The organism is Pseudoxanthomonas wuyuanensis (genome assembly GCF_900215535.1).
Taxonomy (GTDB): domain Bacteria; phylum Pseudomonadota; class Gammaproteobacteria; order Xanthomonadales; family Xanthomonadaceae; genus Pseudoxanthomonas_A; species Pseudoxanthomonas_A wuyuanensis.
On the sequence record NZ_OCND01000011.1, the window covers coordinates 1 to 112708 of the forward strand.

The following is a 112708-nucleotide window of genomic DNA, read 5'->3' on the forward strand; positions in this document are numbered from 1 at the left end:
GCGGTGCGGTCGGGTCGATGGGGGGAAGCGGTTGGCGAAAAAACTGTTGGCGCTGCTCCTGGTATTCGGCGCGCCGTTGCGCAAGCTCGGCCTGCGGGCCGCGGCCTGCTCGGCACGCGCTGCCGGTTCGCCTGCGGGCAGTGGACCGCGCGCGTAATCAATCGCATCTTTCACCCGGCCGACAAGGTCACGGGCCATTACCGTGGTGCCGGAGCGCAGCATTTCCACATCGCCACGGTACTTCTCGATCATCGGCGCAAACGTTTGTGCCAGATGCTGGGCTTGGGGATTGAGCACCGACATGTCGGGTTGCCGCTTCCCGTCCACGTTCATAAAGTTATGCATGCTGTGCGCGCCAAACGACATGCCGGCCACGACCAGCGGGCTGCGATGATCGAACTGGCTGGTGTTATTGGCATAGCCGCCCGGCCCTGCGAGGCGTTGGATTTCCTCCGGGGTGGCGTAGATCCGTACCTGGCCGAAATGAGGGCTGGCCGCGCTGACTACGTCGGTAGCCATGACGTGATTCACCATGGTGTTGCCGCCTTCGGGGATTCGCCTGCCTAAACTCACTGCCCCGTAGGCATTGAAGGTTTCGCCGCGCAAACCGAAATGATGGCCGCTGATTTGCGCATTAGTGCCGCCCAGCGAGTGGCCAGTGACGGTGACTTCGGGGACGCGACCATAGTTTTTCTTGCTATCTTTTGCATACTCTTGCGCGCGCCGAGTCAATTCAATCGCATCCTCTGCCTGCTGATTGGCCCGCAGGAGCACCATTGAACCATCGACCATCACGCCATCACGCATGATTTGCTCGGTACCGCGGTGGGCCACCACAATCTCGCCGGTATCGATATGCTGGTAGATCGTGCCTTGGTAGCCATTGAGCTTGTTGTCAACATGCTCCAATACTCTGAAGGTCGCCCCTTCATATACAAATTTGGGCGCTTGATTGGCTGGATACATGCCAGCCTTGTATTCTTCGCTGTATGAATCATCCGACAAAGCGGCGTACTGCTGACTAGTCAGGTTCATCGCTGCGCTTCCTTGGAGCCAAGAGTGATCGTGAAGAGATCATCGTCTGTAAATTCAGGATCCATTCTGGAGCGCTGGCTTTGTCCAAGGTCCACAGGATTGTCCAAAGACGTGCCAGGATCCCGGGGGTATCCTCCTTTCCAAAAATGCTTGGTCTCCATTCCTTGTGCCAGGACATCCTTCGCGTCGATATCTGGCAAAAACCTCGTCTCCGCTTTGGCTCCGGTGGCTTTAAGCGCGACACTTACCGTAGTGAATTCCCACCGGCATACGCCATTGCCAAAGTAGTCTTCATCAAGAATCAGATCGGCGTACACCGTGCCCTGATACTCCGTGTCCGATATCTTGGTCAGCGGAAAGACCTCCAACGTGGTCATCCGGGGGTACACGCCGGGTAGTTCAAGGTAGTCGCCGCATTCGGTTTCATTGGTCACGTCGAACTGCGCCGCCGCCTCTACAAATGCAAATGGCCCCGGTGCATTGGCCAAAGTCACGGTGATGGTGTAAGCCCGCTTCGGCTGTGGATTGAGCTTGCGTAACGGCTTATCCATATCGGCATCCTGTGTCTCAGTAGTGCGATTGCCCTGGCCTGACTGGGGCGATTCGCCCACCGGCGCGCATGCTGCCAACGCCATGCTGGCCGCAACGGCCATCGATTTGAAATCCATCGTCTCGTTCTCCTGATGGCCGGCCTTCATCGGCAGCGGCATGGTGGAAGCGGAGGCCGGAAGATTGGGCTTGCGTCGTGGCGCAACCGGCAGGCCGCCGGGCGGCAGCGGCCCCAGTTCGTTCGCGGTTCGACCGTTGACGATGTCCAGGTCGCGCCGCAGCTGCAGGTCATGCAGCTTGTCGCCGGCGTTGGCCCGCAGCTTCATGCGCGGGTCAATGCCATCATCGTTTTCGTCATGGCGATTCATTCAAGCATCCTTGTCACCGCTGGCGTGACAGCATGCTGGAGTATGCGGCTGCCCAGGCTGGCGGCGCCATAAGCGTTGAAGGTCTCACCGCGCAGGCCGAACTGGTGCGCGGTGATCTGCGCGTGGGTGCCGCCCAGGGAATGGCCGGTGACGGTGACTTCGGGGGCCTGGCCGCCGGGCTTTCTACCTTGTTGTTCCGCGTAGTCGAGTGCCCGCCTGGTCAACGCGATGGCATCTGCTGTCTGCGGATTGAAGCGAGCTGCCACCATGGCGCCGTCGGTCAATGTGCCGTCCCGCAGAATCTGGCCAAGTCCCTGGTCAGGCTCAGTGCCGCGATGGGCGAAGATGATCTCGCCGGTGTCCTGGCGCTGGTAGATGGTGCCCTGGTAGCCATTGAAGGGATTGATGGTGTGCTCGAGGACTTTGTACTCGATTCCTTCGTATTCAAATATCGGTTCTTTTCCTGACGGATAAGTGCCCGGCTTGTACTCATTGCTGTAGCCTGCATCTGCCAATCCGGCGTACTGCTGGGGGGTCATGCTCATGGCTGCACCTCCCTGGAACTGAGGGTGATGGCAAAGAATTCATGATGCTTGTCTTCTGGAACTGTATCCAGCGTTCTGTCGCCAAACTCTGCGAAATTTTCAGAGTTTGCTCGCGGGTAATAGCCGCTCCAAAAATGTTTCGTCTCGGACTTCTGTGCATAGACTTCATCGTCATTCATTCCTGGACGAAACCTTGTGTCACGCTCATCGGCCGTGGCGCGTAGGAACCCATCCATGCCTATGAATTTCCATCGACACACACCTCTTCCGAAATAATCCTCATCCAGAATCAGGTCGGCGTACACCATGCCCCGGTACTCGTTCTCCGATATCCGAGTCATCTCGAACGTCTCCGAACTGGTCATGCGCGGGAATGTGCCGGCGAATTTCAAGTAGCGGCCACATTCTCGGTTCTCTACTTCGTAGTGCGCCACACCCTCAACCACCGCAAACGGCCCCGGCGCGCCCTCAATCTTCATCGTGACGGTGTAGGCGCGTTGCGGATTCGGATTGAGCTTGCGCAAGGGCTTCTCATCCGCCTTTTCGTCAGAACCGGGGGAGTCCTGCACCGGCGCGCAGGCAGCCAACGCCACGCTGGCCGCAACGGCCATCGCTCTGAGATCCATCGTCTCGTTCTCCTGATGGCCGGCCTTCATCGGCAGCGGCATGTTGGAAGCGAAGCCGGAAGATTGGGTTTGCGTCGCGGCGCAACCGGCAGGCTGCCGGAAGGCAGCGACCCCAGTTCGCTGGCAGTTCGACCGTTGATGATCTCCAGATCGCGCCGCAGATACAGATCATGCAGCTTGTCGCCTGCATTGGCCCGAAGCTTCATGCGTGGATCAATGTCGTCATCACTTTCGTCATGGGGATTCATTCCAATGTCGCAGTCGTAGCTGGTGAGGGAACATTCGGGGCCATGTGACTTCCCAGGTTGGCAGCGGCACTGGCGAAGTGATACTGGTGGGAAATCGGAGGCAGGCGGTTCATTGTTAGATCTCCAACGTCGTCACCGTCACCGGCTCCATCAACCGGGAAGTGAAGAAGCGGTCCTTGTAGTAGCGAATCTTGCTGCACTTGATAGGATGCGGCGTACCTTCGATGAACACGATTTCCTCCTCAGGGCTGAGCGCCTTGAGTTCCTGCGGTTTCATCAGCTCGACCTTCTCCTCGATTTCGGTATAGGACACATTACCGCCCTGGCCGTGCGAGCGCGTGCGCTGCCGTCGGCGCACCGTGGTAAAGCCCAGCATCTCGCTGTACTCGTTGGCATCCCGCTGTTCTCTTGGCGTATAGACCACCTGGCATGCCAGATTGGTCACCATGCTGCGGGCCTTGTCGGCGCCGTAGACGGCGTCCAGCTGCGACAGCGATTGGATGACGCAGAACACCCGTACGTTGTAGCCGGCGAAATACGAAACGCCATCGACCATGACATCCACCCGACCAAGGCTGGTGAACTCGTCCAACAGATACAGGCATTGGTGCTTCAGCGAGGGATCCTTGTCCGGCGTCTGATCGGTGTTGAGCTTGATCGCCTGATTGAAAAAGAGGTTAAGGATGCCGCTGGCCTCCGATAGCTTGTTGGGCGAGATGCCCACGTAGATACTCATTGCCTTGCGGCGAAGATCGGGCAACCAGAAATCGTTGCTGGAAGTGGCCTTGTCCAGAATCGGATTGAGGAAGATCAGCAATGGTGCTTGCGCGCTGGCGATCACAGAGGTAAAAGTCTGCTCGGCCAGCGATGTGATGTTGGCAAAGGCTGTCTTGGTATCGCGGCTTACTCCCGATTGAGTCATCAGGCGCTGCAGATACTCCTGCAGGTCGCCGCCGTCGCCGGAAAGCAGACGGTAGATGCCGCCGAGCGTAGGGTTGGTGCGCTTGAGCGGCCAGCCGTTCTCGACTTCCCACGCCAGCCGATCGAACAGAAAACGGCCCGCGGCGACAAAACAGGCGCGCGCCTGGTTGTTCCAGAACGGGTCCTGTCCGGGCGATTCCTTGTAAAGGCAGTCGGCGATCGCCTGAAGGTCGGGAGTGAGATAGGGGCCGTCGTGACGCACATAGGCCAGCGGGTTCCAGCAATGCGTGCGCAGGTCCTCAGCGAACGGATTGAACAGGAATACGTCCCCCAGTGTTGCACGGTAGCCGGATGTGATATCGAAAGCCTCCTGCTTGATGTCCAGCACCACCATCGAGCCCTTGAAGTTGAGCAGATTGGGAATGACCGCACCGACGCCTTTGCCGCTTCTGGTCGGCGCAGCCAACAAGGCGTGACGAGTGCCGGGCAAGCGCAGGAAATGGCCACCCGTCTTGCCGACAATGATGCCCGTTGGGTCATCCTTAAGCAGGCCGAGCTTGCTCAGATCGCCGTGGTTTGCAAAGCGGGCATCGCCATGAATGGACTTTCGTTTTGGCTTGAGGAACAGGAACAGTGAAACGGCCCAGGTCAGCAACGGTATGCCGAATCCGACCATGCCACCAACCTTTATCTTTGTGGCGTACGGTTGTACCTGGGGCAGATCGATCGCGCGCCAATACTCAATAAATGTGGTCAGTTTGGTCGGCACAGACATTCCCAGAAGCAAGAGCGTCATTGCACCGGAAAGCCATAGTCCCGCGAACAGCGCCAGCAGTAGCCCGCCGACGATGAAGGCGAATTTCAGTCTGGAATTCATCTTAAAAACAGTTCCTTGTTCTTGAGGTATGGCCATGCCGTTGCTGGCCAGGCCGCAGGTGCCGCTGCGGGTCAGGCACCGATGGGCCAGATTGCCGCCAGCAGCCGGCAACATCTTAGGAGAGCGAACTCAATCATGACTACCCTGTCGTTGTCCATATTGCCTCGCATGTTGGAATCGGAGTCCATGTCCTTGAACAGAGCAAAAGACGCCGCCAGCAACTTTCGAACCGGTCTGAACCGGTTAAGGGCGATGCCGTCAGCAGGCAAGAACCCACCATGTGGCACTGGATTCTGCTGCCGACTTCTTATGGCATCACTACCCCGGGGTCTTGCCTATTGCCGGCATTCCTCCCCTTGCCGCTCGCGTGCGATCCAGATGCTGCTACCAGAAGCGTCATCTGGGTCGGTCGCTCATCGAATAGCAATATTGCAGGCATCAGAGAACGCAAAGGGATTCACCGGTGCAGCCAAAGCTGAAGATGCGCTGCAATGGCAAACGGCGGCTCATGTTTGTCGATAGTAAATTCATTTACGTACACGAAATTGTTAAGAAGCGGCTTTTTTCTGCCGTCCACTGATGGAAATGTGTGAGGCGTATTGCAAAAAAAAACTCGACACGTAATCCTGCTTGACCCAACGAAAGTCATCGCGATAGCTTCTGCTTGGGGTTCATTCAAGTTGTCTGGTCGTCGTTGGCGCCCTTCAGGATTCGATGTCCTGTCACAAGGCCCCTCGATAATTTGAATGAAATTGAGTTCGACAGGAGTCAGGACGAAGGTATGCAAGGAAAAGCACTTACAACTACGTGCCAAGCTCAGCCGGGCGCGCGCTCCGCCAACCGGCGAGCATCGAACAACAAGACATGCCGTCCGCCATTGCGACCCTCTCGGCTGCAGGCCGGTTGCGTTCCGGCGTCGTCATACCGTACGGCCATCACGAAATCTTCATCAAGAAAGGGGAAATGCGTGAAGTGCATTTCGAAGTCCGCCGTTGCCGTCTGGACGCTGGTTCCGTCGCTCCTGCTTACTGCCTGTGCCACACCGCCGGCACCCGATTTCGGCGGGCGATGGCGGCCTGTCAACCGTTTCGCGTCGGCCACGGAAGCGATTCCGCTCTATCAGTCCTACGTCTATCAGGCATCGCCGATGGACGGCACATTGAAAAACATGCTGGACCGATGGGCCAAGGATTCCGGGATGACGCTGTCGTACCTGCATCCCTCTGATTTCAGGTTGCACTCGCCGGTGGCCGCCATCCACACCGGCGATCTGAACTACGCCGCCTCGCAGTTGAGCGAGGTCTATGCGCAGCAGCAGGTCTCGGTGTCGGTGAGCGGCAACCAGCTCATCGTTCGGATGGCAGAGCCAGTGCAGGCGCAGTAGCGGTCTGGCAAATTGGGGCACGCAGCGCAGGCGTAGGTCGATGGAATGACGAAGTTGTCGATGCGATCAAGTCGTTATGGATGCCGATAGATGTTTGGAAAGAACAAAGATTCGCCGAAAGTGGAAAGTGCCGTTGCCAAAGCGGTCAACTTCGAACTAACGATCGCCGACATCGCCCGGCGCAGTGAGCGCCGTGCCTGGCTGGTTGCATGGTGTTCGCTGGTCATGTCGCTGATCCTGGCGGGGGGGTATTTCTACGTGATTCCGCTGAAGGAGAAGATCCCTTACCTGGTGATGGCTGATGCCTACTCGGGCAATGCCACAGTCGCCAGGTTGCAGGGGGATTTCGTCAACAACAGCATCACTGCCAGCGAAGCGATTAATCGCAGCAATGTGGCGCACTTCGTCCTGGCGCGCGAATCCTACGATATCGCATTGCTGACATTGCGCGATTGGACCACCGTCTACACGATGTCGACACCGGAAGTGGCGTCCGGCTATACCGCGCTGCACTCGCGAAACAATCCCAACAGCCCGTACGCGCAGTACGGAAGTTCGCGCGCCATCCGCGTCAAGATTCTCAGCATCGTCTTCGAGGGCGGTGGCAAGGGCGTGGCACCCAAGGGGGCGACGGTACGCATACAGCGCAGCGTCTACGACAAGGCCACCGGCGTATCGCGGCCGCTCGATAGCAAGATCGTTACGATGGCGTTCACCTACAAGACAAACCTGAAGATGAGCGAGAACGATCGCATCGAAAACCCGCTTGGCTTTCAGGTGACTGCCTATCGCGTGGACAGCGACTACGCAGCGATGCCGCCGCTGGAAACGGAAGCGTCCATGCAAGCAGCTACTCAAACACAGATCGGTCCCGGACAGGCGCCGCCGCCTGCGGAGGGTATGGCGCCGCAACCAGACCCTGCCATGTTCAACAACCCAGATGCCGCGTTGCCTGCTGCTCCGGCTCCTCCTGGAGTCGTGCCGGAAGCAACAAGCCCGGCGGCACCTGTCGTCCCGCAACGCTAACGGAGCTAGCTGTAGATGAAATGCCTTACAAGATTCCATCTGGCCGGAGCGATACTAGGATTCGTCCTGGCCGGGCTGTGCAGACAGGCATCCGCTCAGGTGGTTGATGAGTACGAGTATCAGGCAAACCGCGTCTACCAGGTGCGGACCGGGCTTGGCATCACCACTCAGATCGAGCTGAGTCCATCGGAGCAAGTGCTGGATTACAGCACGGGGTTCAGCAGCGGCTGGGAGCTGACCAGGCGCGAGAACGTCTTCTATCTGAAGCCGAAGAACGTCGACGTGGATACGAACATGATGATTCGCACGGCGACAAACTCGTACATCTTCGAATTGAAGGTGGTGGCGACGGACTGGAGAACCCTGGAACAGGCCAAGGCCGCCGGCGTTCAGTACAAGATTGCGTTCCGTTATCCGAGCGACATCGAGTTCGCGAGCAAGTCGGCGCCGGAGGAGGAAGTCCGGGAGCTCAGTACAACGCTGGAGAAGAACCGGGTGTACAACTTCGACTACGACTACTCGTCTCGCAACAAACGGTCATGGTTGATACCTGCCAACGTCTATGACGATGGCCAGTTCACCTATATCAAGCTCAATGATATGCACAAGTTCCCCACTGGAAACTTTCCGGCGGTGTTTGGACGAGAGCGTGAGAACGATGAGGATTTCGTGGTCAACACCACGGTCGAGAACAGCACCCTTATCGTTCACGGGACCTACCCATACCTGATTGTCCGTCATGGAAAGAACGTCGTTGGGTTGCGGAGGAACAAGCAGAGATGAACCAGAATATTCCCCCCGGCCAGTCCCCTGAGTCCGATGCCAATCAACGCGATGAGGGCTACGCCAACCGTGACGGTGAACCGGGCGACGTCGCTTCCAATCCCTACTATGCGCGGCAGCAGGCGGCGCCGGCGCCAGACCTTGATGCCGCTGCACCCGCGCTGAAATCCAGCGATATGCAGCGGCTTAACCGCAAAGCGCTGGTGTTTCTGGCAGGGATCGTGGCCCTGCTCGTAATGGCGGTGATCTTGATGCTGAGGAACGCCACGTCCAGCAGCGATGAGCAGGCTCGGCAACCGCGGGAAGAAACGGTGGTAATCCCAGAGCTGCCAAGAACCTCGCCGGTCAGCCAACCGCCTGCGCAGCCTATCGCCGTGGTGGCGGCCGAACCTTCGTTGCCTCCATTGCCAGCGGGGCCGGAGCGGCTGCAGCCAGCCTATCCCCCGACTGCAGGCGATTATCCGGAGCAGCCACGCGGCCCCAGCCTGATTGAACGGCGAATTGTCCAGGAGAACGGCAGCTCTTCGGAAGCCAATGACCCGTACACCGAAGCGGTCCTTGCCAGCCTGAAGGCCCAGCAGGGCGTCGGCGCAGAGCAATCGGCCACGGCGGCGGCTGCAGAAGTGGTCACCAGTGCGCGTTTCATCCAGAGGCCTAACACCCTGCTTGTCAGGGGGACCTACATCCGCTGCATACTCGAAACGCGGATCGTGACTGACATCTCCGGTTTTACGTCGTGCATCGTTACCGAGCCGGTCTACTCAATCAACGGCCGCAACCTGCTGCTGCCAAAAGGTTCGAAGATTCTGGGTTCGTACGCTTCCGGGCTGGGCGGCGTGCCGCGAGTCGCGGTAATCTGGGACCGCATCACAACGCCAAATGGAATCGATGTGGCCATGTCAAGTCCGGGTGTAGACAACCTGGGAGGAGCGGGCTACTCCGGTCACTATGACGCTCACTGGGGTAGCAAGATTTCTTCGGCCTTGCTGATCAGCATGATAAGCGACGCCTTCAAGTATGCAGCCGCCGAGCATGGGCCAGAGACCACGACCATTACCGGAAGCGGCCTTGCGGTCCAGTCGCCCTACGAGAGCGCAACGGCCAGGACCATGGAGCGGTTGGCCAATCAAGCATTGGATCGCAACATGAGCCGGCCTCCAACCGTGACCATAAACCAGGGCACCATGGTGAATGTCTATGTCGCCAAGGATGTGGATTTCTCCGCCGTCGTGGCCCAGTACTGAGTAGCGGCGCACCAGCCATGGACATGGAATCCTCCCCGGTCGCAAGAGTCTCCAATGAGTTTCTGGAGTATCAGTACGATGTGCTCGGAATTCTCGAGTACATGGCTGACCCGGAAGTTACGGAGATCTGCATCAACAAGCCGGGCGAGCTTTACCTGGAAACGACGAGCGGTTGGCGGCGGGTCGAGGTGTCCACGCTTAACTTCGAACGCGCCCGGCAGTTCTGCACCGCCGTCGTCAACGAAAGCAATACCGGTCAACGCATCACCGATACCGATCCCGTGGTTTCGCTGACATTTCCGACAGGCCAGCGCGCCCAGTTCGTAATCCCTCCTGCCTGCGACTCGGGAAAGGTGTCCATCACCATCCGCCTGCCGTCCAAGCATACCAAGACGCTGAGCCAGTACTACGAAGATGGATTCTTCGAACAGATACTCGAGCAGACCCATGCGCTCAGCGATCATGACCGCGAGCTGTTGGAGCTGCGCTATTCTCGCAACTACGCTGAGTTCTTCAGGAAAGCAGTCGCCTACAAAAAGAACATTGTGGTTTCCGGGGCAACCGGTAGCGGCAAGACAACCTTCATGAAATCGTTGGTCAATCACATCCCTGACAGCGAACGATTGGTGACCATAGAAGATGCTCGCGAGCTGTTCATCAGCCAGCCAAACGTAGTGCATCTGCTGTACTCCAAGGGAGGGCAGAGCATGAGCAACGTGACGGCTAAAAGTTGCATGGAGGCCTGCCTGCGCATGAAGCCGGATCGCATCATCCTGGCGGAGTTGCGCGGCGACGAGTCCTTCTACTTCATACGCAATTGCGCATCGGGACATCCTGGGTCGATTACCAGCTGCCACGCTGGCAACACCGCACAGACCTGGGATCAGCTTGCCTTGATGGTCAAGGCATCGGCGGAAGGTGCCGGCCTTGAATTTGCCACCATCAAACGCTTGCTAATGATGACAATCGACATTCTTGTTCATATCAAGGCGCACGCAGGAAAGCGCTACATCACAGGAATTGATTTCAATCCTGAGCGCACATTTTCCGAGTGATGGTTATGTCTCGTTTTTTCGCAAGAAAACTTGGACGTCGCAAACGCGATGCTTTCGCAGTCGTCACGTGCAGATGATGCGGTTTGGAGGCAATGACATGCTACCTGGAATGGAACTGATGGGGTGCAACGGACTATCCGTGCCGGGAGAAGTCATGCATCACGTCGTGAAAGTCGAATCTTCTTACAATCGCTTTGCTATCGGAGTGGTTGGGGGTCGTCTGGTCCGGCAGCCAAAGACGCTGCCGGAAGCGTTGGCGACCGTACGCATGCTGGAGAGCAAAGGCTACAACTTCTCATTGGGGTTGGCGCAGGTCAATCGCTACAACTTGAGCAAGTACGGGTTGGATTCCTACGAGAAGGCGTTCGATGTATGCCCAAACCTGCAGGCGGGATCCCGCATTCTGGCCGAATGCTACGGGCGCTCGGGGGGGGACTGGGGGAAGTCGTTCAGCTGCTACTACTCTGGGAATTTCGTTACCGGATATCGGCACGGCTATGTGCAGAAGGTATATGCGTCCATCAACGGCAACCAAGATACCAGAGAAGGGACTGGGGTCGGCGCGATCGCAGTAGTTGGAAAACCGTCGAGACGGCAGATGGAGATAACCCGTTATCCGTCAAGGTCGTCCCTGCCGCCAGTTGAGCAGCGCATCGCAGACACCGCTGCCGTGCCGGCGCCACCAGAACGCCTGCCACCGATGGCGCAGACCGCCCGGCCGTCGACGTCATTGGCGACCTCTGCTATTGGAGGGGGACATGTGCCGGCGGCAAGCGTCGGCGCGTTCGCCGCCACTTCAGCACCAGGTCAACCGACCACGGAAAGCGACGGTTCGATGGCAAGGCAGACAGAACATCCACGCCGCGCCATCGACGAGGCATTTGTTTTCTAGCGTTGGCCGACAGCGCCAACGCATTCCCGGGGGAGCATCCTCTCAAACCTTCGTTTCAAATCATCACAAGGAGAGATTCATGAACAAGATGACGCATAAGGCTACGGCGATTCAGGCAAAGAACGTGGTTTCGGCGCTATGGAAGGCAACGGTGCTGGCCGCTGTCATCGCATCACCAGCGTTCGCGCAAGGAGGCGATTTTGCAGGTACCGATATCAAGGTTTGCGGATTCTTTGACAACGTCAACGGCCTGCTCAATATGGCGTCGATTGCCGTGGTTACCATCGCGATCATCTTCGCGGGCTACCAGATCGCCTTTGCTCATAAGCGCATTGCCGATGTGGCGCCGATTCTGATTGGCGGACTGCTGATCGGCGCCGCGGGCCAGGTAGCCAAGATGCTACTGCCCGAGGCAACCGACTGCACGGCAATGCTGATCGATGGCCTGTACATGCACTATGCATAAGAACGTGCTCTTCCGGGGCTGCACACGCCCGGCCATGTTCATGGGCGTTCCCTATATCCCGTTCTTTATCGGGGCAGGGGGCTGCCTGCTGCTGGCGATGTATACCAACTTCATGTTCCTTGGTCTCATTCCTGTCGTGATCTTCGTGATGCGGCAGATGGCTCGTCGGGACGAGATGATATTTCGCCTGCTAGGCTTGCGCTGGCAGTTCAGGTTTCGAATCAGGAATCTCAAGGAGCATGACGGTATATGGGTATTTTCGCCCAATGCCTATCGAGAGAAGCCTGCGAGGCATGAGTAAGCTGGAACCGCAGCCGAAAGCCCCGAAGCGCCATATCTGGCGCTCGGGGAGTTTTCTTGATTGTCCGAGACGGTTCTGCCCGGACTTTTGTTGCCCAGCGAAACAGTGCGACTAAGAGCGACTAGCAACTATGTTTAACCCGGACGTCCCCATCAGCGAGTTCATCCCTCTGTCCAGCCATGTTTCGCCCTCTGTGGTGAAGACCCGCGGCGGGGATTTCCTTCTGGTCTGGCATCTGGGCGGGCTGCCGTTCGTTGGACGTGAAGAATGGGAAATTGAGCATCGCCACAACACGTTCAACCGCATGTTGCAGACGCTGCGTGCGCCCGATTTCGTCAACGTCGCATTCTGGGTTCACGATGTCCGCCGCCGCCGCGGCATCAGGACGAAAAGCGAGTTTGAGCATACCTTCAATCAACAGTTGTCGGACGCATACTTCAGCTCGCTGTCCTCACAGAAGATCATGCAGAACGATTTGTATCTGACGATGCTCTATCGCCCGGTCGTCGATGGGAAGCGTTTTGTCGAAAGGTCGGCGGATGCCGCGCGGCTACAGGCGGAGCAGGACCAGGCCGTCGCGAAGCTCCAGGAGTTGGCCGGCAACGTTGAAGCGGTACTGAAGGACTATTCTCCATACCGGCTCGGAATGTATGAGGCAAGCAACGGCATCGTCTTCTCCGAGACGCTCGAGTTCTTTGGTTATCTGCTCAATCGTATCGACGAGCCGGTGCCCGTGCTGTCCGCGCCGGTCTACGACTACCTGCCGGTCAGCCGTCACATGTTCTCGGCCAAGACAGGCGACTTCATCATCAACACTCCAAATGGGGTAAACCACTTCGGCGCGATTCTCAACATCAAGGAGTACACTGACGGGACATATCCGGGGATTCTCAATGGGTTGAAGTACCTCGACTTTGAGTACGTCATCACCCATTCCTTCAGTCCGATGGGACGGCAGGATGCGTTGAAGGTCCTGGACAGAACGAAAGGCATGATGATCTCATCTGGCGACAAGGCAGTCAGCCAGATCGTCGAACTCGACTACGCGATGGACCAACTGGCATCGGGGAACTTTGTGCTGGGCGAGTACCACTTTGCATTGAGTCTGTACGCCGACAGCCAGGAAAAGCTTTCCCAGAATATCGCAGCCGCTCGAGCGGAACTGTCCAATGCCGGGTTCGTGTCCGCGAAAGAAGATCTTGCGGTGTCGGCATCGTTCTATTCGCAGTTGCCCGGGAACTGGAAGTACAGGACGCGGCTGGCCAATGTCAGTTCGCTGAACTTCCTGGGCTTGTCGCCACTGCACAATTTTGCATCGGGAAAGAAGGAAAACAATCCTTGGGGCGAATGCGTGACCACGCTGCAAACGACCAATGGCCAGCCGTACTACTTCAACTTCCACGCCACGCATCCTGCCGAGAACTCACTCGGCGAAAAGGCCATTGCCAACACCATGGTTATAGGGAAGTCCGGCACCGGCAAGACGGCGCTGATCAACTTTCTGCTAAGCCAAGTGCAGAAGCTCAAGCCATCTCCGACCATATTCTTCTTCGACAAGGATCGCGGCGCCGAAATATTCGTCCGCGCCTGCGGCGGCAACTATATGGCGCTTGAGAGTGGGCAGCCAACCGGCTTCAACCCATTCCATTGCGAACGTAACGAGGCCAATGTCCAGTTCCTGGCCGATCTGATCAAGGTGCTTGCTGGTAAGCCAAGCTATACGTCGCGCGAGGAAGAGGACATCTTCCGAGCCGTAGAGAACATGCTGGACACGCCGATGCGCTTGCGAAACATGACCAACTTCCAGAAGAGTCTGCCCAACATGGGGGACGACGGCTTGTTCGCCCGTATGCGCAGGTGGACAGCAGGCAATTCGTTCGGTTGGGTTTTCGACAATCCGGTCGACACCATCGATCTAAGCAAGGCCAACATCGTTGGGTTCGACTACACCGACATCATCGACAACCCCGAGGTCCGGGTGCCGGTTATCAATTACTTGCTGCACAGGCTGGAGGCGTTGATCGACGGGCGCCCGTTGATTTACGTCATGGACGAGTTTTGGAAGATTCTCGACGGAAAGGGGGGGCTAAAGGAGTTCGCCAAGAACAAGCAGAAGACCATTCGTAAGCAGAACGGCTTGGGCATCTTCGCCACCCAGAGCCCGGAAGATGCCCTGGCAAGCGATATCTCGGCGGCGCTTATCGAACAGACCGCCACCCTGATTCTGCTGCCGAATCCCAACGCCAGCCGAGACGACTATATCAATGGCCTGAAACTGACCGAGGCGGAATACCAAGTGGTGGTGGGATTGGACGAGCGTTCACGCTGTTTCATGGTCAAGCAGGGTCACGCATCAACCGTATGCCAGCTCAACCTTCGCGGCCTGGACGACGCGCTCGCGGTCATCTCGGCTTCCACCGACAATATCGAAATCATGCATGAGGTGCTGGCGGAGCGTGCCTTGCATGAGGGCGTAGCAGTCGATCAGCTTAGCCCGGAACAATGGCTCAAGGATTTCTATGCCCGGCGCAAGGGATCCGGCAGGAGTTCCAGTGCACAGGATGGGCTTCGAAGAGAGGTGGCGGCGTAATGAACGTTCGGACTGACGCGGTAACAACCAGGAGACTTCCCATGAAATACGCGCGCAAATCGATCGGATCAAGGAAAATGGCTGCGCTGAAAAAGGCGATACTGGTGCTGATGCTGAGTTGCTTTGTCATCGGCAACGCCCAGGCGGTCGTCTTTCACGATGCCATCCACAACATCCAGACCATGATTGGTCATTTGATGAGCCGGATAGAAGCGGTGAAGGCGGTAGGCCAGGATGCCACGCAGTATATGAGGCAGCTGCAGCACTATCGGCAGCAACTTGCCGATCTGAGCATGATGTTTCGCATGCATTCCATTGGAATGAACATGGAGTTCAAGGAACGCGCGCTCGATCACGGCATGGCCCAAGAATGCCCTGGCACCTCCGGCCTGCCGAGCATCTCGGATCTGTGGAACCTTGTAGCCGTGAATGACGAAGATGATATTTCCGCACAGCAACTCATGCGCTGCCAGCAGATCGTCATGCTTAAAAACCAGAAGTACAACGAAATGGTAAGGCTGCTGAAGAATGTTGAAGCGCGCGCCAATAATCTTGAAGACATCAACAATGATCGCTTCGGCATCGGAACCAGCGAGGGAAAGATGAACTCAAGCAGCAACCAGATTCAGCTTTTCGTAGCGCATAACCAGGTGGACATGCAGTACTCCAAGACGGTCCTTGAAAGCTATGACGCCTACATCCAGGCCCTGGAGGAGGATCAGCAGCGTCTGGCCATGATGGCAATGCAGGGCAAGAAGAGCATATGGGGAACGGTGGCGCAAGGCGTGACGCTGAAAGCGGCGCTGCGTGCCGCCAAGTCCCGAGAGCGCTGAGCAATACCGGATGAAATCTTCACTCGCGATTCGCAGCGCAGGCTGCGCCATCAGGCGACGGGCAGGATAACAGGCAGATGGACGTTATACAAAATCTCATGGATACGAGCAACGTGCTGGCCTGGATCAGGCCATCGGCACTGCTGAGCGACACCAGCAATCTTTTCTTCTTCCGCGAGATCAACGAGTTCCTCAAGGATGAGATAGACGAGTTCGGCATCAATCTACTGGGAAGGACCATGAGTTGGGTAGGCAGCATCGTGCTTACTCTTATGACGCTATGGATCATGATCCAGGGCTATCGCATTGCCACCGGCCAGTCGCGCGAACCGATGATGGCCTTGGTGACCAACTCCCTGCGTTCGGTGTTCATCATCGGCCTGGCCACCGGCATGGCGTTCGGCGGTTCTTCCATTTTCAAGTTTCTGACCGATGATGTAAGCAGGGAAATCACCCACGTCGTCACCGGCAAGGACAAGGACGCCTACGACAGTATCGACAAGAGCTTGGGATATATGCAGTTGGCCATGAGCAGCATCGACCAGTTGCACGTGGGGGGCAGCGAGATTGTCAACAGCGCCAAGACACGTAACCTGTGGTTCACCGGGATCGGTATCGCCGGTCCTGCGGTCGTGGCCGGTTCCATGTTGTTGCTGAACAAGGTGGCGATGGCCCTGTTCGTGGGGCTGGGGCCCATCTTTATCCTCAGCCTGATGTTCGAGCAGACCAAGCAGTTGTTCAGCAAATGGCTGTTCTACGGCATAGGCACGATGTTCTCTCTTGCGGTGCTGAGCGTGATGGTGGCCATTGCATTGGACATGGTGCTGGCGGTGGCCGGTTCGTTCTGGGTGGGCAAGTTCCTGGGTTCCAGTACCGAGGGCATCAACAGCATGGCGCTGCAACAGGGCGGCCTGGGCCTGGTGCTGACCACCCTCATCATCATGGCCCCGCCGATGGCCGCGTCGTTCTTCCAGGGCATGCTGGGCCAGTTCACCGCCTACTCGGCGTTTGGTGGGATTGGGCGAGGCACCGGAGCAGACAGTGCGGGTAGGACGCCGGGAACGCCGGGGTATAGTCCCACATACTCTCCCGAACAAGTGCAGAAATCTACGAGAGACCAGTCAAGTGGATTTGCAAAGCCTGCTTCAAGTAGTGCTTATAGCGCTTCGCACGTACAACAGGATGCAATCAGAACAACTTCAAAGCCATCACGAGATACCTAGATGAAGAACAAGACTTTTCTATTTTTTTCGCTTCTAGTTCTCATGACAGAAGTAACTGCTCAGAACTGTGGTGGGATGCCTGCGGTAAATGGCGTTTGTATACCTCCGGACAGTCCCACTTCGCCGTTACATTCTACGCATGGTGGCGCCCGCTCCGGACATGCGGCTCCGGCCCCGGTATTCGCAAATGGGTGGGGTTCCGTCGCAGCTGATGGCTCGTTGGGAATTCTAGGTGATGCGACAGGTATGGCTAGCAAGAGAAAGGCAGAAAAAGCAGCGTTGCTGAAATGTCGAGAAAGGGGGGGTAAGGCATGCAAGGTTGATATGTCTTACCACAATCAGTGTGTAGTGCTCGTTTCTGGAGATTCTAGATATATAGTTCAAACCGCCGCTTCCATTGGCTTGGCGTCAGATGTTGGAATAGAGAAATGCAGTGCCAAGGATTCGAATTGCCGAGTGCACTACTCCGCTTGCAGTCTGGCAAGGCGAGTTCGATGAATATTTTTTACCTGTAGGTTAGTTGCTTAAGGATGATAATCTTTAAATTGCTTGGGTTTGTTATGCTGCTGATATTTCTTGTTGCCTGTCGGCAGGGGGAGCCAATGGAAGTTGGCCCGGATGGTCCGAGAGACTCTGGAGCGTCTCTTTCGCTCGGACAGGCCATTCAAGAGGATGCAAAGATGGATGCTGAGGCAAGTTCAGATGACTGGGTGTCATATGTGAGCTATGCATCGACCAAGCTGAAAGATGGGCAGCTTTGCAGCACAGGAATCCTGATCGATGAAGATGGCATGCAGCAGCGCCCTGCGGTCGAAATGCTTGACAGAAATGGTGCGGTACTCTGGCGCAATGCTATCGCCCTGCCGATGGATTTCTACCAGGCGCGGGCAACTCATTGCGTGGCTTCCGGGCCGGACTTGTTCGTGCTGGTTCAGGCCGATACGCAGTCAGTGCAGTCGCTTTCGCAGACGATGCTTGAAGTAGTCAGATTGAAAAGCGCAAGCGGGAAGGTTGTCTCTAGCCAATCCGTTGCTGTATCCGATGTCCATGCTGCGTACTCGGCTTGGGTGGAAAAGGAAGTCTCCAATTTTATCCTGATCGCAAATGGTAGTCTTCAGGTCAGTGGCCACTATAAGTTGATGGCGGCGCCCGAGCAGATCTTTTCATTCGTTGCGCGCATTGATTTTGACGTTAATATTTAAAGGAAATAGAAATGAACGACAAGGAAAAGTTTATTGCGGAGCTCTATCCGGCGGCTCGCAAAGTAGCTCAGGAAACTGGCATGTCCTGGGAGCTGATACTGGCTCAGGCTGCGCAGGAAACCGGTTGGGGTCAACGTCAGCTGGCGGGTACGAACAACATCTTTAGTATAAAGGCACACGGAGGCTGGGACGGGCCGACCAAGACTTTCAATGTTTGGGAGATTGAAGGTGGAAAGAAGGTCTGGCATGACGAACCTTTTCGAGTGTATGACTCGTATGAAGAGGCTTTGAGGGATCGCGTCAAATTCCTGCGGGACAATCCGCGCTATGCCCGTGCAGGCTTGTTCGATGAGGGTACCAAAGGTGATCTCGCTAAAGAGGCAGCTGCATTGCAAAAGGCTGGCTATGCCACGGACCCAGGATACGCTGGCAGTTTGGTCCGTGTTTTCAATGGTCTCACGATGCAGCGTGCGATCGCACAGGCTCAAGCGCTGGAAGGTCCAAGCGATGCTGTTCGCGTATCGACAGCGCTGCCCCATGTAACGCACTCAGCAACCGAAGGACTGCTTAGACAAGGCGTCAGCGGTGAGGAGGTCGCCCGTTTGCAGGAGGCACTTATCCGTGGCGGCTACCGCGACGCCTTGGGCAATACGCTCGCTATGGATGGTAACTTCGGCCAGCGTACCCGGGAGGCGGTGCTGGCGTTCCAGCAGGCCAATGGATTGAAGGCGGACGGAGTGGTTGGACCGCAGACACTTGATGCTTTGAAGGCGGTCGGGCAGACGTCATCGTTGTCCAGCCCAGCTCACCCGAACAACGCCATGTATCAGCAAGCGGTCAAAGGGCTGGAGCAGTTGGGTCCTGAGGTCTTCCGGAATCGCCAGGAGTTGGAGAATGCGGCAGGCACACTGGTATTTAATGCGCGGGTTAGTGGGCTGACACGTATTGACCATGTGGTGGCCAGTACGCAGGGTACGGGCCTGTTTGCGGTGCAAGGGCGAATGGACGGCCCAGCGCAGAACCGCGCCTATGTGGACAAAGCGCAGGCGATATCGCAATCACTGGAACAAAGCACCCACCAACTGCAGCAGGAGAACTTGAATCAGACGCCGCAACAGGAGCAGGAGCGCGAGCAGCGGCGAGTGATGATGGTTTAGCGGTCCGTCGATTTCGGATGCAGGGAGGCAAGTTCTCGTGCAGTCCACCGAGCACGCCACGCCCGCAAGCGGGTTCGTCGCATCCGGTATCGCCGGCCCGGCCGTCTTAGCCGGCTCCATGTTGCTGCTGAACAAGGTGGCGATGGCCCTGTTCGTGGGGCTTGGGCCCATCTTCATCCTCAGTCTCATGTTCGAGCAGACCAAGCAGTTGTTCAGCAAGTGGTTGTTCTACGGCATAGGCACGATGTTTCCGCTGGCGGTGCTGAGCGTGATGGTCGCTATTGCATTGGACATGGTGCTGGCGGTGGCCGGTTCGTTCCGGGTGGGCAAGTTCCTGGGTTCCAGTACCGAGGGGGTCAACAGCATGGCATTGCAACAGGGTGGACTGGGGCTGGTGTTGACGACATTGATCGTGATGGCTCCGCCGATGGCAGCTTCGTTCTTCCAGGGCATGTTGGGACAGTTCACTGCCTACTCGGCATTTGGTGGGATTGGGCGAGGGACTGGTGCAGACTCTGCGGGTAGGACGCCAGGGATGCCTGGGTATAGTCCTGCCAGTGCGCCGGCCCACACTGGTCAGCCGCCTACAGGGCAGCCCAGCGGCTTTAACAATTCATCCCCCACCGGCGCTTACGCGAGTTCAGCATCGTCTAGCCAGGATGTGGTTAGAAGGAACTCTCAGGCGAAAAGGGGCACGTAAGATGAGATCAATAGGTTTGTTTGCTTCTGGCTTGTTGTTCGTGAGCGGATCCATCTACGCTCAGAACTGTGGTGGGATGCCCGCCGTCAACGGTGTTTGTATTCCTCCTGACAGTTCCACATCACCATTGCATTCGACGTATGGGCAGCAACAATCTTCGCCTCAGGAGGTTTGGATAGATCGATGGGGTGCCATCGCGGCCGACGGACCTAGCGGAATTCTTGGTGCTACAACGGGCATGGGGAGCAAACGAAAAGCGGAGAAGGCTGCGTTGGCAGAGTGCAGAAGTAAGGGAGGGGGGGCGTGCAAGATAGACATGGCGTATCGCAACCAGTGTGTTGCGCTTGTTACGGGTGACAGTGTGTACTTTGTTCGAGCGGCAGTTACGATAGCTGAGGCGTCACATCTAGGTGTTAGTAGCTGTGTTGAGGAAGACACCAATTGTCGCGTTTACTATTCTGCATGCAGTCTTGCGGAGCGTATTAGGTAGCTACGAAGTTCCCGGAGGTAGATTAGGTCAGGTGGTTAAGGGAGTTATTTGTGAGTGATCTATCAAGCTAATCAAGCATGAGAGCTTTGTTCTTCCAGTGCGTGTTGGGTCAGTTCACTGCGCACTCGGTGTTTGGTGGGATAGGACGAGGTACTGGTGCAGACAGTGCGGGTAGGACGCTGGCGATGCCTGGACTGCAATGTCCATCGGTGGCGCGTAGACGATGGCGGCCGCTCAGATGCTCACTGAACGGCAATGTTTCCAACGTTGCGTTTATCGCGAGACCATTCGTTAAATTTACCTGCAGCGTTAGCAGGCTGCTGAAATACTGTTCGGGCACCTTGAAATTGCCGCCTCCTGGAAATTTTTAGACGGCGCTCGAACCAGCAGTCAATGAGTTGGATGATGTTTGTGGAGAGTGACGCGACATTTTTGGGATCGTCAAACAGTATTTAAGCAGCCTATTAGGCAGCAATGATTGCTGGCTGGATTGTATGATCTTGCTGTAGCTGCTTGTTTCCATTGGTGATTGGCTGGCTGTCGCCAATGAGGTGAGGCTTTTTGGTTCAGGACCGACATCGTTCTTCCAAGATGTGCGGGATCAAATCACGGCTTGTTCCATGCCTGACAGCGTCGGCGTCGGGCATAGTTCTGAAAAGAGGTGAATGCCTGGTTATGTCAAAAATTAGGTTTAGCACGAGATTGCGCGCACATTTTGAATCTCATGGAGGAAGTATATGAAATTGGAAGCAGTCCTTTTTCTGTTGGCAGCTTTACTGCTATCCGCATGCCGCGGTCAGCCGCCGGCGGGCAGCGAGGATGCGGTCGCGAACGCGCCCGTTTCGGGTCAACCCACTGTATCGGAGAGTGTTGCAATGGACGAAAGCAAGCCCCAGGCCGCTGGTACAGCGCTAGAAGCGGTATTGCAGGCCGGCATGGCCTATGCGGATTTTCGCAAGCAGGTGCTGGCGCAGGGCTGGACTCCCGTTCCCGATGCGCAATGCAAAGCCAATGTCGTCGGCGAAAACCACGATGCCGTGTGCTCACAGGATCCCGACCTGGCCACCTGCAAAGTCTGCGACCAGATGACCGAGTTGAGCGCATGCAGTGGCGATGGTCGCTGCATGGTGCGGTTCCGGCACGATGCCAGTGGCGAAAGCCTGGAGGCAACTGGTTACGGGATGATTGAGGATTGGAATGTGTCTGGGGAGGACTCGCGGTTGCAGCTTTCCAGATGGAGTTTCTCCAAAGATTCGTCTCCTTGATTCTGTGGCGTCCCGGAGCGGCCGGCGACGCCTGAGCAGCGAGGAGGCAGCGGTATGGAGCTTGCGGGCGGCAGCCAGCAAGCGCCTCGGCGCAAGAAGCGCCGGCAACGGATCAGGTTGTGCAAGGGCCTGATACGGAGTGCGGACTGGCGGAAGTCGGTTCGCCATGGCTGAAGAAGATTCTGGATGAAGTTTCTTCAGGACAACCATCCAACTAACTTGACAGAAAATGGAGTTTTACATGAGCGAAAATCCTCTGCTCGAACTGATGAGGCGCGGCGAATCCGGCGCCGCCGGCTACAACGCCTACAACCGCGGCACCTATGTCGGCGCCGATGGAAGGGAACGCATCCGGGGAAGCGATGGCCCGATCGACTTCTCGCAATTGACGCTGGGACAGGTCCAGGAACTGCAGCACCTGCCGCGCCGCGATCCCGACAGGCTGTTCGCTGTGGGCAAGTACCAAATCATCCCCTCGACGATGGACAGTGGCGTTCGCGCACTGGGCCTGGATCCGAACGAACGCTTCACTCCGGAACTACAGGACCGGATCTTCTCCGAGTACTTGATCGTCCAGAAGCGGCCCGCCGTGCATGACTACATCACCGGCAAGCCTGGCGCCACGCTGCACGCTGCGCAGCGGGCGATGGCGATGGAATGGGCCAGCTTCGGCGACCCCGACAAGGACGGCAGAAGCTATTACGGCGGCGCCAACCGGGCAAGCATCACTCCGGAGCAATCGGCCGAAGCGCTGAACCAGATGCGCACCGATTACCGGACGAACATCGACCGCGGCATGTCGCCCGGCGATGCCTGGCGGGCGGTTACCACGTCGGGCGAGCGTACGCAATCGAACGATTCACCTGGCCTGTTGCCTGCCGATTCTGCTGCGCGTGCAACCGGAGCTGTTCTACGGGAGGGTTCGCGTAGCGACGATGTTCGCCATGTGCAGGACACCCTAAACCGCCTGGGCTACCGCGATGCGCAGGGCAACGCACTGGCCGCCGATGGCGATTTCGGTCCGCGCACCCGTGAAGCGGTGCTGGCCTTCCAGCAGGCCAACGGGCTGAGGGTGGATGGCATTGTCGGCCCGCAGACACTTGGGGCGCTGGGCAGGGCCGGGCAGATGCCGTTGTTGTCCGACCCGCTGCACCCCAACCATGCCATGTACCAGCAGGCGGTCAAAGGGCTGGAGCAGTTGGGCCCGCAGGCATTCAACAATCGCCAGGAGTTGGAGAACGCCGCTGGCACGCTGGTGTTCGATGCCCGTGTCAGCGGGCTGACGCGCATCGACCACGTGGTGGCGAGTACGCAGGGCACGGGTTTGTTTGCGGTGCAAGGGCGGATGGATGACCCTGTGCAGAACCGGGCCTATGTGGACAAGGCGCAGGCGGTGTCGCAACCGCTGGAGCAAAGCACCCGGCAACTGCAACAGGAGAACTTGAACCAGGCACCGCAGGAGCAACAGGAGCGCGAGCAGCGTCGGGTAATGGTGGTTTGACGAACAGCAGACCATATGGGCGCGGAGGTGCAATGGTCGCGCCTCCGCGTTCGTGTTCGATTGACAGCAAGGAGGCAGAAATGTTCGGTGAAGGGATTATAAGAATAGTAATCGCTTGTTGCTTTCCGGCCATTCTTGCGGGCTGCTTGACGCTGCCGGAAATAACGGAAAGGATGAGAATCAAAGGGCTCAAGGGAAAGCCCGTCGGGGCGGCTGTTTCTACGCTGGGATATCCAACCAGGTCCTATCAAACCGAGGCCGGCATGGTTCACGAATGGTATTCATACCGTGAGAATGTGAGAAACGAGCTGGTGGGAAGTACGACCAGCCGCGCGCCGAATGGCCTTTTGATTCAGCAAGAGATCGCTCCGGTGACCTATCGGTACAAATGCCTGGTTCGCGTACTCGTTGATCCGGAATCGGAGCTGGTTACCGATTATTCTGTTGAGGGAAACGACTGCCGTTCCTGGTAGCGTTTTCGTTGGAAGTGCTGGCGCAGGCTGGGTGCAGACCCTACGGTGTGTAATGCCATTCAAAGGAGTTGGCGCGAGTTGTCTTGGAGTATTTCGCAGGACCCCGCTCCGAATCCAGAAGTTTGGACACGCCAGCAAAGTCTGTGGCTGACTGCCGCGACTTTGGCTGATAACCGGCATTATGGCCGGGTCGGTGTGGATGGCCATCGGCACTGGGAACAGTTTGCCAGAGGGAGCTTCTACCCACTTGGCATAGTCCTGCGCCTTCCCCTCCCCGATGGGCCCGTCGTTGCTGATGCTCCGTAATTCAGCTGGGTGATGACACTGAGCGTGAACCGCACGTTTGGGAATTTCACGCAGCGTAAAGATTTACTACGTGAAATTCACGCGGCAGCGCTTCCTGAGTACGACTTCAAATCCCTGTGCGCCCTTGCCGGGTTATCCGCAGCAGCCACACCGACGCGCTGATCACAGTGGAAGGATTCACCGACCCGGCAGGCTCTATCGCGTTCAACAAGCGGTTGGGGCAGAAGCGCGCCGACGCGATCCGCGACTATCTGGTCAGCAGCGGCGGCTTGTCCGCACAGCAGGTCAGGGCGGTGAGCTACGGGGAAGACAGCAACCGGCAGGTACACCCGGGCGCAGTGGGCGAGGCGGGGCGCGGCAACCGCCGCGTCGTTTTGGTCGCCTACGCGGGGCCTGCCAGCACCGCCACCGCTGCCAGGTAATCCTGTTCATCGGCAGCCGGGGCTCCGCCGCATTGCCCGCTGCGCCACTGCGCAGCAGGCAATGCGCTCTTCCGGCACGCCGCCGCCGTTCCAGATCTGATTGCCGCAAGGCCGGCGGCGATACCGCCGGAGCGGGACGTTCTGGCACTGCGGCACCACCAGCTGCCCGCGGAGCTCGGGCGGCGCCAAGCCGGTGTTGGTGGGTTCGCTGGGCCGTCGCTGGCGGATCCGTTCTCCTGTCGAAGCCGCTGGCGCGCCGTTCGTGGCGTTGCGGACGCAGGCGCAAAGATCTCCGTGGCGCGGAGACGGGCGGATTCATCGGGGATTCGATCCGCAACTGGCGGGAGCCTCTAGACTTGGGGCACCGTCTGCTTCGCGATACCGTCGTTCCCATGCTGCGCAATTCCGCCCCGTTCTGTCTGGCGCTCCTCTGCCTGGTCCTGGCCGCCTGCAAACCGGCGGTTCCGGTCGCTCCGTCGGAGGCGCCGCAGGTCGAGATCACGGCGGGAACCGACGACAACGGTGCCATCAGCAGCGGCCCGGTCGAGCCCGCGCCGCCGCGCAAGCCGGACCTGTCCAAAACCACCGATTGGCCGGCGGCGCCGTTGACCCCCGGCGTGACCTGGATCAGTTGCGACCTGGATTACGCCCAGCATGGCGATGGCGAGCCTCTGGAGGGGCTGGATTTCCTGCAGATTGTCGACCGCGTGCAGCCATGCCAGGAGCAGGGCGTACTGCGGCTGCGCTATACCGGCAAGATCAACGCCGAGTTCACCGCGCTGATGGAGCGGGTCTCCAATATCGCCTCGCGGATGGGGATCGGCAAGCGGGTACTGGATATCGGCTCCAGCGGCGGCCGCGTCGAAGACGCCATACGCGCGGGCGACATCATTGGCGCATCGCAATGGACCTTGTGGGTGCGCGATGGGGCCATCTGCCACAGTTCATGCGTGCTGATCCTGGCGGCGGGCGATAACCGCATGATCGCCGGCAAGGTCGGAATTCACCGGATGATGCGAATCAATTCGGCCGCCTCCACCCGTGCCGAGCTGACCCAGGAACTGCGCGATGTCTATGGGCAGCTGAAGGACTACCTGGAGCGCAACGGCGCGGCGGTGACGGTGGCGGATCTGATGATGACCGTGCCCAACCGCAAGCTGCGGTTGCTGACCAGCGCGGAACTGGACGAGTACGGCCTGCAGGGGCCCAACGCGGTGCAGGACGATCTTGACCGCATCCAGCTGACCCGCAAATGCGGGGAAGGCTTCGTGCGGCGCAAGGATGATTTCCAGCTGGCGTTCGAGCGCCTGTGCCGCAAGCCGGAAAGGGAAGGCGCCGCGCTGGAAGAGATCCAGGCGTGCGGCCTGACGTTGCGCGACCGGTTCGGCTTTCCCGACGAAAAATGTCCGGATGACAGCCCGCTGGCCGAATTCGACTCCGGCCTGGCGATGCTGGAGCCTGCTGGCGACAGGGAAGGGCAACCGTCCCGCTCCGGTGGCAGCGACAGCGGCGGTCATCCGGCGCCCTGAGACGACCAGAATCGCGCAGTCTTGCCTGCGGCGTGCGGCAGGACAGCTGCGTCTTAGCGGCCGCCGCCGCCGCCACCCCCGCCGCCGCCGCCGGAAGAACCTCCCCCACCGGAGCCGGATGAGCTCCCCGGCGCATGCGAGGACGAAGAAATCTGCGAACTGAGGCCGCTGCCGACCGCCTTGCTCAGGCTGCCAAGGTCGCCGATGCCGCTGCCGCGGTACCAACCGATGCCGGCCGTTGCCGCCGCAACCGCCGCCGCGCCAGCGGCAGCGGTGAATTTCCGCGTCCACGCGTCTTCCACTTCCAGCGCCACCGCGTAAGGCAGCAGCTGTTCGTAGCGCTTGGCATCCAGGGGCGGCGCTTCCGGGCCGGACAGTTGCTTCAGCTCGTCGCGTTCGGCCACGCCGAGGTACAGCTTCAGGCCTTCTATCTCATCCAGCAGCTTGCGTCCCTCCGCGGTGGGGGCCCTGATCAGGACGGAGAAGACGATCAGCGTTGCCAGCATCAATGCCGCGATGCCGATGATGATCGGAATGCCGCCGCCACCGCCCAGCAGGAACGCCAGCATCGCGCTGATCGCGGCAATGGCGAACGCCGTCAGCACGCTGCTGCCATTGCGATTGAAATAGGCCGGTTTGAAACGCTTTTCCAGCGCATGCGAATGCGCCGATTGGGCTGCCGATATGATCGCCGCGTTGCTGTTCTTCAGCAGCAGTTCCGAAGCCCCGCCTGCGAACAGTTTTCCCATCAATATTTTCTGCTCGCCCGCGGCCGGCAGCGCGCCGGGGGTGTAGGTTTTTTCCAGCGTCCATTCATCCTTCAGCAATCCTTTGTCGCGCTGGATGCGCAGATTGCCGCCCACCGCCAGCGCCAGCACGTCGGCGGAAAAGCAGCGGGTGTCGTACGACATCCGCCGCATGAAGCGCAGACCCGAAGGCGAGTGCCCCTCCGGTGGCTGGTAGCGGGCAATGATGACCCCCGCCGGCGGATCGCGCCCGACTTGCCGCCAGCGGTGGATGCAGTAGCCCAGCAGCGACAGCGCACCGACCAACGCGATCAACACGCCGCGGTTGTCCTTCAGCAGCCAACCCAGCCGTTGCGTGGCGCCGGGTTCGGACACCACGCCTTTCGGAAAGCCCAGCACCACCGTCATGCCCTGGTTGGGCGGCAGCGGCCGCGCCAGGCGCCAGCGCGCCACGCCCGGCGCCGGCAGGCTCATCGAATAGTCGCTGCCGCGCTCTCCCTGCGCGCCGGTAAAGGCTTCGGCCTTCATCTGCTGGTCCGGTACCGGTTGCGGCAGGCGCACTTCGACGGTGGCGCTTTCTATCGGAAATACCCATCCCTGGCCGATGGCGTTCCAGTAAAGTTCGTCGTGCTGGTCGAAGAATCCCAACTGGCGGGTCGTGCGGTAGCGCAGCGTATACGCGTACTCGCGCGGTACCGGCAGGAAATCGTCGTTGCCGGTATTGACCACCACGCCGTTGCTGCGGCGCTCGGTGAACCAGGGCTCCGGCCGGCCGTCGCGCAGCACGTCGACCACCTCGAAATCCACCACCACCCGGTTGCCGTAGCGATCCTTGTAGCGGGTCGGGAATTCGCGGTAGATGCCGCGGCGGATGCGGTCGCCCTCGGCGCGCACGGTGATGTTCTCGGTCACCAGCAGGCTGCCGTCGGCATGGATATCGACGCCGATGTCGTAGGAACGGATGCGCTCCTGGGCCAGGCCCAGGCATGGCAACAGGAGCAGCAGCCAGCCCGGCAGGCAGCGCTTCATTGCAGGTTCTCCAGCTTGACGGCGGCGCGCTGTTCATCGGCGGCCTGGAAGAACTCGGCCTCGCCGAACCCGGCCGGGCGGGCGATCAGCAGGTCGGGAACGCGCTGCACCGCGGTGTTGTAGTCGCGCACGGCGCCGTTGTAGAAGCGGCGCGCGTACTGCAGTTGCTCCTCCACATCCACCAGGTCGCGTTGCAGCTGGGCGAAGTTCTGGTTGGCCTTCAGTTCCGGATACGCTTCCTTCAGTGCCAGCAGGCGTCCCAGCGCCTGTTCCAGCGCGGTTTCGATCCTGCCCAGCGAGTCCGGTTGCGGCGTGGCAATGGCCTGCGCGCGCAGTTCGGTGACCGCCTGCAGTACGGCTTTTTCGTGTCCCGCATAGGCCTGCACCGCCGCCACCAGCGATGGCACCAGGTCGTGCCGGCGCATCAGCTGCACATCCACGTCGGCCCAGGCGGTGCGTACCTGGTTGCGCAGCCGCACCAGGCGATTGAATACAAGCACGCCCCATCCGCCCGCCATCAATACCAGCACCAATGCCGTGCCTGCGACCATTCCCATTACCTTGATGCCTGCCCGCCGGCATTATGGATCGCAATCGCAGCGGCAGGGCCGGCGACGGGAACGCACGGCGGCAAGATCGGCCGCGGCAAGCGGGGATCAGCTGGCGGCGACCACGATCCGCAGGTCGTCCAGCGTCACCACCTGGCCGGCGCGTATCTTGCAGGTCTTGCGCAGTTCCACCGCCCCATCGACCGATACCGCGCCGCTGGCGACCAGCGCCTTGCCGGCGCCGCCGCTGTCGCAGACGCCGGCCAGCTTCAACAATTGGTTCAGCTCCACATGGTCGCGGTCGAGCTGGAATTCGATGGTCTGCATGGCGGCCTGCGGTTTGGGCGAACGGAACAGCGGCTCATTCTTGCTCGAACTCGGCGATTTCGTCGAGCAGCTTCTGGCTGCGCCTGATGCCATGGCTGCCGTCGGCCATGGCGCAGCCATCGGCGTCGGCAGGCTGCCCTGTCTGCCGTTTGCCGATGCGAGCGTACGCCCAGGTCGCCAGCAGGCCGGCCACGCCGACGCCAAGACTGATCCATATCCATGCACCGGTCCCGGCCTGCGGATCCACCTCGCCCAGCCCGGCAAACGCTACGACCACCAGCACCCACATGATCCACCACGGCAAGCCGCAGACGTTGGCATTGACGGTGTAGAAGCGCAGCAGCGTCGCAGTCTGCTTCTGGATTTTCAGTACCGGTGCCGAATAGTCGATGGACGCCTGCAGGGCCAGCGTCAGGCAGGCGGCGACGGCGGTGATTACGCCGAAGGCATGGACGAGAATGCCGGCGATCAGCAGGCCGGGAATGCCGGTGTTGCGGGTCCAGCAGGCGACTCCCAGCACGATCAGGCCGATGCCGAGCAGGGCTTGCAGGACCTGGCCCCAGAACAGCGGACGCAGGCCGGCGCGGGCCCTTTCCAGCTTCCTCTCGCGGATCAATTCCTGGTTGAGGCGGTCGTGCCGGGCCAGGCGGCGGTCGAGCGCCTGCCAGGCGGCTTTGAGTTCTTCGGGTTCCATGAGGTTGTCCCTTGCGGTGGTCGGTTTCAGATTTCGTTGCGGATGCGCTGCTTGAGCCGGCTTGTCTTGGTGGCCACATTGGTTTCGCTGATGCCCAGGATTTCGGCGATGTCGCGATAGCTGCGTTCCTCCAGGTAGAGCAGCAGCAATGCCCGGTCGAGCGGCGACTGGGCATGGATGAAGCGGTTCAGGGCACGGACCTGCTGGTCGGCCACGGGATTGGCGACGCTATGGTCGGCCACGTCGTGCAGGGTTTCGTCCAGCGGAACGGTCTGCAGTTGCCGGCGGCGATCGCTGCGGACATGGGAAATGGCCACGTTCAATGCGATGCGGTACATCCAGGTGGAGAATTTCCGTGCCGGGTCGTATTTCGCGAAAGCGCGCCAGAGCTGAACGGCGATCTCCTGCGCCAGGTCGGCGCGGTCTGCCGCGTTCCAGGCATAGGTATGCGCAACCTTGGCGACGATGCCGCGATGTCGTTCCAGCAAGACCTGGAACTGCTGCCGTGCGTCGATGGCCATGGTGGCGGTGCGGGACTCCATGCGATACCTGCGGGCGATTGTGCGTGTCTGAACGGTGATTCGCCCGGCGGGCGGGAAAATCACAGCCGCCGCCGCGATGCGGTAACTGCACGCCGCCTGTCGGCCCATCCGCCGTACGCTAGCGAACGTCTTCCAGGTAGCGGACAATCGGGCCATCCCATGGGAGAGACTCCTTGAGCGCCGCCGACAAGCTGGACATCACCGCCGCACAACTGCGCAAGCTATGCGCTCAATACGCAAAACCCAAGCTCAGCCGTGCCGTTTGGCAACTTATCAATACCCTGCCGCCGCTGCTGGCGATCTGGGGATTGATGGCGTGGAGCGTCGTGGCCGGCTGGGGCTACGGTTGGACCTTGCTGATGGCGATTCCGGCGGCCGGCTTCTATGTGCGCTTGTTCATCATTCAGCACGACTGCGGCCATGGTTCTTTCTTCGCCAGCAGCCGCGCCAACGATCTGGTCGGGCGCTGCCTGGGGCTTATCACCCTGTTTCCTTACGGCTACTGGAAGAAGACCCACGCCATCCATCATGGCACCTCGGGCAATCTTGACCGCCGCGAGATGGGCGATATCGAAACGCTGACCGTGGCCGAATACGAGGCGCGTTCATGGTTCGGCCGGCTGTGCTACCGCTTTTACCGCAGCACGCCGGTGCTGCTGGGCATCGGGCCGTTGTACCAGTTCGTCATCAAGCATCGTTTTCCGTTCGATCTGCCCTTCAGCTGGAAGAAGGAATGGGCTAGCGTGATGACCAACAACCTGGTGCTGGCCGTCGCCGTGCTGGCATTGGGGTTCGCCATCGGCTGGCATACGGTGTTCCTGGTGCACCTTCCGATCGTGTTGATTGCCGGTGCGGTGGGCGTATGGCTGTTCTATGTGCAGCACACGTTCGAAGGCGCGTACTGGACGCGCCGCGAGGATTGGGATGCGGGCAAGGCGGCCACCGCAGGCAGCTCGTTCTTCGATCTGCCGCAGGTGCTGCACTGGTTCACCGGCAACATCGGCTACCACCACATCCACCACCTGGCCAGCCGTATCCCCAACTACCGGCTGCGCGAGGCGTTCGAGTCCAGCGAGTTGTTGCAGGCCGCGCCGCGGCTGACCCTGTGGTCCAGCCTGAAGTGCGCTCGACTGAAGCTTTGGGATGAAGAGACCCAGCGGATGGTGGGTTTCGGCCGCAGGATGCGCACTGCGGTGCCCGGCTGAAGCCGGCAAGGCGGGGAACTACGGCGTGTCATCAATCCACGGGCGGCCTGCCCGGGGATTGATGACACGCTCCTAGCCGCTGCATTTCCGGCCGGTGCGGCCGGGATGGCTGGCGTGGCGGCAGCCCGGAGGCCTGATCCTGCCCGGCTCTGCGGGCGGTAACGTTCACGCCCGGCGCGACAAGAAGGGGGCTGGAAGCGCACAATAGGCTGCTTGCGTGCGCACTCCGCGACGCCCCGGAGTCCTCCCATGTCCGCTGAATCCGCTTCTTCCCCCCTTCTTTTTGCCGATTTGGGGTTGTCCGCTGCCGTGATGGCGGCGGTCAACGAAGTCGGCTATGAGTCCCCATCGCCCATCCAGGCCGCCACCATTCCGGCGCTGCTGGCCGGGCGCGATGTGCTGGGCCAGGCCCAGACCGGCACCGGCAAGACCGCCGCTTTCGCGCTGCCGGTGCTGTCGCGGCTGGACCTGAACGCCAGCAAGCCGCAAGCCTTGGTGCTGGCGCCGACCCGCGAACTGGCCATTCAGGTGGCCGAGGCGTTTCAGCGCTATGCGGCGAAGATACCGGGTTTCCACGTACTGCCCATCTACGGCGGCCAGAGCTACCAGCCGCAGCTGGGCGCGCTCAAGCGCGGCGTGCATGTGGTGGTCGGCACTCCCGGCCGGGTCATCGATCATCTGGAACGCGGTTCGCTGGATCTGTCCGGACTGAGCACGCTGGTGCTGGACGAAGCGGACGAGATGCTGCGCATGGGCTTTATCGACGATGTCGAGACCGTGCTGAAGAAAACCCCGGAATCCCGCCAGGTGGCGTTGTTTTCCGCCACCATGCCGCAGGCCATCCGGCGCATCGCCCAGACCTACCTGCACGAGCCGCAGGAAGTCACCATCGCCGCCAAGACCACCACGGCGACCAACATCCGCCAGCGCTACTGGTTCGTCAGCGGCATGCACAAGCTCGATGCGCTGACCCGGATTCTGGAAGCCGAGCCGTTCGAAGCGATGATCATCTTCGCCCGCACCAAGGCCGGCACCGACGAACTGGCCGAGAAGCTGCAGGCGCGTGGCCTCGCGGCGGCGGCGATCAATGGCGACATCCAGCAGGCGCAGCGCGAGAAGACCATCCAGCAGCTCAAGGACGGCAAGCTGGACGTGCTGGTGGCCACCGACGTGGCCGCGCGCGGGCTGGACGTGGAACGCATCAGCCATGTGCTGAACTACGACATTCCGTACGACACCGAAAGCTATGTGCACCGTATCGGCCGTACTGGCCGCGCCGGCCGCAGCGGCGAGGCGATCCTGTTCGTCACCCCGCGCGAAAAAGGCATGCTGCGCGCCATCGAGCGGGCCACCCGCCAGCCGATCGAGGAGATGAAGCTGCCCAGCGTGGAGGCGGTCAATGATCGTCGCGTGCAGAAATTCCTCGGCCGCATCACCGACACGCTCGCCTCCGGCCAAGCCGGCGAATACCGTTCGCTGGTCGAAGGCTACGAGCAGGAACACAACGTGCCGATGGTGGACATCGCCGCGGCGCTGGCGCGGCTGGTGCAGGGCGAGACGCCATTGCTGCTGGCGCCGGAGCGCGCGCAGTCCAGGCCGTCCTACGACGCTGCGCGCTCCGAACGACCCGAGGGCGGCGCCCGCCCGGGCCGCGGCGAACGTCCGGCGCGTCGGGATGCTTTCGAGCGCAGCGAGCGTCCGCAGCGGCGCAGCGATTCGGCGCCGTCCTACGAACGGCCCGCTGCCGATCGCGTGCCGGGCAGTTTCGACAAGCCCGCACGCGAGTCGCGGATCGAACGCCCGGAGCTGGAGCGGCCAGGCAGCGAGCGTGCGCGCTTCGACAAGCCGCCGCGCGAGAAACCCGAAGTGGGCATGGAATCGTTCCGTATCGAAGTGGGCCACGCGCATGGCGTAAAGCCGGCCAACATCGTTGGCGCCATCGCCAACGAGGCCGGGCTGGACAGCAAGTACATCGGCCGCATCGATATCCAGGATGACTACACCGTGCTGGACCTGCCCGAGGGCATGCCCAAGGAACTGCTGATGCACCTGAAGAAGGTGTGGGTGTCCGGTCAACAGCTGCGCATCCACAAGGTTGGCGACGACGCCGGCGAGGCGCCGCCGCGCCGCTTCGGCAAACCCGGCGCCGGCAAGCCCGCTGGCGGAAAACCGGCGGGCAAGCCGGGCTTCAAGCCGCACGCGTCCAGGCCGCCGCACCGCAAGGGACCGCCCAAGCCGCGCGGATGAACCCGCGTTAGCGGGAGCGCCAGAGGCCGGCAGAAGCGGCCTCCGGCGTGGCGGCCGGTGCAGGGACGCCGCTCCTACCGCCGAGAGGGCACTCGTACCTGGCGCTTGCCCCCTGCAGCGGCCGAAATGACGTCGCTTCCATCAGCAGAACTTGTCAGGGACGCCAACTCCGGCCGCTCCGGCAGATCCTCCGGTAGCCGCAGATTCCAAGCCAGCCCCAGCTTCCGCAGGCCCAGCAGCACCCACCAGCCCGGATCCCATTCGCCGCGATGCAGCCCCAGCCGTGCCGATCCGGGAAAGGCATGGTGATTGTTGTGCCAGCACTCGCCCATGGTCAGCAATGACGTAAATCGCACGTTGTGGCCCTGCACGGCGGCATTGCGCACTTCGTAATGCCGTTCGCCATGGTTGTGGGCGAAATAGCCGATCAGCCAATGGCCGGCCACGCCGGCGCTCACGCGTGCGCAGACGCCCCAGTACACCCAGCCCCAGCCGCCGATGGCGAACAGCAACAGCGCCCATGGCAGCTGTTGCGCCATCCACGTCCGCTGCAGAAACCGGTAGAAGCGATCATCGGCGATGCGCTGTTCGATGGCGATGCGGGGTGGATGAGCCAGGCGCAGTTCGCAGTTCAACTGCCACCATGCGTCCTGCAGCAACGGTTGCCGATGGCGCAGGAAATCGTGGCAGACCGGCAGGCGCTGCGCGTAGTCGCGCAGATCGTGCGCACGGATCATGCCCAGCGGCCCGTTCAAGCCGACAAGGACGCCGCAGTAGACCAGCAGGTACTCGAGCCAGCGCGGACAGTCGTAGCTGCCGTGGATCAGCTTGCGGTGCATGCCCAGCGAATGGCCCAGCAACAGCACGGCGGCCGTGGACAGTGCGAACAGTGCAAGCCCGTCCCAGCTGAAGGTCGATGCACCGCCGACGCTGGCGCCCAGCAGCATCGCGAGGAACCACAATGAGCGCACCGGTTCCCAGCGCACATGGCCATCGCTGACGCTGCGGATATCGGCGTGCTGGACGCGGTGATTTCCGAGGCTGGCGGGCAGGGCATCCATTGCTGTCATCGTCATTCCCGCGGTGAGCCGGTAATCCGGCATGCGTTGACATCGTCGATTCAACGTATTAACAATATAGTTAAATATCTAATTGGCTAAGTCAACCCTGGAGAAGGATCATGCTGCACCTGAGCTACCTGCTGTACCTGGGCATTTCGATTGCGATGACGGTCTGGGTGGCGCGCACGCTGTCGAAGAACGGAGAAGTGTTCCTGGTGAAGTGTTTCGGCCAGGACGAAGTGCTGGCCAAATCGACCAATCACCTGCTGGTGGTCGGTTTTTACCTGATCAACATCGGTTTCATCGCGCTGCGACTGGACGGCTGGGATGCGCAGAAGGCGGTGGTGTCGATGATTCCGTACGTGGGCAGCAAGATCGGTTTGTCGGTGCTGGTGCTGGGCGCGATGCACTTTTTCAACATGGCCATGATCTCGCGCTACGGCCGTACGGTGGCGAGCTGGGCATCGGACAACCGGATTGCGCAGGAACCGCGGGGCATCCCGCCGATTCCGCCTTCCATGCGCTAACGCGGCCATGCTCCGGATACTGGCTGCCGCGCTGGCCTCGGCATTCGTCCTGCCGGTGAGCGCCATCGCCGCTGGACTGCTGCTGGGCGGGTATGACGCAATGGCCACCGGTTCCCTGCTGGGCCTGGCGGTGCTGCTCGTGGTCGTGCCGCATGTGTTGCTGCTGGGCGTGCCGGCATTCCTGCTGCTGCGGCACTTGCGCAGGCTGGGGGGCTGGACCATGGCGCTGGCGGGCTTGGTGGCCGGCATGCTGCCGGCAGGCCTGTATTCCTGGCCGTACTGGCGGCGCCATCCCGGCTACACCTTCGACCGCGACTGGCATGGCAACGCGGTGACCGTGGTGCGGGACGGCGTGCCTACGTTGCATGGGGTATTGATGCATCTGGAGAGCATGTTCATCTTCGGCTTGCTGGGCGTGGTCTGCGCGCTGGTATTCTGGTTCTGCTGGCTGCATCTGCAGCGGCGCGCCGGATTGCCCGTCTACCCGGGCGATGCGCGCAGCCCATCCGGACCGCAACGACCATGAGCACCGACAAGATTTTCGAAGCCCTGGCATCCGCCCCCCGGCGCCAGATTCTGGCCTACCTGTCCGAGCAGGAACTGCCGGCAGGCGATATCGCCGCGCGCTTCGAGATGAGCGCGCCGGCGATATCGCGGCATCTGGCGGTGCTGGAGAATGCCGGCCTGATCGCCGGTGAGCGGCGCGGCCAGTTCGTGGTCTACAAGCTGGTGCCCGACAACCTGGTCAATACGCTGACCCAGTTCGCTTTCGAGATCTGTCCGGTCGGTGGACCGCTCAAGCGCGAAAGCCGCCGGGCCAGGAAAGCCGCCGGCTGAAGGCCGCCAGGGCCGCCGGTCCCGTTTCCGGCCGGCCAGCGCAAGCCGGCGGCGCCCGAAAGATATCGCGCGGCCGGCCGATAGGAAGGGATTGGCCCTGCCGTGGCGGCTGTCGAAGCCGCCGACCCGGGCGTCGCGGCGGTGCAGCGTCTTCCGTGGCGGGGGCAAGGCGCTTGCCTCGAATCGGACAGGGCAGTAGCGTCGATGACGACATCGTTGCCAGGGGGCGGGGTGACAAGGAAAAGCAACAGCGAAGCGTCGACGGGCTTTTCGTTCAAGGACGCCACTCTCAGAAAGCTGCCCGCACGGGTCAGGGCGCTGATCGTGCTGTCGGCTCTGGGGGCGCTGCTGACCGTCACGGTGCTGGAGATCCAGGCAGGGGCCACCGCCTATATCGTTGGCGAGAACCACTGGTCCAAGGCACAGCAGCAGGCGGTGCACAGCCTTTATCGCTACGCCACCCATGCCGACCCGATCGATCTGCAGCGCGCGCGGGAGGCGTTGGCGGTGCCGCTGGGGGACAGGCAGGCGCGGCTGGCGCTGGAGCGCAGGCCGGTGAATCTGCACCTGGCCCGCGAAGGGTTCCGCCAGGGCGGCAATGCGCCCGAGGACATCGACCGCCTGATCCGGATGTACCGCCTGTTCGCCGGCGCGCCCTATTTCCGCGAGTCGGTCCGCATCTGGCGCGAAGCCGAGGTCGACATCCTGCAGGTGGCGGCGCTGGCCGAAGAGATTCATCAGGACGTCGTACAGCAGCGGCTTGACCCGGCCCGTACCGGCGCCTATCAGCGGCGGTTGCTGCTGTTGGACGAGCGTTTGCGGGTGGCGGAAATCGCGTTCTCGCGATCGCTGGTGGACGGCGCACGGGTCATGCGGCTGGCGCTGATCGGTGTGAGCATCGTGGCCTTCGTGGCGTTGACCTGGTACGCGCTGGCGGTGATGCGCCGGACATTGCGGCATGTGCGCGAAACCGAAAGCGAATTCCGGGTCGCATTCCACCAGGCAGTGGTGGGCATGCTGAAACTGGACCGGCGGGGCCGGGTGACCCGCGCCAACGAGGCGTTGGCGAAAATCCTGGACCATCCGCTGGAAGAACTGAAAGGCCTGTCGCTGGGCGCGATCCTGCATCCGCAGGATCTGCAACTGACCGCTGCCGGAGCGATCGACTGGCTGCGCATGCTGGAGCCCGGCGACCGCCGCCTGCTGCGCGGAGACGGCAAGGCGGTGTGGGTACGCTGGACCGCATCGATGATCGTCGGTGGGCAGGCGGATGCAGACCGGATTTTCGTCGTGGTCGAGGACGTTTCCAAGGCGCGCGAACTGGCCAGCGAAATCGCCCATCAGGCCAGCCATGACGAACTGACCGGCCTGATCAACCGTCGCGAAATCGAGCGCCGCCTCAGCCAAGCCATTGCGGAGGTCCAACACGGCACCATGCGCCATTCGTTGTGTTTCGTCGACCTGGATCAGTTCAAGGTGGTCAACGACACCTGTGGCCATGCCGCCGGCGACCAGTTCCTGCGCCAGTTCTCCGCCACCCTGGCCGCGCAGTTGCGCGGCGGCGACTGGGTGGGACGGTTGGGCGGGGACGAGTTCGCGGTACTGCTGGAAGGCGCGTCGCTGGAGGACGCCGAGCGCGCCGCCGTGCGCATCCACGAGCGGCTGTGGCAATCGACCTTCCATTGGGCGGGCCGCAAGTTCGCGATGGGCTGCAGCATCGGCGTGGCCGAGATGAATCGCGGAACCGTGGACAGCGACCTGCTGCTGCGCGCCGCCGACACCGCCTGCTACCTGGCCAAGGAAGAGGGCCGCAACCGGGTGCGCTGCTATCGCGACTCCGACCGGGCCATCGCGCGCCGGCACAACGAACTGGAGTGGGTCGCGCAGACCCAGCTTGCCATCGCCGAAAACCGGCTGCTGCTCTATGCGCAGCGCATCCAGCCGTTGAATGGTGAGGACCGGCTGCAGTACGAGGTGCTGGTGCGGTTGGCGGGCGAGGAAGGCCAGGTCGTGCTGCCTGGTTTTTTCCTGCCGGCGATGGAACGCTATGGCCAGGTCAGCGCCCTGGACCGCCATGTGGTCGGGTTGGTGTTCGCCCAGATCGCCGGGCATCCGGAACATCTGGACTATCTGGATTTGTGCCACATCAACCTGTCGGCACAGTCGATCGTCGACACCGGCTTCCTCGAGTACGTCGTCGGTCTGCTGGACGAAAAACCGGCGCTGGCGCACAAGATCTGCTTCGAAATCACCGAAACCGCGGTCATCGGCAATCTGGCCGACGCCCGCGGATTCATCGATGCGATGCGCGCGCGCGGTTGCCGGATAGCGCTGGACGATTTCGGCAGCGGATTGTCCTCGTTCGGCTACCTCAAGAGCCTGCCGGTGGACGTGTTGAAGATCGACGGCGCCTTTATCCGCGACCTGGGCAAGGACGATGTGGATCTGGCGCTGGTGCGTTCGATCGGCCAGGTCGGCCGCGCGCTGGGCAAGACCACCATTGCCGAGTGGGTGGAAACCGAGGCGGCGATGACGCAACTGGCTGAAGTGGGCATCGACTACGCACAAGGCTATGCCATTCATGTGCCGTGCCCGTTGCTCGAGCTGATGCAGGCCTGGCCACCGGTGCGCGTGAACCTCGCCACGGCGTGATCGAGCCGGCGCAGGCCGCGGCAGCGGTACAGAACGACGGCGGATCGCCGATAATCGGCCGATGACGACCCGCCTGAACAAGTACATCGCCGAAACCGGCTTCTGCTCGCGCCGCGAGGCCGACCGTCTGATAGCGGCGCGCCGGGTGACCGTCAACGGCCAGCCGGCCGGCACCGGCGCAGTGGTCGGCGGAGACGACCAGGTGCAGGTCGACGGTCAGCCATTGCGGCTGCGCAGCGCACGCGCGGGCAAGCGCAAACATGTGTACATCGCGCTGAACAAGCCTGTGGGCATCACCTGTACGACCGAGTCGTCGGTGAAGGGCAACATCGTCGATTTCGTTGGCCACCAGGAACGCATCTTTCCCGTCGGCCGCTTGGACAAGGAATCCGAAGGCCTGATCCTGCTGACCAGCAACGGCGACATCGTCAACCAGATCCTGCGCGCCGAGAACCGCCATGAGAAGGAGTATCTGGTGGCGGTCAACAAGCCGGTCACCGATGAGTTCCTGCGCGGCATGGCGCGCGGCGTGCGCGTTCACGGGCAGATGACCTTGCCGTGCCGGGTCGGCAAGATCGCCAAGTTCGGTTTCCGCATCACCCTGACCCAGGGATTGAACCGCCAGATCCGGCTGATGGCGGCGGCCTTCGAGTACCGCGTCACCCAGTTGCGGCGGGTGCGCATCGACAATATCAAGCTGGGCGCGTTGAAGCCGGGCCAGTGGCGCAATCTGAGCGAACAGGAACTGCGCGGCTTGCTGCCGCAGCAGCAGGAGTGGTGAGCGCGCCGCCGCCTCACTCCGCCGGCCGCAGTTGATCCGGATCAACTCCGCCCGGGCGTCAATGGCGTAATTTGGGCCTTGAGCGGCGGCCCGTTGCCGTCGCCGGATTGGAGGACGACGATGAAGATCCTGTTGGCGGTGGACGGTAGCGAGATAGGGTTGAGCGCGGTCCGTCATGTGGTGGCGCTGAGCAAGGCGCTGAGTGCGGTGCCGAAGCTGACGCTGCTGTACGCCGACCCGCCGTTGCTCAAGTCGGTGGCGGTGGAGCTTGGCGTCGAGGGCGTGGCCAGATACCACGCCGAGAATGGCGAGTACGCGCTGAAGAAGGCCAAGGCCGCGCTTAAACGGGCGCAACTGGCGTTTACCGAACGGGTGCTGGTCAGCGAGCCGGCTGCGGCTATCGTCAAGCAGGCCAAGGCCGACAAGGCCGATCTGATCGTGATGGGATCGCACGGGCGCGGCGCACTGAAAAGCCTGTTTGTCGGTTCGGTGGCGATGAAGGTGATCGGCACCAGCACGGTGCCGGTCACGGTGACGCGCTGAGCGCCTGTTCAAGGTCTTGCCGCGCGCGCGAGCGGCGTTCGGTTGCTGGTATGCCGGTACACGCACGGCGTCTTCTGCGCGCAGCCGCGCGCCACCGCGTATCAGGTACGGGGCAGGCCCCGGCTGCGCTGGCGACAGATGTTGGACAGGTTCTGAAGCGGGCGCGGCACCGCTACGGCGAGCGGTTGCTGCGCCACAGCCGCAGCCACTCCCCGGGATTGCCGCCGCGGCAACTGCCCAGGTAGTGGTAGTCCGACAACTGGAACTGGCGGCCATCGAACACCCAGGCGGCGCTCTCGCCGCAGTCGGCCAGCCCGCGGCCCTTGGCGGAATGGAACAGCAGGCCATGCTCCGGGGCGTAATCGGCATTGGTGAAGGCGTCGATTACCCGCTCCCGGTCCTGGATGCGCAGCGGCAACGTCAGCGAAACCAGCTGCGCCCGCTCTGGCGCGGCCATCGGCACGCGAAACAGCAGGCTGGAGAACTGGTAGGCGCCGTGCCAGCAGTCGATGAACACCAGCGCTTCGGTGGCGGTGAGCGGTGTCGCTTGATCGTGCGAGTCTTCGGCTTCCACCGCGCATTCCTGTCCGGCCAATACGCCGGCCTGGCTTTCCCTGACGGCGGCGATCAGCCGTTTCTGTTCGGCAGCGTTCAAGGGCCTGGGCGCCGCCGCCGCAGGCCTCAGTTCGGCTGGAGGTCGCGGCGCCGGCACGCGGTCCGCCGCTTGCCGGCCGCGGCGCAACAGCGCAGTGGCCGTATCCAGGCGACCTTGCGCCTCATCGATCAGCAGCAGGGCCGCACTTAGCCCGGACAGCGAGCCACTGGTCTCTTTGTCGCCGCTGTTGAACCCCAACCGGTTGCCATTGCGTATCGCCGTCAGCAATTCGCGGATGGCGACGGCATCGCTGCTGCTCACCCCGGTATTGCCGTCTTCGCTGCGGTGTTCCCATTGGGTGAGGTCGACCAGTACCGGCTTGCCGTCCAGCCGCATGGTCTCCATTCGGATTGGCAGGGCGCTTTCGATGCTGAAGAAGAGTCCGCCATCCGGTCCTGGCTGGCTGCGCAACCGGAAGAGGATGTCGCCGTTGCCTTCTTCCTGCGCGCCCAACGCCTCGCATTCGGCGGTGTTGTCGCAGGCCACTATCCAGTCCCGGATTTCGCGGTAGGCCGGCAATGCCGGTGCGGCCGCGGCGGGCAGGGCCGCGGGCAGGCTTGCGAGGAGCAGTGCGGTGACGAGCATTCGGTTGGCGGGCATTCTGTCTTCCTTGCGACGGTCAGGTTGCGGCGTCACTCCACCAGATTCTTGGCTTCCGACGTGCCCAGCACTTCGGCGTGGTGCACTTCGTCGGTCGGCTTGTTGCGGTTCAGCAGCGGGTGCAGGAATACGGCCGCCAGGATGATCGCCACGCCCAGGTAGAACAGCGGCGTCAGCTCGCGCTGTTCGCCCAGCAGGACGATCGCCAGCAGGATGGCGTAGATCGGCTCCAGATTGGTCACCAGCTGCACCGCGTAGGCGCTCAGATGGCGCAACGCCACCAGCGACAGCGCGAACGGCAGCAGCGTGCACAGCAGCGACAGCACCAGCAGCAATGCGCCGTCTTGCAGGCCAGGCAGCGCGAACAGGTCGCCGGCGAATGCGGGAAAGACGAACGGCATCAGCGGCGCCAGCAAGGTCAGCAGCAAGGTGCCGGCGCCCAGTTCCAGGCCGGTGACGGTCAGCGGATCGCTGTGATCGACCAGCCGCTTGTTCAAGGAACCGAACAGCGCGACAAACAGCGCCGACAGCGCGCCCACCGCAACCCCGGCGTGCATGCCGGCCGGGACGCCGCCCACCACCAGCGCCACGCCGGGCAGCACCGCCAGGCCGAAGGCCAGCTCGCGTCTGGAGAATGGCCGCCGCGCCAGCCAGGGTTCGATCACCGAGGTGAAGGCCGGCGCCAGCGCGATGCAGGTGGCGGCCACCGAGGCATTGGCCAGTTTGATGGCGCCGTAGAAGGTCAGCCAGTGCAGCGCCACCAGCGCGCCGATGCCGCAATAGGCCAGTGTCAGCCGTGCCGGCATGGCGCGCAGACCGCGCCATACCGAGGGCAACAAGGCCAGCGCGGCCACCACCAGCAGCATGCGCCACCACACCAGCGGCAGCGCGGGCAACGTGATCATCTTGCCGAGAATGGCGGTGAAGCCCCACAGCAGCACGCAGAAATGGATTTGCAACTGGGCTTTGGCGGTGGGCGTCATCGGCATGGCGGTATTGTCGCCGAAGCCGGTGCATGCTGGCGACGCCTTGGACGCGTATGGTGGGGCGTGACGTTGGACGCATTGCGGCAAGTGCGGGAGTGAGGCTTCGTAGGGTGCCCCCTCATCCGCCTTCGGCACCTTCTCCCCCGCAAGCGGGGGAGAAGGAAGCTCCAAAGCCGATGGCAGGCAACGCTACCGGAACGCCGCTATTCCTCACTCCTCACTCCTCACTCCTCACTCCTCGCTCCTCGCTCCCCATTCCCCACCCAACTGGACGCTGCGGGGCAGACATGCGATGTTCGCCCGCCAATGGCCCCAACCACCAGGACAGACCGGAATGAGTCCAGCCGACGGCCAGGCTTCCGCGCACCGGCCCTTCAACCGCAGCGACGCCAAGACCCTGGGCCTGTCGGCCCTGGGCGGGGCGCTGGAGTTCTATGACTTCGTCGTCTTCGTCTTCTTCGCCAAGACGCTGAGCGTGCTGTTCTTCCCGGCCGGTACCGCGCCGTGGCTGTCGCAGTTGCAGGTCTATGGCATCTTTGCGGCCGGCTATCTGGCGCGGCCGCTGGGCGGCATCGTGATGGCGCATTTTGGCGATCTGGTCGGTCGCAAGCGCATGTTCACCTTGAGCGTGTTCCTGATGTCGGTGCCGACCTTGTTGATAGGCCTGCTGCCGACCTATGCGCAGGTCGGCCTGCTGGCGCCTTTGCTGCTGCTGTTGCTGCGCATCGTGCAGGGCATCGCGGTCGGTGGCGAAGTGCCGGGCGCCTGGGTCTTCGTGTCCGAGCATGTACCGCGCAACCGGGTGGGCTTTGCCTGCGCCAGCCTGACCGCCGGACTGACGGCGGGCATCCTGATCGGTTCGCTGCTGGCGGCGTGGATCAATACCCGTTTCGAGCCGCAGGTGGTGCTGGACTGGGTGTGGCGGGTGCCGTTCCTGCTCGGTGGCGTGTTCGGCTTCTTTGCCGTCTATCTGCGCCGCTGGCTGCATGAGACCCCGGTGTTCACCGAGATGCGCGAGCGCAAGCAACTGGCGCAGAGCCTGCCGGTGAAGCAGGTGCTTGCGCGGCACCGGGGCGCAGTGGCGTTGTCGATGCTGGCCTCATGGCAGCTGACCGCCGCCATCGTGGTGGTGGTGCTGATGACGCCGACATTGATCCAGGCCGCCTTCGACGTGCCGGCAGCGCTGGCCTTCCGTGGCAACAGCGTGGCCACCTTCTGCCTGGTCATCGGCTGCGTGGTCGCCGGCTTGGCGGTGGATCGGTTCGGTGTGGCGCGTTCGCTGCTGACGGGATCGCTGGGATTGATGGCCGGCACCTACGCGCTGTACCTGCACCTGGCGTCCGGCAGCGTGCAGCATTTCGTCGCGCTCTATGCGCTGGCGGGGTTTTTCTGCGGTGTGGTCGGAGTGGTGCCGGCGTTGATGGTGGCGGCGTTTCCACCGGCCATCCGGTTTTCCGGCTTGTCGTTCTCGTACAACATCGCCTACGCCATCTTCGGCGGGTTGACGCCGCCGCTGATCGGTTACCTGTCGCAAGCTCTGGGCAGCCTGGCGCCTGCCCACTACGTGGCGCTGACCGGCGTGGTCAGCATCGGGGTTGCCGCGTACCTGCTGATCGCACGCCGTCCGGCTCCCTGACGGAGGCCGGTCAGGGCGGGCTTAGCTCGCGCAGCAGCGCCATCGCCGCGGCCGGATTGCGTTCCTTGGCGCTGCTGATGAAATAGACGAAGACATCGCGCGGCGCGGCGGTCGCCTGCACGGCGGCGGCATGCGGCAGCTCCGGCACGTCCTGGCCCCGTGCCCAGCGCCGCGCCCGGTCCGCCCATTGCGCCAGTTCGGCCGGCGGATAACCGGTTTCCAGCTGCGCGCGCGAACGCATCAGCCGCGCATAGACGAAGTCGCCGCCGAGATCGGCAAACGAAGGATAGTCCTGGGAATCGGTGAACACCGTGGCCACCGCATGGCGCCGGGCCAGCGCGATCAGTTCGCCATCGACCCGCGCCGGGTCCCGGATCTCCAGTGCGTGCCGGAGGCTGCGGCCATCATGCTGCCGCGGCAATGCGGCCAGGAAGTCCTGCAGTTCGCCCAGGTCCACCTGCCGCCCTTTTTCGAACTGCCATACCAGCGGGCCCAGCTTGTCGCCGATTTCGCCGATGCCGCCGATGAAGTCCTCGATCTGCGCCTGCGCGCCGGCCAGCGAGCGCGCCTGCATGATCCGCTTGGGCGCCTTGGCCGAAAAAACGAAGCCGGCGGGCGTCTCGTCGCGCCATTTGGCGTAGGTGGCCGGTTTCTGCGTGCCGTAGTAAGTGCTGTTGATTTCGATGGCGCTCACCTGGCGGCTGGCGTATTCCAGTTCGCGCCGCTGCGGCAGCCCGGCCGGGTAGAAGTTTTTTCGCCACGGCGCATAGTTCCAGCCGCCAATGCCGACGCGGATGCGTAGGGAAGCGGATTCGCCTTGCGGGGGAAAGAGATCGTCCATCGGGCCGGGCAATGCGGATGAGGTTTGCGTACGGGCCGATCATAGCTGGCATGCGCCGTCTGCGTTCCCCCATTCGGGACAAGAGCCAAATATCTGCAGAAGAGATGCCCTATGTCCGGCTTTCCTGTTGATCCCAGTGCTGCTTGAGCGCCAGGATCCTGGGCAGGATGCGCTCGAACGCTTCCACCATGCGCGCGTCCAGGTGGCTCCCGGCGGAAGTCCGCAACGTTTCCAGGGCCCGTTCCACCGGCCAAGGCTCCTTGTACGGGCGCTTGGTGGTCAGGGCGTCGAACACGTCGGCCACGGCCACGATGCGCGCCGATTCCGGAATATCTTCGCCGGCCAGCCCGGCCGGATAGCCGCTGCCGTCCCAGCGCTCGTGATGGTAGAGCGAAACCTCGGCGGCCAGTTGGAACAGCGGAGCCTGGCTTTTGCTGAGGATTTCGTAGCCGATGCGCGGGTGGGTCTTCATGATCTTCCACTCGCCTTCGTCCAGCTTCCCGGGCTTCTTGAGGACCGCATCGGGTATTCCGATCTTGCCGGTGTCGTGCATCGGTGCGGCCTGTTCCAGCAGTTCCGCGCGCTCGCGCTCCCAGCCGACGGCTTCGGCCAGCGCGCGCGCGTAGGCGGCCATGCGCCAGATGTGGGTGCCGGTGTCGCTGTCGTTGTAGTGGCCGGCCATCCCCAGCATCTGGATGGCGTCGCGATAGCTCCGGTTCAATGCGGAGGCGCGCACCAGCGACAGATGCGTGCTTACGCGGGCGCGAAGGATGTAGGGCGAGACCGGTTTGGCGATGTAGTCCACCCCGCCGGAGGCGAACCCAGTGCGTTCGTCCACCTCCTGGTCCAGCGAAGTGACGAAGATAATGGGAATATGCTCGGTTTCCGGCTGGTCCTTCAACGTGGACGCCACCGTATAGCCGTCGATATCGGGCATTTCCACGTCCAGCAGGATCAGCGCAGGGTCGTGCTTGGCGACCGCCTGCAGCGCCTCGGTGCCGCTGCGTGCGAACACCAGGCGGTAATCGTCCTGCAGGATCTGCCGGATCAGCGCGAGATTGTTGGGCTCGTCGTCGACGCAGAGGATAGGGCGATGAGGCATGCGGGACTCTCCTGGCGTTGCTGCGAGCCGGCCGCGCCTATGCGGCCGGGTCCTGATTTCCGGCAAGCTCGGCCGGCGGCATCGCCAGCCACTGGCTCACCAGGGCTTCCGCGCCGCGGAAGTCGAACTCGTCGATGCATCTTTGCAGCTCACGCATGCGCTCGGCAGGGAGCTGTCCATGCAGCGCCGGCAGCATCGCTTCGATCTGCGCAGGATCGTCGCTGTCCAATGAACGCAGTAGCTGCTGCAAGGATTGCTGGAGCAACGGAGCGCGTTCGACAGGGAGCGCATCGCTATGGGAGGGCAAGGCGTCATCCGGATGCGTTGCGCCGACATAGCCGGCGATGTCGGCCAGGGTTTCGCGCAGGGCCAACTGCAGCGAGCTGAGCAGATCCGAGACATCGCCGCTGCCGTGCAGCGCGGTTTCGATCTCGGCGCTGATGAATGCCACCGTCGGCAGCGCCAGCGAACCGGCTGCGCCGCGCATCTTGTGCACATAGGACGCTGCGGCGTCCGGCTCGCCGCGACTGAGGTATTCGCTGATCTCCTGCGCCGCATGCTCATAGTTGCGGCCGAACTGGGCCAGGTACTTGCGGTACGGCGCTTCTTCGCGCCAGTAGGCAAGACCGCGCTGCACGTCCAGCAGCTGCGGGTCCGCGCCTTCGTCCACGGCCGCCAGCGCGTCTTGCGCTTCCCCGGCCAACGGTTCCAGCGGCACCGCTTGCTGGGGGCGGGCAGGGGTGAGGCGGACGATCACCTCCACCAGTTCGTCCACCTCGAAAGGTTTGGCGACAAAAGCGTCCATGCCGGCCTCCAGCGCCGCATCCTGCTGGCGCTTGAACGCTCCGGCTGTCAGCGCCACCACCGGCAACGCGGCCATCGCCGGAATCTGACGGATCCGGCGGGTGGCCTCATAGCCGTCCATCTCGGGCATCTGCACGTCCATCAGGACCAGATGGAAACGTTCGGGATCGCTGGCGATGCAGTCCAGCGCGTCAAGGCCGTCGCTGGCCAACTCGACGATGGCGCCTTCGCCTTCCAGTATCCGCTGCGCGACCTCGCGATTGATGTCGCTGTCATCCACGACCAGCAGATGCAGTCCGCTCAGCCGTTGCGCATGCCGTTGGCTGCGCTTGCGCGGCCCTGCGCTGAGGCCGCGCTTGGCCAGCGAATCCACGATGACGTTGAACAGCGACGAAGCGGTGGCCGGTTTGGTCAGCACGGCATCGACGACATCGCCCTGGAGATTCTGCTCCAGCAGCTTCCGTTCGTGCGCGGTCACCATGATGATGATCGGCTGGCGTTGCGATCCGACCCGCTTGCGGATGGCTTCGGCGGCCGCCAGTCCGTCCACTTGCGGCATCTTCCAGTCCAGCAGGATGATGTCGTAACGCCCGTCAGCCGCGCCGCCGTTGCCGCTGGTGGCCGCAGCGATGGCGGCCTCCCCCGATTCGACCGCCTGCACGCTCCAGCCGAAACTCTGGATGATCGCCACCAGATTTTCCCGCGCAAGATCGTGATCGTCGGCCACCAGCACCTGGTGCGGAAGTTCGCGATCCTCATCCTGGCCGCTGGAGCCGTCGGCCTCCAGCGAAATGGCGAACGAGAATTCGCTGCCGCGTCCTGGTTCGCTTTCGACCTGCAGTTCGCCCCCCATCAGTTCCACCAGGCGCCGGCTGATGGTCAGACCCAGTCCGCTGCCGCCGAAGTTGCGGGTGGTGGAGGTGTCCACCTGATTGAACGGCGAAAAGATGATGTCCAGTTTTTCCCGCGGGATGCCGATGCCGGTATCGCGCACCGAGAAGACCAGTCCTACCCTGCCGCTTTCGCTTTCGCCATCGTCATCGCCTTCGCTGCGGCGCACGGTCAATACCACCTCGCCGCGTTCGGTGAACTTGATGGCGTTGCCGAGAAGATTGATCAGCACCTGCCCCAGTCGCAACGCGTCGCCCTTCAGGCGGCGCGCGCCGGACGGCGGCGGCGAAACCACCATTTCCACTGGTTTGGTGCCCACCGCCGAGGACATCAGCGTGGCCATGTTTTCCAGCACTTCGCCAAGATCGAATGGTTCGTGCTCCAGTTCGATGCGGCCGGCCTCTATCTTGGAGAAGTCCAGTACGTCGTTGATGATGGCCAGCAGCGAACGCGCCGAGCCGTTGATCTTGCGCGCCATGTCCTGCGCCGCCGGAGGCAGCTCGCTTTTTTCCAGCAGGTACACCATGCCCAGGATGGCATTCATCGGCGTGCGGATTTCGTGGCTCATATTGGCCAGGAAATCGCTTTTGTAGCGGTTTGCGCTTTCGGCCGCGCTCATCGCCTGGCGCAACTGCTGTTCCCTGCACTTGCGTTCGGTCAGATCGACGGCCACGCGCAGATGGCCGATGACCGCGCCCTCTGCGTCGCGCAGCGTGCTGAGGGTCAGCAACACCGGCAATCGCGAACCGTCCTTGCGGATGAAGGTCCATTCGTCGCTGTCGCTCCGGTCCGAAGCGGCTGCCGTGGCGGATGTCGCAGCCGTCGGGTTTTCCTTTGCCGGCGGCGCAGTGCGTGCGGCCAGTTCGTCGTGATCGTGGATGATGCCGGCGTTGCGGCGGCCGATCATCTCGTCGGCGCGGTAACCCAGCATCGCCTCGGCCGCCGGATTGAACAGCGTGATCGTGCCGTTGTTGTCGGTGGCGATGATGGCGTAGCCGGCGTGGGCCAGGATGGCGTTCTGCAGCAGCGAATAGGTCCTGATCTGCGCGGTGCGTTCGGCCACCTGCTGCTCCAGCGTGGCATTCAGCTCCATGACCCGCGCTTCGGCGCGCTTGCGCTCGGAAATGTCGATGATGAAGGCCAGCGCGTACAGGCCGTCGGAGGTCTGTATGGGGTTGAGCCCGATTTCCACCGGCACCAGCGAACCGTCGTGGCGGCGGCCGAACAGATCGCGGCCGGAGCCCATCGCGCGCGTCTCCGGTTGCAGGAAGTAGTTGCGGATGTAGTCGCCGTGATGGTCCTTCACCGCTGGCGGCAGCAGCTTGGACAGGTGGTTGCCGACCAGCGACCGGCGCGGCAGCCCGAACAGCTCCTCCGCCTTGCGGTTGGCCATGGCGATGACGCCGTCGCGGTCGACCATCAACAGGGCGCTGGGAGAGGCTTCCACGACCAGCCGGAAGCGTTCTTCGGCGCGCAGGCGGTCGGTGATGTCGTGGAGGATGTGGGAAACCCCGACGACGCTGCCGTTCCTGCCCAGGATGGGCGAGGCGCTGACCAGGACGTCGACGTAGTATCCATCGCGGTGGCGCCGCTGGCTGGCGAAATTGGGCACCGTCTTGCCGCTCAGGATTTCGTCCCGCACCTCGTGCTCGTCCGGCTTGTCCTCCGGCGGCGCGATCAGCTCGCGCAACGGCGTTCCCACCGCTTCCTCAGGGGTGTAACCGAACATGCGCTGGGCCGCGCGGTTCCAATGGGTCACCATGCCGTCGGCATCTTCGGCCAGGATGGCATCGTTCGACCCTTCCACCATCGCCGCCATGCGGGCCTGGTCCAGCGAAACCTGATGATGGCGCTGCCGGTTGAGCAGGTAGAGGTAGAGCAGTGCCGACAGCAGCAGCGCCACGGCGGCGATGGCGCCGGCCACCGCCAGCGGCGACGTCTGGTTCAGCCCGGCTACGAACAGCGGCCGCGCCTTGATGTCCAGGTGCCATTGCTGCCCGTAGGCGTTGATGGGATGACGGGCGGTCAGGCCCAGGGCCGGCTCCTTCGGGAATTCGCGGGTGCTGTAGAACGGCTCCGCATCATGTCCGTTTCCGCTGTCAGACAAGGCCAGCGAGTATTCGTTTCCGGCAAGGTCGAAATCGGCGAGCACTTCGTCGATGCCGATAGGCGCGAACGACCAGCCGAGAACGGCCTGCCGGCGTTGGTCGGGCGTATCGGTTGCGGCGCCGGCGCGATAGATGGGCAGCAGCAGCAGGAAGCCGTGACGCGGCTTGGAGAGGTTCTGCACCAGCGTGATCGGATCGGTCAGGGTGGGCTTGCCGCTGCGTGCGGCCTCGACGGCGGCAACGCGGCGGTTGGTTTCCGAAGCGATGTCCAGGCCGATCGCTTCGCGATTGGCGTTCTCCGGCTCGATGTACAGGATCACGAACCGTTCGCCGTCGTGGGGCTGGATTTGGCGGATGCCGAAGTCGGGAGCGCCGTCGCGGCGAGCGGCCTGCACGAACGCGGGTTCGTCCGTGCGCGCCACGCGGTGGATATAGCCATAGCCGCGCACGCCGGGGAATTCGCGCAGGTAATCGCGCGAGCGGCTGTATTCGCTGAAGCGCTGCCGGGTCACCGCTTCGCCGCCAGCGGCGATCACCGCGCCGCGGGCGCCGCGCAAACCGTGTTCATAGACGTCCAGGCGCGTCTTCAGTTCGCCGGCGACCCGCTCGGCCAGCGCCTGGAAACGCACCTGCCGCTGCTGGCGGTTGCTGCCGTCCAGTTGCAGGCCCGCGATCGCGGCGACTGCCAGCCCGATCAGCAGCAACAGCAGCGCATAGCGTCCCGGTGCCGACCCTGCCTGGTGCGCAAATTCCTTTTGACGATTCCCCATAAGCATCGCGCCCCGATGGTCGATTCGTTCGACTCCGGTCCTGCGGCTGGTACGACATGGAAACAGCCGTAGGACGCCGTTGCAGAAGGTATGCGGTGCCGGACAGCCGCTGCCAGTGTTTCCCGGCGTGCGGCGTTGAAGTCTAGGCCGTCAGTGGGGGCGCTGGGCCAAAGGCGTATCCGCGCGTTCGCTACCCTGATTTCTCCTTGCGATCGTTGCTGGAGCTAGGTTGCGCCGTTGACAGCAGGGGCAGGAAACGCAGCCTGCTACGCGTCCCCTGCTGCGGCGCGCCCGCTCGTTCGAGTGGAACTGCAGCGAAGTTGAATGTAAGTCACATTTGCGGGCAATACAAGCGGCCATGCCGAGCCATTTCCGCGTCGTCGGCGACCGCGCGCGCCGCACTCAGGACGCCGAGTCTTTCCAGGGATCGTAGCTGCCGAACCACCACAGATGGCCTTCGAGATCGCGGCAGGAGTAGCCGCGGCCGCCGTAGTCCTGGTCGGCGATATCGACGACGATGTCGGCCCCGGCGGCCTTGGCGCGGGCGTAATGCGCATCGGCGTCGGCAACGATGACGCACGGACTCTGGGTCTGCTTCATGCCGATGTCGGCCGGTTGCAGGATCTGTCCGGCCCATTCGCCGCCGGCATCGGTTACCGAGCCCAGCATGATCATGCCGTTGCCGAAGGTCAGCTGTGCATGATGGACGGTATCGCCGTCGGCGTAGACGGCATGGCGTTCGAAGCCGAATGCATTGCATAGCCAGTCGATGGCGACCTGCGCATTGCGGTAGCGCAGGCAGGGAATGATGGTGGCGGTGGTGTCGGCGGCCAGGGGCATGGGGATCTCCTTTCGAGCTTGCCACGATCGGGAGGCGCGGTTGGGACCTGTGCCGAGCATATACAGGGAGGCGGGTAAAGGCGGCGTCACCATCGCCGGCGCGCCGTTGCAGCGAGTGCCGAAAGGACAACGCATGCTAAGTGCAGCGCGGACCGGGCCACCGGATGGCCTGCCCATGGTCGACGCCAGCCGACAGGCGCCGGCAAGGCGTCGCGACCGATGCAGCGGCCTGGCAAACGAAGGCGGGCAGCCGCTGCCCGCCTTCATGGCGCTTACTGGATGGGCTGGTCCAGCATCAACTGGCGCACAAACCGCACCGGGGGGGCGCCGTAGGACAGCACCTGGTCGTGGTAGGCCTTCAGATCGAAGTTCGCGCCCTGCTTCTGTTCCATCGCTTTACGCAGATCGAAGTGTTCCTGCGCGCCGACGAAATAGGTCGGCAGTTGCGCCGAGGTCAGCTGCGCGCGCGTCCACTTGCCGGCGGCCTCGCGCTCCTGCTGGAAGGTCTGCCGCACCATCAGGTCCATCGCCTGTTCGCGCGTCCAGTTGTCCACATGCACGCCCTGGTCGAGGATGGCGTTGGCGATGGCGCGCAGGTAGAACTTCAGCTGCACCAGTTCGAACAGCGGATCCCGGTCCAGATAGCCGGCGTCGGTCATCATTTTCTCGGTGTAGACCGCCCAGCCCTCGGCGAACATGCCAGAGCGCAGCACGCCGCGCAGCGTGGACGGGAATTTGGCCGAGTGCCAGCCTTCCAGGTAATGGCCGGGGGTGCCTTCGTGGATGCTCAGCAGGTGGATCATGCGGCTGTTGTATTCGCGCAGGAACGAATCGACCTGCGGCTCGGTCCAGTCGTCGGGAATCGGCGAGACCGCGTAGAAGGTCTCCAGCCCCTTGTCCAGCGGTCCGGGCGAGTCGCAGTAGGCCACCGCCACGCCGCGCTGGAATTCCGGCATCAGGATGATCCTGACCGGCGAATCCGGCAGCGTGACCAGGTCCTTGGCGCGGACGAAATCGGTCGCCGACCGCAGCGCGGCTTCGGCCTCCTCGACCACCTTGTCGCGCGCCGGCTTCTCCGCATAGGCCAGTTCCAGCGCAGCCTCGATTGCCGCCTGCTGCTGTTCGGCCGTTGGCGCGTCCGGCATCTGCGGCGCGCCGGCCCGGTCACCCAGCACCTGCCGGGCGATGCCGTACATCTGCTCGCGCACGCGCTTGATCTCCGCTTCCGCGCGCTGCTTGATCTCGGCGCGCGACAGCGACGACAGCAGCGCGAACTGCAGCTTCTGGTCGTACAGCTCTGCGCCGATGCGGAACTCACCGTTGGCGCCGGGCACCAGGGTCTTGTCCAGCCAGGCCTGGTGTTCGGCTACCGCCTGTTTCAGCGTCCGCGTTGCCGCCTCCAGCCGCTGGCGTTCGGTCTCCGGCAGATCCTTCAGATTGGGGGTGATGAACGTATCGACGATGCTCAGGATGCCGGCGTTCTGCCGGGCCACGGTTTCGGCATGCACCTTGGGCACCCGCGCCGGGTCCAGGTTTTCGCGTGCCTGCGCCAGCAGCGCCGGCAGCTTCTCCATGCGCGCAGCGGCCGAATTCAGCCGCGCGGGCAACGGTGCGAACTCGCGCGCCATCAGGCCATAGATGGCGCTGCCGGCCAGGCCGCTGTACAGCTGCGGATCCCAGGCCCAGCTTTGCAACGTCTCGGCGTTCCAGATGTCGTAGCGCAGCTGGTTGCGCAGGATGGTGGCGTCGACCTGGTTCTCGCGCGACAGGCGGGCGATATCCAACCGGTCCAGCTCGGCCAGGATCCGCTTGCTGAATTCCAGCCCCTTCTGCCGCCCGGCGGCGCTGAGGTCGTCGATCTCGCCGTCGTATCTGTGCTCGCCAATCTGGGTGGCGCTGATGGGCGAGTGCTGCAACCAGCCTTCCAGCGCACGCTGCGACAGTTCGGCGAATTGCGCATCGGCGGCGGTATCGGCGACGGCCACCGCGTCGCTGGCCGCAGGCGCGGTGGGGGCTTCGCTTTTCTGGCAGGCGGCAAGGGAAGTCAACAGGGCGAGGGCAAGCAGGCTGTGGCGCATGGGATTCTCGTTGCTGTGCAGCAAAGTAGGGAATGCCCAAGCTTAGAGCCAAGCCGTGCGCGACGCATCTGCCATTGGCTTATGCTTGGCCCATTCTTCAGGGAGGCTGGGCATGAAACACCAGGGCAGCTGCCATTGCGGCCGTGTCGCGTTCGAGGTGGAAGGCGACATCGGCGAAGTCTACGACTGCAATTGTTCGATGTGCCGGCGCCGCGGCGGGCTGCTGTGGTTCGGGCCGCGCGATGCCTTCACGTTGAAGACGCCGGAGTCGGACGTGGCGACCTATACGTTCAACAAGCATGTCATCCAGCATCATTTCTGCGCCCACTGCGGCATAGCTGCGTACGGCGAGGGCGAGAAACCCAATGCCGGGCCGATGATTGCGGTCAATGTGCGCTGCCTGCCGGATGTGGATCTGTCGGCACTGAAGGTCACCCGTATCGACGGCGCCAGTTTCTGAGCGCCGACACCATGCCGCAGCCAAGAAAAGGGGGGATGCGTATGCGGGCGACTGCAAAGGGTGCGTTGGCGCTGGTGCTGGCCTGCCTGTTGCCGGCCTGCGCAAAGCACGGGTCCGGTTATGCCGGCGCCGTTGCCGCCGATGCGGCGCTGCGTTCGCCGGAGGGCGCATACCTTGCCTACGAACACGACGTCAGCATTGCGCTGGCGGCCGCACAGATTCCGCAGCGCCTGCAGGCCGCGCAGTCGGCTTGCAGCAGCGGCAAGTTCGGCGATTGCAGCGTCCTCAACGTCAGCCAGCAGGGCGGCGATCACCCCAGCGCCAGCCTGACCGTGCGGATTGCGCCCGATGGCGTGGAGCCGTTGATCGCCCAGGCCAGCGCCGGCGCCGAGATCGGCAGCCGCAGCACCCATGCCGAAGATCTGGCCCAGACCGTGCGCGACAACACGCTGCTGCGCACGCGGCTGGAAAAGGAACAGGCGCGCCTGGCCGAATTCCAGCAGCGCCGGGATCTGTCGGTGGCCGACATGATCGCGCTGTCGCAACAGCTCTCGCAGGTCGAGGCGCAGTTGCAGGTCGCGCAGCAGGAAGCCGCCCAGCACCGGCGCCGCATCGACACCCAGCGGTTGACGCTGCGTTTCCATCCGCCCGGCGGCCAAAGCGGCCGCGGGGAGATCCGCCAGGCGGTGCGCGACTTCTTCGCCACCCTGGCCACCGGCACCGCCTGGACCATCCGCACGGTCGCGTTCCTGATTCCCGCCGTCATCGGCCTGGCCATCCTGCTGGCGCTGTGGCGGCGCCTGCGCCGCAAGAAAACCTAGAGGTCGCCTATGCGCAATCGTATTGCGTTGATGTTGTCGTTGATGCTGTTGAGCGCCGCTGGTCCGGTCCTGGCCGACTGTCCGCCTGCCGGCACCGATGCCGGGTCGCTGCAACTGCTCAGGCAGCAGGAGTTCGCGTTGGCCGACGACGGGCTGCGCGATACGTTGGCGATGGGCTTGCTGGACTGTCTGGGCGATCCGGATCCGGCGCTGCGCGATGGCATCGCCTATGAGGGCGTCACCGTCTGGCTGCGCGCCGGTCAGTTGAGCGAAGCGCTGCGCGGCCAGATGCGCGACCGGTTGTATGTCCTGCTGGATGCGGACGATCCGGAAGGTTTTCGCCAGCCATTTGCGGCGCTGCTGCTTGCGGAGGTGGCGCGCACCGATCGTCTGCAGCCGTGGATGAGCGGCAAGGAGCGCGCGACGATGGTCGGGCACGCGGTGACGTACCTGGCCTCGGTCCGCGACTACCGCGGTTTCGACGATGCGCAGGGTTGGCGGCATGGCGTCGCCCATGGCGCCGACTGGCTGTTGCAGCTGGCGTTGAACGAACAGGTGGACCGCACGCAGGCCGAGTCTATGCTGGCAGCGATCGCCAGCCAGGTAGCGCCGGAAAGCGCGCATGCCTACGTGTACGGCGAGCCTGGCCGGCTGGCGCGTCCGGTCGTCTACCTGGCACACCGCGGCCTGCTGGACCAGGCGCAGTGGCAGGCGTGGTTCGCCGCGCTGCCGCCGCGGCTGGGCGAACCCGCGCAAGCCTATGCCGACAGCGCATGGCTGGCCAGGCGGCACGATCTGATGGCTTTCCTGATGAGCGTCTACCTGGAAGCGGATCAGTCCGGAGACGCGCAGATACAGGCGCTCAAGCCGGCCGTGGTGGCGGCGCTCAAGACCATCCCGTAGCGCTGCGCCCGCGGGCGCAGCGGCTTTCAACGCGGTGCTTTCGGAGCGGATTTGCGCCGGTTTGCCGGCATCCCCGGCAACAGCTCCGGCGGCATCGGCGGCATCGGTGTGCGTTCGTCCTGCGCTTCCTGCTTGAGCCAGTCGATGAAGATCGCCGCCGCCGGATGCGGCGGACGATGCGCGGGATAGACCGCGTAGTAGGAAAAACGGGCCTTCAACGCCGGGCCCGGCAGACGGATCAGTTCATAGCGTTGCAGGTAGGGCGTGGCGACGTGTTTGCGCGCAAGTGCGGCGCCGACGCCGTAGACGCTGGCGCGCATGGCATCGGTGCTGTCGCTGAAACTGTGCATCTGCGGCAGGCGCAGTCCGCGCACGCCGGCGGCGCGAAACCAGTCGCGCCAACCCTGCAGCGCCAGGTCGGTGACCAGCGGCAGGCGCGCAATATCGCGCGGTTCGCCGATTTCCGCAGCGCCCGGCAAGCCGGGCGAAGCCACCGGGAACAGTTCATCGTCCATCAGGTGGTGCGCGGTCAGTCCCGGCCAATGGCCGGGACCATGGCGGATGCCCAGGTCCGGCCCGCTGTCGTCGAAGCGGGTCAGTGCGATGCCGGTATCCAGATGCAGGCGGATGTTGGGATGGCGGGCGACGAAGCGCGGCAGCCGTGGCAGCAGCCAGCAGTAGGCCAGCGAATGCAGGGTGGTGACGCGCAGTTGGGTGGTGCCGCGGACCTGGTGCAGGTTGTCGGCGACCGCTTCGATGTCCGACAGCGCAGCCGTGGCGGCGTCGGCCAGTTGGCGGCCCTCCGCGGTCAGCGTGACTCCGCGCGCATGGCGCTGGAACAGGGTCACCTGCAGCAGCGCTTCCAGTTTGCGCACATGGTGGCTGACCGCGCTGGCGGTCAGATGCAGTTCTTCGGCGGCATGGGCGAAGTTCTGGTGGCGGGCGGCGGCGGCGAACACGCCGAGCGCGGGCAGCAGGGCAGGACGCAGGTTCATGGCACGCTCCAGACACGCGTCAGATTTGTGGCTTGCCCCGATAATATCCGCTTGTGAAGCCATTGCCAGCGGGGAAAATGGCCCCAGGCAAAAACGAGGCTACGGGTATGGCGGGCGATAGCGGTATGGCGGGTGCGTTGGCTTCCGGGCCGCTGGCGCGCGACTGGCGCACCCCGGCGGAGTTGTTGCTGCTGGGCGCCATCTGGGGCGGGTCGTTCCTGTTCATGCGGGTGGCGGCGCAGCCGTTCGGCGCGTTTGCGCTGGTCGAAGTGCGGTTGGCCTTGGGCGCTTTGATCCTGCTGCCGTTCCTGTGGCGCGAGCGCGCGGCGTTTTCGCCTGGCCTGTGGCCAAAGCTGGCGCTGATCGGCGCCATCAATTCGGCGATTCCGTTCCTGTTGTTCGCCTGGGCCGCGCAGCGCTCGCCCGCCGCCGTCGGCGCCATCTGCAATGCGATGACGGTGCTGTTTGCGGCATTGGTGGCATTCGTCTTCTTTGGCGAAAAGATCGGCATGCGTCGCGCCGTCGCGCTGCTGGTGGGCTTCCTGGGCGTGGTGGTGCTGGCCACCAGCAAGGCCGGCGGTCTCAGTGTCGGGCCGGCGGTGGCCGCCGGCGCCACTGCTGCATTGCTGTACGGGGTGGGTGTGAACCTGGTGCGCAGGCATCTGGGCGGCATTCCGCCTGCGGCCGCGGCGGCGGCCACGCTGAGTTGCGCAGCGCTGTTGTTGGCGCCGTTCGCGGTCGCGCATTGGCCGAGCGGGCCGATTCCCGCCGCTGCCTGGGGCAGCGCCATCGCCATTGGACTGCTCTGCACCGGCTACGCCTTCCTGCTGTATTACCGGTTGATCCAGCGCATCGGCGCCGCCCGTGCGGCCACCGTGACCTACCTGGTACCGCTGTTCGGCGCGGCATTCGCCTGGATGTTCCTGGGCGAGCCGGTGACGCCGATGATGGTGATCGCCGGCGGCTTGATCCTGGGCAGCGTGGCCGTCAGCCAGCGGGCGGCGCGGGCATAGAAGGACAGCGGCGATGCAGAAGCGTGTCGTATTCGATTTCGAGATCGATTTCAGCAACGGCGGCGGCCTGCAGGGCCAGGGGTTCCGGCTGGATATCGACGGCGACGACATCGGCGAGGATGCATTGGCCGATTACATCGTCCGCGATCTGCGCCTGCTGATGGTCGGCAGCGTACGCATCCTGGACAAACGCATCATCAGCGAAGCGCACAAGCGTCCGCGGACATAGGGCCCGCCCTACGGTGCGCGCGCCGGCAGCGGTACGTTGCACAGATCGATGTGGCCGGCAGGGCGTAGGTACCAGCCATCGCGGCGGTTGCGGCGCGCTTCGGTGGCGTCGGCAAAGGTCTTGGAGTCGGTGCGCAGCAGTTGCAGGGGGGTGCGCTCAGCTTCCGGTACGTCGCTGGCCAGACGAATGGCGGTAATCGGCGTGCGCTGCGCGGCATCCTGGTAGAAACCCATCGGTTCCGGACCGCGCGGAATCGCGCTCAGCAGTTCCATGCCCTTGACCACGCGGCCGACCAGGGTGATGTTGCGGTCCAGTTGCCGTGGCGACTGCCCGGTCACTACATACAGTTCGCTGCCGTTGCTGCTGTCGGCTTCGTTGCCGCGTCCGGCGCCCAGCGCGCCATAGCAATGCGCCAGCCAGGTTTGGCCCGTCTTCGGATCGCGCGCGGCAGGGAAGCCTTCGACAAAACCCACCTCCGGCGCCCAGCCGTCGGCATCCGCCAGACGGGTGAAGGCCAGGCCCGCCCCGTCGCGGGAGAACTCGGCCGGCAGCTTGGCCTTGGCGCTGCCCAGCGGCTTGGCCTTGGCGGCATCCTCGGCATCGGCATCGCCGAACTGGACGACGAAGTTGTCCTGCGAGCGGTAGATGCCCAAGCCATCCCAGAAGCCTTCGCGCGCCAGCGTGCGGATGTTGGCCACATGCTCGGGCGCGAAGGACGGCGCCAACTCGATAATCACCCGGCCGCCCGCCAGTTCCATATACAGCGTATTGGCCGGATCCGGCATGCGCCAGTCGCTGGCGGGCGAGGCGTCGAGGATCTCCTGGGCACTCCTGTACTTGGGAGGCTCCTGCGCCGACAGCGACAGCGGGGCCAGGAGGAGGGCGCAGGCGAACAGGGCAGGACGAAGGCGCATGGCGGGGCCGCGAAAGGAAGGAGCCGGGATTCTCACCGAGATTCCATCTGCAACCAAGCCAACCCGGCGCAGATGCAAGGGGATGACTACTGGCACATTCGCTATATCAAACTTAGCAATAGTGTGGTCTCCAACCTAGCGGTTGCCCCGCAGAGGGAAGCCATGAACGATTCCGAGACCCAACTGAAGAAGTTCCAGAAGGAGCTCAGCGCCGGCACCGTGTCGCTGGCGTTGCTGGCCGTGCTGGCGCGCGCCGGCGAGCCGTTGTACGGCTACCTGATTGCCAAGCAGCTCGAGCGCATCGGCGAGGGCGTGCTCAGCGGCAAGCAGAGCGCGCTGTATCCGGTGCTGCGCAATCTGGAAACGGCCGGGTTGCTGGAAAGCCATATCGAACCTTCCATGGCCGGCCCGCCCCGGCGCTACTACCGCATCACCGAGGCAGGGCGGCAGACCCTGCAGCAATGGGCTGCCGCCTGGCGCGCCACCCGCGATTCCGTCGACTCCGTCCTTGAGGGGATAACCGCATGAACACCACCCCGTCCGCCGCCGGGCGCCTGCCCGCATCCATCCCCGAATACCTGGAACAGTTGCGCGCCGCGCTGGCCGGAGCCGACAAGGCGATGATCCAGGATGCGCTGTACGACGCCGAGGAATACCTGCGTTCGGAAATGGCCGAGCAGCCGGGAAAGAGCGAGGCCGAAGTGATCGCCTCGGTGGCCGGCAGCTACGGTGCGCCCGAGGAAGTGGCCGACATCTATCGCGATACCGAAGTCACCGTGACCCGTGCGCTGCGCCCGCCGGCGCCGCGCCAGCGCAAGTCGCTGCTGGGCAGGTTCTTCGGCGTGGCTGCCGATCCGCACACCTACGGCGCGCTGTTCTACATGCTGCTGTCGCTGGCCACCGGCATCTTCTATTTCACCTGGGTGGTGACCGGCGCCAGCCTGTCGGCCGGTCTTCTGATCCTGATTGTCGGCATTCCGCTGCTGCTGCTGTTCCTGTTGTCGGTGCGGCTGCTGTCGCTGGTGGAAGGACGTATCGTGGAAGTGCTGCTGGGCGAGCGCATGCCGCGCCGGCCGCTGTATACGCAGCGCGACAAGACGTTGCTGGCGCGCATCGGCGATATGTTCACCGACGGCGGCACCTGGACGGCGATGCTGTACATGTTGCTGATGCTGCCGCTGGGCATCGCATACTTCACCGTGGTCGTCACGCTGCTGAGCATGTCGCTGGCCTTCATCGCCGCACCGCTGGGTTTGTTCTTCCCCTCGAGCCTGGACGTCACGTTTTCCAGCTGGAGCGTCACCGAACAGGCGCCATGGCTGCTGCCGGTGATAAGCGCCTTCGGAGTGGTGCTGCTGTTCGCCACCCTGCATCTGGCGCGCGGCGTCGGCAAGTTGCACAGTCTGTTCGCAAAGCACCTGCTGGTGCGCCGCCCGCTGGTCTGAGCACTGGTTCGAAGTCCTTGCGGCGCTTGCCGCCGCAACGCGAAAGGCCGCCCGTCTGCGGCCTTTTGCGTTATGCGGCGCCGGCAGGCTTGTCCGCTCGTTCGTCCATCGGCCTGCGGCCAGGACGGCTCATGCTCACGCACCCTGCACATTGTTGAATACCTGCGTGTAGCTGGGAGTGCGGCAGAGTTAACAGACGCGCTGCACCGTATCGACCAACCTTGGGCTGCGGAATCCCCGCATCCATCCAAGGAGAGAAGTATGCGTCGTATCCGGTTCTTCACTGTCGCCATGCTGCTGGGGCTGCTTGCCTCTGCGTCGTTCACCGCATCGGCCAGCTGGCAGGGCACGTGGTACTACTACGATGAGGAAGGCGTGCTGGTTGGTTCGTGGACGGCAGGTTGCGGTGCCGCCGACGGTCGCTGGGGCGAAACCACCGACAACAAGACCTTCGTCCAGGGTTGCCGCAGCGACAGCTGAGCGGTCCGGCCAACGACGAAGCCCCGCCAGTGCGGGGCTTCGTTACCAGGTTGCCGGCAGCCCGGCGGACTTTCGCGCTGACGGTACGGCTGCGGAATTCAGCCGGCGTACTTGGCGATGAAATCCCGCACCTGCGGGTACACCTTCTCGCGCCAGCGGCGGCCGCTGAAGATGCCGTAGTGGCCGGCGCCTTCGACCACGATCTGCTGGTGGTGCGCCTTGCCGATGCCGGTGCACAGATCGTGGGCAGCGGCGGTCTGGCCGACGCCGGAAATATCGTCCAGCTCGCCCTCGATGCTCAGCAGCGCGGTCTTCTTGATGGCGGCGGGCTTGACCAGCTCGCCATTGACGATCCACTTGCCGCGCGGCAGCAGGAACTCCTGGAACACCACCCGGATGGTATCCAGGTAATACTCGGCCGGCATGTCCAGTACCGCGTTGTATTCGTCGTAGAACTTGCGGTGCGCCTCGGCATCCTGCAGATCGCCCTTGACCAGGTCCGCATAGAAATCCCAGTGCGACATGAAATGGCGGCTGGGGTTCATCGCGATGAAGCCGGCGTGCTGCAGGAAGCCCGGGTAGACCTTGCGGCCTTCGCCCGGGTAGGGCTGCGGCACGCTGTGGATGACGTTGTTCTCGAACCACGACAGCGGGTTGCGCGTGGCCAGACTGTTGACTTCGGTGGGACTGCGGCGCGCGTCGATCGGCCCGCCCATCATCACCAGCGAGCGCGGCGTGGTTTCGCCGCGCGCGGCCATCAGCGACACCGCGGCCAGCACCGGCACGGTCGGCTGGCAGACGCTGATCACATGCAGTTTTTCGGCGCCTATGTGGCGGATGAATTCCTCCACGTAGGCCACGTAGTCGTCCAGGCTGAAAGCGCCTTCGGATGCCGGCACCATCCGCGCATCGACCCAGTCGGTGATGTAGACCTTGTGATCGCGCAGCAGCGTGCGCACGGTGTCGCGCAGCAGGGTGGCGTGATGCCCCGACAGCGGCGCCACCACCAGCACGCTGGGGTCGTCCTTCAGCGCGGCGATGCTTTCGGCATCGTCGGTGTAGCGCTTGAAGCGCAATAGCCGGCAGAACGGCTTCTTCAGGACTTCAAGTTCCACCACCGGCACCGAGCGGCCTTCGATCTCGACTTCGTGGATCTCCCAGGCCGGCTTTTCGTAGTCCTTGCCGATGCGGTGGAGCAGCTCATTGCCGGCGGCGATGCGGTCGGCGCCGGGCATGTTGGACAACCAACTGGTCGGCGTCGAAAACATCCGCGCGTTGGCCTCGGCCATGTAGGCCAGCGGCGCCATCCATGCGCGTCCGAGTTCATGCAGTTGGTACAGGGTCATGGCTGGGTGAATCCCGAATTTGGTGCAAAGTGCTGCGATGCAGCATACCGCAAACCGGCGGCAGCCGGTATCGCCTGTTCAGTTGCCGGATCCATCGGCAATAGCCGGCTGCGGCTTGAGCGCCGCGGCCGGCCGGGCGCTCATGCCGATTCCAGCGCGGCCGCTTCCGCCGCCAGCGCCGGCGCCAGCCAGCAGTGCGAACCTGCCGGGCGCAAGCCGACTTCGCCGAATCGGCGGCGATACCAGCGCGCCGGACGTGCCTGGAAACCCTGATGGTCGCCTTCGAACTCGTCGTCGCGAGTGAAGGTTTCCAGGAACGCCACGCCGCCGCACAGTTCTGCCAATCCCGGCAGGCCGCGATTGAATTCGCGGGTGGGGACGTAGTGCAGCACATCGGCGCAAATCAGCAGGTCCACCGGTGCGCACGGGCGCAGGAATTCGAAATCGCCGAACTGCGCCAGATGCAGGTTGCGGCGCCGGCCATGGCGGGCAACGGCGTACTCGCTGCCGTCGAAGCCCAGGTACTGCAGTTTTGGCCGCAGCTTCAGCAGCGGCGCGCGCCAGGCGCCTTCGCCGCAACCGATGTCCAGCGCGCTGCGGATGGGTCGTTCCAGGTAGTACTCGGCGCAGGCCACCGCCAGGGCGACCTTGCGCGCCAGCCGCTGCGGGCCGCCGATATCGCTGCGGCGGTACCAATGCTGGAAATAGGCCTGATCGTATTGCTTGCTCATGGAAGCCGGCGAACCTGTCGAGTGAATCCGCAGAGCTTACGCCAGCGCGCACGTTATCCTATGCGGCAGCCAATCGGAGCCAGCCGCATGTATACATGGGTCAAAGTCTTTCACCTGGTGTTCGTCATCGCCTGGATGGCAACGGTGTTCTATCTGCCGCGCATCCTGGTCAATCTGGCCGAAACCCAGGGCCAGGCCGAGGTGCAGGCGCGCCTGCAGCTGATGGGGCGCAAGCTGTACCGCTTCGGCCACAACATGTTCGGCCTTGCGGTCATCCTGGGCCTGGTGCTGTGGCTGGGCTACCGGGTGATTCCCGACTTCCAGACCATGGTCGGGCCCGGTACCGGCTGGTTGCACGCCAAGCTGGCGCTGGTGGCGTTGCTGCTGGCGCACTTCATCATCGCCGGACGCTGGCTGAAGGGCGCGGAGAAGGGCAAGCCGCTGCCTTCCTCGTTCAAGCTGCGGTTGTTCAACGAAGCGCCGGTGGTGCTGCTGATTGCGGTGGTGTGGCTGGTGCTCGCAAAGCCGTTCTGAGTCCGTCGCTTTCGCGCGAGAGGATCTTGGCGCGTTGCGACGCGTTCTCGAACGCGGCGCCGTTGTCTTCGCGGGGCGCGGTGCTCGCAAAGCCGTTCTGAGTCCGTCGCTTTTCGCGCGAGAGGATCCTGGCGCGTTGCGACGCGTTCTCGATCACGGCGCCGCTGTCTTCGCGGGGCGCGGTGCTGGCCAAGCCGTTCTGAGTCCGTCGCTTTCGCGCGAGAGGATCCTGGCGCGTTGCGACGCGTTCTCGAACGCGGCGCCGTTGTCTTCGCGGGGCGCGGTGCTGGCCAAGCCGTTCTGAGTCCGTCGCTTTTCCTGTAGGAGCGGTGCCGGCGCACCGGCACCACTCCTGCAGCAGAGAGGGCGGATTACCTGCTCTGGAAATCCGCCGGCTTTGGCAACTCCACCGGTACGCCGTCGGCGTTGCAGGTGCCGGCCGCGCACAGGCGCTGCCGCAGTTTCGGCGTGGCCTGCACGATGAAGTGGTAGATGACGTTCTGCTCGACGGTGCCGCGCACCGCGGCGCTGCCCGGGCCGATGGCCCAGATGCCGACATCGTCGCCGCCATGCGATTCGGATTTCAGCGGCACCAGCGCTTCCTGCAGGTAGTCCGGGTGCTCGGTGTCGACATGGCTCAGATCCGGACGGCCGTCGGACGATTCGACGCTGCTGGGCGCGTGCAGATGGCGCTTCGGTCCGGCCGGCTGCTGGTTGCTGGCGCCGGTATAGCCCGGGCCGTTGGCGTAGCTGAGCGTGGTGTAGGTCAAGCCGGCCTGGTCGCGCGCGTAGTCGCCCGGCGTATCGTCTTCGCTGCCCTGGCCGCGCACCTTGCCGAGGATGGGATTGCCGCGCACCGGATAGCCGACAAAGTTGAGCGTATGCGAATGATCGGCGGTGACGATGATCAGGGTGTCCTCGCGCGAGGTGGCGTCGATGGCGGCCTGCACGGCTTCGGACATCGCGATGGTCTCGTCCAGTGCGCGATAGGCGTTGCCGTAATGGTTGGCATGATCGATGCGGGCGGCTTCGACCATCAACACATAGCCGTCCGCATTGCGCGACAGGTTTTCGATGGCCACGCGGGTCAGTTCGGCCAGCGAAGGTTCGCCGGCCGGGTCCTGCGGGCGTTCGTGCTCGAACTGCATGTGATCCGGTTCGAACAGGCCCAGCAGCCTGGGCGCATCCTTGTGCGCGCGCAGTTGTTCGCTGTTCCAGACATAGGCGCCCTGCGGATTGGCGCCGAGCCATTCGGCGGTCAGGTCGCGGCCATCCAGGCGCTGGCCGACCTTGTCGTCGTATTCGGGGTCGCGCTGTTCGACGCTGGTGAATTCGCCGCGGCCACCGCCCAGGAACACATCCGGACCGCGGCCGAAGCGGCTGGCGGTCAGCAATTGCTGGGCGATGTCGGTGCAGCCCTGCGCCACCGCTTCCGGCGGCAGGTCGGTGTCGTTTTCCCAGTTGCGGTCAGGCGAATATGCGTACATCGCCGCCGGAGTGGCGTGGGTCATGCGCGCGGTACTGACGATGCCGGTGGCCAGGCCGGCGCTGTCGGCCAGCTGCAGCCAGTTCAGCAGCGGCTTGGCCAGGCTGTCGGCGCAATCGTCGCGGCTTCCCGACGACACGCCGATTGCGCCCATATGCGTTTTCACGCCGCTGGCGATGGCGGTCATCGTGCCGGCCGAGTCCGGTGTTTGCGAGTCGGTGTTGTAGGTCTTGCTGAAGGCGGTATGCGGGAAGCGCTCCCACGACAGCAGGTTTTCCTCGCCCGGCTGGCCCTTGCGCTGGCCATCGAGGATGCGCGCGGCCGCCACCGTGGTCAGGCTCATGCCATCGCCCAGGAACAGGATGACGTTCTTGGCTTTTCCGCCCATCGCCCCGTTGGCGGCGGCGCGGGCCGCGCCATTGCGATACCACCAGGCCGGGGTTTCCCCTTGCGGGTGCGCCACCGGCGCAACGTCGATGCGATAGGAGGGCGGGGAATCCCCGGAGGCTGCCTGTCGAACGCTGGCGCAGCCGGAAAACAGGGTCAGGGCGGTCATGCCGAGCAAGGGCAGGGCAGCGGTGAATCGACGCATACGGATTCCGTGGGAGAGCAACGCGCCATTATGCCGGCCGCACAGTGTCCTGTTGATGACACATTGGTATTCCAGCGGTGCCGTCGCGGAGGCCGGCCGACTGGGCTATCGTGCAGGGCTGTCGTCTTGCGGGTGTGATGGATGAAGCTGGTGTCGGCCTGGTTGAAGATTCCGTTCTGGCAGCGCGTGGTCGCCGGTTTCGTGCTGGGCGCGCTGGCGGGCTGGGCGTTCGGGCCTGCCGCGGAAACCTGGTTCGGGCCGCTGGGCACGCTGTATGTCACGTTGATCAAGATGATCGCGGTGCCGCTGGTGTTCTTTGCGGTGATCAACGCGGTTGCCAGCCTGCACGGACAGAAGTCGGTGGCGGCGCTGGGCGGCCGCACTTTCCTGTGGTTCGCCGCGACCGCAGCGCTGGCGGTGGTGGTGGGTTTGTCGATGGGCTGGCTGCTGCAACCGGGCAAGGGCCTGAGCGGGTTGACGGTGGCCGCCGGCTACAGCGTGCGCGAAGTGCCGACGTCGGTGCAGGTGCTGCTGGATGTGGTGCCGGCCAATCCGTTCCGGGCGCTGACCGAGGGCAGGATCCTGCAGGTGATCTTTTTCGCCGGGCTGGTCGGTTTTGCGCTGGTCAAGCTGGGCGAACGCAGCGCCGCGCTGCGCAAGCTGGCCGGCGAGGCCAGCGAGACGATGATCCAGGTCACCCGTTTCGTGCTGGAAATGACGCCGCTGGGCACCTTCGGCCTGATTGCCGGGCTGATCGGCGCCTATGGTTTCGAGAAGCTGTTGCCGCTGGGTTCGTTCGTGCTGGCGCTGTACCTGGCGTGTGCGGCGCACATCGTGTTGTCCTATGGCGGCCTGCTGCTGGCGCACGGCCTGAACCCGCTGAAATTCTTCCGCGGCGCGGCGCCTGGCATGCAGGTGGCGTTCGTCAGCTCGTCCAGTTTCGCCTCGATGCCGGTGGCGATCCGCAGCGTTACCCACAACCTGGGCGTGGACAAGGACTACGCCGCGTTTGCGGTGCCGCTGGGCGCCAGCATCAAGATGGACGGTTGCGGCGCGATCTATCCGGCGCTGACTTCGGTGTTCGTGGCCCAGTATTTCGGACTGGACCTGTCGGTCGACCAGTACTTCATCATCCTGCTGGCATCGGTGCTGGGCAGTTTCGGTACCGCCGGCGTACCCGGCACGGCCATCGTCATGGTCACGCTGGTGTTGAGCGCGGCCGGACTGCCGCTGGAGGGCATCGGCTATCTGGTCGCCATCGATCGCGTGCTGGACATGATGCGCACGATGACCAATGTGACCGGACAGATGCTGGTACCGGTGCTGGTGGCCAAGGAAACCGGCCTGCTCGACCGCGGGATCTACGAGCGGGCCTCGAGCAATGTCGGCATCGAAGGCGGGGTACGCGAGGAAGCATGACTACCGACGGCATCCGACTGATCGAACGCTTTCCCGACGCGGAGACGTACTGCCGCATGCGCGTGGAAGCCGGGTTGTCGCCGAAGACGCTTGCGGCCGCGCATCGGGGGCTGGCCAACACCTTGTACGGCGTCAGCCTGCTGCAAGGCGATGAGGTTGTCGGAATGGGCCGGATCGTCGGCGACAACGGCATCGTTTTCACCATCGTGGATATTGCGGTACGGCCGGCGTTGCAGGGGCACGGATTGGGCAAGCGCATCCTGGCTGCGCTGGACGCCTGGTTGCAGGCCAATGCACCGGAATCGGCCTACGTGACCCTGGTGGCCGACGGTGACGCGAAACATCTCTACGCCAAGTTCGGGTTTGCCGAAACGGCGCCGTATTCGGTCAGCATGGCCTATGTGATGGGCGCCAACGGCGAGCGCCTCACCGGGATTCCCTGAAACCGCGCCTGCGATTGCGGGCATCCCAGCGGCGCCCGGCAGGGCGCAGAGCGCGATCAGGCCGGTTGGGGGGCCGCCTGATTGCGTGAGACGCGCCAGGCGAACACCGCCGCGGTGACGAACATCAGCAGACTGTAGACCGCCGCCGGGACCGACATCGTCGCGTTCTGCAGCACGTTCAACGCGATGAAGATCGCCAGCGTGCCGTTGTGGATGCCGATCTCCATCGCGATCGCTATCGCCTGCCGCTTTGGAAGTTTCAGCGCCAGCGGTGCGGCGTAGCCCACTCCCATGCTGATCAGATTGAACAACAGGCAGGCCAGGCCGACCACGGCGAAATAGGTCAGCAGCGTGTTCCATTCCTGCGCCACCGCGGCGGCCACCAGCAGCGCCAACACCAGTACCGACAGCAGCCGTAGCGGCTTTTCCGCGCGCGCGGCAAAAGCGGGCGCCTTGGCGCGGACCACCATGCCCAGCAGCACCGGCAGCACGATGATCACCGCGACCTCGATGACCTTTTTCGTCGGCGGCGGTACGTACTGGCCGGCGCCAAGGAAATATTCCAGCGCCAGGTTCAGGATCACCGGCAGCGTCAGCAGGCACAGCAGGCTGTTGATCGCGGTCAGGGTGATGTTCAGCGCCACGTCGCCGCGCGCCAGATGGCTGTAGATGTTGGCGGTTGCGCCGCCGGGCGAGGCGGCCAGCAGCATCAGGCCCACCGCCAGTTCCGGGGTCAGGCCGAAGCCCAGCGCCAGTCCGAATGCGGCCCACGGCAGCACCAGCACCTGCAGCGTCAGTCCGGTCAGCACCGCGCGCGGATAGCGTGCGACCCGGCGGAAGTCCTCGGTCGTCAGGCCAAGACCCAGGCCGAACATGATGATGCCCAGCGCCAGCGGCAACAGCAGATTGGTCAACAACGTGGCTTGCATTGCGGGCAGCTCCTTTGGCGCTAATCGTTATGACAACACTTGTAGGAGCGACGTCAGTCGCGATGAAGCCTTCCCATGAAAGCTTCATCGCGACTGACGTCGCTCCTACATGACACGTTGAGGGGTCACGGCGTGTTCCGGTGCCCGGCCAGCCTGGCCGCCAGCACCGCCAGCGGGATCGGCAGCAGCACGCCCAAAGCATTCATCCATAGCGGATGCGGAATGGCCATGGCGTTCATCACGGTGCCGGCGACGATGAAGGCCGCTACCGCGACGGCGGCCATCACCCGCCGCTGGCGACTGATGCGGGCGGCGACCCAGGCGCCGGCAAAGCTGGCGATGGCCCAGCCGCATACCACCCAGATCTTCTTGCCGGTCGAGGACATCGCCACCAGTCTGGCTAAATCCGCTTCGCTCTGCAGGGTGGTTCCAGGCGGCAGCGGAAACAGCGCCATGCCCAGCATCTCCAGGCCGAAAATCAATGCGAATGCGGTGATCAGGCCGGCCAGTACGGCCAGGACGGTACGCATCATGTTGCTATTCCTCCCTAGGGGTTGTTGCCGTTTCCCGAGCCGGTCGCGTTGGGTCTGGCAAGCCGTCAGCGGGTGTTGCGTGGCGCAGCGTCTGACTGGCCGTCAGGCCAACCCGCAGGGCCGCCCTTGCGCGCGTCCGCGGCCGCGTCATCGCTCGGTCGTGGACGGAGGTCCACTCCCTCGCTCTTCCTTGCCGCGAACACGCGCAAGAGCGGCGCGGCCTGCTCGGGAAACGGCAACAGCCCCTAGACGGCCGTGGCAGCATGGCGGCAACCGCGGCGGTCCGCAAGCGTGCCGGCCGGGCCTCGCGTACCCTGTTGCGGCGCACCCAAGGAGCCCTGCCGTGAGCGGCGAACAACGCGAACTGACCTTTCGGTTTCTGGCCGAACCCACCGACGTCAATTTTGGCGGCAAGGTCCACGGTGGCGTGGTGATGAAGTGGATCGACCAGGTCGGCTATGCCGCCGCGGTCGGCTGGAGCGGGCATTACAGCGTCACCGTTGCGGTCGGCGGCATCCGTTTCGTCGCCCCCATCCGCATCAGCGACCTGGTGACGATTTCCGCCAAGCTGGTCTATACCGGCACCACCAGCATGCATTTTGCCGTGGACGTGCGTGCGCGCGACCCGATGGGCGGGCAGAGCAGGTTGTGCACGCATTGCGTCATCGTCTTCGTTGCGTTGGACGAAACCGAAGGCAAGCCGGTGCCGGTGCCGCCATGGCAGCCGCAGGCGCCGGAGGACTGCCGGCTGGCCGAGTACGCGCTGAAGGTGATGGACCTGAGCAAGGGCATCGAAGAAACCGTGGCGCATTACCACGACGCCGTCCTGCAAAAAACCGCCTCGTAGGCGGCTTATGTCCGTACCGGAGCCCGCCCGTGGGCAGGCGCGTCAGAGGGCGACGCGGCGCGCCTGCATGAAGCGATTGCTCCAGTAGCCGCTGGTCAGGCTGTCCACGCGGACGTCCTTGCCCCTGCTGGGCGAATGCAGGAAGCGGCCTTCGCCGACATAGATGCCGACATGGTTGACCCGGCCCTTGAGGCCGAAGAACACCAGATCGCCCTGCTTGAGTTCTTCGCGGTTCTTGATCAGTTCGGCGTCGGACTGGGCGGCCATGTCGCGCGAGATGCGCGGCAGTTCGATGCCCAGCGCATTGCTGAACACATAGCCGACCAGGCCGCTGCAATCGAACCCGCTTTCCGGCGATGTGCCGCCCCAGCGATACGGCGTACCCAGCAGGGTCAGCGCGCGCTTGAGCAGGGCCTGCACCTTGCCGCCTTCTTCCTGGGTTACCACGCCGCCGGTCTGGACCTTGGTCAGATCGTAGCTGGCCAGCAGGTGGCTGATGTCGTTGGCGAACATCGCCGAACGGTCCATCAGCGGCATCGCATCGCTGGCAGCCAGTCGCGGCAGCAGCGCGGTCAGCGTGGCGGTGGCGGCCTCGGCCGCCTTGCTCTTGATGCTGGCGGTCGTGGCCGGAGCGTTGTCGGCGGCGAGCACGACCGGCGGAACACTGGCCAGCGCCGGAGCGGCACCGGCGTCGCTGTCGGCGGTCGCGGACTGGGCAAAAGCCAAGCTGCTGGCGGCGTAAAGCGCAAGCAGCAAAAGAAAACGGACGGTACCCCGCGAAGGGCGGAAAGCGGCGGCTGGCTGGCCTGGCGGCAGGTCGTCGGTCGTCACGCGGGGTCTGTTCAATAAGCGAAGGGGCAATAGTGCCGTCACATCGCCATGATTTGGTTTATATATCGTTATATTTTCGTTAAATAAACGTGATGAAATGCCCAGAACCGGCCGCTGGTCAGTGCAGAACGCGTTTCGCCCCGGAGTAATGGTCGCGCCAGTAGTGGCCGTCCAGGTGATCCAGGCGGACGGTTCCGCCCGTACTGGGCGCATGCACGAAGCGGCCTTCGCCGACATAGATGCCGACGTGGGTGACATTGCCGCGGCTGCCGAAGAACACCAGATCGCCGGCCGCCAGCTTCCTGGGATCGATGCGCGGCCCCTGCGCCTGGGAAAGTTCGCGCGAGGTGCGCGGCAGGCGCAGATCCAGCATGTCGCGATAGACGTAGGTCACCAATCCGCTGCAGTCGAAGCCCGACTCCGGCGTGTTGCCGCCGTACCGGTAGGGCGTGCCGACCAGGCCAAGGGCGCGCATCAGCACCGCATTGGCCGCGGCCGGATCGGCCGGCTGTACGCGCGGCCATGTCTGTGCGGTCGCCGGCGCAGGCGCGCGGCGGATTTTGTCGCCGCCGCAGCCGGCCAGCAGCGCCAGCGCCAGCAGGCAGCCTGCCGGTACCGCCAGCGGCAGATGCGCGCGCCGGAGCGGTGAAGGTGGCGTGCGGACGGACAAGCCGGGATAATGGGCGGTCTTCATGCGGCGCATCTTCGCCGCTTTCCGCGGCGGCCGACAAGCCGCCACCCCGCCTGCCGCCGGCAGCCCCTTCCAGAGTTCAGCATGAAAATCGCCAAAGACAGCGTCGTCCGTTTCCACTACACCGTCTCCGAGGTCGGCCAGGAGCCGCTGGAAAGCTCCAAGGATCGTGAGCCGCTGGCCATCCTGATCGGCCACGGCAACATCATTCCGGGCCTGGAAACCGCGATGCAGGACCGCGAAGCCGGCGAGAGTTTCGGCGTGGACGTGGCGGCGGCCGATGCCTATGGCGAGCGTCGCGACGGCCTTGGCCAGCGCGTGCCGAAGAAGCACTTCGGCAACCAGAAGCTGGTACCGGGCCAGCAGGTCGTGCTGCAGACCAATTTCGGTCCGCGCGCAGTGACCATCCAGAAAGTCGGCATGAGCGTGGTCGACGTCGATCTGAACCACCCGATGGCGGGCAAGGATCTGCATTTCGATGTCGAGATCGTCGAGGTGCGCCAAGCCAGCCAGGAAGAGATCGAGCACGGCCACGTGCACGGCGATGGCGGCCACCAGCACTGATCCTGGCCGCTGAGCGCCGCTGCAACGGCCCGCTCCGGCGGGCCGTTGCCGTTTTGGCCCGCGGCGCCATGCTCTAATCCGACACGAACGCGCAAAAAAACCAGGGAGCCGCAACGGAATGTCGTCATTGCAGAATCTGGCGCCGGTGGCGCCGGCAGAACGTATCGGCACCCTGGATGCGCTGCGCGGTTTTGCGCTGCTGGGCATCCTGCTGATGAACATCGAGGGGTTCGTCGGGCCGTTGTACGGCACCATCGATGGCCTGAATCCGCGATTGACCGGCGCCGACCGGATCGCCGACGGGCTGATCTACTTCTTCGTGCAGGGCAAGTTCTTCACTCTGTTTTCGCTGCTGTTCGGCATGGGCTTTGCGGTGATGTCGCAGCGCGCGGCCGCGGCGGGCCGGCCGTTCGCCGGAATCTACTGGCGGCGCGGGCTGGTGTTGCTGGCCATCGGTCTGGCGCATGCGCTGCTGATCTGGTCGGGCGACATCCTGGTGACCTACGCGCTGATGTCGTTCCTGCTGCTGGCGTTCCGCGATGCGTCCGGGCGTACGCTGCTGGTGGTGGCGGTGCTGGCCTTTCTTGCTCCGCTGGGACTGACGATGCTGTATGGCGCGGTCGGATCGCTGATGCAGGCCACGCCGGAACTGGCCGCCCGATGGGAGCAGGTGCTGGCCGGGCAGAACCAGATGCTGGCGGCGATGACCGAAGGGCAGCGGCAGGCGTACGGCGCCGGCAGCTTCGCCGAGGCCACGGTGCAGCGCGCCAAGGACTTCGGCATGGCGTTGATGAACCTGATGACGCTGGGGCCGCTGGTGTTTGCGATGTTCCTGCTGGGGGCGTGGTTTGTGAAGAGCGGCGCGATCGCCGCGCCGGCACGGTTTCCGCGTCTGTTCGCCGGCCTGCGCTGGATCACATTGCCGCTGGGTACGGCGTTGATGCTGGTGTCGTTCCTGCTGCAGCCGACGCTGGACCAGACCGACATCGATCTGAGGTTCTCGACCGCTTTTTCGCTGGGCATGCTGGGTAGCGCGCTGATGTGCCTGGGCTATGCCGGCTGGCTGGTCCGCGGGCTGCAGTCGCCCACGCTTGCGCAGCCGCTGCAGTGGCTGGCTCCGGCCGGCCGCATGGCGCTGACCAACTATCTGGGCCAGTCGCTGATCTGCACGCTGATCTTCTACGGCTACGGCCTGGGCTATTTCGAACGACTGCCGCGGGCCTGGCAGGTGCCGTTCGCGCTGGCGCTGTTCGCGCTGCAGGTGCTGTGGAGCCGCTGGTGGTTGCGCCATTTCCGCTTCGGGCCGGCGGAGTGGCTGTGGCGCACGCTGACCTATCTGAAGCCGCAGCCGATGCGCGCTTCTGCGCCGCGGTCGGCCTGATGCGCCAGACGGTGGCATGGTGAGGCAGCCAGAACCGTCTTGGCTTGTCTCACCGCCGGAACGTTGCGTGGCCTTCGCGCATGCTCCGAAGCGCATGACACGCTCTACACTACCGCGGTGAATTCTCCCCACGACGATGTCCTGATCATCGGTGCCGGCGCGATCGGGTTGAGCACGGCGCTGGCGCTGCTCGAATCGGGCCGCGGCGTACGCGTGCTGGACAGTGGCCGTATCGGCGGCGGCGCCTCGCATGGCAACTGCGGCACCATCACCCCCAGCCATGCGCCGCCGCTGGCCGCGCCCGGGGTGGTGGCGCAGGCGCTGCGCTGGATGCTGACCCCGGATGCGCCGCTGTACCTGAAGCCGCGTTTCGACCCGGCGCTGTGGCGCTGGCTGGCCCGTTTTGCCGCGCGCTGCAATCTGCGCGACTGGCGGAGCAGCACCCGTGCGCGTGCGGCGCTGCTCAACGACTCCAGCGCGCGGCTGGCCGCCTGGGTGCGCGATTACGCACTGGATTGCGAGTACCGGACCGGCGGCCTGGACTACGTGTTCCGGCAAACGCGCAACTTCGAGCGTTACAGCGCCGAATGCGATGCGCTGGCCGAGTTCGGCATCGCCAGCGAAATCATCGGCGGCAACGACTACCTGCGCGCGGATCCGGCGCTGCGCGAGGGCGTGGTCGGCGCGATCCGTTTCCCCGGCGATGCGCGCCTGCGGCCGGACCGCTATGCGGCCGAACTGGCGCGCGCGGTTCGCGAGCGCGGCGGCATCATCGAGGAGCAGTGCGAAGTCGCCGACCTGCAGCCGGCGGCGGACGGCGTGTCGGTATCGACCGCGCTGGGGCGGCGGCGCGGACGCGATGCGGTCGTTGCGTTGGGCGCGTGGTCGCCGGCGTTCGTGCGGCGATTGGGCCTGGACCTGCCGATCCAGCCCGGCAAGGGCTATTCGATCACTTATTCCCGGCCGGCGCAGGTGCCGCGCCATCCGCTGGTGCTGAAGGACCGCTCGGTCTGCGTGACCGTGTGGGACAGCGGATTCCGGCTGGGCAGCACGATGGAATTCGCTGGCCAAGACACCCGCCTGAACGAAGTCCGCCTGGCCGCGCTGGAACGCGCCGCGCGCGAATACCTGTGCGAACCGGTCGGCGCCCATGTCGAGGAACGCTGGTACGGCTGGCGTCCGATGACCTGGGACGATCTGCCGGTGCTGGGCCGCGCGCCAGGGTACGAGCGTCTGTGGCTGGCGGCCGGCCACGGCATGCTCGGCATCAGCATGAGCGCCGGCAGCGGCCAGTTGATGGCCGACCTGATAGGCGGGCGCGCGCCGGCCATCGATCCTGAGCCTTACCGAATGGAGCGTTTCGCATGAGCGACTTCGACCTGATCGTCATCGGCGGCGGTTCCGGCGGCCTGGCCGGCGCCTTCCGCGCGGCGGCCCATGGCGCCAAGGTGGCGCTGCTGGAACCCAACGAACTGGGCGGCACCTGCGTCAATGTCGGTTGCGTGCCGAAGAAGGCGATGTGGCTGGCGGCCGAGCTGTCGCAGCGGATCGCGTTGGCAGGCGAACTCGGCTTTGCCGTGCCGCCGCCGCGACTGGACTGGCGCGAGTTTGTCGTGCACCGGCAGCGCTACATCAGCGGCATCCACGCCAGCTACCGCAAGCGGCTGGACCAGAGCGGCATCACCTGGATCCCGGCCCGCGGCCGCATCGTCGCCGCGGGCACGGTGGAAACCGGCGACGGCATGCGGCTGCAAGCGCCGCACCTGCTGCTCGCCACCGGCGGCAGGCCGCGCCGGCCCGCCATTCCCGGCGCGGAACTGGGTCTGGTCTCGGACGATTTCTTCAACCTGTGCGAGGCGCCGGGCCGGGTGGCCATCATCGGCGGCGGCTATATCGCAGTGGAGCTGGCCGGCGTGCTGCAGGCGCTGGGCAGCCAGGTCGAGCTGTTCGTGCGCCGGCCGCGGTTGCTGGAAAGTTTCGATCAGGCGCTGGCCGAGGAACTGGCCGAAAACATGCGCCAGCACGGCATCCATCTGCACTTCGGCTACGAGGTGTCCGCGCTGGAACGGCTGGGCGATGGCAGCGTGCGCCTGCGCAGCGATGCCGGTGTAGGCAGCGACGGCTTCGACAGCGCGATCCTGGCCACCGGGCGGGAGCCCAACAGCGGCGATCTGGGACTGGAAACGCTCGGAGTCGGGCTGGACGAAGCCGGCCATGTGCAGGTCGACGAGTACCAGAACGCCTCGGTTGCCGGCATCTACGCCATCGGCGATATCACCGCGCACGAAGCGCTGACGCCGGTGGCGATAGCGGCGGCGCGCCGGTTGATGGACCGCGTATTCGGCGGCAAACCCGAAGCCCGCCTGGACTACCGCGACATCGCCACCGTGGTGTTCTCGCATCCGCCCATCGGCAAGGTCGGCTTGAGCGAGCAGCAGGCGCGCGAGCGCCATGGCGATGCCGTGCGGGCGTACACCGCACGCTTCCGGCCGATGCTGCACGCGCTGGCCGATTCGCCGCAACGCAGCCTGTTCAAGCTGGTTTGCGTTGGCGATGGCGAAAAAGTGGTCGGCCTGCATCTTTTGGGCGAGGGCGCCGACGAGATCCTGCAGGGATTCGCGGTGGCGATCCGGCGCGGCATCACCCGTGGCGATCTGGAGGACACCATCGCCATCCATCCGACTTCGGCCGAAGAGATCGTGCTGATGCGCTGATGCGCGGCGCGCTGCCGTACCCGTCAGCGGTATTCGTTGTAGGAGCGCGGCGAAGGGCAGCATGCCGCCGCCGGCATGCGCACCGGCGTAGAATTGGGCCATGGACATTTTCGAACTGCATCGCGGCACCGCGCCGCTGCTGATCAGCCTGCCGCACGACGGCACCGCCGTTCCCGACGACATCGCCGCGCGCCTGACCGACAGCGCCCGCCGGGTGCCCGACACCGACTGGCATGTCTCCACGCTGTACGCATTCGCACGCGAGCTGGGCGCTTCGATACTGGTGCCGAAACATTCGCGCTACGTCATCGATCTGAATCGCCCGGCCGACGACGTTTCGCTGTATCCGGGCCAGAACACCACCGGCCTGTGCCCGACCGTGCAGTTCAGCGGCGAGCCGGTCTACCTGCCAGGCCAGGAGCCGTCGCCGGAGGAGATTGCGCGACGCCTGGCCAGCTACTGGCAGCCCTATCACGACAACCTGTCCAGCGAACTGGAGCGCATCCGCGGCGAACACGGCCGGGTGGTGCTGTGGGAAGGGCATTCGATCGTCAGCCAGGCGCCGTTCCTGTTCGAAGGAAGGCTGCCGGACTTCAATCTGGGCACCGCGGGCGGCGCCAGTTGTTCGCCGGCGCTGCAGCAGCGGCTGACTGCCGTGCTGGAATCGCAGTCGGACTACAGCTTCGTCGTCAATGGCCGCTTCAAGGGCGGCTACATCACCCGCCATTACGCCTCGCCGGAAACCGGCGTGCAGGCGGTGCAGCTGGAACTGGCGCAGCTGAACTACATGGATGAGCGCACGTTCGAATACCTGCCGTCGCGCGCGGAAAAGACCCAGGCGCTGATTCGCAGGCTGCTGCAATGCACGCTGTAGGCGGCGCCCCGGCTGCGGGTCAGGCTGACCGCCGCAGGTCGCAACGGCCGGCGGCACCGCTGCCGCAATGACCGACGCGCGCGCGGGACAAGAACCGGCGCCAGCGCTGGCGGCGGCGGCCGTCGCCGAAGCGTCGCCAGCGCCGGTTCCTGCGACAAGCCGGTTGCCCGGCAGTGGCGTGCTGTTGGCCGCGGTGGGCGCAATCGCGTTTTCGGGCAAGGCCATCATCGTCAAGCTGGGCTACCGCCATGGTGCCGATGCGGTCACGTTGCTGGCGCTGCGGATGCTGGTTGCGCTGCCGTGGTTCCTGCTGCTGGGCGCATGGGCCGCGCGGCGCGCGCCACCGCTGCGCCGCGGCGACGCCGGCAGAATCGCCGCGCTGGGATTTTTCGGCTACTACCTGGCCAGCTTCCTGGATTTTGCCGGCCTGGCCCATATCACCGCGACGCTGGAGCGGCTGATCCTGTATCTGACGCCGACGCTGGTGGTGCTGATTGGGATGCTCGCGTTCAAGCGCCGTGTCGGCCGCCGGCAGGCGCTGGCGCTGGGAGTCAGTTATGCGGGCGTGTTGCTGGCATTCGGCCACGATCTGCAACTGGGCGGCGGCAATATCGCGCTGGGTAGCGCGCTGGTGTTCGCCAGCGCGTTGTCCTACGCGTTGTACCTGGTCGGCAGCGGCGAACTGGTCGCGCGCGTTGGCGCTGTGCGCCTGACCGCCTATGCCAGCACGGTGGCATGCGGCCTGTGCATCGGCCAGTTCCTGCTGATGCGTCCGCTCGGTGCCTTGTCGCTGCCGCCGGAGGTGTACTGGCTGTCGCTGTTGAACGGCACTGTCTGCACGGTACTGCCGGTGCTGGCGGTGATGATGGCGGTGGCGCGCATCGGTTCGGGGCTGGCCGCGCAGATCGGCATGATTGGGCCGGTCTCCACCATTGTGCTGAGCCTGTGGCTGCTGGGTGAGCCGATGGGGCCGTGGCAGATCGCCGGAACCGTGCTGGTGATGGCCGGCGTACTGGTGGTGTCGCGGCAAAAGGCGTAGGACGAACCACCTCGCGATGCCCGCCTCAAAAGGCGACGCTGGCCGCTGCCAGCCAGTCGACCACCACCTGCAGGGCCTCGGTGCGGTTTTGTCCCGACGCGCGCTGTTCGCGGTACAGCGCCAGTTGCCGGTGCGCGCTGCTGCCTTCCTCCATGATTCCCCACAGCCGTTCGATCTGCGCTGCGCAATCGAAAGCGCGGATATCGTCGGTCAGCACGTCCAGCGTGCTGCGCATCATCTCCCGCGCCGGCACCAGCCGGTTGCTGGACAGGTCGATCAGGCCGGCATCGAAACCGTAGCGTTGCGCACGCCAGACGTTTTCGTCGACCACGCCCTGATCGCCGGCATCCAGTGAGCGGTACAGATCGGGGTGATGCTCCAGATGCCGGACCAGGCAACGGAACAACTGGGCGATCGCCAGCGCATCGCGCGGGTCCGTGCAGCAGTCGGTGATGCGCAGTTCCAGGGTGGGAAACGCCAGCGACGGGCGCAGCGCCCACCACAGGTAACTGGCGTTCTTGATGGCGCCGGCCTGGGTCAGCCGCTGCACGTACTGTTCGTATTCGCCATCATCCTGGAACAGCGGCGGCAGACCGCTGCGCGGAATCTCCTGGTAGGCGGTCTGGCGGTAGCCCATCAATCCGGTCGGATGGCCCATCCAGAACGGCGAGGACGTGCTGAGCGCCAGCAGCAACGGCAGGAACGGTTGCAGCCGCGCAAGCAGATCGATGCGCGCCTGCAGCCGGGCCGGCTGTACGTGCACATGCATCCCGCACAGCAGATTGCGCTGTCCCAGCATCTGCAGTTCGTCCATGACCTGGTCGTAGCGCGGTTTGTCGGTGCTGCGCTGGCCGCGCCAGAAGCCCAGCGGATGCGTGCCGGCGGCGATGATGGCCAGTCCGTGGCGTTCGGCAATGGCGCCCAGGGCGCTGCGCATACCGATGAGGTCGGCTTCCGCTTCGGCGGGGCAGCGGTGGACGGCGGTCTGCACTTCCACCTGGGTTTGCAGCATTTCGCTGCCGAAGCGTTCGCCCAGCGTCTGTACGCATTCGTCGAAGAACACCCGCGGCATATGTCGCAGCCGCCGCGCATTGCGGCGGATCAGGAAATACTCTTCTTCGATGCCGAAGGTGTAGGGATGATCCTGCATCGCTCTCCCGGGCCGACAGTGCGACTTCGTTTATCGCATCGCCCGGGTGAACGATCCGTTCATCGCGCTGTGGGGCAGCGTCCGTTGCGGCAATGTCCGAGGATCCTTAACGGCCAACATTGGCGATAGCTGATTCGGATTTTCATCAGATTGTGGCTGCCCGTTGCCCACACGCTGCCGCGGGCGGTCCATTAAAGCGGATGCTTTCCGCGCTGCCGCGGGCGTCACTTTCTTTGCTCGTGCAAAGAAAGTAACCAAAGAAAGCACGCCCCTGGCGGCGCGCCCTTCGGGTCCGCAATCGGGCCGGGAATTTCCGGACGGCACATCCATGTGCCTTCCGGAAACGGCGCGCATCCTGCGCGCCGCCCCTGCGGGGTTTAACCCGCCCCGCTTGCCGCGCCTAAACGGGGACCCGAAGAGCAAGAGCACAAGCAACAGCAACAGCGAAAAAGCCGGATGCTTTTGCTTCGCCTTTTGCTTTTGTTTTGGCTTCTGGCTTCTGCTTTTGGCTTTTGGGTCCCCGTTAAGGCGCGGTGGCGCCGGTGGGTAAAACCCTTCATGGCGCCGCGCACGACGCGCGGCGTTTTGGGAAGGCACATGGATGTGCCGTTCCAAAATTCCCATCGGCGACACGAACCCCGAAGGGGCGCGCCGCCAGGGGTGGCCTTCTTTTGGTTACTTTTCTTGGCCACACAAGAAGCGCTTTTCAACAGCCGAATGGCTGGTCAAAGTAACGCCCGCGGCAGCGCAGGAACCATCGGCTTCGATGGACTGCCCGCGGCAGCGCCGAACAGCCTGTGGGATTCAAACTTCCAGCGAAGCTGCACCGCGCGATCGTCCCGTTATCGCGGCAAGGAGGCCGTCGCAACGGCCCCATCCAACGAAGGGCTGGGATCAGACTTCCAGTGACGCCAGGTCGCCCTTGGTCTCCAGCCACGTCTTGCGATCCCCGGCCCGCTTCTTCGCCAGCAGCATGTCCATCAGCGATCGCGTCTGGCCGGCATCGTCGACGGTCAGCTGCACCAGCCGCCGGGTATCGGGGTGGATGGTCGATTCGCGCAGCTGCGAGGCGTTCATCTCGCCCAGGCCCTTGAAGCGGGTGACGTTGACCGCGCCGCGGATCTTCTCGCGCTCGATCTTGTCCAGCAGCAGCCGTTTTTCTTCCTCATCCAGCGCGTAGAACACCTGCTTGCCCACGTCCACGCGGAACAGCGGCGGCATGGCGACGAAGACATGGCCGGCATCGACCAGCGCGGGAAAGTGGCGCAGGAACAGCGCCGTCAGCAGGGTGGCGATGTGCAGGCCGTCGGAGTCGGCGTCGGCCAGGATGATGACCTTGCCGTAGCGCAGGCCGCTGATGTCGTCCTTGCCCGGATCGCAGCCGATGGCGACGGCCAGGTTGTGCACTTCCTCCGAGCCCAGCACCGAGGTGCTGGCCACCTCCCAGGTGTTGAGGATCTTGCCGCGCAGCGGCAGGATGGCCTGGAAGTCCTTGTCGCGCGCCTGCTTGGCGCTGCCGCCGGCCGAATCGCCCTCGACCAGGAACAGCTCGGTGCGCGACAGATCCTGGCTGATGCAGTCGGCCAGCTTGCCGGGCAGGGCGGGGCCCTGGGTGACCTTCTTGCGGACGATCTGCTTTTCGGTCTTCAGCCGCGCGCTGGCGCGGTCGATGGCGATCTGGGCGATCTTCTCGCCGGTTTCGACATGCTGGTTCAGCCACAGGCTGAAGGCATCGTGGGCGGCGCCTTCGATGAAACCGGCGGCCTGGCGCGAGCTCAGGCGCTCCTTGGTCTGGCCGCTGAATTGCGGGTCGGTCATCTTCAGCGACAGCACGAAGGTCACGCGATCCCAGACGTCTTCCGGCGCCAGCTTGACCCCGCGCGGCAGCAGGTTGCGGAAATCGCAGAACTCGCGCAGCGCATCGGTCAGGCCGCTGCGCAGGCCGTTGACGTGGGTGCCGTGCTGGGCGGTGGGAATCAGGTTGACGTAACTTTCCTGCACCAGTTCGCCTTCCGGCACCCAGGCCACTGCCCAGTCGACAATCTCGGTGTCCTTCTTCAGATTGCCGACGAACAGGTCCGGCGGCAGCAGTTCGCGCCCGGCCATCTCGCCCTTCAGGTAGTCGCGCAGCCCGTCCTCGTAGCGCCAGGAGTCGCGTTCGCCGGTGGCTTCGTCGAAAAGGCTGACGGTCAGGCCCGGGCACAGCACGGCCTTGGCGCGCAGCAGATGGCGCAACGCGCGCACGTTGAACTTGGGCGTGTCGAAGTACTTCGGGTCGGCCCAGAAGCGCAGCCGGGTGCCGGTGTTCTTCTTGCCCACCGTGCCCACGGTTTCCAGCTTGGAAGCCGCATCGCCGTCGCGGAACTCCATCCGGTACTCGTTGCCGTCGCGCTTGATGAACAGCTCCACCTTCTTCGACAACGCATTGACCACGCTGACGCCAACGCCGTGCAGGCCGCCGCTGAAGGTGTAGTTGCGGTTGCTGAACTTGCCGCCGGCATGCAGGCGGGTCAGGATCAGTTCCACGCCGGGAATCTTCTCTTCCGGATGGATGTCCACCGGCATGCCGCGGCCGTCGTCGCTGACCTCGCAGCTGCCGTCCTTGAACAGCGTCACTTCGATGGCGCCGGCGTGGCCGGCCAGCGCCTCGTCGACGGCGTTGTCGATGACTTCCTGCGCCAGGTGGTTGGGGCGCGTGGTGTCGGTATACATGCCCGGCCGGCGCTTGACCGGGTCCAGGCCGGAAAGGACTTCGATATCGGCGGCGTTGTAACGACTGCTCATAAGGTTCTTCGTTGCTCGGATTACGGGTGTATGCGGCTTCCGGGGGACCGGCGCGCAGGCAGCGGCGGCGGCCGGCGCGGAAGTGTGCGGTCTGGCGGCGGTTTTTGCACGTTCACCGACAGTTGCGCGCCAGGGACTAGAGTTATGCAAGCTTGAAAGGGCCGCGTCTACCCACTTGAGATTGCGCCAGATTGGAGAATGCCCCATGAAACTTCGAAACGTCCTGCTGTTGACCGCCGCCGTTACCGCTGCGGCATATGCCATCGCCGGCTTCGCCCAGTCCCGTACCGGCGCCGAGGCCGAAAAGAGCGGCCAGGGCAAATCGCAGACCGAGGACTCGGAGGCCGACAAGAAAGCCAAGCGCCGCGCCGCGAACGAGGCTGCTGCGGCAGCGCGCGCCAAGGGCCAGGGCGATCAGGGCAGGAAGTCCGGGCAGCGGGAAGAGGAAGAAGAACGCAAGCCTTGAACTCGCGGAACCATTGCCGTACAAGGCTTTCGGGCCGGTGCTGCCACTCCGTACGCCCCGCTTCGGCGGGGCGTCGCGCTTTCCGAAATCCGGCCTTGCCGGTAGACTATGGCTTTCCGGAGCCCCGCCAATGACTCCCCTAATATTCGTTACCGGCGGCGTCGTGTCCTCGCTAGGCAAGGGCATCGCCGCCGCTTCGCTTGCGTCCATCTTGGAAGCGCGTGGCCTGAAGGTCACGATGATGAAGCTGGACCCCTACATCAACGTCGATCCCGGGACGATGAGCCCGTTCCAGCACGGTGAGGTCTACGTCACCGACGACGGCGCCGAAACCGACCTGGACCTGGGCCACTACGAGCGCTTCGTGCGTACCCGGCTGTCGCGCAAGAACTCCATCACCACCGGCCGCATCTACGAGAACGTCATCCGCAAGGAGCGCCGCGGCGACTACCTGGGCGCCACCGTGCAGGTGATCCCGCACATCACCGACGAAATCCGCCGCTGCATCGACGAGGCCACCGAGGGCTTCGACGTGGCGCTGGTGGAGATCGGCGGCACCGTGGGCGATATCGAATCGCTGCCGTTCCTGGAGGCGATCCGCCAGATCCGTACCGAGCGCGGCCCCGAGAAGGCGCTGTTCATGCACCTGACCCTGGTCCCGTACGTGGCCGCGGCCGGCGAGCTGAAGACCAAGCCCACCCAGCACTCGGTCAAGGAACTGCGCTCCATCGGCATCCAGCCGGACGTGCTGCTGTGCCGGTCCGAGCAGGTCATTCCCGATTCGGAGCGGCGCAAGATCTCGTTGTTCACCAACGTGCCCGAGCGCGCGGTCATCAGCGTCCCGGACGTGGACGTGCTGTACAAGATCCCGCTGGGCCTGCACGACCAGGGCCTGGACGAAATCGCCATCCGCCAGCTGAAGCTGGACGTGACCCGGCCGGCCGACCTGTCCGAATGGGAGGCGGCGGTGGACGCCACGCTGAACCCGGTCGACGAAGTCACCATTGCCGTGGTCGGCAAGTACGTCGATCACCAGGACGCCTACAAATCCGTCGGCGAAGCGCTCAAGCACGGCGGCCTGCGCCAGCGCACCCGGGTCAACCTGAAATGGATCGAAGCGCAGGAACTGGAAAACAGCGACATGGCGCAGTTGCGGGGCGTCGACGGCATCCTGGTGCCCGGCGGCTTCGGCGATCGCGGTTTTGAAGGCAAGGTGCTGACGTCGCGCTATGCCCGCGAGCATGCGGTGCCGTATTTCGGCATCTGCTACGGCATGCAGGCGGCGGTGGTGGACTATGCCCGCAACGTGCTGGGCCTGGAAGGCGCCAACAGCACCGAGAACGACAAGCAGTCGCCGCACCCGGTCATCGGCCTGATCACCGAGTGGCGCACCGCCACCGGCGAGGTCGAGAAGCGCGACGAGCGCTCGGACCTGGGCGGCACGATGCGCCTGGGCCTGCAGGAAGCGCGCCTGAAACCGGGCACGCTGGCGCGCGACCTGTACGGCCAGGACGTGGTGGCCGAACGCCATCGCCACCGCTACGAGTTCAACAACCGTTACCGCACCCAGTTGGAAGATGCCGGCCTGGTGATTTCGGCCAAGTCGATGGACGATCTGCTGGTGGAGATGATCGAACTGCCGCGCGCCGTGCACCCGTGGTTCCTGGCCTGCCAGGCGCACCCGGAATTCCTGTCCACCCCGCGCGACGGCCACCCGCTGTTCGTCGGCTTCATCCGCGCCGCGCGCGAACAGAAGGCCGGCGGCAAGCTGTTGAAGGAAGCGCGGGCGTGAGTGAAGCAGGAACGAGTACGGAGAAACGAGTGTGATCGAACGAGCGCGATCCCCGCTTTTACTCGTTTCTCGTTCCTCTTCACTCGTTCCTCGTTTTTCGTTTTTCGTTTCTCGTTACTCTCCACTCGTTCCTCGTCCCTTTCTTTGCGAGTAGCAAAATGAACCTCTGCGGATTCAACGTCGGCCTGGACCAACCCCTGTTCCTGATTGCCGGCCCGTGCGTGATCGAGTCGATGCAATTGCAGTTGGATGTCGCCGGCCGGCTGAAGGAAATCACCGGCAGGCTGGGGATGAACTTCATCTTCAAATCCAGCTTCGACAAGGCCAACCGCACCTCCGGCACCAGCTTCCGCGGCCCCGGCATGGAAGAGGGCCTGAAGGTGCTGGCCGAAGTGAAAAAGCAGATCGGCGTGCCGGTGCTGACCGACGTGCACGAATACACGCCGATGGACGAGGTTGCCGCGGTCGTGGACGTGCTGCAGACGCCGGCCTTCCTGGTCCGGCAGACCGACTTCATCAGGAAGGTCTGTTCGGCCGGCAAACCGGTCAATATCAAGAAAGGCCAGTTCCTGTCGCCGTGGGACATGAAGCCGGTCGTCGAGAAGGCCAAGTCCACCGGCAACGACGCCATCATGGTCTGCGAACGCGGCGCCAGCTTCGGCTACAACAACCTGGTCAGCGACATGCGTTCGCTGTCGGTCATGCGCGACACCGGCTGTCCAGTGGTGTTCGACGCCACCCACTCGGTGCAATTGCCGGGCGGGCAGGGCAGCAGTTCCGGCGGCCAGCGCGAGTTCGTGCCGGTGCTGGCGCGCGCGGCGGTGGCCGTGGGCGTGGCCGGCCTGTTCGCCGAGACCCATCCGGACCCGGCCAAGGCGCTGTCCGACGGTCCCAACGCCTGGCCGCTGGACAAGATGGAAGCGCTGCTGGAAACCCTGCTGGCGCTGGATTCGATCACCAAGAAGAACGGGTTTCTGGAGCAGCAGGTCTGAACGATGGCCGGCGGTCTGCGCACAGCACAGTCGGCTGCGCTCAGGATGGCATTCGCCGTTGCGCTTGCGGCTTTCGGCGTCGATGCCGACGCCTGCTCGATAGGGTCGGGCATCCGGGAACAGGATCTGACGCGGTCCTATCGTTCCAGCGACGAAGTGTTCGTCGCCCGCTTGACCTCGTATCGGGTGGTTGCGCCGGCCCCAGGCGGACGGTACATGTTGCGCCAGTCGGACTACGAGCTGATTGAAGCCATCAAAGGCCGGCCCGCGTCGCGTGGCGTCCTCACCGAAACCGACCCTGCTGCGCCATTGCCTGGCAACCCGCCGGGGCCAGCTTGCGGGCCGTGGCTACTTGGTCCCACTGCAGTAGGCGCTATCGCACTGATCATGACTCGCCGCAATTCGCTGGGTGGGATGGATTACGTCGGAATCGACCCATTTTCGCGCACGCTGGACCCGGCAGCGACGCCCGCCGACGACGATTTGGAGCTGATCCTCCGTATCCATCTGCGGAGCGAAGCCAGTGGCCTTTGAACTGCCGTTCCTCTTCGCCAGTAGCAAGGGCGGGTCGATCTATCTGGGCGGTGTCGCAAGGGGATCCCCCGGTTGCTTCTCGGTCTTCTGTCGCCCTCTGTTCGCGGCTTGTGGCAGATTTACTCTGATCTCTCGGAAAACCGCGCTAATCTTTACATCCCTGAGTACTTTGTCGGACGAGTGGTATTGCACTGGATCGATTCGCCCGATCCAGACGCCGCCGATGCCGATGAGCCGTTGACCGTCTCCATTTCATAGGCCAAGACCTCCCACCATGACCAATATCGCCAAGATCCACGCCCGCGAAATCCTCGACAGCCGCGGCAATCCCACCCTCGAAGCCGAGGTCACGCTGGAGGACGGTTCGTTCGGCCGCGCCATGGTGCCGTCAGGCGCTTCGACCGGCACCAAGGAAGCGGTGGAACTGCGCGATGGCGACAAGACCCGCTACCTGGGCAAGGGCGTGCGCAACGCGGTGGCCAACGTCAACGGCCCTATCGCCAATGCGCTGAAGGGTTTCGATGCCAATGACCAGGAAGGGCTGGACCGCCGGTTGATCGACCTGGACGGTACCGAGAACAAGGGCCGCCTGGGCGCCAATGCGCTGCTGGGCGTGTCGCTGGCCAATGCGCATGCGGTGGCCGCCTCGCGCAAGCTGCCGCTGTGGCAGCACCTGGCCACCGGCAAGGTCACCCTGCCGGTGCCGATGATGAACATCATCAACGGTGGCGCGCACGCGGACAACAACGTCGACTTCCAGGAGTTCATGGTGCTGCCGGTCGGCTTCGACTCGTTCGCCGAATCACTGCGCGCCGGCACCGAGATCTTCCATTCGCTGAAGTCGGTGCTGAAGGGCCATGGCCTGAGCACGGCGGTGGGCGACGAAGGCGGTTTCGCCCCGGACTTCCGCAGCAACGTGGAAGCCCTGGACACGATTCTGGAAGCCATCGGCAAGGCCGGCTACACCGCCGGCGAGGACGTGCTGCTGGGCCTGGACGTGGCCTCCAGCGAGTTCTACGACAACGGCAAATACCACCTGGTCGGCGAAGGCAAGCGCCTGACCAGCGAGCAGTTCGTCGATTTCCTGGCCGACTGGTCGGCGCAGTACCCGATCATCACCATCGAAGACGGCCTGGCCGAGGACGACTGGGCCGGCTGGAAGCTGCTGACCGAGCGCATCGGCAAGAAGGTGCAGCTGGTTGGCGACGACCTGTTCGTCACCAATCCGAAGATCTTCAAGGAAGGCATCGAGTCCGGCACCGCCAACGCCATCCTGATCAAGGTCAACCAGATCGGCACGCTCAGCGAAACGCTGGAAGCCATCGCCATGGCCCACCACGCCAACTATGCGGCCATCGTCTCGCATCGTTCCGGCGAAACCGAGGACACCACCATCGCCGACATCGCGGTGGCCACCACCGCCACCCAGATCAAGACCGGTTCGCTGTGCCGCAGCGACCGCGTGGCCAAGTACAACCAGCTGCTGCGCATCGAGGAAGCGCTGGGCGCCGCTGCGCAGTACGCCGGCCGCAACGCCTTCGTTTCGCTGAAGAAGTAAGCGATGCGCGGCACGCGCTGGCTGCTGCTGGTGCTGGTACTGCTGCTGGGATGGCTGCAGTACCGGTTCTGGTTCGGGCCGGGCAGTTCGGGCGAGGTGGTCGCGCTGGAAAACCAGGTCGCCCACCAGAAGCGCGAGAACGCCGGCCTGCAACAACGCAACGACGCGCTGGCCGCGGAAGTCGAAGATCTGAAATCCGGCGAGGCGGCGGTGGAAGAGCGCGCGCGCAGCGAACTGGGCATGATCAAGCCGGGCGAGAAGTTCTACCGCGTGGTCGAGACCGCACCGGTGCCGGCGGTGCCGCAGGCGCCGTCTGACGATGGCCAAGAGGAGCCGCGCTGATGCCTGCCGTCTGGGTGGTGATGCCGGCGGCAGGGCGGGGCACGCGTTTCGGCGGCGAACTGCCGAAACAGTACCTGCAGGTTGGCGGCCAGCCGTTGTTCGCGCATACGCTGGCTGCGCTGTTCGCGCACCCGGCGGTCGCCGGCGCCGTGGTGGCGGTTTCGCAAAACGATGCGGACTGGCCGGGCTGGCGCGAATTCGCCGGCAAGCCGGTGCTGAGCTGCGTCGGCGGCGCAACCCGTGCCGAGTCGGTGCTGGCCGGTTTGAACGCGTTGCCCGAGACGGTGCGTGCCGACGATTTCGTGCTGGTCCACGACGCCGCCCGGCCGAATCTGGCGCTGGCGGATCTGGAGCAGTTGCTGGAACGCGGCGGCAACGATCCGGTCGGCGCCATCCTGGCCGCGCCGGTGCGCGATACCTTGAAACGGGCCGGCGACGATGGCGGCATCGACGCCACCGAACCGCGCCAGCGGCTGTGGCGCGCGTTCACGCCGCAACTTTTCCGCCGGCTGCAGTTGTCGCGCGCGCTGGAATCGGCGGCGGCGGCCGGGGTCGAGGTCACCGACGAGGCGATGGCGATGGAGAGGCTGGGTCATCGGCCGCTGCTGATCGAAGGGTCGGAGAACAACTTCAAGATCACCACGCCGGCGGATCTGGCGCGGTTCGAATTCGTATTGAGGCAAAGACGGGAACAGGGAACGGGGAACGGGGGATGAAACGCTCCCGCCATTCCGGCTTCTCCTCGCCTGCAAAGAACACCCGGCCCTGGCACGTCAGCAGACTGCCAGCCTCCGCTCCCGCTTCCCACCTGCTTTCCTGACCCTATGACCGCCACCTCCGCCCCCCTTTCCATCCGCATCGGACAGGGCTTCGACGTCCACGCCTTCGGCGAGGGCGATCACCTCATGCTGGGCGGCGTGCGCGTGCCGCACGAGCGCGGCGTACTGGCGCATAGCGACGGCGATGTGGTGATCCATGCGCTTTGCGATGCCATGCTGGGCGCGCTGGCGCTGGGCGATATCGGCAAGCATTTCCCGCCGTCGGATCCGCAGTGGAAGGGCGCCGACAGCCGCAGCTTCCTGCGCCATTGCCGGCGGCTGCTGCAGGACAACGGCGGCTGGCGGGTCGGCAATGCCGATGTCACCGTGATCTGCGAACGCCCGAAGGTCGGTCCGCACGCCGAAGCGATGCGAGCGTTGCTGGCCGGCGATCTGGGCATCGCCATCGGCGACATCAGCATCAAGGCCACCACCAGCGAAAAGCTGGGCTTCACCGGCCGCGGCGAAGGCATCGCAGCGCAGGCGGTGGCGCTGCTGGTGCGGGCATGAGCGATGCGCTGCCGCGCGCCTTCGGCGCGCCGGTGTTGCGGGCGGACATGCGCACCGCGCCGGAGGATTTCCTTGTCGAGGAAATCGCCGGTTTCGAGCCGTCCGGCGAGGGCGAGCATCTGTTGCTGACGGTCGAGAAGCGCGGCATGACCACGGCGTTCGCGGCAAAGCGGATCGCCACCTGGGCCGGCCTGCCGGAGCATGCCATCGGCTACGCCGGCCTGAAGGACCGCCATGCGGTCACCCGCCAGCGATTCAGCGTGCACCTGCCGAAGCGGGAGGCGCCGGACGCCGCTGGCCTGCATTCGGATGACCTGAAGGTGTTGGACGCCACCTGGCACAGCCGCAAGCTGCCGCGCGGCGCGCTGGCCGGCAACCGTTTCGTGCTGCAGTTGCGCAACGTGCAGGGCGAAACTGGCGCTATCGACGCGCGGCTGCGGCAGATCGCCGCGCAGGGGCTGCCCAACTGGTTCGGCGAGCAGCGCTTCGGCCGCGATGGCGGCAATGTCGCCGCGGCGCTGGCGATGTTCGGCGGACGCCGGGTCGGCCGCGAGCAGCGTTCGCTGTTGCTGTCGGCGGCGCGTTCGGAGCTGTTCAACCGGGTGCTGGCGGCGCGTATTGCCGATGGCAACTGGAACCGCGGCCTGGAAGGCGAGGTGTGGATGCTGTCCGGCAGTCGCAGCGTATTCGGGCCGGAACCATGGAACGAAGAACTGGCCGCGCGGTTGGCCGCGTTCGACATCCATCCTTCCGGCCCGTTGTGGGGCGAGGGCGAGCTGCGCAGCACGGCCGCCGCGGCCGCGATCGAACTGGCCGCGCTGGCCGGCGACGATGCGTTGGCCCTGCGCCGCGGTCTGGAACAGGCGCGGCTGAAACAGGAACGCCGCGCGCTGCGCCTGGCGCCGCAGGGCTTGCGCTGGGAGTGGCCGGAGCCGGCCAGGCTGACGCTTTCGTTCGCGCTCCCGCCCGGCAGCTATGCCACCGCATTGCTGCATGAGCTGGGCGAAACCAGCGATGTTTCGGCGGCGGCATACCGTTCGTCGGAAAACCGATAAAGGCACTGGAAGCGCTTTTGCGGCGGCGTATAAGCGAAGCGTGAGCTGCGCGACCGGTGGCTGCGCTGCCGGCGCCAGGCTCATGGCACTCCACGCCAGGCTATGGAGGGATAGCCATGAACATCATGCTACGCATTGCAGCCGTTTCTTTGTCGGCCCTGCTGCTGTCTGCGTGCGCGGGCACGCAGGAAATGACCCGGTCCGATGCGCCGGCGGCCGAGCCGCAAGCACGGCCGGAACTGACCCGCGACGAGCTCTACATCGCCTACGTCGAACGCGTCGCCCGGCGCCGCGGCATTCACGTCATGTGGGTCAATCCGCCGCAGAAGCGACTGGCCGGTACGGAGTAAGGCTTCAGGCTTGCGGTTGCCTGCCGGGTGCCGGCCAGGGCCCGGCTTCAGCCGCGGCGCGCCAGCAGCACCAGCACCGCACCGGTGCCGCCCTGCGCGGGCGGTGCCGAGTGGAACGCCAGCACGTCGGCGCGCTGGCGCAGCAAACGATCCACCAGGTTCTTCAGCACCGGCAGTTCGCGTCCGTCGCGCTGGCCCTTGCCGTGGATGATGCGCACGCAGCCGTGATCGTGCGCATGCGCCTCCAGCAGGAACTGCCGCAGCAATGTCTCGGCCTGCGCCGCGGTGGCGCCATGCAGATCCAGTTCGTCCTGGACGGAGAACTGTCCCTTCTTCAGCCGTTGCAACAACCGTGCAGGCAGCCCTTCACGGCGATGGCTGAGCACATCGCCGGCTTCCAGCCGCGCCATTTCGTCCAGCCCGCGCTGGAACTCGCTGCGCGCGTCGGCTTCGTCGCGTTCGGCCATGCGAGCGGCCGGCCGCGGCCGCGGCTTCTGCGGCGGCGATGCAGCGGGCGGCAATGGCTTGACCGGACCGATGGCGGCGCGGAACAGCGCGGCGTCGTCGTCGTCGCTGGGATCTGACATGACCACAGCGTAAGCCCTATCCCGGAGCCGTCAACCGGCCGCAATCGGCGGTTGGCGTGATCCAGGCGCGGGAACCGGCCACACGCTTCCGGTATCATGGTTCTGTATCTGAGGAACCCCATGCGCGTACTTGTGAGTAACGACGACGGCGTCGACGCCCCCGGCATCCGCATCCTGGCCGAGGGCCTGCGCGCCGCCGGCCACGAAGTGTTCGTGGTGGCGCCGGACCGCGACCGTTCCGGCGCCAGCAATTCGCTGACCCTGGATCTTCCCATCCGGCTCAAGCGGATCGACCACTACACCTGCAGCATCGCCGGCACGCCCACCGACTGCGTGCACCTGGCGCTGACCGGCATGCTGGAATTCGAGCCGGACATCGTGGTCTCGGGGATCAACAACTCGGCCAACCTGGGCGATGACGTGATCTATTCGGGCACCGTGTCGGCGGCGATGGAAGGGCGCTTCCTGGGCCTGCCGGCGGTGGCGATGTCGCTGGTCACCAGCAATCACGACGCGCGCCATTACGAAACCGCCGCGCGCGCGGCAGTGGAAATCGTCGCCCGGCTCAAGGCCGACCCGCTACCGGCCGACACCATCCTCAACGTCAATGTGCCGGATCTTTCCTGGGACGACGTGGCCGGTTTCGAGGTCACCCGGCTCGGCAACCGCCACCGTTCCGAGCCATGCGTGCCGCAGCCGGATCCGCGCGGGCGCACCGTCTACTGGATCGGCCCGGCCGGCCCCGAGCAGGACGCCGGGCCGGGTACGGATTTCCATGCGGTGCGCACCGGCAATATCTCGATCACCCCGATCCACGTCGACCTGACCCGCTACCAGGCGCTGGAAAAGGTCGCCAGCTGGGTTGGCGGGCTGACCGCGGCGCTGGAGACCCCGGCGTGACGCCGCGGCTGCGGCTGCAACCGGAAGCGGTAGGCCTGGGCATGACTTCGCAACGCGTCCGCGACCGCCTGGTCGAGCGCCTGCGCGAGGCCGGCATTACCGATGAGTCGGTGCTCAACGCCATCCGCACGGTGCCGCGGCATCTGTTTGTCGACGAAGCGCTGGCTACCCGCGCCTACGAGGACACCGCGCTGCCGATCGGCCATAGCCAGACCATCTCGCAACCGTGGGTGGTGGCGCGGATGACCGAGGCGCTGTTGCAGGGCGGGCCGAAGAAAGTGCTGGAAATCGGCACCGGCTCGGGCTACCAGGCCGCGGTGCTGGCGGCGCTGGGACTGGAGGTCTATACGGTCGAGCGCATCGGCGATCTGTTGCGGCAGGCGCGCAAGCGGCTGCGCCAGCTGGGCATGAACGTGCGCAGCAAGCACGACGATGGCCGCATCGGCTGGCCTGAGCACGCTCCCTACGACGGCATTCTGGTCACCGCCGCAGCGCCGGCGCTGGTCGAGGCGCTGGTCCAGCAACTGGCGGTGGGCGGCAGCCTGATCGCGCCGGTCGGCGGCGCCTCGTCGCAGTCGCTGGTCAAGCTGACCCGGCGCGCCGATGGCGGCGTCGATGAAACCGTGCTGGCGCCGGTGGTCTTCGTGCCGCTGCTTTCCGGCACACTGGACTGAACGGCCGCATGAAACTTTTCGGACCGCTTTACGACCGTTGCATCGTCTGGGCGCGGCACCGGCATGCGCCGGCCTACCTGTTCGGCACCAGCGTGGCCGAGTCGATATTTTTCCCGGTGCCGGTGGACGTGATGCTGGCGCCGATGGCGTTGGCGCAGCCGCGGCGCTGGTGGCGGCTGGCGCTGCTGTGCACGATGGGCTCGGTGCTGGGCGGACTGGTCGGTTACCTGCTCGGGCACTACGCGCTGGAAGCGGTGATGCCGTGGCTGCAGAAGGCCGGCTACGAGGACACCTTCCAGCAGATCCATGGACTGTTCGCGCGCTATGGCTTCTGGATTGTGGTCGTCGCCGGCTTCACACCGATACCGTACAAGGTCTTTACCATCGCTTCGGGCGCTGCCGGCATGGGATTGCTGCCGTTCGTGCTGGGGTCGCTGGTCGGGCGCGCGGGCCGTTTTTTCATGGTGGCGGGGCTGGTCGCATTCATGGGGCCGAAGTTCGAGCCGGTGCTGCGCCGCTATATCGAAACCATCGGCTGGGTGGTCGGTGTTGCGGTGTTGCTGGCGCTGGCGTGGCTGCAGTGGCGGCACTGAGAGCAGCCTGTTCGCACGCTTGCTCCGCTCCGCCACGGGCGGCCCTGCCGGGGCATTGCGTGAACAGCTTCCGGGGACGGATTCACCTGCGCCTCATGCACCGCCGCCGCCGGGCTGATACCGTTCATGCTGAACGGGGATCCTGCGGCCTGCGCGACAGGCCGGACAACGAACAGAAGGAAACGACGGCGGCATGATCAGCAAAGGCACACGGACAGCGACCGGGTCGGTACGTGCGGTGATGGCTCTGATGGCGATGGTAATGCTGGCCGCCTGCACCAGCACCGTGGTGCGCGAATCGTCTCCCGGAACGCCGGCGCGCATCGTTTCCCAGCCCAAATACGGCGCTACGGTACGCGTGCAGCGGGGCGATACCTTGTATGGCATCGCGTTCCGCAACGGCATCGATTTCCGCGACCTGGCCAAGTGGAACAACATCGGTTCCCCCTACACCATCTATCCGGGCCAGAGCCTGAAGCTGTATCCGTCCAGCGGCACGACCGCGTCGACTCCCTCTACCGGCGTGCCGCCGCCGACCACGCCGCCGGCAACCAGACCGCCTGCGCAGACGCCTGCACCCGCGCCGGCGCCGGTCAGCAGCGGCATCCGCTGGCGCTGGCCGGCCGACGGCCATCTGGTGGGCCGCTTCGTTTCCGGCGACGCCACCAAACAGGGCATCGACATTGCCGGCAGCGGCGGCCAGCCGGTGCGCGCGGCTGCCGACGGCGTGGTGGTGTATTCGGGCGCCGGCCTGGTCGGCTACGGCGAGCTGATCATCGTCAAGCACAGCGAAACCTGGTTGTCGGCCTACGGCCACAACCGCAAGCGGCTGGTCAACGAAGGCCAGAACGTCAAGGCCGGGCAACAGATCGCCGAGATGGGCAACACCGGCGCGGCGCGCGAGATGCTGCACTTCGAGATCCGTTATAACGGCAAGCCGGTCGACCCGCTGCAATACCTGCCGCAGCGCTGATTCTGGCGTATCGACACGAAAGGAGAGGGCGCGATGCTCCGCTGCAAATCCTGGCTGATGGCGGTGCTGGCTGCGCTGACGCTCGCCGCGTGCCAGCCGCCGCGGCCGGATCCGGCCGAGGCCGAAGCCTCGGTGCCGGCGCTGCCGCCGCTGACGGCGGTGACGCTGAACCTGTGGCACGACAAGCAGGACTGGCCACGGCGCCAGGACAGCATTGTCGCCACGCTGGAGGCGCTGCGGCCGGATGTGGTGCTGTTGCAGGAGGTGCTGCAGGACAAGGATCTGCCCAACCAGGCGCAAAGCCTGGCGCAGGCGCTGGGCTACCGGTACCGCTTCTATTCGTCCGACCCGCCCGCGCAGGCGCGCCGTTACGGCAACGCCATCCTGACCCGTCACCGCATCCTGGCGGTGGCGCAGCAGCCGTTGCCGCCGCTGGACGATTACCGCGTTGCCGGCTTCGCCAGCATCGAAATCGACGGCCGGCCGCTGAACGTCTATGTGACCCATCTGCACTACAAGCCCGAGGGCGGCGATATCCGCCGGCAACAGATACGCGGCCTGATGGATTTTGTCGAATCCACCCGCGGCTATGCGCCATCGCTGCTGGGCGGGGATTTCAATACGGCCGACAGCGCGCCGGAACTGCAAGCGCTGGCGCCGATGTTCGCCAGCGCCTATCCGACCGCGCACCCGGATCAGCCGCTGGATACCCCCGAGCACACCACGCTGAATCCGCATCTGGACCATCGGCCGCAGCGGATCGATCACCTGTTCTTCCAGCAGGGCGCGTTCAAGGTGCTCGAGGCGCGCATCGTCTTCGATCAGCCGGAAGCCGACGGCAGCTGGGCGTCGGATCACTTCGGCCTGCTGGCGCGGCTGCAGCCGCTGCGGGGACTTCCGGCCGAATAGCCTGTCTGTACCGATGTGGGAGCGACGTCCTACAGGAAAGCTAACCCAATCAGCCGCCGTTGGCGTCGAAGAGGAACCCCGCGACCACCTTCCGCGCTTCTCCGGCCAGCACATTGAAGGTGCGCGCGGCGGCGGCATTGGTCATCGCTTCCAGGCCCACGCCGCGGCTCAGGCAGGCGGCCACGACGGCCGCGGCTGGGAACCTCTGGCGCTCGCCGGTACCCAGCAGGATCACCTCCGGTTGCATCGCCAGCAGCGGTTCCAAGTGCTCCGGGGCCAGTAACGCGACGTCCGTCGGCGCCCAGTTTTCGACCAGCCGCTCCGGGGCCAGGATGAAACTGGCGGTCAACACGCGCTCATTGACCAGCGCGCTGCGGCCATCGGCCGAGCGCAGCGCAAAGACATAGTCGGGACGTTCGTGGTTCAGTTGCATGAGGCTGCAGGGGAGCGGGAATCGGACGCGCGCAGTCTAGGCTTTCCCATTCTCCACTCCCGATACTCCATTCACGCCCTTGGCAGCACGATCTGGCGCTTGTCCTTGCTGGGGCGGTACAGGATGGCGGTATGGCCGATGCGCTGCACCAGCACCGCCCCGGTCTGCCCGGTCAGCTCGGCGATCATCGCATCGCGGGCGTCGCGGTCCTCGCCAGCGACCTTGATCTTGACCAGTTCGTGCTGTTCCAGCATGCCGTCCAGTTCCGCAATGAAGGCCGGGGTGACCCCTTTGCCGCCAATCTGCAGCAGTGCCTTCAGGTCATGCGCCTGCCCACGCAGGAAACGGGTCTGGGTGGAAGTCAGGGCAACGGACATGCGCTACGGTACGGGTTCGTAAGGGGGTTCAGGGTATCATGGCGGCCCAGTCCTGGCGGCGCCTGCCCCGCCGATTCCAGACATCCGCAGTCCATCCCTATGGCCACCCGCAGCAAAAGCAGCCAACGCTGGCTACGCGAGCACTTTGCCGATCCCTACGTAAAGAAGGCCCAGGCCGAGGGCCTGCGTTCGCGCGCGGCCTACAAGCTGGAGGAACTGCTGGCCCGCGACCGCCTGCTGAAGGCGGGCATGACCGTGGTCGACCTGGGCGCGGCCCCTGGCGGCTGGTCGCAGTACGTGCGCCAGGCGCTGGGCGACTCCGGCCGGGTGGTGGCGATGGACATCCTGGAGATGCCGCCGCTGGCCGGCGTCGAGTTCCTTCACGGGGACTTCAGGGAAGAGGCCGTGTTATCGCAGCTGGAAGCCTTGCTGGGCGGGCAGCCGGTGGACCTTGTGCTGTCGGATATGGCCCCCAATAAGAGTGGTGTGGGCGCGGTCGACCAGCCGCGGATGATGCATCTGGCCGAACTGGCGATGGAGTTCGCCGACAGCCACCTGAAGCCCGGCGGCGCGTTCCTGATCAAGCTGTTCCAGGGAACCGGGTCGGACGACTACATCAGGGAGCTGCGGCGGCGCTACGACAAGGTCGCCATCCGCAAGCCGGACGCCTCGCGCAAGCGGTCGCCGGAGGTCTACGCGCTGGGGCAGGGCAAGCGCGCCCAGATGAAGTGAAGTAAGGTTACGTAATTCCAACGAGCTGTTCGAGGAACACCGGAGTCAATGAGGATGAACGACTTGACCAAGAATCTGTTGCTGTGGGTAGTCGTCGCCGTCGTGCTGATGGTGGTGTTCCAGAGCTTTTCGCCGAAGTTGGGCGGCAATGCCGGCAGCGGCGAGCTGACCTATTCCGAATTCCTGCAGGAAGTCGACGGCAACCGCATCGCTTCGGTGCAGTTCACCAACGACAGCAACCTGGTCACCAATGCCATTGCCTACAAGCGCAAGGACGGGACCAGCGGCACCGTCTATGGCCCGCAGGACGACAAGCTGATCGACACGCTGTGGAACAAGCGCGTGGAAATCATCCGCGACAAGCCCGAGAGCGGCATTTCGCTGGGCATGATCCTGCTGAACTTCCTGCCGGTGCTGCTGATCATCGGGTTCTGGATCTTCATGATGCGGCAGATGCAGGGCGGCGGCGGCGCCAAGGGCGCGATGAGTTTCGGCAAATCCCGCGCCAAGCTGCAGGGCGAGGATCAGGTGAAGGTGACCTTTGCCGACGTGGCCGGTTGCGACGAGGCCAAGGAAGAGGTCAGCGAACTGGTCGAATTCCTGCGCGACCCGTCCAAGTTCCAGAAGCTGGGCGGCAAGATTCCGCGCGGCGTGCTGATGGTCGGCCAGCCGGGCACCGGCAAGACGCTGCTGGCGCGCGCCATCGCCGGCGAGGCCAAGGTGCCGTTCTTCTCGATTTCCGGTTCCGACTTCGTCGAAATGTTCGTCGGCGTCGGCGCCAGCCGCGTGCGCGACATGTTCGACCAGGCCAAGAAGCACGCGCCGTGCATCATCTTCATCGATGAAATCGATGCGGTCGGCCGCCACCGCGGCGCCGGCCTGGGCGGCGGCCACGACGAGCGCGAGCAGACCCTGAACCAGTTGCTGGTGGAGATGGACGGTTTCGAGGGCGGCGAAGGCGTCATCGTGATCGCCGCCACCAACCGTCCCGACGTGCTGGACCCGGCGCTGCTGCGCCCGGGCCGCTTCGACCGCCAGGTCGTGGTGGGCCTGCCCGACGTCAAGGGCCGCGAGCAGATCCTCAAGGTCCACATGCGCAAGCTGCCGTTGGCCGACGATGTCGAGCCGATGACCATCGCGCGCGGCACCCCGGGCTTTTCCGGCGCCGACCTGGCCAACCTGTGCAACGAGGCGGCGCTGTTTGCCGCGCGCGAGAACGGCAAGGAAGTGCGCATGGACCACTTCGACCGCGCGCGCGACAAGATCCTGATGGGCGCCGAGCGCCGCTCGATGGCCATGAGCGAGGACGAGAAGACGCTGACCGCCTACCACGAGGCCGGTCATGCCATCGTCGGCCGGCTGATGCCCGAGCACGACCCGGTCTACAAGGTCACCATCATTCCGCGCGGCCGCGCGCTGGGCGTGACCATGTACCTGCCCGAAGGCGACAAGTATTCGCTCAACCGCGTGGCCATCGAATCGCAGCTGTGCTCGTTGTACGGCGGCCGCGTCGCCGAAGAGCTGATTTTCGGCGCCGACAAGGTCACCACCGGCGCGTCGAATGACATCGAGCGCGCCACCAAGATGGCCCGCAACATGGTCACCAAGTGGGGCCTCAGCGACGAGATGGGTCCGATCGCCTATGGCGAGGAAGAGGACGAGGTGTTCCTGGGCCGCTCGGTGACCCAGCACAAGAACGTCTCCGACGAGACCGCGCGCAAGATCGACGAGGTCGTGCGCACGATCCTGGACAAGGCCTACCAGCGTACCCGCAAGATCCTGACCGAGAATCTGGACAAGCTGCACACCATGTCCAAGCTGTTGCTGGAGTACGAAACCATCGACGTGCCGCAGATCGACGCCATCATGGAAGGCCGCGAACCGCCGCCGCCGATGGGCTGGACCAAGTCCGGCAAGGACGACAAGGGCGACAGCCGTCCGCCGTTGCCGCCGCTCGGCGGACCTGCCGCGCAGACCTGACGCTTGTGCAGCGTCGGGACGGCAACCGTTCTCCGGAAGCGTGGCGACGCTACGCTTCCGGATGTTTCGCTTCCGCTTCCACGGTATTGACGCTTACCGCCTTGATGTACGCGCTGGATCGGTTTCCGCTGCCATTGGTCGCCGTGGCGGTGCTGCTGGCGGCGGCGTTGCTGGGATTCGGTTTCTACGCACGAAAGCGCGCCCACTCCTGATCGCTGTGTCTGCCGTACAGTCCCGTAGAGTCCTGCTGGGCGGCTCGTGCTCGGGGGCGATCGGCTCCACGGGGCTGGCGATGGCGCGTCGCGGCAAAGCCTGCCGCACCCTACACTAGCGGCCGGTCCCAGGCTTGCCATGTCCATGTTCGACACCACCCCCCAACTCGATTGCGCCGGCCGCATCCTCAAGCTCGATCGCCCGCTGGTGATGGGCATCGTCAATGTGACCCCGGATTCGTTTTCCGACGGCGGCGCGCACGATAAGCCGGACGCGGCTGTCGCGCACGGCTTGAAGCTGGTGGCCGAAGGCGCGGATCTGCTGGATGTCGGCGGCGAATCGACCCGTCCCGGCGCCGAGGAAGTGCCCCTGGAAGAGGAACTGCGCCGGGTCATTGCCGTAATCGAGCGGTTGGCGAAGGAAACCCCGTTGCCGATCAGTATCGATACCTCCAAGCCGGAAGTGATGCGCGCGGCGGTGGAAGCGGGTGCCGGCATGATCAACGATGTCTACGCGATGCGCCGCGAAGGCGCGCTGGAAGCCGCCGCATCGCTGGGCGTGCCGGTGGTGCTGATGCACATGCAGGGCCAGCCGCGTTCGATGCAGGCCGCGCCGGACTACGACGATGTGGTCGGCGACGTGCACCGGTTCCTGGCCGAACGCGTTTTTGCCGCCGAAATGGCCGGCATCGCGAAGAAGAACATCATCGTCGACCCGGGCTTCGGTTTCGGCAAGAACACTGCGCACAATCTTGCGCTGCTGGCGCAGCTGGAGCGCTTTTCCGAGTTGGGCGTACCGGTGTTGGCCGGCCTGTCGCGCAAGCGCAGCATCGGCGAGCTGACCGGCCGCGAACTGCCGCGCGAGCGTGTTGCCGGTTCGGTGGCCGCGCACCTGATCGCCGCCCAGCGTGGCGCCAGCGTCCTGCGCGTCCATGACGTGGCCGCCACCGTCGATGCGTTGAAAATCTGGAATGCCGTGACCGCCGTGCCGGTGCCGCGCGGCAAGCCGGCGGCGCCGTCGATCCGTTGGCCGGATGAGGATTGACACGCTCGCCCGTTCGCGGCGATGCAGCACGGAAACCTGTCGCCAACCGGGGCGCGAAGCAGCGGCACTGAGGTAAGCTCAGCGCCTTGTGCCCTCCGGATCTTCCGCATGACCGCCAGTATTCCGTTGCTCGTCACCTTCGCGGCCTACCTGCTGTTGATGATCGGCATCGGACTTTGGGCGTTCTTCCGCACCCGCACGTTCGACGACTACATCCTGGGCGGACGCTCGCTGGGCAGCTACGTCACCGCGCTGTCGGCCGGCGCGTCGGACATGAGCGGTTGGCTGCTGATGGGGTTGCCCGGCGCGCTGTATGCGACCGGCCTGGCGGAGGCCTGGATCGCGATAGGCCTGACCATCGGCGCCTGGCTGAACTGGCGCTTCGTCGCCGGTCCGCTGCGCGTGTATACCGAACGCAGCCGCAATGCGCTGACGCTGCCGGACTACTTCACCCACCGCTTCGCCGACGACTGGCGCATCCTGCGGCTGATTTCGGCGCTGGTGATCCTGGTGTTCTTCGCCGTCTATTGCGCGTCGGGCATCGTCGCCGGCGCACGCTTGTTCGAGAGCGTATTCGGCGTGCCGTACGCCTACGCGCTGTGGCTGGGCGCGGCGGCGACCATCCTGTACACGCTGGTCGGCGGCTTTCTGGCGGTCAGCTGGACCGATACCGTGCAGGCGACGTTGATGATTTTCGCGTTGCTGCTGGTGCCGGTGATGGTGGTGGTCAGCAACGGCGGCTTGGACAGCAGTTTCGAGCTGATCCGGCAGGTGGATCCTTCGCGCCTGCAATGGGTCGGCGCCGGCGGCGTGATCGGGGTGATTTCCGCTGCGGCCTGGGGACTGGGCTACTTCGGCCAGCCGCACATCCTGGCCCGCTTCATGGCCGCCGACAGCCTGAAGACGATTCCGCAGGCCCGCCGTATCGGCATGACCTGGATGATCCTGTGCCTGGGCGGGGCGATTTCGGTGGGTCTGTTCGGAATCGGCTATTACCAGGCCAACCCGCAGAGCGCCGGCATGGTCAACGCCAATTCCGAACGGGTGTTCATTGCCCTGGCCGAACAGTTGTTCAATCCCTGGGTGGCCGGTGTGCTGCTGTCGGCGATCCTGGCGGCGGTGATGAGCACGTTGTCGTGCCAGTTGCTGGTCTGCTCGAGCGCGCTGACCGAGGATTTCTACAAAGGCTTCATCCGCAAACAGGCCGGACAGACCGAGCTGGTCTGGGTGGGGCGGGCGATGGTGCTGGCGGTGGCGCTGGTGGCTATCGTGATCGCCTGGGATCCGGAAAGCCGGGTGCTGGGACTGGTCAGCTATGCCTGGGCCGGCTTTGGCGCGGCGTTCGGTCCGGTCGTGCTGCTGTCGCTGTTCTGGCGGCGGATGACCCGCAATGGCGCATTGGCCGGGGTGGTGGCCGGGGCGCTGGTGGTCGTGCTGTGGAAGGTCTCAGGCAACGTGCTGGCGGCCTGGCAGGCCGCCGGCGATGCGCTGGTGGTCTGGAAGCTGGCGGGGCGCACGGCAATCGACTGGGGCATGACCGGCAACCAGCTGTATGCCAGCGTGCCGGAAGGCATCAGGCAGGCGCTGGCGTTGTACGAGATCGTACCGGGCTTTGTCGCCGCGGCATTGGCGGTGGTGGCGGTCAGCCTGTTGGGCCGTGCGCCGCCGGCGCAGGTGCAGGCCACGCACGATGAGGTGAGGGCGGAGTTGCGGGCGAACGGGTATTGATTGGGCTGTTTCCTTGCGCCGAAACAGTCGGGTGCGGTGCCAGCAGCGGAGCGACGTGAGTCGCGAACGCAAGCCTCAAGAGCGATTGATGCAATCCATTCGCCATCCAGACGCGCTGCGGCGCGTTCTTCATCGCGTACACGGGCTGGATACCGTGGCACGGTCGCGACTCGCCTCGCTCCCACATTTGGAATGCTTATCACCAGCGGCTGCCTGCCCAAGCGCCAGCTGACCCGCGGCGCCTTCAAAAAAACGCAGGCAACCGCCACACTGGCCCCATGCCCGCCGACCAACGCCCGCTCGCCATTGCCCTGATGGGGCCCACCGCCTCGGGCAAGACCGCGCTGGCGATGGCATGGGCGCAGCGGCTGGGCGGGGAAATCGTCAGCGTCGATTCGGCGCTGGTGTACCGCGGACTGGATATCGGCGCCGCCAAGCCCGACGTTGCGATGCGGGCGGCGGTGCCGCATCACCTGATCGATGTGCGCGATCCGTGGCAGACCTATTCGGCGGCCGAATTTGCCGCCGATGCGCGCGCCGCGCTGACCGATATCGCCGCGCGCGGCCGGCTGCCGATTCTGGCCGGCGGCACCGGCCTGTATTTCCAGGCGCTGCTGCAGGGGCTGGCGCCGATGCCGGAAGCCGACCCCGCCACCCGCGCCGCCATCAGCGCCGAGGCGAAGGCCCGCGGCTGGCCGGCGCTGCATGCGGAACTGGCGCAGGTGGACCCGGTTGCCGCGGCCCGTATCCATGCCACCGATCCGCAGCGCATCCAGCGCGCGCTGGAAGTATTCCGGCTCAGCGGCAAGCCGATCAGCCAGTGGCAGCGCGAACCGCAGCGCGAGCGCCTGCCATTCCGGGTGCTGAAGCTGGTGCTGGCTACGCGCGACCGCGCCGTGCTGCACGCACGCATCGAGCGGCGTTTCGACGCCATGCTGGCCGATGGCTTCCTGGACGAAGTGCAGCGCCTGCGCATGCTGTCCGGGCTGCAGGCAGTCGCCGCGCCGCTGGATCTGCCGGCTATCCGCGCGGTCGGCTACCGCCAGGCCTGGCAGCATCTGGACGGCGCCTATGGCCGGGACGAGTTCCGCAGCCGCGCCATTTTCGCCACCCGCCAGCTGGCCAAGCGCCAGCTGACCTGGCTGCGGGGGCAACTGGACGCGCGCTGGTTCGACCCGGACGGCGATGCCGATTTGCTGGAAACGGCGCTTGCGCTGTTTCTGCGAGGCCGGTAGCTGGTCAAGCGGCCGATGTTGTGTAACATCGGGGGACCTGGACGCGGCAGGGGAGTCATTCGCCGCCCCCAGGCCCATAACAATTACAAACCCTTATAAGAATTACAGGCGGAAACAACCATGTCCAAGGGGCAATCCTTGCAGGATCCTTTCCTGAACGCGTTGCGTCGCGAGCGCGTGCCGGTCTCGGTCTATCTGGTCAACGGCATCAAGCTGCAGGGGACCATCGAATCCTTCGACCAGTTCGTCGTGCTGCTGCGCAATACGGTCAGCCAGATGGTCTACAAGCACGCCATTTCCACCGTGGTGCCGGCGCGCAACGTCAAGGTCGGGCCGGGTGGCGGTTATGTGCAGGGCGATGAGGGTGCAGCGGGCGACGACGACGCAACGTGAGATACTGCGCGCGGAGTCTTCGCGGAGCGTAAATCCCGGTGTTTGAAAGATCCCGCAAGGGCGAACATGCATTGCTGATCCAGCCCCATGCCGGCGGTCCGCCGGATGAAGGGGCTTCGGAGGAGTTTACCGATCTGGCCCGGTCCGCCGGCGCCACGATCGCGGCGCTGCTGACCGCGCGCATCGACAGGCCCAGCCCGTCCACGCTGATCGGCAGCGGCAAGCTGGAGGAAGTGAAGGCTGCCGCCGATGCCACCGGCGCGGACCTGGTACTGGTCAACTTTCCGCTGTCGCCGGGCCAGGAGCGCAACCTGGAGAAATTCCTGGAGCGGCGGGTGCTCGACCGCACCGGCCTGATTCTGGACATCTTCGCCCAGCGCGCGCGCAGCCATGAGGGCAAGCTGCAGGTCGAACTGGCGCAACTGCGCCATATGGCCACCCGCCTGGTGCGCGGCTGGACCCACTTGGAGCGCCAGCGCGGCGGTTCCATCGGCTTGCGCGGTCCCGGCGAAACCCAGCTGGAAACCGACCGCCGGCTGCTGCAGAAGCGCGTCGAGCAATTGCAGAAGCGGCTGGAAAAGGTCGAGGTGCAGCGCACCCAGATGCGCCGCGCACGCGTCCGCAGCGAGCTGCCGCGGGTGGCGCTGGTGGGCTATACCAATGCCGGCAAGTCGACGCTGTTCAATGCGCTGACCGGCGCCGAGGCCTACGCGGCCGACAAGTTGTTCGCCACGTTGGATCCCACCGTGCGCCGGGTCGATCTGTCCGGCGGCAGCGTGGTGCTGGCCGATACCGTCGGTTTCGTGCGCGATCTGCCGCACGAACTGGTGGCGGCATTCCGTTCGACCTTGTCGGAAGCGCGCGAAGCCGACCTGCTGCTGCATGTGATCGATGCGGCCGATCCGATCCGCGAGGAGCGGATTGCCCAGGTCGACGAGGTCCTGCAGGAAATCGGCGCCGGCGAGATTCCGCAGCTGCTGGTGTTCAACAAGATCGACCGCATCGAAGGCGCGCAGCCGCGCCACGACCAACCCAACGAGGGCCGCGAGCGCATCTGGCTGTCGGCGCGCGACGGTACCGGGCTGGATCTGCTGCAGCGCGCGCTGGCGCAGCGGCTGGGCATGCGACGGGTGTCCGGCCGCGTGGATCTGCCTGCGGCGTCTGCGCGTCTGCGCGCGCGCCTGCATGCGCTGGGTGCGGTGCAGGCCGAAGTCCATGACGAAAGCGGCTGGCATCTGGACCTGGATCTGGCCCTGGCCGACGCGCAGCGCCTGGCCGCACAGGCCGGCGGCCATCCGCTGGAGGTCCTGCTGCCGGCGCCGGAAGACGAGTTTTAGGGCGTTGGGTCCATCGGCCGAACCGCTTCCCGGCGCCGGCCATGCCGCAGGTTCCGCCCCTGTGCGTGACCACCGGGCCTTGTTCGGCGAGCAGAGCGGCCCTATCTAGTAGAATCGGAGCTGCGGTCCTCGGTCCGCGCGAATCTTTCACTCGGAGTGGGCATGGCCTGGAACACCCCTGGCAGCGGCGGATCTGGAAACAACGGCAACCGCAATCCCTGGAAACCCCGCAATGGCGGGAGCAGTGGCGGCAACGGCGGTGGCATCGGCGACATCCTGGATCGCCTGCGCGGGCTGTTCGACGGCGGTGGCGGCAACCCATTGCGCTGGGTCGCCATCGTGCTGGGCGTGCTGATCCTGTTCAGCAGCTTCCAGCTGATCGGCGAACAGCAGCGCGGCGTGGTGCTGCGCTTTGGCCAGTATGCGCGCACCATGCAACCGGGGCCGAACTTCAAGTGGCCGTGGCCCATCGAGAGCATGACCAAGGTCAACGCCACCAAGATCGAAACCTTCAGCAATACCGTTCCGGTGCTGACCCGCGACGAGAACATCGTCACCGTCTCGTTGAACGTGCAGTACCGCATCAACGACCCGCGCCTGTACCTGTACGGCTCGCGCAACGCCGATGAGGTGTTGAAGCAGGCTTCGCAGAGCGCTGTGCGCGAACAGGTCGGCCGTTCCGATCTGGACACCGTGCTGGGCGTGCGCGGTCCGCTGGCCGCTTCGGCCAAGGAACGCCTGCAGGCTTCGCTGGATGCCTACCGCACCGGCCTGATCGTGACCGAACTGAACCTGCCCGACGCGCGTCCGCCGCAGGAAGTGCAGCCGGCCTTCGACGAAGTCAACTCGGCCCAGCAGGTGCGCGAGAGCCTGGTCAACGAAGCGCAGGCCTATGCCGCCAAGGTGGTGCCGGAAGCGCGCGGTGAAGCGGCCCGCCGCCGCACCACCGCCGAGGGCTACAAGGCCGCCGCGATCGCCCGTTCGACCGGCGATGCGCAGCGTTTCAGCCTGCTGCAGGAGCAGTACAAGAACGCCCCCGAAGTCACCCGCAAGCGCCTGTGGCTGGAAACCGTGCAACAGGTGATGGCGCAGAATCGCAAGGTGATCGGCGGCGACGGCCGCCAGCTGATCTACGTGCCGATGCAAGGCGGGCAGGGCCAGCCGGGCGGCAGCGTGTCGGTGCCGTCGGTGTTGCCGGCGGAAACGCTGATGCCGGCGGTGGAAAGCACCCCGCCGGGCACCCGCGGCAGTGACCGTACACCCAGAACCAGCGGCCGCGGGGAGCCAGAACGATGAAAACTCCATTGATTATTGCGGTGACGATCGCCGTCGTTCTGGGCTTGATGGGCTCGGTTTTCGTGGTGCGCGAAGACCAGACCGCGCTGGTATTGAACCTGGGCCGGGTGGTGCGCGCCGACATCAAGCCGGGCCTGCACTTCAAGATCCCGCTGGTGGAAACCGCGCGGGTGTTCGACCGCCGTTTCCAGGTGCTGGAGACGCCGCCCGAGCGCTATCTGACCTCCGAGCGCAAGGACGTCAGCATCGACTTCTTCGCGGTCGGCTTCATTTCCGATGCGCGTGCGTTTTTCCGCGCCACCGGCGGCGACGAGAAGCTGGCCAGCGCGCGCCTGGCGCCGATCATCACCGACTCGCTGCGCAATGAAATCAATGCGCGCACGCTGACCCAGCTGGTGTCCGGCGACCGCAACGAGGTCATCGCCCAGCAGCTGAAATCGATCAACGACGGTGCCGCCACGTTGGGCATGTTCATCACCGACATCCGCCTGAAGCAGATCGACCTGCCTACCGACAGCCAGGTCATCACCGATGTCTACAACCGCATGAGCGCCCAGCGCAAACAGGTGGCCAGCCGCCTGCGCGCCGAAGGCGAAGAGCAGGCGCGCACCATCCGCGCGCAGGCCGACCGCGAACAGACCGTGCTGCTGGCCGAAGCCGAGCGCGATGCGCAGAAGCTGCGCGGCGAAGGCGACGCCGAAGCGGCGCGCATCTACGCCGAAGCCGCCAATCGCGATCCGAGTTTCTACGCGTTCCAACGCAGCCTTGAGGCGTACCGCAACTCGTTCTCCGACGGCAACGGCGTAATCGTGCTGGAGCGCAACGATCCGTTCCTGCAGTACCTGCGCAGCGACCGCTGAGCGCCTGCCTTGGTCGCCTCTGCGAGGCGACCGGCGATATCGCCGTGTTGTGGAGCGGCGTGAGTCGCGACTGAGCCCTCCGGGTCAGGGCGGCCGCGTCCGGCGGCCGCCGCCTCCTTTGCCTGCCCAAGCGGCCGGGCACCGGGCCTGCTGCATCACGCAGGCCAGCATCGAGGAAACCTTCGAATGAACGAACTGTTGTCCGCTTTGTGCCTGGTGGCGGTGCTGGAAGGCCTGATGCTGTTTGCCGCCCCCAACGGCTGGAAGCGTACCGCTGCACAGATGCTGCAGATGCCCGATCGCCAGCTGCGCATTTGCGGCGGCCTGGTACTGGGCGCCGGTCTGCTGGCGTTGTGGTGGCTGAAGCATTGAGCTGAGGCGCTCCTTGATAGCGAGCTGGAGGGTCCCGTTCGCTGCGGCGGGGTTGCCGGAGTCAGAAGTAGCGCGCCAGCTGCGCCCATAACCGTGGCGTGCGGTCGTTGTCGCTGCGCGGTTCGGCGTTGCCCAGCTTCCAGGCCATGGTGGCATCGACCCGCCAGTTGTGTCCGGCCCAGCTGGCGCCGAGGCCGCCGGCGGACAGGCGGCGGTGGTTCTGGCCAGTGCTCCAGGCGTCCTTGTTGATGCGCGCGCGGCCGTGGTCCACGAATGTGGCCAATTGCCAGGCACTGTCCAGCGAGTAGCGCAGTTCCAGGTTCGCCAGCCAGCCCTGATCGCCGCTGGCTTCGCCCTGCGGATAGGCGCGCACGCCGTGGGCGCCGCCCAGGCCGAATTTCTCCACCGAATCCAGATTTCCGCTGGCCCATTGGCCCTGCCATTGTCCGTACAGGCTCAGCCGCGGGCTGAGCCGCTGCAGGCGCAGCAACGAGACATTGAATTTTTCGAAATCGCCCTGGGTTCCGGCGGTCAACGCGTCCAGCCATCGGCTCTGCGCATCTTCGAAATCCAGATGGCCATGGCTCCAGGTTGCGGAGAAGCCGCTGATGCCGCCGCCCAGCCAGCGGTCGTGCGCGTCGCCGCTCAGGCCGGCGCTCCAGACCCGCGCGCGCCGGCGGTTGCTGCTGGCGTAGGCATCGATGTCGTCGCGCAGGCGCTTGTCGTCGAATTGCAACTGCGCCGACAGATTGAAGCTGCGGCTGCGCAGCAGCGGCTGCAGGGCGAATGCGCTGGCGATGCGCGCGTTGCCATGGGCGTCCAGAACCCGGAAATCCTTGGCCAACTCATAGTCCAGGTCCGAATACGCCGCGCCGAAGCGGGTACTCCAGGGGCCCAATGGCAACTGGTAGGCCGCACGGTAGTAGTGCTGCTGCTCATCGGTGCCCAGCACGCGCAGATCGAGACGATCACCCCGTCGCAACGGACTGTTGACGTTCAGTGCCGCGCCCAGCCGATACTCGCCGGTGAAGCGATTGCCGTAATTGTCCACGGTTAGCGAGCCGTCCATCAACGGCGTGGGCTGTACGTCGATCAGCAGGTCGGTGGCGCCGACAACCTCGCCGGGCTTGAGCACGGACTTTACAGCGACGCCCGGATGGTCGTCGAGCAACAGCAGGGCGCGTTCCAGCGGGCCGTTGGCCACGGCATTGCCGGGATTCAGCGCAGCTAGCGGTGCGGCCAGTGCATCGTCGCGCAGGCGCGATGCGTTGCGCAGCTCGATGTTGCCGTAGCGGCCTTCCAGGATCGCGATTTCGACCACGCCGCCGGCGATTTCCTGCGCGGGCAGATAGGCACGCGCCAGCGGATAGCCATGTTGGTGGTAGTAGCTGGAAATGCGCCGGGCGCTGGCCTGCAGCTCGCCCAGGCTCACATTGCGGCCGGATAGGTCGGCAAGCAGCGGCAACAGCAGGCTATCGGCAAACACCTGGTTGCCGGTGATGCGCAGGCGGCTGACGGCAATGATCGGGCCATCGGACGAAGCGGGGACGGACTCGGTTTCCGGCAGGGCAAGCTCAAGCGGCTGGCTCGCCGGCACCTGCAGCGGCTTGTGTTCGATATCGCGGATCGACTGGCCGGCATTGGGCGGTACCTGCGCCCCTGCGGTGCCGGGGGAGATGCTGGCGAACAGGGCCAGCCATAGTGCGCGTTGGGGGAGATGCATCACGTCAGATGCCTTCCGGCCGGCGGATGCCGCCATCCATTATCTGGTAGGGCAATGCGGCTGTTTCGGGAATGGCTGGCGCCGGGCGCAAGCGGCTGCGGGTAGCTTGATAGCTATCGTCAAACGAAACGTCGGCACCGGTGATATTGAGGTCCGCCGATTGGTAGTCGATGTCGTAATTGACGCTGGTCAGGCTGGAGCCATTCAAATCGATGACATAGCGGCCGGGGCTGACCGCGCCCTGCGAACTGCCGCCATACACCAGCGCGCCATCGAGTACGCCGGCATCCTCGCCAGCGACGAAACCGCTGTAGCGGACCCCGTTGCCGCCACTGAACGGGCGTCCGTCGTAGGCCCTGTCGGCCGGGTTGGCACTGATGGTGAGTTGCGCCTTGGCGATATCGGCCTGGGTCGAAGTATTGAAGGTGACGGTGTAGTTGCTGGCATCGCCACCGGTGAGGTTGCCATCGACAGCGACGGTCTTGCCGGTGCCGGCATTTTTGTCGGCGAAGCTGCCGCTGGTGGCCAGGCCGACGTTGTCGCCGGCGATGATGCCGCTCAGGCTGCCGCTGGTGCTGGCGGAGGTGGTGCCGTCGTAGGTTCGGTCGCCGGCGGTGATGGTGCCGGTGATGGCCTTGGCGGCGATATCGGCCAGGGTGGAAGTATTGAAGGTGACGGTGTAGTTGCTGGCATCGCCACCGGTGAGGTTGCCATCGACAGCGACGGTCTTGCCGGTGCCGGCGTTCTTGTCGGCGAAGGCGCCGCTGGTGGCCAGGCCGACGTTGTCGCCGGCGATGATGCCGCTCAGGCTGCCGCTGGTGCTGGCGGAGGTGGTGCCGTCGTAGGTTCGGTCGCCGGCGGTGATGGTGCCGGTGATGGTCTTGGGTGTGATTGTCAGGGTACCGCCTGCGTAGCTGACATCGTAGCCCTGCTGGCCGGAATACAGCCCGCCAAGATTCAGGCTGCCATCGCTGGTGCGGTAGCTGCCGACATTCTTCGATGCGCTGGTGTAGTTCAGGCTGCCCAACAGCAGATCACCATCGAGGGCTTCGCCAAGGCTGGTGGCGTATCCGCCAGCAGCGCCGCTGGCCAGGCCGTCGTAGATCTTGCTGGCGAGGTCGGTGGCCGTGACTGTCACCGACTTCAGGAAGCTGCGCAGCAAAGGTGCGGTCTGGCCGTCGTAGATGCGCCAGACCGCGTCGCTGCCGCCGGTGGCGGCAAGATTCCAGGCGGCATAGTTGCCGGCATCAAGCAGCCCCGCGTTGTCCAGGCCGCGCACGTTTTCCACTGTCGTAAGCGGATAAGCGCCGCCGACGCCGGGGCCGGCGAAGCTTTCGGTATTCCAGAACGAGTCGGCTACGCGTCCGCTTCCGGCCCAACCTACCAATCCGCCCACGGATGTGTCTCCAGTGACGCTGCCGGTGGCGTAGGCGTACTCGAGCAGGTTGCCGCTATAGCCGGCCAGTCCTCCAACCGATTCGACGCCCTGCACATCGCCGGTAGCGTAGACGTTACGCAGGATGCCGGTGCTGATACCCACCAGTCCGCCGACGAAGATGCTGCCGCTGACGTTGCCGGTGGCATATGAATTTTCCACCGTACCCATGTTTTCACCGACCAGCCCGCCGGCGACATTCTCGCCACCGCTGACGTCGCCGGTGGCGTAGCTGTTGAGGATGATGCCGTCGTCGCGGTTGCGCGCTACCAGTCCTCCAACGCCGCGCCCGCCGGGAACGGAGCCGACCGTGACGGTGGAGTAGACATCGCTCAGCACGCCGCCGTAGTTGATGCTGACCAGACCGGCGGCATTATCCTTCCCATAGACGCTGCCGCCGACCAGGCCCAGATCGCGGATCTGCGCACCGGTCCCGGTCTGTCCAATCAACGCCACCTGGCTCCAGTCCGGGCGGTTGATGGTCAGGCCTCGGATGACATGGCCCTGGCCGTCCAGCGTGCCGGTAAAGGCAGTGCTTGCATCCCCCACCGGGACAAAGCCGAATGCCGGATTCCATATCCCGGCGCGATCCTGCAGTTCCGCCAGATCGATGTCGCTGGACAGGTGGTACTGGGCGCCCAGATCAAGTGCCATCAACTGCAACTGGTGGCCGTTGCTGATGGTGGTGGAGTATTCCGATCGCAGGATAGGCCGCGTATTGCCTTCGGACATCCACCAGTCGCTGCCGAAGTCCAGGCTGCCGTATGCCGATTGTCTGTAGGCGTAGTTGGCCGCGCCGGCTTGGCTGGGATTGCTGGTGACCATCACGACATCGATGAACTGCCCGCTGCCGATCGAGACTCCGGCTGCGTTGGCCTGACCGGTGGTGTAGCTGTCCCAGTAGACGCTGGTCCACTCGCCGCCGTCGTCGTATCCCACCAGTCCGCCTGCCATGGCTTCGGTGGCCTCGACCGCACCGGTGGCGTAGCTCGAACGCACGATGCCCGCGGTGCCGGTGAAATAACCGTTGTTGTCGCCGATCAAACCACCCACCCGGCGCGCACCGCGCACCGCGCCAGTCGCATACGAGGTGTCGATGGTTCCAAGATTGCTGCCGATCAGTCCGCCGATGGATCCCTCGCTACCGGTGACGCGGCCTGCGGCATGGGAATGGCTGACCGTGGCCGGACCGTAGTTGATGCCGATCAATCCACCCAGGCTGTTGCTGCCGACGACATCGCCTGATGCGTGGCTGCCGGTCACCGCGCCGATATTGCTGCCGATCAATCCGCCTGCGGTTCCCGAACTGTCGACGTCGCCCGACGCGTAGCTGTCCGATATGGTGCCGCCGTTGGAGCCCACCAGTCCGCCGACCGAATAGCCGCCTAGCGTTGTGCCGGTGGCGAAACTGTTTTCGATGACGCCGGCGCTGTAGCCGACCAGCCCGCCGGTGTTGCTGTCGGCCGCTCCTCCGGTGACGGTGCCGGTGGCGTAGGCATTGCTGATGCTGCTGCCCTGGCCGTTGCTGGTATCGAGGGCATTGAATCCCACCAGCCCGCCCACCGAACCGCTGCCTTGCACATCGCCGGTGGCATGAACCTGATCCAGCGAACCGATGCGGCTCCAGCCGATCAAACCGCCGGTTCTTTCACCGCCGCTGACGTTCACCGCGGCATGGCTGTTGCGGAAGCTGCCCTGATCGTTCATGCCGGCCAGTCCACCGGCCGTGTAGCTGGCGTTGACGGTCCCGGTTGCGTAGACGTTCTTGACCGTACTGGACATCAGCCGGCCGACCACGCCGCCGGTATAGGTGCCGGTTGAGCGGATCGAAACATTCTCCACGCCAAAATCGCGCAGCTGCGCATCCAGCGTGGCGCCGAACAATCCCACGTTCGACGCGCCGCTGTCGATGCTGAGATTGCTGATGCGGTGCCCCAGGCCGGCAAACGTACCGGTGAACAGATTCGCCCCCAGATCCGTGCCGACCAGCGCCTGGCTGTAGATGACGCCAGCGGCATCCAGATCCTGCGCCAGTGCGTAACGTCCGGCCGGTCCAAGGCTGTCGATAGCGCTCAGTTCCGCCATGCTGCGGATCAGCGTGTAGTGATCGCCGTTGATCGCCAGTGTCGCGTTGGCGCCGGACAAGGTGATCGGCGCATTGACGTGATAATCGCTGCCGGCCGCGGCGCTGCCGGCCTGCGCATAGTTGCCGTGGTTCAGCACCAGCCCGGCGCTGTTGCCGGTGGCGGTGATGGCCGCGTTGATGTTGATGTCGGCGTGGGCATTGAGCGTCAGCGTGGTATTGGCGCTCCAGTTGACCTCGGCATCGACATGGATGTCGCCCGCCTGGCCGCCGCTGTCCATGGTCTGCAGGGTGACGCTGGTATTGGCCAGATTGGCCGACAGTGTGGTGGCGCCGATACCGCTGCCGGTCAGCGCGCCGCTGCCGCTGGCGATAGTGAAGTCGGTCGGGTCGATCAGCCAACTGCCGGTAATCCCGTCGCGGGCCAGCGTGGTGACGCGAGCGCCGTCGGCAACGTTCACGTTCGCGCCGGAGGTGTCGATAAAGCCGCCGTCGCCGCCGTCGGGGGCCGAGGCATCCAGCGTGCCGGCGACCTGCACGGTGCCGCCATCGAAGTCGCCCAGCAGCACGATCCTGCCGGCGTTCTGGCCGACCGTGCGCGCCTCGATCACGCCGCTGTTGTTGACCACCGTCTGCAGCAGCGCGTCGCCGGCGCTGGCCAGCATCAGCACCTGGCCGCCATCGGCGCGGATCAGGCCGCCGTTGTCGGCCAGCGCATCCACGCTGGCCTGGTCCACCTGCACGTTGAGCAGGCCGTCGCCGGCAAAGTCCAGCGTCACCGCGTTGCCCGCGGCCAGCGATACCGTTCCCAGGCGGGCGGCAATCACCCCGTGGTTGCTGACGCTGCCGCCAAGTAACGCCACCGCGCCGCCGTCGCTGGCGCTGATCGTGCCCAGGTTGGTTACGGCGGCGGGATTGCCGTTGCCGTGGAAGCGATAGTGGCCGTTGGCGAAGTCGGCGTTGGAGATATCCAGCGTCGAGGCCACCAGTCCGCCAACATCGACCTGCGCGCCGCGGCCGAACAGCACACCGTTGGGATTGATCAGGAACACCCGACCATTGGCGTCAAGCTGGCCCATGATCTTCGAACCGTCGTTGCCGAGCACGCGGTTGAGCGCGATGGCGTCGCTGCCCGGTTGGCGGAAGCTCACCGTGTGGCCGGTGCCGATATCGAAGCTCAGCCAGTCGATGGCCAGCTTGTCGCT

The 112708-nt window shown here is 64.5% G+C and carries 109 protein-coding genes (1 of these 109 cut by a window edge); 74 read left to right on the plus strand and 35 right to left on the minus strand.

Going from position 1 to position 112708, the window contains the following annotated elements; all coding sequences use genetic code 11:
* From CRO39_RS17585 to CRO39_RS17610, 6 genes are all read right to left on the minus strand, one after another.
* A partial coding sequence (locus CRO39_RS17585) for a Tle-like phospholipase domain-containing protein (RefSeq protein WP_141400853.1) occupies positions 1–1035 on the minus strand: 1035 nt, incomplete at its 3' end.
* Entirely contained in the window at positions 1032–1670 is a 639-nt protein-coding gene (locus CRO39_RS21230) for a hypothetical protein (protein ID WP_425479737.1), read from the minus strand. The genes CRO39_RS21230 and CRO39_RS17585, both read right to left, overlap by 4 nt.
* A gap of 278 nt (positions 1671–1948) precedes the next feature.
* Positions 1949–2497: a Tle-like phospholipase domain-containing protein gene (locus CRO39_RS17595; protein ID WP_141400854.1), complete on the minus strand. Its 549-nt coding sequence runs from the start codon at positions 2495–2497 to the stop codon at positions 1949–1951.
* On the minus strand, positions 2494–3165 hold the full coding sequence (locus CRO39_RS17600; protein WP_097123284.1) for a hypothetical protein: 672 nt from the start codon (positions 3163–3165) through the stop codon (positions 2494–2496). The genes CRO39_RS17595 and CRO39_RS17600 overlap by 4 nt, the downstream gene beginning before the upstream one ends.
* On the minus strand, positions 3150–3371 hold the full coding sequence (locus CRO39_RS17605; protein ID WP_141400855.1) for a hypothetical protein: 222 nt from the start codon (positions 3369–3371) through the stop codon (positions 3150–3152). The genes CRO39_RS17600 and CRO39_RS17605 overlap by 16 nt, the downstream gene beginning before the upstream one ends.
* Positions 3372–3486: 115 nt before the next feature.
* Positions 3487–5169 (minus strand): type IV secretory system conjugative DNA transfer family protein, encoded by a 1683-nt coding sequence (locus CRO39_RS17610; protein WP_097123286.1) that lies wholly within the window; start codon positions 5167–5169, stop codon positions 3487–3489.
* A 976-nt stretch (positions 5170–6145) separates the two neighbouring features.
* Here CRO39_RS17610 and CRO39_RS17620 point away from each other — a divergent pair.
* From CRO39_RS17620 to CRO39_RS17715, 21 genes are all read left to right on the plus strand, one after another.
* Positions 6146–6553 carry a TcpQ domain-containing protein gene (locus CRO39_RS17620; RefSeq protein WP_097123395.1) on the plus strand — a complete coding sequence of 136 codons (408 nt, stop codon included), beginning with the start codon at positions 6146–6148 and terminating at the stop codon, positions 6551–6553.
* 90 nt (positions 6554–6643) lie between these two features.
* On the plus strand, positions 6644–7579 hold the full coding sequence (locus CRO39_RS17625) for a VirB8 family type IV secretion system protein (RefSeq protein ID WP_097123288.1): 936 nt from the start codon (positions 6644–6646) through the stop codon (positions 7577–7579).
* Positions 7580–7594: 15 nt separating this feature from the next.
* Positions 7595–8362, plus strand: coding sequence for a TrbG/VirB9 family P-type conjugative transfer protein (locus CRO39_RS17630; protein WP_097123289.1), 768 nt, complete (start codon positions 7595–7597; stop codon positions 8360–8362).
* Positions 8359–9606: a TraB/TrbI/VirB10 family type IV secretion system protein gene (locus tag CRO39_RS17635; protein ID WP_097123290.1), complete on the plus strand. Its 1248-nt coding sequence runs from the start codon at positions 8359–8361 to the stop codon at positions 9604–9606. The genes CRO39_RS17630 and CRO39_RS17635 overlap by 4 nt, the downstream gene beginning before the upstream one ends.
* Before the next feature lie 17 nt (positions 9607–9623).
* Positions 9624–10661 carry a P-type DNA transfer ATPase VirB11 gene (virB11, locus tag CRO39_RS17640; RefSeq protein ID WP_097123291.1) on the plus strand — a complete coding sequence of 346 codons (1038 nt, stop codon included), beginning with the start codon at positions 9624–9626 and terminating at the stop codon, positions 10659–10661.
* Positions 10662–10770: 109 nt separating this feature from the next.
* Complete coding sequence (locus tag CRO39_RS21345; RefSeq protein WP_338015743.1) at positions 10771–11553, plus strand: lytic transglycosylase domain-containing protein; 783 nt, start codon at positions 10771–10773, stop codon at positions 11551–11553.
* Positions 11554–11632: 79 nt separating this feature from the next.
* Positions 11633–12019, plus strand: coding sequence for a TrbC/VirB2 family protein (locus CRO39_RS17650; protein ID WP_425479733.1), 387 nt, complete (start codon positions 11633–11635; stop codon positions 12017–12019).
* On the plus strand, positions 12012–12320 hold the full coding sequence (locus CRO39_RS17655; protein WP_097123292.1) for a VirB3 family type IV secretion system protein: 309 nt from the start codon (positions 12012–12014) through the stop codon (positions 12318–12320). The genes CRO39_RS17650 and CRO39_RS17655 overlap by 8 nt, the downstream gene beginning before the upstream one ends.
* Positions 12321–12450: 130 nt before the next feature.
* On the plus strand, positions 12451–14910 hold the full coding sequence (locus CRO39_RS17660; protein WP_097123293.1) for a VirB4 family type IV secretion/conjugal transfer ATPase: 2460 nt from the start codon (positions 12451–12453) through the stop codon (positions 14908–14910).
* Positions 14911–14951: 41 nt separating this feature from the next.
* Entirely contained in the window at positions 14952–15743 is a 792-nt protein-coding gene (locus tag CRO39_RS17665; protein ID WP_097123294.1) for a hypothetical protein, read from the plus strand.
* A 98-nt stretch (positions 15744–15841) separates the two neighbouring features.
* On the plus strand, positions 15842–16966 hold the full coding sequence (locus tag CRO39_RS17670) for a TrbL/VirB6 family protein (protein WP_097123397.1): 1125 nt from the start codon (positions 15842–15844) through the stop codon (positions 16964–16966).
* Positions 16967–17041: 75 nt separating this feature from the next.
* The gene (locus tag CRO39_RS21440; protein WP_425479738.1) at positions 17042–17464 is read left to right on the plus strand and encodes a DUF4189 domain-containing protein; all 423 of its coding nucleotides are present in this window, start codon (positions 17042–17044) and stop codon (positions 17462–17464) included.
* A gap of 32 nt (positions 17465–17496) precedes the next feature.
* Positions 17497–18168, plus strand: coding sequence for a hypothetical protein (locus CRO39_RS17680; RefSeq protein ID WP_097123296.1), 672 nt, complete (start codon positions 17497–17499; stop codon positions 18166–18168).
* 11 nt (positions 18169–18179) lie between these two features.
* Positions 18180–19325 carry an XVIPCD domain-containing protein gene (locus CRO39_RS21010; protein WP_162125956.1) on the plus strand — a complete coding sequence of 382 codons (1146 nt, stop codon included), beginning with the start codon at positions 18180–18182 and terminating at the stop codon, positions 19323–19325.
* 37 nt (positions 19326–19362) lie between these two features.
* A complete protein-coding gene (locus tag CRO39_RS21235; RefSeq protein ID WP_425479734.1) occupies positions 19363–20025 on the plus strand; it encodes a type IV secretion system protein in 663 nt (220 codons plus the stop codon).
* Positions 20026–20101: 76 nt separating this feature from the next.
* Positions 20102–20515: a DUF4189 domain-containing protein gene (locus tag CRO39_RS21445; protein WP_162125957.1), complete on the plus strand. Its 414-nt coding sequence runs from the start codon at positions 20102–20104 to the stop codon at positions 20513–20515.
* 737 nt (positions 20516–21252) lie between these two features.
* The gene (locus tag CRO39_RS17700; RefSeq protein ID WP_141400856.1) at positions 21253–21780 is read left to right on the plus strand and encodes a hypothetical protein; all 528 of its coding nucleotides are present in this window, start codon (positions 21253–21255) and stop codon (positions 21778–21780) included.
* 241 nt (positions 21781–22021) lie between these two features.
* Entirely contained in the window at positions 22022–23281 is a 1260-nt protein-coding gene (locus CRO39_RS17705; protein WP_162125958.1) for a peptidoglycan-binding domain-containing protein, read from the plus strand.
* An 80-nt stretch (positions 23282–23361) separates the two neighbouring features.
* The gene (locus tag CRO39_RS20625) at positions 23362–23754 is read left to right on the plus strand and encodes a hypothetical protein (protein WP_141400857.1); all 393 of its coding nucleotides are present in this window, start codon (positions 23362–23364) and stop codon (positions 23752–23754) included.
* Between the two features lie 422 nt (positions 23755–24176).
* A complete protein-coding gene (locus CRO39_RS17710) occupies positions 24177–24482 on the plus strand; it encodes an OmpA family protein (protein WP_280523258.1) in 306 nt (101 codons plus the stop codon).
* Between the two features lie 392 nt (positions 24483–24874).
* A complete protein-coding gene (locus tag CRO39_RS17715) occupies positions 24875–26011 on the plus strand; it encodes a COG3904 family protein (protein ID WP_176520228.1) in 1137 nt (378 codons plus the stop codon).
* A gap of 53 nt (positions 26012–26064) precedes the next feature.
* Here CRO39_RS17715 and CRO39_RS17720 read toward each other — a convergent pair whose 3' ends face one another.
* From CRO39_RS17720 to CRO39_RS17740, 5 genes are all read right to left on the minus strand, one after another.
* A complete protein-coding gene (locus tag CRO39_RS17720) occupies positions 26065–27786 on the minus strand; it encodes a DUF2207 domain-containing protein (protein ID WP_097123302.1) in 1722 nt (573 codons plus the stop codon).
* Complete coding sequence (locus CRO39_RS17725) at positions 27783–28343, minus strand: LemA family protein (RefSeq protein ID WP_202926321.1); 561 nt, start codon at positions 28341–28343, stop codon at positions 27783–27785. Before CRO39_RS17725 ends, CRO39_RS17720 begins: the two co-directional genes overlap by 4 nt.
* A gap of 99 nt (positions 28344–28442) precedes the next feature.
* Positions 28443–28661 carry an RNA-binding S4 domain-containing protein gene (locus tag CRO39_RS17730; RefSeq protein ID WP_097123303.1) on the minus strand — a complete coding sequence of 73 codons (219 nt, stop codon included), beginning with the start codon at positions 28659–28661 and terminating at the stop codon, positions 28443–28445.
* Positions 28662–28695: 34 nt separating this feature from the next.
* Entirely contained in the window at positions 28696–29355 is a 660-nt protein-coding gene (locus CRO39_RS17735) for a serine/threonine protein kinase (protein WP_097123304.1), read from the minus strand.
* A 26-nt stretch (positions 29356–29381) separates the two neighbouring features.
* A complete protein-coding gene (locus CRO39_RS17740; protein WP_097123305.1) occupies positions 29382–29897 on the minus strand; it encodes an RNA polymerase sigma factor in 516 nt (171 codons plus the stop codon).
* Positions 29898–30070: 173 nt separating this feature from the next.
* On the opposite strand from CRO39_RS17740, the gene CRO39_RS17745 reads away from it, so the two are divergent.
* The gene (locus CRO39_RS17745) at positions 30071–31102 is read left to right on the plus strand and encodes a fatty acid desaturase (protein ID WP_097123306.1); all 1032 of its coding nucleotides are present in this window, start codon (positions 30071–30073) and stop codon (positions 31100–31102) included.
* Positions 31103–31351: 249 nt separating this feature from the next.
* Positions 31352–33349, plus strand: a complete 1998-nt coding sequence (locus CRO39_RS17750; RefSeq protein WP_097123307.1) for a DEAD/DEAH box helicase — start codon at positions 31352–31354, stop codon at positions 33347–33349.
* A 74-nt stretch (positions 33350–33423) separates the two neighbouring features.
* On the opposite strand, the gene CRO39_RS17755 is transcribed toward CRO39_RS17750, so the two are convergent.
* Positions 33424–34410, minus strand: a complete 987-nt coding sequence (locus tag CRO39_RS17755) for an acyl-CoA desaturase (RefSeq protein WP_097123308.1) — start codon at positions 34408–34410, stop codon at positions 33424–33426.
* A 119-nt stretch (positions 34411–34529) separates the two neighbouring features.
* Between CRO39_RS17755 and CRO39_RS17760 the strand changes: the two genes are divergently transcribed.
* The 6 genes from CRO39_RS17760 (at position 34530) to CRO39_RS17785 (ending at position 39750) form a co-directional block, all read left to right on the plus strand.
* Positions 34530–34937: a hypothetical protein gene (locus CRO39_RS17760; protein WP_202926322.1), complete on the plus strand. Its 408-nt coding sequence runs from the start codon at positions 34530–34532 to the stop codon at positions 34935–34937.
* 7 nt (positions 34938–34944) lie between these two features.
* Complete coding sequence (locus tag CRO39_RS17765; protein WP_097123309.1) at positions 34945–35463, plus strand: hypothetical protein; 519 nt, start codon at positions 34945–34947, stop codon at positions 35461–35463.
* On the plus strand, positions 35460–35774 hold the full coding sequence (locus CRO39_RS17770; protein WP_097123310.1) for an ArsR/SmtB family transcription factor: 315 nt from the start codon (positions 35460–35462) through the stop codon (positions 35772–35774). Before CRO39_RS17765 ends, CRO39_RS17770 begins: the two co-directional genes overlap by 4 nt.
* Before the next feature lie 231 nt (positions 35775–36005).
* The gene (locus CRO39_RS17775; RefSeq protein WP_162125837.1) at positions 36006–38426 is read left to right on the plus strand and encodes a putative bifunctional diguanylate cyclase/phosphodiesterase; all 2421 of its coding nucleotides are present in this window, start codon (positions 36006–36008) and stop codon (positions 38424–38426) included.
* 61 nt (positions 38427–38487) lie between these two features.
* A complete protein-coding gene (locus tag CRO39_RS17780) occupies positions 38488–39207 on the plus strand; it encodes a pseudouridine synthase (RefSeq protein WP_097123312.1) in 720 nt (239 codons plus the stop codon).
* A 120-nt stretch (positions 39208–39327) separates the two neighbouring features.
* A complete protein-coding gene (locus tag CRO39_RS17785; RefSeq protein ID WP_097123313.1) occupies positions 39328–39750 on the plus strand; it encodes a universal stress protein in 423 nt (140 codons plus the stop codon).
* A gap of 172 nt (positions 39751–39922) precedes the next feature.
* Here the strand turns inward: CRO39_RS17785 and CRO39_RS17790 are convergent, their stop codons facing one another.
* Together CRO39_RS17790 and CRO39_RS17795 are read right to left on the minus strand one after the other, a co-directional pair.
* Positions 39923–41005, minus strand: coding sequence for a DUF1176 domain-containing protein (locus CRO39_RS17790; RefSeq protein WP_097123314.1), 1083 nt, complete (start codon positions 41003–41005; stop codon positions 39923–39925).
* 32 nt (positions 41006–41037) lie between these two features.
* Positions 41038–41994: a DMT family transporter gene (locus CRO39_RS17795; protein ID WP_097123315.1), complete on the minus strand. Its 957-nt coding sequence runs from the start codon at positions 41992–41994 to the stop codon at positions 41038–41040.
* 331 nt (positions 41995–42325) lie between these two features.
* On the opposite strand from CRO39_RS17795, the gene CRO39_RS17800 reads away from it, so the two are divergent.
* Positions 42326–43627: an MFS transporter gene (locus CRO39_RS17800; RefSeq protein ID WP_097123316.1), complete on the plus strand. Its 1302-nt coding sequence runs from the start codon at positions 42326–42328 to the stop codon at positions 43625–43627.
* A 10-nt stretch (positions 43628–43637) separates the two neighbouring features.
* On the opposite strand, the gene CRO39_RS17805 is transcribed toward CRO39_RS17800, so the two are convergent.
* The 5 genes from CRO39_RS17805 to CRO39_RS17825 all read right to left on the minus strand — a co-directional run bounded on the left by CRO39_RS17805 (position 43638) and on the right by CRO39_RS17825 (position 53061).
* Entirely contained in the window at positions 43638–44468 is an 831-nt protein-coding gene (locus tag CRO39_RS17805) for a DUF72 domain-containing protein (protein ID WP_097123317.1), read from the minus strand.
* A 109-nt stretch (positions 44469–44577) separates the two neighbouring features.
* On the minus strand, positions 44578–45570 hold the full coding sequence (locus CRO39_RS17810; protein ID WP_097123318.1) for a response regulator: 993 nt from the start codon (positions 45568–45570) through the stop codon (positions 44578–44580).
* 37 nt (positions 45571–45607) lie between these two features.
* The gene (locus CRO39_RS17815) at positions 45608–50143 is read right to left on the minus strand and encodes a PAS domain-containing hybrid sensor histidine kinase/response regulator (protein ID WP_162125839.1); all 4536 of its coding nucleotides are present in this window, start codon (positions 50141–50143) and stop codon (positions 45608–45610) included.
* Positions 50144–50545: 402 nt separating this feature from the next.
* On the minus strand, positions 50546–50983 hold the full coding sequence (locus CRO39_RS17820) for a VOC family protein (protein ID WP_097123320.1): 438 nt from the start codon (positions 50981–50983) through the stop codon (positions 50546–50548).
* A gap of 272 nt (positions 50984–51255) precedes the next feature.
* Complete coding sequence (locus CRO39_RS17825; protein ID WP_097123399.1) at positions 51256–53061, minus strand: DUF885 domain-containing protein; 1806 nt, start codon at positions 53059–53061, stop codon at positions 51256–51258.
* Between the two features lie 112 nt (positions 53062–53173).
* Between CRO39_RS17825 and CRO39_RS17830 the strand changes: the two genes are divergently transcribed.
* From CRO39_RS17830 to CRO39_RS17840, 3 genes are read left to right on the plus strand one after another with little or no spacing between them, the layout of a single operon-like run.
* Positions 53174–53521, plus strand: a complete 348-nt coding sequence (locus tag CRO39_RS17830; RefSeq protein WP_097123321.1) for a GFA family protein — start codon at positions 53174–53176, stop codon at positions 53519–53521.
* A 41-nt stretch (positions 53522–53562) separates the two neighbouring features.
* A complete protein-coding gene (locus CRO39_RS17835) occupies positions 53563–54342 on the plus strand; it encodes a DUF4349 domain-containing protein (protein WP_238394645.1) in 780 nt (259 codons plus the stop codon).
* A 9-nt stretch (positions 54343–54351) separates the two neighbouring features.
* Entirely contained in the window at positions 54352–55245 is an 894-nt protein-coding gene (locus tag CRO39_RS17840; RefSeq protein ID WP_202926323.1) for a DUF2785 domain-containing protein, read from the plus strand.
* A gap of 26 nt (positions 55246–55271) precedes the next feature.
* Here the strand turns inward: CRO39_RS17840 and CRO39_RS17845 are convergent, their stop codons facing one another.
* Complete coding sequence (locus CRO39_RS17845) at positions 55272–56240, minus strand: LysR substrate-binding domain-containing protein (RefSeq protein ID WP_097123323.1); 969 nt, start codon at positions 56238–56240, stop codon at positions 55272–55274.
* A gap of 125 nt (positions 56241–56365) precedes the next feature.
* Between CRO39_RS17845 and CRO39_RS17850 the strand changes: the two genes are divergently transcribed.
* Both CRO39_RS17850 and CRO39_RS17855 read left to right on the plus strand, forming a co-directional pair.
* Positions 56366–57253, plus strand: coding sequence for a DMT family transporter (locus CRO39_RS17850; RefSeq protein WP_097123324.1), 888 nt, complete (start codon positions 56366–56368; stop codon positions 57251–57253).
* A 13-nt stretch (positions 57254–57266) separates the two neighbouring features.
* Positions 57267–57482 carry a cyclase gene (locus CRO39_RS17855; RefSeq protein ID WP_097123325.1) on the plus strand — a complete coding sequence of 72 codons (216 nt, stop codon included), beginning with the start codon at positions 57267–57269 and terminating at the stop codon, positions 57480–57482.
* A gap of 8 nt (positions 57483–57490) precedes the next feature.
* Here CRO39_RS17855 and CRO39_RS17860 read toward each other — a convergent pair whose 3' ends face one another.
* Positions 57491–58474, minus strand: a complete 984-nt coding sequence (locus tag CRO39_RS17860; protein WP_425479739.1) for a peptidylprolyl isomerase — start codon at positions 58472–58474, stop codon at positions 57491–57493.
* A gap of 84 nt (positions 58475–58558) precedes the next feature.
* Between CRO39_RS17860 and CRO39_RS17865 the strand changes: the two genes are divergently transcribed.
* From CRO39_RS17865 to CRO39_RS17875, 3 genes are all read left to right on the plus strand, one after another.
* Positions 58559–58924, plus strand: a complete 366-nt coding sequence (locus CRO39_RS17865; protein WP_097123327.1) for a PadR family transcriptional regulator — start codon at positions 58559–58561, stop codon at positions 58922–58924.
* A complete protein-coding gene (locus CRO39_RS17870) occupies positions 58921–59841 on the plus strand; it encodes a sensor domain-containing protein (RefSeq protein ID WP_097123328.1) in 921 nt (306 codons plus the stop codon). The genes CRO39_RS17865 and CRO39_RS17870 overlap by 4 nt, the downstream gene beginning before the upstream one ends.
* A 261-nt stretch (positions 59842–60102) precedes the next feature.
* Positions 60103–60321 (plus strand): DUF6289 family protein, encoded by a 219-nt coding sequence (locus tag CRO39_RS17875; protein WP_097123329.1) that lies wholly within the window; start codon positions 60103–60105, stop codon positions 60319–60321.
* 98 nt (positions 60322–60419) lie between these two features.
* Here the strand turns inward: CRO39_RS17875 and CRO39_RS17880 are convergent, their stop codons facing one another.
* Together CRO39_RS17880 and CRO39_RS17885 are read right to left on the minus strand one after the other, a co-directional pair.
* Entirely contained in the window at positions 60420–61667 is a 1248-nt protein-coding gene (locus tag CRO39_RS17880; protein ID WP_097123330.1) for a polyhydroxyalkanoate depolymerase, read from the minus strand.
* A 140-nt stretch (positions 61668–61807) separates the two neighbouring features.
* Complete coding sequence (locus CRO39_RS17885; protein ID WP_097123331.1) at positions 61808–62398, minus strand: class I SAM-dependent DNA methyltransferase; 591 nt, start codon at positions 62396–62398, stop codon at positions 61808–61810.
* An 87-nt stretch (positions 62399–62485) separates the two neighbouring features.
* On the opposite strand from CRO39_RS17885, the gene CRO39_RS17890 reads away from it, so the two are divergent.
* Positions 62486–62932, plus strand: coding sequence for a CopD family protein (locus CRO39_RS17890; protein WP_097123401.1), 447 nt, complete (start codon positions 62486–62488; stop codon positions 62930–62932).
* A gap of 371 nt (positions 62933–63303) precedes the next feature.
* Here the strand turns inward: CRO39_RS17890 and CRO39_RS17895 are convergent, their stop codons facing one another.
* Positions 63304–65010 carry an alkaline phosphatase family protein gene (locus tag CRO39_RS17895; protein ID WP_097123332.1) on the minus strand — a complete coding sequence of 569 codons (1707 nt, stop codon included), beginning with the start codon at positions 65008–65010 and terminating at the stop codon, positions 63304–63306.
* Between the two features lie 141 nt (positions 65011–65151).
* On the opposite strand from CRO39_RS17895, the gene CRO39_RS17900 reads away from it, so the two are divergent.
* Together CRO39_RS17900 and CRO39_RS17905 are read left to right on the plus strand one after the other, a co-directional pair.
* The gene (locus CRO39_RS17900; protein ID WP_097123333.1) at positions 65152–66429 is read left to right on the plus strand and encodes a dicarboxylate/amino acid:cation symporter; all 1278 of its coding nucleotides are present in this window, start codon (positions 65152–65154) and stop codon (positions 66427–66429) included.
* Entirely contained in the window at positions 66426–66872 is a 447-nt protein-coding gene (locus CRO39_RS17905; RefSeq protein WP_097123334.1) for a GNAT family N-acetyltransferase, read from the plus strand. The genes CRO39_RS17900 and CRO39_RS17905 overlap by 4 nt, the downstream gene beginning before the upstream one ends.
* A 56-nt stretch (positions 66873–66928) precedes the next feature.
* Here CRO39_RS17905 and CRO39_RS17910 read toward each other — a convergent pair whose 3' ends face one another.
* Both CRO39_RS17910 and CRO39_RS17915 read right to left on the minus strand, forming a co-directional pair.
* On the minus strand, positions 66929–67801 hold the full coding sequence (locus CRO39_RS17910; RefSeq protein ID WP_097123335.1) for a bile acid:sodium symporter family protein: 873 nt from the start codon (positions 67799–67801) through the stop codon (positions 66929–66931).
* Between the two features lie 125 nt (positions 67802–67926).
* Positions 67927–68334 carry a hypothetical protein gene (locus CRO39_RS17915; protein WP_097123336.1) on the minus strand — a complete coding sequence of 136 codons (408 nt, stop codon included), beginning with the start codon at positions 68332–68334 and terminating at the stop codon, positions 67927–67929.
* 343 nt (positions 68335–68677) lie between these two features.
* Here CRO39_RS17915 and CRO39_RS17920 point away from each other — a divergent pair, with 343 nt between their 5' ends.
* Entirely contained in the window at positions 68678–69181 is a 504-nt protein-coding gene (locus tag CRO39_RS17920) for an acyl-CoA thioesterase (RefSeq protein ID WP_097123337.1), read from the plus strand.
* 42 nt (positions 69182–69223) lie between these two features.
* Here the strand turns inward: CRO39_RS17920 and CRO39_RS21240 are convergent, their stop codons facing one another.
* Positions 69224–70012 carry a C40 family peptidase gene (locus CRO39_RS21240; RefSeq protein WP_425479735.1) on the minus strand — a complete coding sequence of 263 codons (789 nt, stop codon included), beginning with the start codon at positions 70010–70012 and terminating at the stop codon, positions 69224–69226.
* A gap of 118 nt (positions 70013–70130) precedes the next feature.
* Entirely contained in the window at positions 70131–70715 is a 585-nt protein-coding gene (locus CRO39_RS17930; protein WP_176520229.1) for a C40 family peptidase, read from the minus strand.
* A gap of 72 nt (positions 70716–70787) precedes the next feature.
* Here CRO39_RS17930 and CRO39_RS17935 point away from each other — a divergent pair, with 72 nt between their 5' ends.
* From CRO39_RS17935 to CRO39_RS17960, 6 genes are all read left to right on the plus strand, one after another.
* On the plus strand, positions 70788–71267 hold the full coding sequence (locus CRO39_RS17935) for an FKBP-type peptidyl-prolyl cis-trans isomerase (protein WP_097123339.1): 480 nt from the start codon (positions 70788–70790) through the stop codon (positions 71265–71267).
* 118 nt (positions 71268–71385) lie between these two features.
* The gene (locus tag CRO39_RS17940) at positions 71386–72648 is read left to right on the plus strand and encodes a DUF418 domain-containing protein (RefSeq protein WP_097123340.1); all 1263 of its coding nucleotides are present in this window, start codon (positions 71386–71388) and stop codon (positions 72646–72648) included.
* Between the two features lie 117 nt (positions 72649–72765).
* Positions 72766–74016, plus strand: a complete 1251-nt coding sequence (locus tag CRO39_RS17945) for an NAD(P)/FAD-dependent oxidoreductase (RefSeq protein ID WP_097123341.1) — start codon at positions 72766–72768, stop codon at positions 74014–74016.
* Positions 74013–75362, plus strand: coding sequence for a glutathione-disulfide reductase (gene gorA / locus CRO39_RS17950; RefSeq protein ID WP_097123342.1), 1350 nt, complete (start codon positions 74013–74015; stop codon positions 75360–75362). Before CRO39_RS17945 ends, gorA begins: the two co-directional genes overlap by 4 nt.
* A gap of 100 nt (positions 75363–75462) precedes the next feature.
* The gene (hutG, locus tag CRO39_RS17955) at positions 75463–76236 is read left to right on the plus strand and encodes an N-formylglutamate deformylase (protein WP_097123343.1); all 774 of its coding nucleotides are present in this window, start codon (positions 75463–75465) and stop codon (positions 76234–76236) included.
* Positions 76237–76303: 67 nt separating this feature from the next.
* On the plus strand, positions 76304–77275 hold the full coding sequence (locus CRO39_RS17960) for a DMT family transporter (protein ID WP_097123344.1): 972 nt from the start codon (positions 76304–76306) through the stop codon (positions 77273–77275).
* A 25-nt stretch (positions 77276–77300) separates the two neighbouring features.
* Here the strand turns inward: CRO39_RS17960 and CRO39_RS17965 are convergent, their stop codons facing one another.
* Positions 77301–78425 carry a carboxylate-amine ligase gene (locus CRO39_RS17965; protein WP_097123345.1) on the minus strand — a complete coding sequence of 375 codons (1125 nt, stop codon included), beginning with the start codon at positions 78423–78425 and terminating at the stop codon, positions 77301–77303.
* 894 nt (positions 78426–79319) lie between these two features.
* Positions 79320–81209 carry a DNA topoisomerase IV subunit B gene (gene parE / locus CRO39_RS17970; RefSeq protein WP_097123346.1) on the minus strand — a complete coding sequence of 630 codons (1890 nt, stop codon included), beginning with the start codon at positions 81207–81209 and terminating at the stop codon, positions 79320–79322.
* 205 nt (positions 81210–81414) lie between these two features.
* Between parE and CRO39_RS17975 the strand changes: the two genes are divergently transcribed.
* From CRO39_RS17975 to CRO39_RS18020, 10 genes are all read left to right on the plus strand, one after another.
* On the plus strand, positions 81415–81675 hold the full coding sequence (locus CRO39_RS17975; RefSeq protein ID WP_097123347.1) for a hypothetical protein: 261 nt from the start codon (positions 81415–81417) through the stop codon (positions 81673–81675).
* 130 nt (positions 81676–81805) lie between these two features.
* The gene (gene pyrG, locus CRO39_RS17980) at positions 81806–83467 is read left to right on the plus strand and encodes a CTP synthase (RefSeq protein ID WP_097123348.1); all 1662 of its coding nucleotides are present in this window, start codon (positions 81806–81808) and stop codon (positions 83465–83467) included.
* Positions 83468–83625: 158 nt separating this feature from the next.
* Positions 83626–84459, plus strand: coding sequence for a 3-deoxy-8-phosphooctulonate synthase (gene kdsA, locus CRO39_RS17985; protein ID WP_097123349.1), 834 nt, complete (start codon positions 83626–83628; stop codon positions 84457–84459).
* Between the two features lie 45 nt (positions 84460–84504).
* Positions 84505–84993, plus strand: a complete 489-nt coding sequence (locus CRO39_RS17990; RefSeq protein WP_141400858.1) for a hypothetical protein — start codon at positions 84505–84507, stop codon at positions 84991–84993.
* Positions 84994–85267: 274 nt separating this feature from the next.
* Entirely contained in the window at positions 85268–86551 is a 1284-nt protein-coding gene (gene eno, locus CRO39_RS17995; RefSeq protein ID WP_097123351.1) for a phosphopyruvate hydratase, read from the plus strand.
* 3 nt (positions 86552–86554) lie between these two features.
* Positions 86555–86893, plus strand: a complete 339-nt coding sequence (gene ftsB / locus CRO39_RS18000) for a cell division protein FtsB (protein WP_097123352.1) — start codon at positions 86555–86557, stop codon at positions 86891–86893.
* On the plus strand, positions 86893–87609 hold the full coding sequence (gene ispD, locus CRO39_RS18005; RefSeq protein WP_097123353.1) for a 2-C-methyl-D-erythritol 4-phosphate cytidylyltransferase: 717 nt from the start codon (positions 86893–86895) through the stop codon (positions 87607–87609). The genes ftsB and ispD overlap by 1 nt, the downstream gene beginning before the upstream one ends.
* A gap of 108 nt (positions 87610–87717) precedes the next feature.
* Positions 87718–88221 carry a 2-C-methyl-D-erythritol 2,4-cyclodiphosphate synthase gene (gene ispF, locus CRO39_RS18010; protein WP_097123354.1) on the plus strand — a complete coding sequence of 168 codons (504 nt, stop codon included), beginning with the start codon at positions 87718–87720 and terminating at the stop codon, positions 88219–88221.
* Positions 88218–89276 carry a tRNA pseudouridine(13) synthase TruD gene (truD, locus tag CRO39_RS18015; RefSeq protein ID WP_097123355.1) on the plus strand — a complete coding sequence of 353 codons (1059 nt, stop codon included), beginning with the start codon at positions 88218–88220 and terminating at the stop codon, positions 89274–89276. Before ispF ends, truD begins: the two co-directional genes overlap by 4 nt.
* A gap of 116 nt (positions 89277–89392) precedes the next feature.
* Entirely contained in the window at positions 89393–89626 is a 234-nt protein-coding gene (locus tag CRO39_RS18020; RefSeq protein ID WP_097123356.1) for a hypothetical protein, read from the plus strand.
* Positions 89627–89673: 47 nt separating this feature from the next.
* On the opposite strand, the gene CRO39_RS18025 is transcribed toward CRO39_RS18020, so the two are convergent.
* A complete protein-coding gene (locus CRO39_RS18025; protein ID WP_097123403.1) occupies positions 89674–90213 on the minus strand; it encodes a Smr/MutS family protein in 540 nt (179 codons plus the stop codon).
* 120 nt (positions 90214–90333) lie between these two features.
* On the opposite strand from CRO39_RS18025, the gene surE reads away from it, so the two are divergent.
* The 5 genes from surE (at position 90334) to CRO39_RS18050 (ending at position 94262) form a co-directional block, all read left to right on the plus strand.
* Positions 90334–91113 carry a 5'/3'-nucleotidase SurE gene (gene surE, locus CRO39_RS18030; protein WP_097123357.1) on the plus strand — a complete coding sequence of 260 codons (780 nt, stop codon included), beginning with the start codon at positions 90334–90336 and terminating at the stop codon, positions 91111–91113.
* Positions 91110–91787 carry a protein-L-isoaspartate(D-aspartate) O-methyltransferase gene (locus CRO39_RS18035; protein ID WP_097123358.1) on the plus strand — a complete coding sequence of 226 codons (678 nt, stop codon included), beginning with the start codon at positions 91110–91112 and terminating at the stop codon, positions 91785–91787. Before surE ends, CRO39_RS18035 begins: the two co-directional genes overlap by 4 nt.
* Before the next feature lie 8 nt (positions 91788–91795).
* Positions 91796–92380: a YqaA family protein gene (locus CRO39_RS18040; RefSeq protein ID WP_097123359.1), complete on the plus strand. Its 585-nt coding sequence runs from the start codon at positions 91796–91798 to the stop codon at positions 92378–92380.
* A 193-nt stretch (positions 92381–92573) separates the two neighbouring features.
* Positions 92574–93353: a peptidoglycan DD-metalloendopeptidase family protein gene (locus CRO39_RS18045; RefSeq protein ID WP_097123360.1), complete on the plus strand. Its 780-nt coding sequence runs from the start codon at positions 92574–92576 to the stop codon at positions 93351–93353.
* A gap of 33 nt (positions 93354–93386) precedes the next feature.
* On the plus strand, positions 93387–94262 hold the full coding sequence (locus tag CRO39_RS18050) for an endonuclease/exonuclease/phosphatase family protein (RefSeq protein ID WP_097123361.1): 876 nt from the start codon (positions 93387–93389) through the stop codon (positions 94260–94262).
* A gap of 49 nt (positions 94263–94311) precedes the next feature.
* Here CRO39_RS18050 and CRO39_RS18055 read toward each other — a convergent pair whose 3' ends face one another.
* Both CRO39_RS18055 and yhbY read right to left on the minus strand, forming a co-directional pair.
* Complete coding sequence (locus CRO39_RS18055; RefSeq protein ID WP_097123362.1) at positions 94312–94695, minus strand: Mth938-like domain-containing protein; 384 nt, start codon at positions 94693–94695, stop codon at positions 94312–94314.
* 71 nt (positions 94696–94766) lie between these two features.
* Positions 94767–95072: a ribosome assembly RNA-binding protein YhbY gene (gene yhbY, locus CRO39_RS18060; protein ID WP_097123363.1), complete on the minus strand. Its 306-nt coding sequence runs from the start codon at positions 95070–95072 to the stop codon at positions 94767–94769.
* Between the two features lie 99 nt (positions 95073–95171).
* On the opposite strand from yhbY, the gene rlmE reads away from it, so the two are divergent.
* The 11 genes from rlmE to CRO39_RS18110 all read left to right on the plus strand — a co-directional run bounded on the left by rlmE (position 95172) and on the right by CRO39_RS18110 (position 106262).
* Positions 95172–95804 (plus strand): 23S rRNA (uridine(2552)-2'-O)-methyltransferase RlmE, encoded by a 633-nt coding sequence (gene rlmE / locus CRO39_RS18065; RefSeq protein WP_097123364.1) that lies wholly within the window; start codon positions 95172–95174, stop codon positions 95802–95804.
* A gap of 54 nt (positions 95805–95858) precedes the next feature.
* A complete protein-coding gene (gene ftsH / locus CRO39_RS18070) occupies positions 95859–97784 on the plus strand; it encodes an ATP-dependent zinc metalloprotease FtsH (RefSeq protein ID WP_162125846.1) in 1926 nt (641 codons plus the stop codon).
* 86 nt (positions 97785–97870) lie between these two features.
* Positions 97871–97996, plus strand: a complete 126-nt coding sequence (locus tag CRO39_RS21315) for a hypothetical protein (RefSeq protein WP_274382265.1) — start codon at positions 97871–97873, stop codon at positions 97994–97996.
* Positions 97997–98141: 145 nt separating this feature from the next.
* A complete protein-coding gene (gene folP / locus CRO39_RS18075) occupies positions 98142–99041 on the plus strand; it encodes a dihydropteroate synthase (protein ID WP_097123404.1) in 900 nt (299 codons plus the stop codon).
* A 108-nt stretch (positions 99042–99149) separates the two neighbouring features.
* Positions 99150–100769: a sodium/proline symporter PutP gene (gene putP / locus CRO39_RS18080; RefSeq protein ID WP_097123366.1), complete on the plus strand. Its 1620-nt coding sequence runs from the start codon at positions 99150–99152 to the stop codon at positions 100767–100769.
* 278 nt (positions 100770–101047) lie between these two features.
* Positions 101048–102004: a tRNA (adenosine(37)-N6)-dimethylallyltransferase MiaA gene (gene miaA / locus CRO39_RS18085; protein ID WP_097123367.1), complete on the plus strand. Its 957-nt coding sequence runs from the start codon at positions 101048–101050 to the stop codon at positions 102002–102004.
* 120 nt (positions 102005–102124) lie between these two features.
* On the plus strand, positions 102125–102397 hold the full coding sequence (hfq, locus tag CRO39_RS18090) for an RNA chaperone Hfq (protein ID WP_097123368.1): 273 nt from the start codon (positions 102125–102127) through the stop codon (positions 102395–102397).
* A gap of 38 nt (positions 102398–102435) precedes the next feature.
* Positions 102436–103734 carry a ribosome rescue GTPase HflX gene (gene hflX / locus CRO39_RS18095; RefSeq protein ID WP_097123369.1) on the plus strand — a complete coding sequence of 433 codons (1299 nt, stop codon included), beginning with the start codon at positions 102436–102438 and terminating at the stop codon, positions 103732–103734.
* A gap of 162 nt (positions 103735–103896) precedes the next feature.
* A complete protein-coding gene (gene hflK, locus CRO39_RS18100) occupies positions 103897–105030 on the plus strand; it encodes an FtsH protease activity modulator HflK (protein ID WP_097123370.1) in 1134 nt (377 codons plus the stop codon).
* Positions 105027–105890 (plus strand): protease modulator HflC, encoded by an 864-nt coding sequence (gene hflC / locus CRO39_RS18105; protein WP_097123371.1) that lies wholly within the window; start codon positions 105027–105029, stop codon positions 105888–105890. Before hflK ends, hflC begins: the two co-directional genes overlap by 4 nt.
* A 186-nt stretch (positions 105891–106076) precedes the next feature.
* The gene (locus CRO39_RS18110) at positions 106077–106262 is read left to right on the plus strand and encodes a DUF2065 domain-containing protein (RefSeq protein ID WP_097123372.1); all 186 of its coding nucleotides are present in this window, start codon (positions 106077–106079) and stop codon (positions 106260–106262) included.
* Between the two features lie 61 nt (positions 106263–106323).
* Here CRO39_RS18110 and CRO39_RS18115 read toward each other — a convergent pair whose 3' ends face one another.
* Both CRO39_RS18115 and CRO39_RS18120 read right to left on the minus strand, forming a co-directional pair.
* Entirely contained in the window at positions 106324–107985 is a 1662-nt protein-coding gene (locus tag CRO39_RS18115) for a ShlB/FhaC/HecB family hemolysin secretion/activation protein (protein ID WP_097123405.1), read from the minus strand.
* 4 nt (positions 107986–107989) lie between these two features.
* On the minus strand, positions 107990–112708 hold the 3' portion of the coding sequence (locus CRO39_RS18120; RefSeq protein WP_097123373.1) for a two-partner secretion domain-containing protein. Its footprint extends 273 nt past the window's final position; 4719 of the gene's 4992 nt are visible here — the last part of the coding sequence; its start codon lies beyond the right edge, outside the window; the stop codon is at positions 107990–107992.

What these genes read in the sequence shown, in the direction of transcription:
- CRO39_RS21230 (WP_425479737.1), bottom strand. Translation starts at nt 1,670, where the DNA reads ATGGCGTTGGCAGCATGCGCGCCGGTGGGCGAATCGCCCCAGTCAGGC.
- CRO39_RS17595 (WP_141400854.1), bottom strand. Translation starts at nt 2,497, where the DNA reads ATGAGCATGACCCCCCAGCAGTACGCCGGATTGGCAGATGCAGGCTAC.
- CRO39_RS17600 (WP_097123284.1), bottom strand. Translation starts at nt 3,165, where the DNA reads ATGCCGCTGCCGATGAAGGCCGGCCATCAGGAGAACGAGACGATGGAT.
- CRO39_RS17605 (WP_141400855.1), bottom strand. Translation starts at nt 3,371, where the DNA reads ATGAATCCCCATGACGAAAGTGATGACGACATTGATCCACGCATGAAG.
- CRO39_RS17610 (WP_097123286.1), bottom strand. Translation starts at nt 5,169, where the DNA reads ATGAATTCCAGACTGAAATTCGCCTTCATCGTCGGCGGGCTACTGCTG.
- CRO39_RS17625 (WP_097123288.1), top strand. Translation starts at nt 6,644, where the DNA reads ATGTTTGGAAAGAACAAAGATTCGCCGAAAGTGGAAAGTGCCGTTGCC.
- CRO39_RS17630 (WP_097123289.1), top strand. Translation starts at nt 7,595, where the DNA reads ATGAAATGCCTTACAAGATTCCATCTGGCCGGAGCGATACTAGGATTC.
- CRO39_RS17635 (WP_097123290.1), top strand. Translation starts at nt 8,359, where the DNA reads ATGAACCAGAATATTCCCCCCGGCCAGTCCCCTGAGTCCGATGCCAAT.
- virB11 (WP_097123291.1), top strand. Translation starts at nt 9,624, where the DNA reads ATGGACATGGAATCCTCCCCGGTCGCAAGAGTCTCCAATGAGTTTCTG.
- CRO39_RS21345 (WP_338015743.1), top strand. Translation starts at nt 10,771, where the DNA reads ATGGAACTGATGGGGTGCAACGGACTATCCGTGCCGGGAGAAGTCATG.
- CRO39_RS17650 (WP_425479733.1), top strand. Translation starts at nt 11,633, where the DNA reads ATGAACAAGATGACGCATAAGGCTACGGCGATTCAGGCAAAGAACGTG.
- CRO39_RS17655 (WP_097123292.1), top strand. Translation starts at nt 12,012, where the DNA reads ATGCATAAGAACGTGCTCTTCCGGGGCTGCACACGCCCGGCCATGTTC.
- CRO39_RS17660 (WP_097123293.1), top strand. Translation starts at nt 12,451, where the DNA reads ATGTTTAACCCGGACGTCCCCATCAGCGAGTTCATCCCTCTGTCCAGC.
- CRO39_RS17665 (WP_097123294.1), top strand. Translation starts at nt 14,952, where the DNA reads ATGAAATACGCGCGCAAATCGATCGGATCAAGGAAAATGGCTGCGCTG.
- CRO39_RS17670 (WP_097123397.1), top strand. Translation starts at nt 15,842, where the DNA reads ATGGATACGAGCAACGTGCTGGCCTGGATCAGGCCATCGGCACTGCTG.
- CRO39_RS21440 (WP_425479738.1), top strand. Translation starts at nt 17,042, where the DNA reads ATGCCTGCGGTAAATGGCGTTTGTATACCTCCGGACAGTCCCACTTCG.
- CRO39_RS17680 (WP_097123296.1), top strand. Translation starts at nt 17,497, where the DNA reads ATGATAATCTTTAAATTGCTTGGGTTTGTTATGCTGCTGATATTTCTT.
- CRO39_RS21010 (WP_162125956.1), top strand. Translation starts at nt 18,180, where the DNA reads ATGAACGACAAGGAAAAGTTTATTGCGGAGCTCTATCCGGCGGCTCGC.
- CRO39_RS21445 (WP_162125957.1), top strand. Translation starts at nt 20,102, where the DNA reads ATGCCCGCCGTCAACGGTGTTTGTATTCCTCCTGACAGTTCCACATCA.
- CRO39_RS17700 (WP_141400856.1), top strand. Translation starts at nt 21,253, where the DNA reads ATGAAATTGGAAGCAGTCCTTTTTCTGTTGGCAGCTTTACTGCTATCC.
- CRO39_RS17705 (WP_162125958.1), top strand. Translation starts at nt 22,022, where the DNA reads ATGAGCGAAAATCCTCTGCTCGAACTGATGAGGCGCGGCGAATCCGGC.
- CRO39_RS20625 (WP_141400857.1), top strand. Translation starts at nt 23,362, where the DNA reads ATGTTCGGTGAAGGGATTATAAGAATAGTAATCGCTTGTTGCTTTCCG.
- CRO39_RS17715 (WP_176520228.1), top strand. Translation starts at nt 24,875, where the DNA reads ATGCTGCGCAATTCCGCCCCGTTCTGTCTGGCGCTCCTCTGCCTGGTC.
- CRO39_RS17720 (WP_097123302.1), bottom strand. Translation starts at nt 27,786, where the DNA reads ATGAAGCGCTGCCTGCCGGGCTGGCTGCTGCTCCTGTTGCCATGCCTG.
- CRO39_RS17725 (WP_202926321.1), bottom strand. Translation starts at nt 28,343, where the DNA reads ATGGGAATGGTCGCAGGCACGGCATTGGTGCTGGTATTGATGGCGGGC.
- CRO39_RS17730 (WP_097123303.1), bottom strand. Translation starts at nt 28,661, where the DNA reads ATGCAGACCATCGAATTCCAGCTCGACCGCGACCATGTGGAGCTGAAC.
- CRO39_RS17735 (WP_097123304.1), bottom strand. Translation starts at nt 29,355, where the DNA reads ATGGAACCCGAAGAACTCAAAGCCGCCTGGCAGGCGCTCGACCGCCGC.
- CRO39_RS17740 (WP_097123305.1), bottom strand. Translation starts at nt 29,897, where the DNA reads ATGGAGTCCCGCACCGCCACCATGGCCATCGACGCACGGCAGCAGTTC.
- CRO39_RS17750 (WP_097123307.1), top strand. Translation starts at nt 31,352, where the DNA reads ATGTCCGCTGAATCCGCTTCTTCCCCCCTTCTTTTTGCCGATTTGGGG.
- CRO39_RS17755 (WP_097123308.1), bottom strand. Translation starts at nt 34,410, where the DNA reads ATGGATGCCCTGCCCGCCAGCCTCGGAAATCACCGCGTCCAGCACGCC.
- CRO39_RS17760 (WP_202926322.1), top strand. Translation starts at nt 34,530, where the DNA reads ATGCTGCACCTGAGCTACCTGCTGTACCTGGGCATTTCGATTGCGATG.
- CRO39_RS17765 (WP_097123309.1), top strand. Translation starts at nt 34,945, where the DNA reads ATGCTCCGGATACTGGCTGCCGCGCTGGCCTCGGCATTCGTCCTGCCG.
- CRO39_RS17770 (WP_097123310.1), top strand. Translation starts at nt 35,460, where the DNA reads ATGAGCACCGACAAGATTTTCGAAGCCCTGGCATCCGCCCCCCGGCGC.
- CRO39_RS17780 (WP_097123312.1), top strand. Translation starts at nt 38,488, where the DNA reads ATGACGACCCGCCTGAACAAGTACATCGCCGAAACCGGCTTCTGCTCG.
- CRO39_RS17785 (WP_097123313.1), top strand. Translation starts at nt 39,328, where the DNA reads ATGAAGATCCTGTTGGCGGTGGACGGTAGCGAGATAGGGTTGAGCGCG.
- CRO39_RS17790 (WP_097123314.1), bottom strand. Translation starts at nt 41,005, where the DNA reads ATGCCCGCCAACCGAATGCTCGTCACCGCACTGCTCCTCGCAAGCCTG.
- CRO39_RS17795 (WP_097123315.1), bottom strand. Translation starts at nt 41,994, where the DNA reads ATGCCGATGACGCCCACCGCCAAAGCCCAGTTGCAAATCCATTTCTGC.
- CRO39_RS17800 (WP_097123316.1), top strand. Translation starts at nt 42,326, where the DNA reads ATGAGTCCAGCCGACGGCCAGGCTTCCGCGCACCGGCCCTTCAACCGC.
- CRO39_RS17805 (WP_097123317.1), bottom strand. Translation starts at nt 44,468, where the DNA reads ATGGACGATCTCTTTCCCCCGCAAGGCGAATCCGCTTCCCTACGCATC.
- CRO39_RS17810 (WP_097123318.1), bottom strand. Translation starts at nt 45,570, where the DNA reads ATGCCTCATCGCCCTATCCTCTGCGTCGACGACGAGCCCAACAATCTC.
- CRO39_RS17815 (WP_162125839.1), bottom strand. Translation starts at nt 50,143, where the DNA reads ATGGGGAATCGTCAAAAGGAATTTGCGCACCAGGCAGGGTCGGCACCG.
- CRO39_RS17820 (WP_097123320.1), bottom strand. Translation starts at nt 50,983, where the DNA reads ATGCCCCTGGCCGCCGACACCACCGCCACCATCATTCCCTGCCTGCGC.
- CRO39_RS17825 (WP_097123399.1), bottom strand. Translation starts at nt 53,061, where the DNA reads ATGCGCCACAGCCTGCTTGCCCTCGCCCTGTTGACTTCCCTTGCCGCC.
- CRO39_RS17830 (WP_097123321.1), top strand. Translation starts at nt 53,174, where the DNA reads ATGAAACACCAGGGCAGCTGCCATTGCGGCCGTGTCGCGTTCGAGGTG.
- CRO39_RS17835 (WP_238394645.1), top strand. Translation starts at nt 53,563, where the DNA reads ATGCGGGCGACTGCAAAGGGTGCGTTGGCGCTGGTGCTGGCCTGCCTG.
- CRO39_RS17840 (WP_202926323.1), top strand. Translation starts at nt 54,352, where the DNA reads ATGCGCAATCGTATTGCGTTGATGTTGTCGTTGATGCTGTTGAGCGCC.
- CRO39_RS17845 (WP_097123323.1), bottom strand. Translation starts at nt 56,240, where the DNA reads ATGAACCTGCGTCCTGCCCTGCTGCCCGCGCTCGGCGTGTTCGCCGCC.
- CRO39_RS17850 (WP_097123324.1), top strand. Translation starts at nt 56,366, where the DNA reads ATGGCGGGTGCGTTGGCTTCCGGGCCGCTGGCGCGCGACTGGCGCACC.
- CRO39_RS17855 (WP_097123325.1), top strand. Translation starts at nt 57,267, where the DNA reads ATGCAGAAGCGTGTCGTATTCGATTTCGAGATCGATTTCAGCAACGGC.
- CRO39_RS17865 (WP_097123327.1), top strand. Translation starts at nt 58,559, where the DNA reads ATGAACGATTCCGAGACCCAACTGAAGAAGTTCCAGAAGGAGCTCAGC.
- CRO39_RS17870 (WP_097123328.1), top strand. Translation starts at nt 58,921, where the DNA reads ATGAACACCACCCCGTCCGCCGCCGGGCGCCTGCCCGCATCCATCCCC.
- CRO39_RS17875 (WP_097123329.1), top strand. Translation starts at nt 60,103, where the DNA reads ATGCGTCGTATCCGGTTCTTCACTGTCGCCATGCTGCTGGGGCTGCTT.
- CRO39_RS17880 (WP_097123330.1), bottom strand. Translation starts at nt 61,667, where the DNA reads ATGACCCTGTACCAACTGCATGAACTCGGACGCGCATGGATGGCGCCG.
- CRO39_RS17885 (WP_097123331.1), bottom strand. Translation starts at nt 62,398, where the DNA reads ATGAGCAAGCAATACGATCAGGCCTATTTCCAGCATTGGTACCGCCGC.
- CRO39_RS17890 (WP_097123401.1), top strand. Translation starts at nt 62,486, where the DNA reads ATGTATACATGGGTCAAAGTCTTTCACCTGGTGTTCGTCATCGCCTGG.
- CRO39_RS17895 (WP_097123332.1), bottom strand. Translation starts at nt 65,010, where the DNA reads ATGCGTCGATTCACCGCTGCCCTGCCCTTGCTCGGCATGACCGCCCTG.
- CRO39_RS17900 (WP_097123333.1), top strand. Translation starts at nt 65,152, where the DNA reads ATGAAGCTGGTGTCGGCCTGGTTGAAGATTCCGTTCTGGCAGCGCGTG.
- CRO39_RS17905 (WP_097123334.1), top strand. Translation starts at nt 66,426, where the DNA reads ATGACTACCGACGGCATCCGACTGATCGAACGCTTTCCCGACGCGGAG.
- CRO39_RS17910 (WP_097123335.1), bottom strand. Translation starts at nt 67,801, where the DNA reads ATGCAAGCCACGTTGTTGACCAATCTGCTGTTGCCGCTGGCGCTGGGC.
- CRO39_RS17915 (WP_097123336.1), bottom strand. Translation starts at nt 68,334, where the DNA reads ATGATGCGTACCGTCCTGGCCGTACTGGCCGGCCTGATCACCGCATTC.
- CRO39_RS17930 (WP_176520229.1), bottom strand. Translation starts at nt 70,715, where the DNA reads ATGCGCCGCATGAAGACCGCCCATTATCCCGGCTTGTCCGTCCGCACG.
- CRO39_RS17935 (WP_097123339.1), top strand. Translation starts at nt 70,788, where the DNA reads ATGAAAATCGCCAAAGACAGCGTCGTCCGTTTCCACTACACCGTCTCC.
- CRO39_RS17940 (WP_097123340.1), top strand. Translation starts at nt 71,386, where the DNA reads ATGTCGTCATTGCAGAATCTGGCGCCGGTGGCGCCGGCAGAACGTATC.
- gorA (WP_097123342.1), top strand. Translation starts at nt 74,013, where the DNA reads ATGAGCGACTTCGACCTGATCGTCATCGGCGGCGGTTCCGGCGGCCTG.
- hutG (WP_097123343.1), top strand. Translation starts at nt 75,463, where the DNA reads ATGGACATTTTCGAACTGCATCGCGGCACCGCGCCGCTGCTGATCAGC.
- CRO39_RS17960 (WP_097123344.1), top strand. Translation starts at nt 76,304, where the DNA reads ATGACCGACGCGCGCGCGGGACAAGAACCGGCGCCAGCGCTGGCGGCG.
- CRO39_RS17965 (WP_097123345.1), bottom strand. Translation starts at nt 78,425, where the DNA reads ATGCAGGATCATCCCTACACCTTCGGCATCGAAGAAGAGTATTTCCTG.
- parE (WP_097123346.1), bottom strand. Translation starts at nt 81,209, where the DNA reads ATGAGCAGTCGTTACAACGCCGCCGATATCGAAGTCCTTTCCGGCCTG.
- CRO39_RS17975 (WP_097123347.1), top strand. Translation starts at nt 81,415, where the DNA reads ATGAAACTTCGAAACGTCCTGCTGTTGACCGCCGCCGTTACCGCTGCG.
- pyrG (WP_097123348.1), top strand. Translation starts at nt 81,806, where the DNA reads ATGACTCCCCTAATATTCGTTACCGGCGGCGTCGTGTCCTCGCTAGGC.
- kdsA (WP_097123349.1), top strand. Translation starts at nt 83,626, where the DNA reads ATGAACCTCTGCGGATTCAACGTCGGCCTGGACCAACCCCTGTTCCTG.
- CRO39_RS17990 (WP_141400858.1), top strand. Translation starts at nt 84,505, where the DNA reads ATGGCATTCGCCGTTGCGCTTGCGGCTTTCGGCGTCGATGCCGACGCC.
- eno (WP_097123351.1), top strand. Translation starts at nt 85,268, where the DNA reads ATGACCAATATCGCCAAGATCCACGCCCGCGAAATCCTCGACAGCCGC.
- ftsB (WP_097123352.1), top strand. Translation starts at nt 86,555, where the DNA reads ATGCGCGGCACGCGCTGGCTGCTGCTGGTGCTGGTACTGCTGCTGGGA.
- ispD (WP_097123353.1), top strand. Translation starts at nt 86,893, where the DNA reads ATGCCTGCCGTCTGGGTGGTGATGCCGGCGGCAGGGCGGGGCACGCGT.
- ispF (WP_097123354.1), top strand. Translation starts at nt 87,718, where the DNA reads ATGACCGCCACCTCCGCCCCCCTTTCCATCCGCATCGGACAGGGCTTC.
- truD (WP_097123355.1), top strand. Translation starts at nt 88,218, where the DNA reads ATGAGCGATGCGCTGCCGCGCGCCTTCGGCGCGCCGGTGTTGCGGGCG.
- CRO39_RS18020 (WP_097123356.1), top strand. Translation starts at nt 89,393, where the DNA reads ATGAACATCATGCTACGCATTGCAGCCGTTTCTTTGTCGGCCCTGCTG.
- CRO39_RS18025 (WP_097123403.1), bottom strand. Translation starts at nt 90,213, where the DNA reads ATGTCAGATCCCAGCGACGACGACGACGCCGCGCTGTTCCGCGCCGCC.
- surE (WP_097123357.1), top strand. Translation starts at nt 90,334, where the DNA reads ATGCGCGTACTTGTGAGTAACGACGACGGCGTCGACGCCCCCGGCATC.
- CRO39_RS18040 (WP_097123359.1), top strand. Translation starts at nt 91,796, where the DNA reads ATGAAACTTTTCGGACCGCTTTACGACCGTTGCATCGTCTGGGCGCGG.
- CRO39_RS18045 (WP_097123360.1), top strand. Translation starts at nt 92,574, where the DNA reads ATGATCAGCAAAGGCACACGGACAGCGACCGGGTCGGTACGTGCGGTG.
- CRO39_RS18050 (WP_097123361.1), top strand. Translation starts at nt 93,387, where the DNA reads ATGCTCCGCTGCAAATCCTGGCTGATGGCGGTGCTGGCTGCGCTGACG.
- CRO39_RS18055 (WP_097123362.1), bottom strand. Translation starts at nt 94,695, where the DNA reads ATGCAACTGAACCACGAACGTCCCGACTATGTCTTTGCGCTGCGCTCG.
- yhbY (WP_097123363.1), bottom strand. Translation starts at nt 95,072, where the DNA reads ATGTCCGTTGCCCTGACTTCCACCCAGACCCGTTTCCTGCGTGGGCAG.
- rlmE (WP_097123364.1), top strand. Translation starts at nt 95,172, where the DNA reads ATGGCCACCCGCAGCAAAAGCAGCCAACGCTGGCTACGCGAGCACTTT.
- ftsH (WP_162125846.1), top strand. Translation starts at nt 95,859, where the DNA reads ATGAACGACTTGACCAAGAATCTGTTGCTGTGGGTAGTCGTCGCCGTC.
- folP (WP_097123404.1), top strand. Translation starts at nt 98,142, where the DNA reads ATGTTCGACACCACCCCCCAACTCGATTGCGCCGGCCGCATCCTCAAG.
- putP (WP_097123366.1), top strand. Translation starts at nt 99,150, where the DNA reads ATGACCGCCAGTATTCCGTTGCTCGTCACCTTCGCGGCCTACCTGCTG.
- miaA (WP_097123367.1), top strand. Translation starts at nt 101,048, where the DNA reads ATGCCCGCCGACCAACGCCCGCTCGCCATTGCCCTGATGGGGCCCACC.
- hfq (WP_097123368.1), top strand. Translation starts at nt 102,125, where the DNA reads ATGTCCAAGGGGCAATCCTTGCAGGATCCTTTCCTGAACGCGTTGCGT.
- hflK (WP_097123370.1), top strand. Translation starts at nt 103,897, where the DNA reads ATGGCCTGGAACACCCCTGGCAGCGGCGGATCTGGAAACAACGGCAAC.
- hflC (WP_097123371.1), top strand. Translation starts at nt 105,027, where the DNA reads ATGAAAACTCCATTGATTATTGCGGTGACGATCGCCGTCGTTCTGGGC.
- CRO39_RS18110 (WP_097123372.1), top strand. Translation starts at nt 106,077, where the DNA reads ATGAACGAACTGTTGTCCGCTTTGTGCCTGGTGGCGGTGCTGGAAGGC.
- CRO39_RS18115 (WP_097123405.1), bottom strand. Translation starts at nt 107,985, where the DNA reads ATGCATCTCCCCCAACGCGCACTATGGCTGGCCCTGTTCGCCAGCATC.